Source organism: Gelidibacter gilvus, assembly GCF_004115975.1.
Taxonomy (GTDB): Bacteria; Bacteroidota; Bacteroidia; order Flavobacteriales; family Flavobacteriaceae; genus Gelidibacter; species Gelidibacter gilvus.
The window spans coordinates 173,015-263,835 of sequence record NZ_SDDZ01000006.1 but is presented as its reverse complement, the minus strand read 5'-3'; the positions used below and the strand labels follow the sequence as shown (position 1 = coordinate 263,835).

Here is a 90,821-nt window from a genome sequence, read left to right as displayed (position 1 = left end):
ACCTATGATAGATTATATAAATAAAACGCAAACTTCGATTTGGTGAACCGCCGTATACGAGACCCGTACGTACGGTGGTGTGAGAGGCGCAGTGGCGACCTTTAGGTCGTCACCCGTCTACTCGATTATGCAACGGTTATTATATTTTTTTCTTATTGGGATTTTTTCGGTTTGAAAACAGTGAAATTATTTCGACAGAATTTTCATTTATTCGATAATAGAGGTTGTTATATTTCTCTACAACAGCTTTTCGAATTCCTTTTTTTTCGTAAGAATCAGGAAACATTTCAGGTGTTTTTGAGATTAACTCAATAGTGTGGTCAAGCTTAGCAGAGAATTTTCTTAACTCTTTTTCAGACCAATTGTTTTCCAAATACTCAATGGTTTCTTCTAACTCAGAGATTGCGTGGTCTGTCCATAGAATTTTATAACCACTTTTCATAAATCTTTTTGACATTTGAGTGAGAAGTTAGTTTACCATTCTCGGCATCTTGAATTCCTTGTTCAATTGATTTTTGCTCATCGATTGAAATTTCATTCCACCAATCAGTTTTTTCTTTTTTTCTTAACTTCATCAATTTGTCAATCAAAGATTGGTCATCCAAAGTGGAAAGCCACTGAATTAATTCGATTTTTTTATTTTGAAGATCTATATCCATAATATCAAAGTTACAAATTTCCTGTTGTTATTCAATTTTTGCGTGATGCTTTTACTGTTGCATAACTTTGTGATTAAAGTCTATTTTGATTTCTTCTTCTGATTAAAAATCGGAAGTAACTGGGTAGAAACCTCGCCAAACCCAATCCTCGTCCCGTCTTTTTCACAATGACCTCTCATGATGACTGTATCGTAATCATTGATGAATTTGCGTTCAGTTCCATCCTTCATCTTAATAGTTTTTTCGCCTCTCCAAGTCAATTCCAACATAGAGCCGTAAGAGTCTTCAGTAGGTCCTGAAATGGTGCCACTTCCCATCATATCACCTGAATTTATAGGACAGCCATTAATGGTATGGTGTGCCAATTGCTGAGACATATTCCAATACATATACTTAAAGTTGGATTTGCTCACAATGGTTTCTTTAGCGTCTCTTGGGCGTATCGCTACTTCCAAATTAATGTCATACCCTTTCTTTCCCTTCGATTTTAAATAAGGTAAAAGCGGTTTGATGGGTTTCGGGCTTTCAACTTTGAAAGGCTCTAAAGCATCAAGGGTAACAATCCAAGGAGACATAGATGAAGCGAAGCTTTTAGCCAAGAATGGTCCTAAAGGCACATATTCCCATTTTTGGATATCGCGAGCAGACCAATCGTTGAAAAGCACCAATCCAAAAATATATTCTTCCGCTTCATTGACGGGGATGGATTCGCCCAAATCGTTGGCATCTGTAGTAATAAAAGCCATTTCCAATTCAAAATCGATCAATTTAGAAGGGCCGAAAACAGGTTCAGTAGCGCCATCTGGTAATGTTTGTCCCTGAGGTCTGTTCACTGGAATTCCAGATGGAATAATAGAAGAGCTCCGTCCATGATATCCTACAGGAATGTGCAACCAGTTTGGCATCAAGGCATTTTCAGCACCTCTAAACATGGTCCCCACATTAGTGGCGTGTTCGAGACTTGAATAGAAATCGGTATAATCACCTACTTGAACAGGCAATTGCATTTCTATTTCGTCCAACCTAAAGCAGACGATTTCTTTATGTTTGAGATTACTTTTAAGGGTGGTGTTATTACTGTCAAAAATATCAGCGATCCTATTTCTAACCGCACGCCATGTTTTACGGCCATCGGCAATAAAATCATTTAAGGTATCCTGAAGAAAAATATCGTCAGTCAATGGAATCCCATCAAAATAACCTAGTTGGTGCAGGGCGCCAAGATCGATGGCTGTATCGCCAATTCGGGTGCCAATGGTAATGATATCATCTCGGGTTAAAAAAACACCAAAAGGGATGTTCTGTATAGGGAAATCAGAGTTCTTTCCTACGTGAAGCCATGAGGTACGATGAGGATTATTTGCTGATATAGACATAGTGTTGCAATTAATTTGTTTCATATTAAATCTATTCAAACCTACATATTTTTTTTAATTTAAAAACAAAAAATAGACTTAAAGTTATGTTGTATTTGAGGAAATTATAATTCGATTAAATTCAGATGAATAATTCTTTTTTTGACCTAATTAACTATTGTATTTAGTATTTTTGAGGAAAATTGACAAGAAATTATTATGAATTAAGATTTCCGTCTTCGCGGGAATGTCTAAAAATCTAATTTATGCAACGTGACCAACAAATATTTGAGCTTATAGAAGCTGAGAAAGAAAGACAGCTAAACGGTTTGGAACTTATTGCTTCAGAGAATTTTGTAAGCAATCAGGTAATGGAAGCCGCCGGATCGGTTTTAACCAATAAGTACGCCGAGGGGTACCCTGGAAAGCGTTATTATGGCGGTTGTGAAATCGTAGATGAGGTGGAGCAATTAGCCATTGATCGTGCCAAAGCGTTATTTGGAGCTGAATATGCCAACGTGCAACCACACTCTGGAAGTCAGGCAAATACCGCTGTTTATTCTATGTGCTTAAAACCTGGAGATAAAATTCTTGGTTTTGATCTGTCGCATGGTGGGCATTTAACTCATGGTTCTCCTGTAAATTTTTCGGGGAAACTTTATGATCCTTCTTTTTATGGTGTGGATAAAGCAACAGGATTGATTGATTATAATCATTTAGAAGACACGGCTAAAAAGGAAAAACCAAAGATGATCATTGCCGGTGCCTCAGCCTATTCGCGAGATATGGATTTTAAAGCTTTCAGACAGGTTGCCGATAAGGTAGGTGCTGTGTTGATGGCCGATATTGCACATCCTGCAGGATTAATTGCCAAAGGGATTTTGAATGACCCAATGCCACATTGCCATATTGTGACTACAACCACACATAAAACCTTAAGAGGTCCAAGAGGTGGAATGATCATGATGGGGAAAGATTTTGAAAACCCGTTTGGGATGAAAACTCCAAAAGGAAATTTAAGAATGATGTCTTCTTTATTGGATTCTGGTGTTTTTCCAGGAAATCAAGGTGGACCATTGGAGCATATTATTGCCGCTAAGGCCATTGCTTTTGGTGAGGCTCTGACCGATGATTTTATGCAGTATATGTTGCAGGTTAAGAAAAACGCCGCTGCTATGGCACAAGCTTTTGTGGCTAAGGATTATCATATTATTTCGGGTGGAACGGACAATCATATGATGTTGATTGATTTAAGAAATAAAAACTTAACCGGTAAAGTTGCTGAAGAAGCCTTGACAAAAGCAGATATCACGGTGAATAAAAATATGGTGCCTTTTGACGATAAATCGCCATTTGTAACTTCGGGTATCAGAATTGGAACGGCTGCAGTGACCACTAGAGGTCTGAAAGAAGCCGATATGTCAACCATTGTTGATTTGATTGATGAGGTATTGAGCAACCATGATGATGAAGGTAAATTGGATGCTGTAGCCGAAAAAGTAAATGCAATGATGAAAGGGAAACCTTTGTTTTCGTAGTTAAGATATAGAAGAGTCATTCAAACCTGACAGGTTTTAAAAACCTGTCAGGTTTTTTTTATTCTTCAAAAACCACATGTTGATAAGCACCCAAATCAGGGGCTGCGCTACGTGATACATTTAAAATATCAAACGGTACTGAATTTGAAAACGGATTGTTTCCAATAACACCAATAGCAGCGGACTCATGTCCGATGATCAACTTATTTTTGGACGAGTCCATAAAATCAGGTTCTTGGTTGAATACAATGTTTTCATATAAAGCCACATTGTCAAAATCATAATTTGGATCTGATGCAAATTTGTTGTTGGGATCATTAAACCTGATTAAACAATTGGTGAATTTAAAGTTGAAAGCAGCACCTTCAACTTCCTCTACAAGAAACTCTGGATTGTCATTGCCGTAAATAATACAGTTGTTGAAATTGGCCGCATTCAAAGCATTGGTGACAACAGTGTCGTCTTCCAGGGCCAAGAAATTATTAAGATATAGTGCAGGGAATTGCCTAAAGCTATTGGACCAATAATTGGCAATAGTACAATGGGTAAAGTTATAGGTGCCGCCATAAGTTCCTGCGAAAGCCGCTTGTCCCGCATTGTTCAATACAACGTTTTCTGCACGAATAGAAGTGGCACGCCCTAAAATTCCAAAGTTACTGGAATTATAAATTTTCGAATTTTTGATGGTTAATTTTGGAATGGCAGATGTGGGATTGTTTTCTGCCAAAATACCGATAGTGGCATTTTTTACAGTTGCAAAATTGATATCATTTTCCTTACTGCCTTGAAATAACCAAATGGTTCCCCATTGTCCTGGAATATTATCAAACAATGGCTCCAATCTATCGCTTTCAAAAATAACCTCGTTGGTCATTGTGGTTTGATCAGGACTAAATTGGCCATTGACTTTTATGGAGGCATTATTGGTCACCAACAAGCCAGAATTCGCATGGAAATGCACACGTGCACCAGCTTCGATGGTTAAGGTTTTATTTTCGCCAACGGCGGCATACCCATAAATAACGTAAGGCTTATCTTTTGTAAAAGTCAATTCAGCATCTTTTAAAAACCGACCTTGAACGTTGGTCTCATCATCATTGCCGTCGCCATCCACATCAAAAGTCAATGTTTCCACGATGCCTTGAGCATCTCGATTTGGATAAATAAAAACAGCATCCTTGACTAAGGTTACCAAATCCACTTTTTGAAAGTTGGCTCCGCTGTCAAATTCAATGACATCGGTATATAAAAATTGGTTATTGGCAGTCACAACATTCTGAATATCAAAAGTGGTTTCAATAAAAATATACATGCTGTCTTTTGCCAATATCTCCACATTCTGAAACTCCTTTCCTGACATCCCATCTACATTGAGTCGGTAGTTGGAAGCTTGACCTTGGCTTAAGCGTAGGGTAGGGATGGAGATATCTTTGTTGCTGCGGTTATACACCTTTAAATTATAGGTACTTGATCCAATATTGGTGAACACGGTATCTAAATACACGGTGTCTTTTGAAAAGGTCAGAGAGCCATCACTGGGGTCAAATTCGAAATCTTTTCGGCAGGAGCTCCATAAGATCAAAGTAGAAATAGTAAGAATAAAATAAAAGCTTCTTTTCATTATCGTAATCAATTCATATTGAGATTCAAAAATATGACTTTTGGAATTATGAATTCATAAGAACCACTTATTTAATTCCCACCTGTGGGTTTAAATGGAATTTGGAATTTGACTTTATTTTTGGAATTTGAATACCTCGTAGGTTTGCCTGCCGTGCCAGTCGGACCTCGAGGTTCTTGCTTCATTGTTTTTGGCTTTCATTTAAAATCTCCCGAAACTCTTCACTATAATCCAAAAATTTGTCAATAAGATAAATTTTATTGTCCTTATGTAAAAGTGAAGATGATATATTTTTGGTCTCACAGTAGCCAAAAAAGAGATGTTTATAGTCCTTGGTGATGTTCAAATTCAATACTAAAAATTTGTCATTGAAGAATTTGTCTGATTTAAATAAGGTATCAAAATCGTCTGAAGTGATCGTGGTTTCGACGGTTTCAGGTTCTTTAGGTGTTTTTCTTTTGAAAAGCTTTATGATGCTTGCGCCAATAGCGATGAAATCTAAAGGACCTGTATTTGGTTTTTTATACTTATAACCATGTTTTTCAATATCATTTTTGAATTGTTGCTGAACTGTTTTGGTTAATTCTTCCTCATCCATTTCTTTAGCAGTGACAGCACCTTGCACCTCTACTTCATCCAGTTCATTCACTATTTTTATAAGTTCAAAAACCTGTGTGTCCTTAAGAAGCGATTCAGTGACCGCCAGTTGTTTCGTATGATGAAACAATGAACTGAAAATCAGCGTATCATTGATTTGTGCGTAGATTTTAAAATTACCGCTACCATCAGTTGAAGTGATACTTTTTGAGGTGATATTCATGATTTTAGCTCCAGAAATAGGTGCTTCGGCATCGTAAAGTGTTCCTGTGATGTTTTGGGAGAGCATCACTGTGGAGTAAAGACATAAGAGGATGGTAATTTTAGTCACTAGGCAAAGAGATTGATTACCATCAAATTAAACCATTATAGTTTTTTAAATGTGAGGTGTTAAGAGACTTTAACAATCATTTTAGTCTTAATTTAACTAAACAGCGTTCTAATTTCTTCGGTAATCCGTGCGGGTTTCATGTTTTCTTGGGAAACAAGACACCATTTAGTTTCAGAAGAGGCTAACAATTTGTCGGTATTTTTATTGTAGATTTCAACCATTCTAATGCAGGTAACGCCACCGGATTCTTTGATGTAGGTTTTAAGTTTGAGCACATCGCCCAAAACGGCTGGATTTTTATAATCAATGGTATGCTTGAGAAGGACCCAGAAATAATCCGATAGAATTTTTTCCGTTGCTTTTGCATGCCAATGCTCTTCTGCAACATCTTGCACCCACTGCACATATCGCACATTATTGACGTGGTTGAGGTTGTCCAAATCGTCTTGGTTTACAATGATGTGTATTTCGAAGGTTTGCATATTTATTCTTTAAGGTTGTTTGTTTTGGAGAGTTTTGTTAACTCTTCGGTATATTTCCAAACCGTTTCTTTGCTAAATTCATTATGGTAGGAAATGTAGGTGCCATTAACTGAAATCATAACCACACCATAACATGTGTTTGGTGCAGAAGTGAAAAACAATTTCTCAACAATATTATCTGGGTCTTCAATCCAATCAATACGGTCTAAATGATGATATTTTAGTGCTTCTTTGCTTTGTGATCTATAAATCCAGAAATGATTTGTTGGATGTACTTTATTAAGTTTTTTTAAATAATCACGATCATAAATGTTCCAACCAGAATACCCTTTGTTAGAGTTGTTGCAATTTAAGAAACCTGGATTAAAATCGATCACAATATAATTGTCCGATTTGAAAATTTCTTTTGAGTTTTGTTTAAGCTTGGTCTTTAAACTTTCAAAATCTTCATTACTTAATTGGCCTCTCAAGACGGTTTTATAGCTCACCTCAATGAAAGCCGTATCAAGTTCATAAGATACTTCAAAACGTTCGTTTTCTCTAGTGAGTTTATTAAAATCTGATGCGGTTAGTGGATTAAAGTTCTCATTGAAAAAATAAGTTTTCTTATTTTGAGCACCTAAATTAATAGTCAACAAAAAAATAACCAAACGTACAGTATATTTTAATAATTTCATCATTGAAATCCGAATATGGAGTTTGTTAAAGTGGCGCTTTGTCTAAGGTTTTAAAAGTTCAAGGGTGTTAATTAAACATGATTATTTAATAGATACTTCCACTTCAAATAGTTTGTCCCACTCTTTCCCTGTAACAAAAATGGTTTTGGTGTCTGGATTATAAGCTATGCCATTTAAAACATCTAAACTTGGATGTTGTTTGACCAGTTTTTGTAGCGGTGAAAAGTCGATTACTCCCTCTACGGCGCCATTTTCGGGATTGATGATCAAGACACCATTGCGTTGGTAAATATTGGCGTAGATTTTTCCGTCTATAAATTCCAATTCATTCAAACTATCAATTTTGCCTGTGTTGGTATATATTTGGATATAATCTTCTTCCGCTAGGGTATCTGGGTTGAGTTTCCATATTTTGTTGGTGCCATCGGTTTTATAGATCACCTTTCCGTCGTTGCATAAGCCCCATCCTTCTTTGCTTTTTCCATAATTGAAACTGCCGGTTTTTTCAAATGTATCAATACTATATATGAAGCCGATATTTTCTTTCCAAGTGAGCTGGTAAATGTTATTGTTCAAAATAGTAAGACCTTCTCCAAAGTATTGATTGCCGAGATTGATGTTTTTAAGAACTTGGCCCGTTTTATAATTCACTTTTCGAAGTTTGGATTTACCGTATTGTCCAGTGCTTTCATACAAAACACCATCATGAAACTCTAATCCTTGAGTGTATGACGTGATATCATGTGGATATTCATTCAGGATTTTATAATTATAGATTTTTGGGGCAACATTGTTTAAAATAGTCAAATTTGTGGACGTTTCTTCAGTGGTTCCATCATAAGTGACTGTTGCAGTGATGGTGTGGATTCCAAGCGGCATATCCGTAGCATTAAAAACTTCATCAATCTCAGAGGAATTAATTTTGTAAGTAATTCCATTGATCGTTTTGTTTTTCGGATTTTCTATGGACAATTTAATGGTTTCTCCAAGTGCAATAGTATTGTTCTTGGCATCCATTGTGATGGAAAAGCTACTTTTTTTAACATTCGGATTGCCACCACAAGTCCAGAGCAAAAGGCTTAAAGCAGTGATTATAAAAAGTTTAGTTGAAGACATAGGGATGATATATTTTTAGGCAAGGTATTTAAATAAATTCAGTTTTGAAAATCATTGCAAAAGTAGTAAAAGTTTGTATCTTTGCAGCTGGCAAGTCCTACACAACCAGCTCCTGCTGAATCCTCCAGGGCGGGAACGCAGCAAAGGTAAGTGGTCGTAGCGGTGTGATGTAGGTAGCTTGCCTTTTTTTTTTTATTCCTGCGAAAGCAGGAATCTCAGAGTTCTACTTCTTGAATTCTCATTCGTCACTTCCTTTTCAAATTCAAATTCATTTTAACTTTATATTATATTGTATTTTTGAGAAATTATACATTTTTCATTATTAACTAATACTCAAACATGTCTAAAGTTGTATTGATTACAGGAGGTTCTTCAGGAATTGGCAAATCCATTGGTGAATTTTTGACCCAAAAAGGCTTTACCATTTACGGAACCAGCAGAAATCCTAAACGTTATACAGACAGTAAATTCAATTTAGTCAGACTTGATGTATCTGATGTAGATTCTATTGAAGAAGCAATTAAAACGGTCATCTCTCAGCACGGCCGGATAGATGTTTTGATCAACAATGCCGGTGCAGGAATCACGGGTCCTATTGAGGAAATTCCCGATGCTGAAATCCAACGTAATTTTGAAACTAATTTTTTCGGTCCCATTCGGGTTATAAAAGCGGTTCTGCCACAAATGAGAGCGCAAAAATCTGGGCTTATTATTAATATCACTTCCATTGCAGGTTATATGGGCTTACCCTACAGAGGAGTTTACAGTGCGAGTAAAGGCGCTTTGGAATTGCTAACGGAAGCCTTCAGGATGGAAATCAAAGACTTCAATATTCATATGACCAATGTAGCTCCTGGTGATTTTGCCACCAATATTGCTGCGGGGCGTTATCATGCGCCTGTTTTGGAGAATTCACCATACAAAAAAACTTATGGGGACACTTTAAATCTAATGAATGCACATGTAAGTGAAGGGAAGGATCCCCAGATAATGGCAAATGCCATATATAAAATCATCAACACGCAACATCCAAAAGTGCATTACAAGGTAGGGGAGTTCATGCAAAAATTTTCCATTGTTTTAAAACGGATTTTACCTGATAAGGTCTATGAGAAAATGTTGATGAAGCATTATAAACTGTAAGGTTTCTTTGGTAGTTGGGATGTTAATATGTTTTCATTAAAATTCCAGCGACATCTTTGTTATTAATTGTAACTTTGCGCCACTTTAAAACACAACTTTATATACCCTATTATTTATGAAATTTTTTATTGACACTGCTAATTTAGAGCAAATTAAGGAAGCCCAAGACATGGGTATTTTAGATGGTGTTACCACCAATCCGTCGTTAATGGCTAAGGAAGGCATTACAGGAACGGACAATATTATGAAGCATTATGTCAGCATTTGCAATTTGGTAGATGGTGATGTGAGTGCTGAGGTTATTGCCACAGATTTTGAAGGTATGGTAAGAGAAGGCGAAGCTTTGGCTGATCTTCACGAACAGATTGTGGTCAAATTACCTATGATTAAAGATGGTGTGAAGGCTTGTAAATACTTTAGTGATAAGGGTATTAAAACCAATATGACTTTGGTGTTTTCTGCAGGTCAGGCATTATTGGCAGCAAAAGCCGGTGCAACTTATGTATCTCCTTTTATTGGTCGTCTGGATGATATTTCTACTGATGGATTAAACCTAATTGCAGAAATTAGAATGATCTATGATAACTACGATTTCGAAACTGAAATTTTAGCAGCATCTGTACGTCACACAATGCACGTTATTGACTGTGCAAAATTGGGAGCAGATGTCATGACAGGTCCTTTGAGTTCTATTACTGGATTATTAAAACATCCTTTAACAGATATTGGCTTAGCGACATTTTTGTCAGATTATAAAAAAGGAAACTAATTCCTTTCTACATATCAAATAAAAGAGGCTTCAGAAAATGAAGCCTTTTTTTATTCGTTGAGTTCTTTTAATTTGTCTTCAAATTTACTGTGGAACATATTGTAGTAAGTGTCCACAATGCGCATGTCTTTATCTACCAGAATTATCTTGTAAACCGTATTGAGTACCAAGGTTTGTTTGGCGTTAAAAGGATCCTTAAACTGATATTCGCTATCAACAGGAAACTTAAACTCATCTAAAGTTCTTCTCCAATATTTTTTGTCGTTATCATTTATATTAATGGCAATAAAATTAATGTTGGGATATTTTTTCTTTAAATCCCTTATTTTATAATGACTGTTTTTATAGTGGATTTTTAAATTTGATGACCAAAAGTAAATGACTGTTGGTTGGGTGATCAAATCGCTGAATTTATGATCTTCGTTATTATAATTCACCAATTCCACATCCGGAATAATCTTACCAGGTTTTAATGTACTTATCGCCTTAGAGAGTCTTTCAATATATACCTTATCATCAGCGTTTGTAGTTTTAAGTAGATAGGAAGCGAGGACTTCTTTTACGGCGGTTGTATCTGCGCACATCGAGATAAAGTCACGTGCTGTATTTTTTAATAATTTGTTTTTTATGGTATCGTTCGAAATGCGCTCATTCATCAACTTTAGTTTTTCTAAATTGTAAACGACTGAATTCTTATTGAAAATGGCATCTTCAGGAGCGTTGGCATAAAATTCCTCTAATGCCATATTGTTGAAATGAGAATACAGAAAGCGGTTGTAAATGAAAAAATCGCCTAAAGAACCAATATTGTAATCGATGTCCTTTCTATAATCATAAAAACCTGAAGGCAAATTTTTATAGTCCTTTAAATTCTTATAGCCGTAATATGCGAACGGATACATTTCCTTGGCGCTGTAATAACTATAATTTACACTGGTTTCAGCAACTCTATCAAAGAGTGGTGACAGTTTCCTTTTAGTAGAAAATTCAGAGAGCCCACTCAATCGCTCTGTTCTTGAAGAATCAATGTAGTTTTCAAATCTCTCAGGCTCCATTTGGGAGAAATTTATAAAGTTTGCTTGATCGGCTTCATTTTCAAGAAAAATTTTGATCAAAAAATTATTCTTTCTCGCGCCTTCCCCTGTAAAGACTAAGGATTCATCAAAATCGATCGTATTCAATCTCAGCATGACACTATCTCTTGGCTCTAAAAGCACCATTTGATATTGACCGCCATGAATAAAGGTGTAAAGCCCAGATTTTAAAGGGTTTAATTTAGTGAAAAATCGATTTTCAGCATTCAGGAAAAGAGTGTCTGAGTTTTCTGCTTGAGAATTCGGAGAGAACAACAAGACGTAATCATTAGTCGGATTAATAATCTCACCTCCAAAATAGGCAGACCTATTAGCCTCATTAGCATCTTTTTTGCAACTGAAAAGCGTTGTCAAAAGCAGTAATGATATCGTATAAATTCTCATAAACAAAGGGGTTACTGGAGCTGGTTGCATTGTAAACAAAAATAAAACTTGTTTGTGCATCAAGCTGTTAAGGCGCTGTTAAATGTTTAGTGATGCCATGTGTTCAACGTTGTATATCTATTGTAAACATTGATTTTCTCAGAAAAAGATCAGAACTAAGCAAGACTTTAAATATAGCCACTTAAGTTTCATAAAATGATCCATTTTTTCTACTTTTGCAGCAAATTTAAAACACATAAAATGTTATCAGTTTCTAATCTTTCGGTTCAGTTTGGCAAACGCATCCTGTTTGATGAAGTTAATACCAGCTTCAATCAAGGTAATTGCTACGGTATAATTGGCGCCAATGGTTCAGGAAAGTCGACTTTTTTGAAAATTTTGGCAGGCAAAATGGATCCAACTTCTGGTCACGTCCATTTGGAACCAGGTAAGCGTATGTCCGTTTTAGAACAGGATCATAATTTGTATGATGAGCACACGGTTTTGGAAACTATCATTATGGGGAATAAGCCATTATATAGTTTGAAATCGCAAATTGATGCGCTTTATGCAGACTATACCGATGAAAACGCCAATAAAATAGGGGAGCTTCAAGTGCAATTTGAGGAAATGAACGGGTGGAATGCCGACAGTAATGCGGCAGCAATGTTATCAAACCTGGGTATTAAAGAAGAATACCACTACACCTTAATGAAAGATTTGGATGGAAAACAGAAAGTTCGTGTCTTGTTGGCGCAAGCTTTATTTGGAAATCCTGATGTGTTGATTATGGATGAGCCTACCAACGACTTGGATTATGAGACCATTACGTGGTTGGAGAATTTTCTAGCAAATTACGAGAATTGTGTGATTGTGGTTTCTCACGACAGACACTTTTTAGATTCGGTATGTACCCATATTTCTGATATTGATTTCGGTAAGATCAACCATTATTCAGGAAACTATACGTTTTGGTATGAATCTTCTCAATTAGCGGCAAGACAACGTTCACAACAAAACAAAAAAGCTGAAGACAAAAAGAAAGAACTTGAAGAGTTTATACGTCGTTTTTCAGCCAACGTTGCCAAATCCAAACAAGCAACGAGTAGAAAGAAAATGATCGAGAAATTAAACATTTCTGACATCAAACCTTCGAGCCGTCGTTATCCTGCAATAATTTTTGAACGTGATAGAGAAGCTGGAGATCAAATTTTGAATATTAGTGGACTTGAAGCCTCTTTGGACGGTGAAGTATTGTTCAAGAATGTGGACATCAATTTGGCTAAAGGTGATAAAGTGGTCGTTTATTCAAAAGATTCACGAGCTACAACAGCATTTTATCAAATTCTTAATGGGAAGGAAAAAGCAGATAAAGGAGAATATAATTGGGGCATAACCACGACCCAATCCTATTTGCCATTGGATAATAGCGAATTTTTTAATAATAAATTGACGCTTGTTGATTGGTTGCGCCAATGGGCAACTACTGAAGAAGAGCGTGAAGAAGTATATATAAGAGGATTTTTGGGGAAAATGATTTTTAGTGGTGAAGAAGCATTAAAAACTTCTGATGTATTGTCAGGAGGCGAGAAAGTACGTTGTATGCTCAGTAGAATGATGATGATGAGAGCTAACGTTTTGATGTTGGATGAACCTACCAACCATTTAGACCTCGAAAGTATTACCGCCTTCAATAACTCGCTATCAAACTTTAAAGGCACGGTTTTGTTTACCACCCATGACCACGAGTTTGCACAAACTGTTGGAAATCGAATCATTGAGCTCACACCAAATGGCGTGATTGATCGTTACATGGCCTTTGACGAGTATATGGACGACAAGAAAATTAAAGAACATAGAGATAAGATGTATGCAGTAAATGCATAATTGTTTATCCATATAGAAAACCCTGAAGCGATTCAGGGTTTTTTTTATACTTCCAGTTCGCCTTTTACGGCTTCTACAATTGGAATTGCATGATCTAACTCTTCTTTAGATACATAAAGTTCTTGAAACCCTTGAAAGGAAGATCCAAATCCTGCCATTCTTGCAGATTCAGATTCATCTTTAACAATGGCATTGATGCCCACACTGTCCAAACGGTCCACAACCAACTGCACTATAATGAAGGTTCCTGAAAAAATTTTCACATAATCATTGTCTAGCATAATTTCAAATATTAGAAATATAAGATACAAAAAATAACCTCATAAAGCTATCTGTTTTATTTTGGAATTTTAAACTGAAAGTATCTTAAATAAAAATAATGAAAACCGTTATTTGAAAAATGACGTAGATATGCTGAATGAAATAACATTCACAATTTAATTCTAAAAAAATAATATTATGAAAACGACAAAATTATTTAGCATCGCACTCATATTGGGTTCAGTTTTCTTGGGACCATCTGTTTCTGCTCAAGAAAAGATGATGAAGAAACCAGAGAATTTGATGAAACAAGAAACAAAAATGGTTGGTGGTGCTGAAATGTACCCGACAAAAAACATTGTAGAAAATGCTGTCAACTCTAAAGAACATACAACCTTGGTGGCTGCGGTCAAAGCTGCAGATTTAGTAGATGTACTTTCGAGCGAAGGACCTTTTACAGTATTCGCCCCTACTAATGCTGCCTTTGATAAATTACCAAAAGGAACTGTTATAACCTTAGTTATGCCAGAAAACATAGAAAAACTACAAGAAATTTTGACATATCATGTTGTTGCGGGTAAATGGAGCGCTCAGGATATTGCAAAATTAATAAAGGATGGTAAAGGAAAAGCAGTTATAAAAACTGTAGCAGGTGGAACAATAACCGCTTGGATGAAAGGGACGGATGTCTATGTGACTGATGAAAATGGAAACTCAGCTAAAGTAACCATTGCTGACGTTAACCAATCTAACGGAGTGATTCACGTTATTGATGCCGTACTCCTACCTGGGATGGCGAAATAGAATACTCTTTCCATTTGGAAAGTAGAATTCCTTTGTTATCAATGTTTGATGGGGTTTACTTTTAAAAAGGTTAGAAAAATAACACATAAAAAAACCACTTCGTTTTGAAGTGGTTTTTTATATGATATTCGCATGTTATGTGTCAATGGATCCCATGACGCGAGACATAAATTTATTTAGTGCTTCCTTGTTGGGAGTGCCCTCTTTGATCATTTTATGAACTTCCAAAGCGCCATACATATTAGAGAGAAGCTCTCCAATAACATCGAGTTCTTCGTCCTTTAACGAAGGTACTTCAGTAAGGTTTTCCAATGTTTCAATGGTCTCAATTACAAAATCTTCATCATTGTCCTCAATAAATTGAGTGAGGTGCCTAATTACTGGTAACTTCATTGACTAAATCTTTTAAAACTTCATATTTGTTGGTTTGTACCTGATTTACGAAAGCGCCATTCTTGAAAATCGCAAACGTAGGTAAGTTGTCTACAGTTGCCAATTTTCTTGACTCTGGAAACTTTTCGGCATCGGCAATAACAAAAGTCATGTTCTCATTTTCACTTGCCAACTTTTTAAATCTCGGTTTCATAATTCTACAATTACCACACCAGCCCGCCGAATATTGAACAACTACAGTTTCATTGTCTGATACTAGTTGTCCTAAATTATCTTGATCTAATTCCTTCACCATAATTTTTAAATTTATAAGTATTAAAACTTCCTGTCGGACGACAGGAAGTCAAATTCCAATGCCATTTGATAATTGCGTGGAATTTTAATCTATGCCTTTAAATGCTTAGTTTGAAAGTGTGCTTAAGTAATCAGCAGTGGCTTTTGAGGTCGCTTTCATAGCATCTTTTCCTTCTTCCCAGTTTGCTGGACAAACTTCACCTTTTTCTTGAACGTGCGTGTAAGCATCGATCAGTCGAAGATATTCCTTAACGTTTCTTCCTAATGGCATATGGTTGATGCTTTCATGAACTACAGTTCCTTCTTCATCAATAATATAAGTTGCTCTGTAGGTTACATTATCACCTTCAACAGTTACAAGACCAGTTTCTTCGTTATAAGTTTCACTTGTGATATCTAAAATATCTAATGCATTAGCTAAGTTTCTATTTGAATCAGCCAAAATTGGATAGGTAACGCCTTCAATACCACCGTTGTCTTTTGATGTGCTTAACCATGCAAAGTGAACTTCTGCAGTATCACAAGAAGCACCAATAACAATAGTGTTACGTTTTTCAAATTCGGCTAAATCAGCTTGGAAAGCATGTAATTCTGTTGGACATACAAAAGTGAAATCTTTTGGATACCAAAATAAAAGTACTTTTTTGTTGTTTTTTGTTGCCTCTTCAAGAACGTTTATGCCGAAAGTTTCGCCCATCTCGTTCATTGCGTTAACAGTTAAATTTGGAAATTTTTTTCCTACAAATGCCATAGTTTATAATTTAAGATTAATATTATTTTCTAGAACAAAACTATGGAAAAGTTAGGAAATCAACGATAGGTATTGATTATATAAAATTATATTGTCATAAGTTTTATGAATGGTAGATGTACGAAAATTTAAATTTCAAGATTGAATTATTCATCCAAAAAAGAAAATAAACTGTCATCGTTAAATGAGATATAAACTTCGGAGCTATGAGTTTTCAGTAGTAAGTTGCCTGATTTTTATTCTGAATGCAGCAAACAATAAGGTCATAAATGGACTTAACCAATTAAAAACAGCATACCCAGCATAATGCATTGTGTCGACACCCAAAACACCACTGTGATATGCCCCACAGGTATTCCAAGGCACCAAAACTGAGGTTACCGTGCCACTGTCCTCTAGAGTTCTTGACAGGTTTTCAGGGGCTAAACCTTTGTCCTTATAGGCTTGCGCGTACATTTTTCCAGGTACCACAATGGCTAAATATTGATCGCTTGCGGTAAGGTTCAGCGCCAAACAACTGGCGACTGTACTTGCAAAAAGCCCGAAAGTGGTGTGAAATAATTTCAAAAGGGCATTACTGATGGCAGACAAAGCTCCAATGGCATCCATAATGCCTCCAAATACCATGGCACAAAGAATTAACCAAACAGTATTTAACATACTGGTCATTCCCCCAGATGAGAATAATCCTTTTAGCGCCTCATTTTCGGTTGGAATTGCGGTCTCAACTGTAATAGCATCCATAATACCTTTATAACCGGTTGTAAAATTTAAAGAAGTGCCACCACCAATGCTTGCCACGACAGTTGGTTGAAAGATAAGCGCGGCTAAAGCGCCCAATAAAGTGCCTGCCAAAAGTGCTACTAATGGCGGTGTTTTTTTAATAATTAAAATAATGACTATGGCGGGAACCAAAAACAACCAAGGGCTTACGTTGATTGCCGAATTTAGTGCGGTTAGGATTCCTTCGGTACTTGCTGATCCTGTAGTATCTATGTTTAAGCCGATCACCACAAAAACAATCAACGTTACAATTAACGTGGGTATAGTGGTATAAAGCATGTATTTGATGTGTGTAAACAAATCTGTTCCGGCCATGGCAGGAGCAAGGTTTGTAGTGTCGCTCATGGGTGAAATCTTATCCCCAAAATACGCTCCAGAAAGAATGGCTCCTGCAGTCATCCCGAGATGGACCCCTAAGGCTTGCCCAATTCCAATAAGCGCGATTCCCACAGTTGCCGAGGTAGTCCAGCTACTTCCTGTTGCTACAGAAATGATGGCACAGATGATCACGCAGGCCGCCAAAAATATGGTTGGGTTTAGAACCTGTAGTCCATAGTAAATCATTGTTGGTATAATGCCGCTAATCAGCCAAGTACCGGCAAGTGCCCCAACCATAAGAAGGATAATAATAGCGCTGGCAGTGGATTTAATGTTTTCTGAAACCTCTTCTAACATTTGCCCGAAAGTAACCTTGTTGAATACACCCACAACAGCAGCAACAGCGCCTCCCAATAACAATACAAACTGATTGGAACCACTCAACGCATCACTTCCATAGACATAAACGTTATACGCTAACATAGCCACCAGAGCAAATACTGGAATTAAAGCTTCCCAAATATTCAATTCCTTGTTTTCAACGATGATTTCATCCTGAGGTTCTCTTGGTTTAATGTCTTTGCTCTGCATATGGGAAAAGTCGGTTAAAAATTAATGTACGTAATGTTACGATTTTCGACAAACCTATGCAAATCAATTTGGATTACTACTTTTAAGGAACACGGATGACGCTGATCTTAGCAGATTTACGATGATTGGTTTAAGACATAAAACCTCCCAAATTATCTTTCATGGACTTTGGGATTTGGAAATTGGTGCTTTAAAAATCAGTTACTTGAAATTTATTCCAAAATCTTCAGTTCCTTCATACATGCTTTCATCATGGTATAAGTTCTTTCAATATCAGCATCCAAACCAATAGAAAAACGGATCAAACCATCGCTCAACCCCATTGCTTTTTGTTCTTCCACAGGGATTTCCGAAGATGTTGAACTGCCAGGCGCAGAGAATAAAGTCTTATAAAATCCGAGGCTCACAGCAAGATAACCCAGGTTTTGTTTTTGCATCAATTCCATTAAGGCATTGGCTTTCTCTAAAGAGCCCACGTCAAGGGTCAACATGCCTCCAAAGCCGTATTTTTTGTTCATCATAGTTTTGAATAACTCATGAGAAGGATGTGAGGCCAAACCAGGATATACCGTCTTCAAACCGTCTTTCTCAAACTTTTCAGCCAAATACATGCCATTTAGGCTGTGTTGTTGCATCCGAATATGCAAGGTTCGTAAATTCTTTAAAATTGATGCTGCTCTTAAACTATCCATTGTAGCTCCCAACAGCATACAGGCGCCATCGTTGACATTTCTTAAATCGTCGATAAACTCTTGACTGCCACAAATAACACCTCCTACAGTGTCACTGGAACCGTTGATAAACTTAGTCAAGCTATGGATAACGACATCTGCTCCCAACTGTGCTGGTGAAATGGACAAAGGTGAAAACGTGTTGTCAACCACGAGTTTTAAATTATGTTTTTTTGCCAGTGCTGACAATCCAACAATATCTGCAACCTCCAATAAAGGATTGCTAACCGACTCGCAATACAGGACTTTTGTTTTTGGTGTGATGGCGGCTTCAACCACATCCATTTTGGTGATGTCAACAAATGAGGTCTCAATATTAAACCGAGGTGTGAAATTCTTTAAAAAAGCATAGGTGCCACCATAAATTGTCCGGCTTGAAACGATATGATCTCCCGCCCCACAAAGTTGCATTAAAACTGAGGTAATGGCACCCATTCCTGAAGCGGTTACATTAGCAGTTTCCGTACCTTCCATTGCCGCTAAGGCTTGACCTAAATAGAGGTTGGAAGGTGTGGAGTGGCGTGAATATAAATAGCAACCATCGGCATTTCCCTCAAAGGTGTCAAACATGGTTTTTGCCGAAAGGAACGTGTAGGTTGAGGAGTCTGAAATTGAAGGGTTAACACCTCCAAATTCTCCAAAGTATTGTAAATCTTGTATGTTATTTGCTGGTTTAAATGCCATTATATAATTTTTATTAAAGTTTTAATTGATTCAAATATCCTCAATTTTAGATGATTTATCAATGTATATGGATATATTTAGATGTTCTATCTAAATATCTATTGTTTTATAGATTTTTATAAACCGTTTTTTACATTTGTTTTAGTTCAACTGAAAAATTTTCTTTTATGAATTTTGATCCCATCGATAAAAAGCTCCTAAAGCTGCTCCAAGCCAATAGCAAACGAACCAATAAAGAACTTTCCGGTATACTCAATCTATCCGTAACGGCGGTTTATGAGCGTATTAGGAAATTGGAAAAAGAAGGCATCATCTCAAAATATGTAGCCTTAGTTCAAAAGGAAAAGGCGAACAAAAATTTTATAGCATTTTGCCATGTTAAACTTGTTCAACATACTCAAGACTATATTATTAAGTTTGAAAAAGAGGTTGCAAATCTTGCAGAAGTGATGGAATGTCACCATATTAGTGGTGATTATGATTATCTTCTAAAGGTTATTGTTTCAGACATGGAAGCCTTTAGGGAGTTTATGGTCAATAAACTAACGTCCATCAACCATATTGGCAGTACCCATAGCATGTTTGTGATCAATGAAGTCAAACATACGACTGCTATAACTATCTGACCCAAATGAATTCAGTCACCTACAAGCTCACTGAGTTTTTCTTGATTTTTATAATCTTGCCAGTAAGTTTTGCCTTAGATTATCCTTTTTATATCAAGGCTTTTCTCGCAATTTCTGGATTTGCCTATGTCATCTATATCTTGTTGAAGGTGGAGGATAAAAAATTTAGAATTGCACCAAACCTGCAATGGCGATTCTTTTGGAAACATGTTGGCATTAAACTGTTGATCATTGCCTTTTTGACTATAGGATACATGTTGCTCACCGCAAAGTCCGATCTGTTTCATGTGCTTTACCGCAAACCAAAACTTTGGGTAGTCATTTTGTTTGCATACGCTATGTTTTCAGTCTATCCACAAGAATTAATTTACCGCACCTTGTATTTTCAGAGATATGGTTCTCTTTTTAAAAGTCGCTGGCTTTTTATTTTCGTCAATGCCATCGTATTTTCATTGGGACATATTTTCTACAGAAATCCCTTAGTAATGTTGATGACTTTTTTAGGAGGTATTCTTTTTGCCTTGACCTATCAGAAAACCGAATCAACACTTTTAGTGTCCATTGAGCACGCCATATATGGATGTTGGCTATTTACGGTAGGGATGGGGCAAATGCTTGGATTTCCTGGATGATGGTAGTAGTTTAAAACTTAAAATTTAAGATTGATAAAATCGCAGGTGGTAATTCGGAAAAGGTCAATCAAAATCGTATTTTTGTACTCAATTTTAACAAACATCAAAAAACAATTTTATGAATTCATATGATGTAGCCATTATTGGCTCTGGTCCTGGAGGATATGTAGCAGCAATCCGTTGTGCACAATTAGGCATGAAAACTGCAATTATTGAAAAATATGCAACCCTTGGTGGCACCTGTCTCAACGTTGGCTGTATTCCCAGTAAAGCGCTTTTAGATTCTTCTCATCATTATGAAGATGCCGTTAAGCATTTTGAAGAACATGGCATCGATATTCCTGGAGATATTAAAGTGAACCTAAAGCAAATGATCGCCCGTAAACAAGCGGTTGTTGACCAGACTACTGGTGGTATTGATTTCTTGATGAAGAAGAACAAAATTGATGTCTATCAAGGTTTGGGTTCTTTTAAGGATGCCACACATATCACCATCAAAGGTGAGAAAACAGAAGAGATTGAAGCAAAATACACCATTATTGCCACAGGTAGTAAACCATCTAATTTGCCTTTTGTTGAGTTGGATAAAGAACGCATTGTTACGTCAACAGAAGCATTGAAACTTAAGGAAATCCCTAAGCATTTGATTGTTATTGGAGGTGGTGCTATTGGTTTGGAGCTTGGTCAGGTTTACAGAAGATTGGGTTCAGAGGTCACCGTCATCGAGTACATGGACCGTATAATTCCTACCATGGATTCTGGTTTGTCAAGAGAATTGAACAAGGTATTAAAGAAAGCCAAATTCAGTATCAATGTATCGCACAAGGTGAAATCGGTTGAACGCAAAGGCGATGAAATCATTGTGAAGGCAGATAATAAAAAAGGTGAAGAAGTTGAGTTTAAAGGCGATTATTGCTTAGTTTCAGTAGGTCGTCGTCCTTATACAGACGGACTGAATGCTGAGGCTGCAGGCGTAAAACTGACAGATAGAGGTCAGGTTGAAGTCAATGAGCATTTGCAAACCAACGTCAAAAATATTTATGCTATTGGAGATGTGGTAAAAGGTGCTATGTTGGCCCATAAAGCTGAAGAAGAGGGCGTTTTTGTTGCAGAAACTTTAGCGGGACAAAAACCACATATCAATTATAATTTAATTCCTGGTGTAGTTTATACTTGGCCAGAAGTGGCCGCTGTTGGCAAAACGGAAGAAGAATTAAAAGAAGCAGGGGTAGCCTATAAAACAGGACAGTTTCCAATGCGCGCTTTGGGTAGAAGTAGAGCAAGTATGGACCTGGATGGTTTTGTTAAGGTTCTTGCGGATAAAGAAACCGATGAAATTCTAGGAGTTCACATGATCGGTGCTAGAGCGGCAGATATGATTGCTGAAGCAGTTGTTGGAATGGAATTTAGAGCGTCTGCGGAAGATATTTCGCGTATCTCACATGCACATCCAACCTATACAGAAGCATTTAAGGAAGCGGCTTTGGCGGCTACGGACGATAGGGCCTTGCATATCTAAGTATCAGAATATATAAATAGAATAAAAATAAAAAAGACGAATGCAGCTGCATTCGTCTTTTTTTTATACTTCTTGGAGTAAATCTATAATTCGAAGTTTCTTATTGTAATCAACTTCGTTGACGTCTCTTATAAGACAATAGGCGTTAACCGCTTTGTCTTTAACCTTTTTGAAGAGCTCTTTCATGGTACAGGGACCATATTCCTTAGAGCGTTGGATATAATAGAATTCATGTTCAGCGATAAGTTCTGACGCCTTTTTTAAATATTTTGCTTTTAAGAATTTCTGAACGTCAGCCTTATTGTTTATAGGGACACTATAATTGCTGGCGTTTATAAAAAACGAATATTCTTCTGAAGCTTTCTGGTTTAGGACCAGAACATCTTTATCCTTATAAAACGCCTTGATCAGCACAATACCATCTTCAGTGGTAATGGACAGAAAGTTAGAATTTATAAAACTCCATCGTGTTTTGGTGACTTCATCATTTTCAGAAATGACCAATTCATTGTTTGGTTTAAAAACGTACATTGCCCTGGCATCTTCAATGCCATTGATCAAAATCCATTCTTGATTTATAAACTGATTATCGTGATGCAGTGAATAATCAAAAGGCTCTAAGTTTGGGACAATATTATATAAATAATTTCTCAAGACGATAAAGTGTTTAGGTGAAAGATGAATACATCAATTTATCTGATTTCTATTTAAAGCTACATGAAATTTTCCAAACCCCATCATTTGAACGATTTAGGGAAGTTTTTTCAGGTGAAATGTAAATTTTATGATATTTTCCCTATTTAAAAGTGGTTTTGAGGAATAAAAAAAGGCGAAACTGTTTTGTTTCGCCCTTCGGTATTTATAGAATATAATTGGTTTTACTCGCTGATTTTATCAACGATAATCCGATCCTCTCTGTTGGCCAATTTCCAAGCGGTATAGAACACCAATTTTGTTCTGTTTTCCAACAAATCATATTCAATCTTATCTGGTGTATCAGACGCTCTGTGATAGTCGTCATGCGTGCCGTTAAAATAGAAAATGACTGGGACGTTGTTCTTGGCAAAATTATAATGGTCTGATCTAAAGTAAAAACGATTCGGATCATTTTCATCATTAAATGTATAATCTAAAGTAACATTCGTATATTTTTTATTCGCTTCCTCAGATACATTGTGGAGGTCCGTACTCAATTTATCAGAACCAATTAAATACACATAATTTCTATCTCCTTCACGTTTTGGATCTATTCTTCCAATCATGTCAATATTAAGATTGGCAATTGTATTTTCTAATGGAAAAATAGGATCAATATCGGTATAATAGCTTGAACCTAAAAGTCCTTTTTCTTCACCGGTAACATGTAAAAATAAGATGGAACGCTTTGGGCCATGACCTGCATCCTGAGCCAATTTAAAAGCTTCGGCAATTTCCAATAGCGCCACGGTTCCTGAACCATCATCATCAGCGCCGTTATATATTTCGCCATCTTTAATACCTTCGTGATCTAAATGTGCGGAAAGGACTAAAATTTCATCTGGTTTTTCAGAACCTTTAATGAACGCCAGTACATTTTCAGAATTCACATCTTCAGAATTGCTGGTCACTTTAATTTCTATCTTGGCTGCAAGGTCTTTTGAAGTCTCATTTGTTTCAATGTCAGCTAAAATTGCTTTTCCTACCTTATCACTAATGAGTACTTGCACCATGGCCTCTTGTTTGTCCTTAAGTGCAATACGACTGTCACGACCAGATTTGGCCGCAGCCTGCATAAAGTTTGAAACCATCTTTAAATATGCCTCGTCCATAACCAATAAGACTTTGGCGCCTTTAGTTTTCGCCACTTCTCTTTTAGATGAAAGCGCCTGTCTTCCAACAGACCATTTTGTGTCTTCTTTTGAACCTGAAGTAACATAGGTGCCATCAGCATTTTTTGGTTCCCCTGCTTTGATCAACACAATTTTATCTTTAACGTCCAAACCTGAATAGCTTGAGTAATTCTCAGCTTCAATGCCATAACCCGCATATACAATATCGGATGCCGTTATGGTTTGAGTTGAAGCAGCGCCAGCAGTTACAAAATCGGTATAGTTTTCAAATGCTACACCATTGACGGTGATGTCTGTTTCAGGAGATTTTTGATTGAGCAAGGGTACGTTTTGAAAGTAATTGCCATTTGAGAGTGGCGAAGGAACTCCAAGTGCAATATATTGCTCCTTTAGAAACTCGACAGCCATTTTCTGACCTTTTGAACCTGTATCACGACCTTCAAATTCATCTGAGGCAAAAGTGTATAACAACTCTTTTAACTCATCAGACGTGATGGAGTTTCCATATACCGTTGGATCAACTGAAACTACGGTTTCAGGCTTTGTTGCCTGTTGTTGGCTTGATCCGCAAGCAAAAATGCTCAGTGCAATACTTGCAATAATAAGTGACTTTTTCATTAAAATGTGAATTATATGTAAGTGAAATGCGATAATACGAAAAACACAAGAATTTAAGATTTAAACCTCAGTTCATTTAACAAACTTTAACAAAGTGCCATTAGATTATTGCTGATTTTCATGGAATATTATCAGCAAGAGATTTTTTAGCACTTCTCTGATGAGAAATCACTTAAATTATTCATTTTATTTCATCCACTTCAAGTCGCTCTTTACTATTGGCGAGATACCAAGCGGTTGAAAATATAAGTTGCGCTCTTTTTTGTAATAATGGATAGTTGATTTTGTCGGGCGTATCTGTCGGTTGGTGGTAATCTTGATGTTCGCCATTAAAATAAAATATCACAGGAATGTTTCTGGAGGCAAAATTATAATGATCAGAGCGGTAATAATAACGGTTGGAGTCGCCTTCAGCATTATATTTATAATCGAGAATCAAATTTGTAAACTGGCTATTTGCGGCTTCAGATATATAGTGGAGCTTGGTACTCAACCTGTCCGCGCCAATGATATAGACATAATTTTCTTGTTGTTTTTCTTCATGTATTTTATCCACCCGCCCTATCATGTCAATATTCAAGTTTGCCACAGTGTTTTCCAAAGAATAAATTGGGTGTTTCACATAATAATTGGAGCCTAAAAGTCCGATCTCTTCAGCTGTCAAATGCAAAAATAAAATACTGCGTTTAGGCCCATGGCCATCTTTTTTGGCCAGTGCAAACGCTTGAGCCATCTCCATAACCGCAGCGGTTCCTGAAGCATTGTCATCCGCGCCAAAGTACGTTGCGTCATTGGAGGTTCCAAGATGATCTAAATGTGCCGAAATCACAATGACTTCTTCAGGATATTCTGAACCTTCAATATAAGCAACTACATTTTGGGAACTTGGACTGTCCTTTGAAAAATAAGATTTTGAAATTCTTTGATAGTAATTATCATACCCCAATGGGGATTGAATATCGTTATCTACATAAAAGTCCTTAAGAAAGTTTGAAGCGCGATGAAACCCCATTTGACCAGTTTCCCTACCTTCAAAATCTGTAGAGGATAGCGTGTAAACGTGTGCACTTAGTTCTTCAGGTGTAATGGTATTGCCGTATTTTATAATCATTTCCGGGTGCTCAAAAACAATGCTTTCTTTTAGATTTTCAATTTTTTGGGTGTATCTAATATTCGCGCAAGAACCGACGAGTGTTAATGCAGAAGCAATGAAGAGTACTTTCATTTATCAAGGATTAATTAGTAATCAAATAAAATCAAAAAAAAAGGAATACAAAAGTAATCCCTCGTTTTTGTCATGTATTTCAATGGTTTGTTCAAGTGGGTCTATTGTTCTTCCAAAACCTCCCAATCACGGGATTCTTCGGTTTCTAACAGGTCTTGTTCGGAGGCTTCAGGATCCATATCAATTTCATCAAGATCCAATCCTTCCAAAATTTCTTTTGAATCTTCAACAGATGCTTCTTGCTTTATCTCCAACTCTTCAAGGTTTCCAACTTCTGCTGTGTTAAAAATGGATTTATAGGTGGTTAAAACCAACGAAATAATCGTCAATAGAAAGATCAGTTGTATGGTCTTTTTAGGTGCCTGCTTCCGTTTCGAAATATAAAAGGCCACAAACCCGAAAACTAGTGCTGCAACGGCCGGTAAATAGGCTATTTGTGATAAAGGTGTTACTGCCAAGATCATTGCTAAAACTGCAGCGATAAGTCCTAAAACAATTAAAAGCTTTCTCATAGTTTAATTTTTTAACCCTGTTGCTGATTTAATTCTAAGCTCGCCGTTACCCACTGGGATTTTAAATTTCGCATATACCGGAACTTTATTGGCATCTGCCGTGAGGTACAATAAATTGTCATTTGAACCCCCTTTAAGAACGTTCCTATTTTTAAGGGACAATGCCAATTTGTAACATTCTTTTTTGCCGATGGCAGTGTTAATAGTTTCTTTACTTAGAAATTTTACGTTGATGACCATTTCTTCATTGTCAAAAATAACTTTAAAACTTTGAACATCGCCCGGTGTGGCCTTGTTGAGGTCTAAGTTTCGGATATGGTAAATGGTCGATACAATATCTTTGGTGTCACCATTGATTTTGACAGTGGCAGTTTTATCATAAGTTTGACCTTCACCATTCTTTTTGCGCATTAAACTTTTAACGGAGTTGGTCTTATGGCTGAACGTATACTGCATAAATTTATAGTAACCACCTTCATTTATGTAACGTTTATATAAGTATGGCGTTAAACTTGTTGGACTGACATAACTTTCATAAAGATCGCGGATTTTAAAAAAACCATCCCACTTGGTATAGGTCGCTGCTGTACACTTGAGGTGTAAAAGTGTGGCGTTTGATGTTTTCACCTGTCCAGTTTCCATCGTTACCTGCGCAATTTCCGTCATTAACCCAGACATATTATAAGAAGCTGTAAAGCTTAGTTTTTCACCCATTCCAATGGTGTTGTTTTGAGACCATAACATTGTACTGAACATCAAAACCAGAAGGAAAAAGAAGTGTTTCATTTATAAATATCAGGTGTCAAAGATATTTATATAAACATTAATAATACTCATTTTATATATAAGGTTTTATGAATTTCTTCGTACAGCCCAACAGTGATGGGAATTGTTAAATAAAACCTAAATTGGCAAACGCATCAATGATTAGATCTTTTGAGACAGCCATTAAGGAATGATAGATGTAGTTTTATGGTAGAATTAATAATAACTATAAAATTTAAATATTATGAACTCAGATCAATTTGAAGGTAAATGGAAACAAATTAAAGGTGAATTTAAAAAGAAATACGGAAAAATCACCAATGATGAATATACTGAAGCCGAAGGCAACTTCGATAAGTTAGCAGGAAAAGTGCAAGAACGCTACGGTAAATCGAAAGAAGATTTAAAAAAGGAAATCGATAGTTGGTAGAATGCCATTATTGATTTAAAGGAAAGTTCTCAAGCAAATTGTTTGAGAACTTTCCTGTTTAATAGCATTGTGACAACAAGTGGAGAACAATTGGAACCTTGTAAAAATTCGCTCAAGAAGATTGTGTTCTTGCAACTTGATTGGAAGGAACCATACAGAAATATAAAATCATGGAAAATCTAGAAGAAAGAAAACAGAACAATAGAAAAGAGGATATCAAAAGGAATCCCGATTCAGAAAAAAACGCACCATCCAAAGAAAAAGAATGGGATCCCAATCGGGATATTGAACAGGATATTACGGATGAAGAAAAGTTGAAAAATCTTAAAGGTGTTAGAACTCCCAAAAATTCAAACCAAAATGAAAAGTAATTTTAATGCAATTATTGATACACCGACACCTGTTTTAGTAGATTTTTATGCAGAATGGTGCGGTCCCTGTAAAACTTTGATGCCTATTTTGGAACAGGTGAAATCGGAACTAGGTGATGCCATAAAAGTCATAAAAATAGATGTTGATAAAAACCACTTGTTAGCGGCCAATTATCAAGTTTAGGGTGTGCCTACGCTAATGCTGTTTAAAGAGGGGATTCAAATTTGGCGGCAATCTGGAGTGCTTTCTAAAAACGAGTTGATCAAGGTGTTACAATCTCATTGATTTATTTCGACGCTTCTTCTCAATCTAAATAAACTGACCAATATCATTGTTGCCAGTCTTGTATTGCCGTATATTGGTCAAATAAAACAAATTCCATCATGTATACTAATTTAGACGAAAAGACCAGCTTGGCAGTTCTCAAAAACGATTACTTAGGACATTTGTCCTATATCTATCTTAACAGACCGTTTGTTGTTCCCATCACTTATTATTATGATGCAGAAAGAAATGTCATCATTTGCTATTCTGCTGAAGGTCATAAAATGAATGCCATGCGAAAAAATAATGAGGTAGCACTTAGCATTGTCGATGTAGATCATCTCACCAAGTGGAAATCAGTAATGGTCCACGGTAAATTTGAGCAACTCTTTGGCAGTGATGCTAAATCGTATCTCCACGTTTTTTCATTAGGGATCAAAACGCTGATCGCTGAAAAAGAATTGAAAGAGTTGAGCTTTATTAGTGAGTTTTCCAGTAAGGCCATCAACGAGAATATCCCTATGATTTTTGTCATTAAAGTTGAAGAGATCACAGGTAAGATGAGAAGGGACTAAGTCTTAAAATTCTATGTTTTCTTTTTTTAAGGATAAACACCAGGGTTTTATAGGTGTCTCATGATCTTAGGACGAACTCCAATTCTGTGATGTTACCTTAGTACTTTAAGATCACTTCTTATATTATATAAAAAAAGGGCTTCTTTGGAAGTTCTTTTTCTTTTTTCGGCAAAGCTTTATGTCTATGAAGCTTATAGTTTTTGGGCGTCGTACCACAAAAAAAAGTTTATTGAATTTGACCTCAATAAACTTTTTTAGAATTTCTACACTTTTATATCTCAGAGCGTTGTATCATCTGTTGTGATGATATAGGCTCTTAAATTATTTCATGATACGTGTCAATTGGAAAAACTTCTGGTAGCTATCTGGAATCGTATTGATATCCAAAAGAGAATTAGGTTCCATATATGGATAAATCTCTTCAAAAGTTTGCACGTTATAAAGTCCAATTCTTTTACTGATATGACTACGGGTCAATTCGCTAGGATCATTTAAACCAGCTGCAGCAACAAGTTCTAAAAAGCTGTGTATTGTTGCCTCGTGATATCTTTTAGCTCTAGGCCATTTATCCTCAACTACCAATCCTTTTACTAAAGAGGGATTCTGTGTGGCAACTCCAGTTGGGCAGGTGTTCAAGTTACATTGTAAAGCTTGGATGCAACCAACAGCTAACATCATGGCGCGTGCACTGTTACAACCGTCAGCACCAAGAGCGAGGGCTCTAGCCATGTGGAATCCTGTGATGATTTTTCCTGCTACAATAAGTTTAATATCTTCTCTTAACCCAAAACCAACCAACGTGTCATGGACAAAAACCAAACCTTCGCGAAGCGGCATTCCCATAGAGTTTGAAAACTCAACTGGAGCCGCACCCGTACCACCTTCACCACCATCAATGGTAATAAAGTCAGGAGTAATTCCGGTATAAATCATCGCCTCACAGAAATCCATGAATTCCTGTTTTCTTCCTAAACATAATTTGAATCCAATTGGTTTTCCATCAGAAAGATCTCTCAACCTTTTGATGAAATGCATAAACTGTATAGGATCTGCAAAAGCATTATGAGATGGTGGCGAATGAACTGCAATACCAGGTTTTACGTGTCTGATACGTGCAATTTCTTCTGTGTTTTTTGCAGCAGGCAATATACCACCATGACCAGGTTTTGCACCTTGTGATAGTTTTATTTCAATCATTTTTACTTGAGGCCTTGTAGCGTTCTCTCTAAAGGTAACGTCGTTAAAGGTACCATCGTCATTTCTACAGCCAAAATAACCTGTTCCAATTTGCCAGATAAGATCCCCGCCATTTTCAAGATGGTAATCGCTAATTCCACCTTCACCAGTATTGTGGGCGAAATTTCCCATTTTGGCACCTTTGTTCATTGCGAGAACGGCATTCTTACTCAAGGAACCAAAGCTCATGGCTGATATATTCAAAAGGCTTGAAGAATAAGGTTGTTTACATTCCTTACCACCAATTAATAATCTTGGAAATTCTCCAATTTCTTTAGGATTGTGTTTTGCATACATTGAATGTTCCAACCATTCATAACCTGAATGGTAAATATCCATTTGTGTTCCAAAAGGTTCAGTATCAGTTTCACCTTTGGCTCTTCTGTAGATCAAGGATCTTAGGATACGATTTAATGGTCTTCCTTCCGTATCAGTCTCCACAAAATACTGCATGATTTCTGGACGAATGGATTCTAGAATATATCTGGCCCGACCAATTAAAGGGAAGTTTCTTCGGATGGTATGGCTCTTTTGAAAGATGTCAAAAACACCCAACATTATTAAGGGGAGTACGATAACAAAAGCCCATAATATAGGGCTCCAAATTAGAGCAAAACCAACGATTGCTACTACAACGATAACCGAAACTAAAATAAATTGTTCGCGAACTTTCATCTCTTAAATGGATTTAAAATGCAAATATACTACTACAAAATTGGATTGCATACTAAAACGAAATAGTTTAAATTAATTTCTGTATTATTTAATTCAATGTGTGTATTTACTCCTAAAAGGTGATGCGATTTTTACGTATTTATAGAAGTGTTTTAATTGAAATACGTTACCTTTTGTATAAGATATGATCGCGTTCTTAGTGTTCTATAATCCAAATTGATACCATTAAGTTTACAAGTTTAAATATCATCCAATATGATTGCAGCCATCACACTTTTTTTAGTCGTTTCCATTTCAGCATTGATAACTAAAATTGCCACCATTGCATTGATCCATACGGGTCTCTCTACCGATAGTGCCAAATTTCAATCCCGTTCAGCATATACAGGTGTTGGGTTTACGACGTCAGAATCTGAAAAAATATTGAACCATCCTGTTAGAAGACGAATTATTTTCAATTTAATGATAATTGGAAATGCAGGAATCGTGACCGTAATGTCCTCACTGATATTAACTTTCATACTTCCAGAAACCTTGGCATCTAAGTTATATGGATTGTTGATTGTTGTTGTTGGAATGACCTTGGTTTTCTGGGCGATAAGAAGCAAGTGGGTTGACCGGGCATTATCTGCAGTGATCACTAGAATGCTGAAACGTTACACGGATATTGATATACAGGATTTTGCCGCGATTTTACATTTGAAGGATGACTTTAAAATTAGTGAAAAGTTAATTTTACAGACCGATTGGATGGCCAATAAAGCTATAAGTGATCTCAACTTAAGAGAGGAAGGTCTTACCATTTTAGGCATTGATAGGCATGGGATTGATTACTTGGGGTCGCCAAATGGAAGCGCAATAATTTTGCCAGAAGACGTGATTACTGTGTATGGCAAATCGGAGGTGATTAAAAGTGTTTTTAATCGGAAGCAAGATTTTAAGGCTGAAATAGAACATCAAGCATTTGTGAAAAAAGAAGAAGAGCGTCTTGAAGAGCAAGCACATCCTAAAAAGGACAATTAATGGGAATCCCTTTAAAATATAGTGAGGTTTGTAAGAGCAAACTTTTAACTTTAAAGTAGGAGAGGGGGTAATCAGGCATCAATAGGCGTAAATGGCTATTCCAACTGTTGTCATTTGAATAGGTCTTAATTTAATTATAATCTCATCATTATAATCTCATCATTATAATAGTTCATTAAAACACGTCAAAGAACTTGCCTAAGCCCTGATGTTACCATGTTTGCACAACTCTGCGTGCTCATTATTTTGAAAATTATAACAAAACTTTAATACAAACTAGTTCGTAATGTTGTGAACTAAGCGTATATTTAAGAAAAAGTTATAAATGGCACTTTCAAAAGAAAAATTAAAATTGATTGAAGAGATAGGTCTTCGTTTGGAAACAAGATTGCAAATTGCGCCTTTAGCAGCGCGTATATATGCTTTATTGACCTTGTCATCTTATGATGGCTTGACCTTTGAGGAGATTCGTGAGATTATTGGTTCGAGTAAAAGTTCGACATCGGTGAATTTGAATGTGCTTACACAGTTAAAGCATATTGAATATTATACAAAGTCAGGGGATAGGAAACGTTATTTCCGCGTCTCTAAATATTTTCAGTTGACAACTTTAGAAGCGCATCTACAATCTTTAGAGAATGAAATGACCTTGGTTGATAAAATCAATGCCTACAATAAAGTGCATTTTCCCGAGAAATTTACGAATGAAAAATCCTTGGGTGATATTACGACAGATTACTTAAGAAAAATGCAAGCACTTGTTGCAATTACTATCGAAAAAATCAAGACACATCAAATTTCTGAAGAATGATTTATAGTTGAGTATTTCAAGATGGAACTTTAACAATAGTTTACAATTATTTAGTTCGCAATGTTATGAACTAACCTTATATTTGTTGTTGAGCTATGGATTTGAATTATGGATCATCAATCAGACATTGGGTCGAAGAAATTGTTTAGAGATACAGTGTTTTTCGATGAAGTTAAATAACTCTTAATATTTAATGGTTATTTACAAGGAGGTATGATTGTTGAAAAGTAGTTGAAAAGTATCGGATTATGCCTAAGCGAATAACAAACATATCCAATTGGCGTAGCCGCAAAAGAATAAAAAACAAAATTGAATTAACTTAAAAACAAAATAATGAAAATTAAAATCGTCACATTAGCTCTTATAGCTTTCACGGTCATGAGCTGTAATACAGGTAAAAAGTCAAATTCCAATTCTGAAAATTCAGAAACTGATCCGGAAATGACCGCCACTGAAAATACCAATGATGCGCAGTCAATCGAAAACACCAGATGGATCATCACCACCTTGGAAGGTCAAGATATGTCAGACCGAGAAAATAATGGACAGATTATTTACTTCACATTAAATTCAGAAGAGAATACCGTTCATGGGTTTTCAGGATGTAACACGTTCATGGGAACATATACTTTAGAAGAAGGCAATCGGATTTCATTTTCTCAATTGGGATCAACCCGAATGGTTTGTCCAGATGAGAAAATTAATGAGTCGCAGATTTTGAGCATTTTTGAAAATGCTGATAATTTCACCATTTCCGGCGGTAAATTGTCTCTAAATAAAGCAAAGAGAGCGCCATTGGCAGAATTTAAAAAAGGAGAGATGGAACTTGAGCCCATTGTTGAGAAGTATTGGAAGTTGAAAACCTTGGAAGGAAAGGACGTTAAAATGGCAGATAACCAAGAACAGGAAATCTATTTCAGATTACAGTCTCAAGGGAACCGAGTGACCGGATTTGCAGGTTGTAACACTGTTAATGGAGAATATACTTTAGAAGAAGGAAATCGTATTCGCTTTAAAGGGATGTTGACCACTTTAAAAGCCTGTCCGGATGTAGATGTTAATGAATCGGAGTTTCTGAAAGTCTTTGAACTAGCAGACAACTATACCATTGTAGATGACGTATTGAGTTTAAACGTCGGTAGAAGAGCGCCTTTGGCAGTTTTTGAAGCCGTGTATTTCGACTAATTTTATGCATAGAATTAATGCCTCTGATTTTTGACTATAAATCATCCAAGGCAATTTGAAATAATATTTATTAATCAATTTAAAACTTGAAAAATGAACACAACCTTAAAAAAGCTTAAAGACATCAGTTCGGAAAACTGTATTACCATCATCATGAATTCCCACCGAACTAAACCTGATTACCTTAAAGACGAATTAGTCCTTAAAAATCATATCAAAGAAGTTGAAACAAGACTTCTTGCAGATACGACCAAAAAGGATGCAGCAAAATTAATTGACAAACTGCATGCGCTTGCCAAAGAGATTGATCACAGTCGCAATTTGGACAGCTTATTGCTTTTTGTGAACCATGATGTTGCTGAGTATTCAAGATTGCCAATAAAAGTTGTAGATCGTGTGATCATTGATAATACGTTTGCTACAAGAGATTTAGTGCGGTCTATTCACGCTGAATCCCACTATTACTTATTGGTTTTGAGTCAGGATAAAGCACGGTTAATTGAGGCCCTAAATGATAAGGTCGTAAAAGAATTTGGATCGCCATTTCCTATGGAGAACCAACAATCCTTTACCAAAAACAAGACTCAAGCAGCTACAGCATCGCGGCAGTCAAGTTTGATTGGTGAGTTTTTCAATCAAGTGGACAAAGAAGTGAACAGTATCAGGAAACAAAATCCGCTTCCAGTCTTAATTTCCACTGTTGAAGAAAACTATTCAGAATATTTAAAAGTCGCCGACGAAAAGCAGAGCATTTACGATACCTATTTAAATAAAAATAGAATGGCTAAAAAAGATCATGCCATCGTTTCAGAAGCTTACAAGATCATTGAAACCTATAACACCAAAAGAAACAATGATCGAAAAGCGGAATTGCTTAAAGCGGTATCTGAAAATAAATTCTTAAGTGACACAAATGATATTTGGAGAGCTATTTCCCAAGGAAAAATACAAACACTTTTTATTGAGCAAGGCTTATTTCAACCGGCAATTTTAGAAGATGATAAAATTGTTTATGTTTCGGAAGATCATAGAACAGACAAAGATGTCATAGACGATATTTATGATGAGATGATTGAGATGAATATGGATTTTGGAGGTGATGTTGTTTTCCTTCCAAAAGGAGAATTAGATAAATTCAACGGATTTGGTGCCGTAACGCGCTACTAAAAGTTCTTGCATATTATAATAGGCATTGGTTAATAAATTAGTTTTGACTAATGCCTGTTTATTTTATTTCATATAAATATTTAAATAATTTTAAAATGGATGTTCAAAAAAAATATATAGTAATTACTGGAGGAGCTGGTGGAATCGGGCAAGCATGTGCTCAGGTTTTTAAGGATCAACCAATAATTCTAACTGATTATTCACAGGATCAAGTTGATAAAGCAGTCGAATCTTTGTTAAAAGATGGGTTTGATGTGTCAGGAGTTTCTTGTGATATTACAGATAAAAAAGATATAGATAAGCTTGCCAAATTTGTCTCTGAGAAGGGTGCACTAAAAGCATTAATACACACTGCTGGAGTCAGTGGCACCGTTAAAGACCTAAAAAGAGTGTTTACTATTGATTTGATTGCAACAGAACTTTTGGTCGATGCCTTTTATGAGCTTGCCGAAAAAGATTCGGTAGCGGTATTGCTTTCGTCCATGATGGCGCACGCCGTTCCTGCAAACCCAGAATATGATGAAGCGCTTATCAATCCGCAAGCAACAGAATCCTTTGATATTGTAAGTAAGTTTGTGGATGGTTCATCAGACACGATGTACAATTTCGCTAAACGAGGTGTTCATTTGCTCACCCAAAAAAACGCGAGTAAGTGGGGTGGGAAAGGTGCGCGAATCGTAACCGTTTCTCCTGGAGTAATTGAAACCCCAATGGCATTGAAAGCAGCCGCAGAACATCCTGAAAGAATGGAAAAGATAAAACAGGCGACACCTTTAAAACGTAACGGTCAACCTGAGGACGTTGCTGGAGTTGTTCATTTTTTAACCACTGATGCCGCCAGTTTTATTACGGGGACTGATATTTTAGTGGATGGTGGAGTTATTCAGAACATTAAAAAAATGGGATAGATTCTGTGTGATTAAAAAACATCGTGATGGAACACAATACATCGGTATGGACTATTGGACATTCAACCAGAACTTTTGAAGAGTTTTTGGAGTTGCTCACGAATGATGAGATAGCATTGCTCATCGATGTACGACGCTTTCCAGGTTCACGAAAATTTCCGCAGTTTAATACAGAAACTCTCGAATCCGCTTTACTTAAAAATGGAATTGATTACAAACATATAGAAGCTTTGGGCGGAAGACGCAAAGCTTCCCAAGATTCTAAAAATACCGTATGGAATCACCCATCTTTCAGAGGTTATGCCGATTATATGGAAACTTCTGATTTTAAGAATGCATTCAAAACATTAGAGTCTTTGGCTTCAGAAAAAAGATGTGCCATCATGTGTTCTGAAGCCGTTTGGTGGCGTTGTCATCGCTCCATGATTTCAGATCAATTGAAAGCAAATGGTTGGAAAGTCATTCATATTATGGGAGAAAACCAGCATCAAGAACACCCATATACAAAACCGGCAAATGTAAAAGATGGACATTTGTCCTATCATTAAATACTAATGTCAATAAACGCCTCATGACAAAGAAAAATATTTTACTTACAGGAGCCTCCGGAACGGTGGGTTTTGAAGCCTTGAAACAGCTTATCGAAAAAGGCACATACACTATTTCAGTTTTTGATAAAAAGACGAAGCTTTCAGAAAAGAAATTAGAACCATTCGCCAATCAAATTAATCTTATTTATGGGGATATTTCAAATCCGAAAGACTTAGAGTCTATTAAAAACATCGATGCGGTAATTCATTTGGCTGCCATCATTCCGCCATTGGCAGATGAGCATCCAGAGCTTGCGAAAGCAGTAAATACTGAAGGTACCCGTCATCTTATTAAACAATTGGAAGCGCATTCTCCAAACGCATTTTTCATGTACAGCTCCAGCATTTCTATATATGGCGATCGTGTCGAAAATCCGTATATTAAAGTTGGTGATGCACTTACTCCGAGTGAAGGAGATGCCTACGGCGAGACAAAGATTGCCGCTGAAAAGTTACTCCAAGAAAGCCATTTGGACTGGACAATTTTCAGATTGGCAGCCATAATGGGCAATCACAAAATGAGCAAGTTGATGTTCCATCAGCCTTTAAATACGGCTTTGGAAATTGCTACGCCACGAGATACCGCCCGCGCGTTTGTAAATGGCATTGAGAAGCAACAGGAGCTGTCTAAAAGGATTTTTAATTTAGGAGGAGGCGAAAGTTGCAGGATCAGTTATGAACATTTTTTGGAACGATCTTTCGCAGTTTTCGGATTGGGAGCGGTCGATTTTCCGGAACATGCGTTTGCGGATAAAAATTTTCACTGTGGGTTTTATGCCGATGGTGATGATTTAGAAAATATCGTTCAGTTTAGAAGGGATAGTTTGCAGGATCATTTTGAAATGGAGGCTAAAAAAGTGTCCTCACTTAAAAAAACTGCCGCATCACTTTTTAAGAAGCCCATAAAATGGTTTTTGCTAAAAAAGTCAGAACCTTATCAAGCCTTTAAAACAAAAGATGCGAAACAAATGCACCATTATTTTAATCTAAAACCTAAATCATGAAAATATTAATTCTATATCTATCATTTTTAACCAGCTTTTTCGGTAACGACAATCCGGAGTTGACCATTAACGTTCAGAACATTAAATCTCTCAAAGGCGAAATAATTATTGGCGTCTTTAATACGGATAAGGACTTTTTGAAAGACGGTGTGGCTATCAAAAATTATAAAATCGCTGTTGATAAAGGCACTGAAACTATCGTGATCAAAGATTTACCAAAAGGTGATTATGCCATATCGTTATATCATGATGAAAATTCTGATAACGAATGCAACCGTAATTTCCTTGGAATTCCAAAGGAAGGTTATGGCTTTTCAAACAATGTCAAACCAAAATTCTCGGCACCGTCCTATAAGGATTGTAAGTTTACATTGGTAGAAAATAAGGTCTTAGACATTGTATTACTGCACTAATCATACAGTAATCCTATAATTATTGCTAAGCTGATTCATGTCATTGATATTATCTGTTATTCGATTTAACTTAGCTTGTAATAATCAACGTCTTAGAAGTTTAAATTAATACATTAAAAATTCAAATTATGGAACCAACTTTCTTAAAATCAATCAAAAGCGCCATCAAACATTGGTATATTCCTTTGCTTGTAGGTATATTTTTTATCATTGTCAGTATTGTGGCATTTACTTCGCCAGGAAGTTCATTGCTCACCTTGTCCTTTCTTTTTGCATTGTCGTTTTTATTTGGCGGCATTTCAGAGACGGTTTTTTCAATAGTCAATAGACACCAATTGGAAAATTGGGGCTGGTCTTTGGCATTCGGAATTATCACTTTTATTGTAGGTATTTCTCTTATGAGCCATCCAGCGCTTACTATCACTGTCATGGCGTTCTATATTGGTTTTGTCATCCTCTTCCGATCGGTTTCTGCCATTGGATTTGCTATGGATGTCAAAAGATATGGCGATAAAAATTGGGGCGTATTATTGGTATTAGGAATTTTAGGAACTATTTTTTCCTTCATATTAATTTGGAATCCACTTTTTGCAGGTATGAGTATTGTGGTCTTGATAGCGTTGAGTTTCATGTTTGCAGGACTCTTCAGTATTGCTTTAGCATTTCAGCTTAAAAGATTGCATAAATCGTCTAAAAAGATATCTGAAGGACTAAGAAAACGTTACGAGGAAGTCATGAAGGATATGGATAGGGAGTGGAACTCATAATTCGTGATGTCCATTAAAAATAAATTTATTTAAAGTGCCGTTATCACTAATATTATTAAAAAATTCTTAATTCCCTGACTTTAATAGCTTGTGTAAACCTTAAAAAATCAGACATGAACATAAGAAGAGCAACTTTAGAAGATCTTGAATCTGTTTACCAAATCGAAACTTTAAGTTTTAACGACGGAAGTTATCCGCCATTTGTTTTAAGGCAGTTGTTTGATATTTCCCATGAGTATTTCTTGGTCGCTGAAGAGGAGGGAAAGGTTATCGCCTATGTGTTGGGTAATATCAATAAAAACACAAGTCAGGGTTGGGTGTTGTCATTAGGCGTTCACCCTGAAGCACGTGGAAAAAAAATGGGAAAACTACTCACAGAAAAACTTGTAGAACTCCTTGAAAACGATTTGAGTACAGAAATCTGTTTGACCGTTCACCCCGATAATGCATCTGCCAAAAAAATATATGAGGATCTCGGATTTAAACCCGTGCGGACTTACGATAATTATTATAATGATCTTGAGGCACGGTTATTAATGAAGAAGCAGCTCATCACTTTAAGATTTAATGCTTAAGAGACATAATATATGAAAACATCCATTTGCATTATTTTAGTGCTGACCTTGTTTTTTAGTTGTAAAGACGGTGAAAAAGCAGCTATGAACGATAAAAAATCCTCTGAGATTTCTCAACTATTCTATAATGGCGATATCATCACAGTGGCTTCAGATCAGGTAGAATATGCAGAGGCAGTTGTTGAGGAAAATGGCAAGATTGTTTTTGTTGGAAGTCAGAAAGATGCCGAATCAAAATATGCAAATGCCAGAAAAATAGACCTTAACGGAAAAACTTTATTGCCAGGATTTATCGATCCGCACAGTCATTTTGGGATGGTTTCCAATACGATGGGGCAGGTTGATCTTAATCCAGAACCCGTAGGAACGGTGGTCAATATTGATGATATTCTAAAGAAATTAGAAACGTTCAAAGAAGATCGCAATATTCCAGACGGCGAATGGATTTTTGGTTGGGGTTACGATGATGGAGAGTTAGCCGAAAAACGCCATCCTACCAAAAGAGACATCGATAAAGTACTGCCAAACAATCCGGTGTATTTACAACATACCAGCGGACACATGGGTGTTGCGAACACTTTGGCGCTTGAGAAATTGAATGTCAATGCAGAAAGTAAGAGTCCGGAAGGTGGCAACATCGAGCGTTTTCCCAATTCAAAAGAACCGACAGGATTGGTGCAAGAGACCGCCATGTATCCTTTTGTAGGCAATATGCTTGAGATTCTGGCGAAGGATCAGGCAACCTATTTTGATACGACACAAGAGTATTATGCGTCCAATGGGATCACTACGGCACAAGACGGAATGACCGATAGAAATACCATTCGGTTTTTTCAATCGCAAGCCGATGCAGGAAAATTAAAAATAGATTTGGTTTCACTGGCAGGTTATGCCGAATTGGATAGCAATGTCAAAGACAGTACGCTGCATTTTAAAAACTACAAAAACGGATTTAAAGTTCAGGGCACAAAAATTGTAGCCGACGGTTCTCCCCAAGGAAAGACGGCATTTTTTACCAAGCCCTTTTTAACCGAAGTTCCGGGTTGCATAAACGACTGTAGAGGTTTGCCAAGTTTAACTCAAGAAACTATAAACGCCTTGTTTCTTACCGCTTATGAAAATGAAAATCAATTGTTTATTCATTGCAATGGCGATGCTACTGTGGATATGATTATTGAAGCACATGAAAATGCCTGTAAGCAATTAAACCAAGCTTTGGATAAAGACCGAAGAACGATTATCATTCATTCTCAGTTTGCGCGTATGGACCAGTTGGAAACATTTGTGAAATACAATATGGAACCTTCGTTTTTCACCAATCACGCTTTCTTTTGGGGCGATCTCCACGTAGAAAATTTAGGAAAGGAAAGAGCACATTTTTTAAGTCCGATGGTTTCTGCCAAGAAATTAGGCTTAAATCCCACAAATCATTCTGATGCTACGGTAACGCCAATCGATCCGCTTTTTACGATTTGGTCTGCGGTAAATCGCGTGTCACGTTCTGGTGCCGTAATTGGCGACACCGAGAGAACGACGCCATACTTGGCAATACAAGCCATTACCAGCAACGCTGCTTATGAGTATTTTGAAGAGGACTTAAAAGGTTCTATATCTGAAGGTAAATTGGCGGATTTCGTGATTTTAGATAAAAATCCTTTAAAAGTGGAACCTATGAACATCAAAAACATTCAAGTTTTAGAAACGATAAAAGAAGGAAAGACGGTATTTAAAAAGGAATAGGATAAGGTTTGAAAGAAGCTTTTCAATAATGTTCTTAGTTTTTTTCATTGAAACAATCGGTAAACAAGAATAATAAAGATCCAAAAACAGACCTACAAGGTTTTGAAAACCTTGCAGGATGGAAAATCAATATTGTTATCCCAATAAATAATAAATAATCAATCATACATTATGGAAATATCAAAACTATTTGACTTAAAAGGAAAAACTGCCATAGTCACAGGCGGAGCAAACGGAATTGGGAAAGCAACAGCGATGTTGTTAGCAAAACACGGAGCTAATATATCCATCGGCGATTTCAATTTGGAAGATGCTAAAAAAACAGCTAAAGAAATTGAAGCACTTGGAGTCAAAGCGATTGCAGTGTCTTGTAATGTTTTAAAGGACGACGATTTAGTCAATCTAATAGATACTACGGTAAAAGAATTGGGTGGCATTCATATTTTGATAAATAACGCTGGCGGTGGCGGAGGCGGACGAGAAAATCCGTCTAAAATCTCTGTTGACGATATCAAGCGCGATTATGAACTGAATGTGTTTAGTGGTTGGAGGTTGTGTCAATTGGCAGTGCCACACATGAAAAAAGAAGGTTATGGTTCTATTGTATTTACAACATCAATGTCGAGTATCAATAGAAGTCCGAACATGAGTGGCTATGGCGGATCAAAAGCAGCCGTGAACCATACTGTTGCCAACTTAGCGCACGATTTTGGACCCGAAGTACGCATAAATGCCGTTGGTCCAGGAGCAACTCGGACAGCGGCTTTAGAAAGTGTGCTGACCCCAGAAATTGAAGCCACCATGCTAAAGCATACGCCAATCAAACGTTTGGGAACTGCCGATGATATTGCTGGTGCGATGTTGTATTTTGCAGCGCCAATTTCGGAATGGGTGAGTGGTCAAACACTGTTTGTAAATGGAGGAGGAGAACAAACTTTAGAATAAACAAATGAACTACCTCGAACCAAGGGTACGAGGTATCAAATTAGAATTACTTTTTTTACTTCGATGCAGACCGTCGGGGAATAAAACCCAAAGATCCCGTTGAATAACGCTAAGCAGCGCCACAGGAAAGCGGGATTATCCCGATAACTATCGGGACAACTATCAGTTTTTAATGCATTGCTTCGCAACATTTAAAAATTGAGTTTCACTAATTTAAATAAGATTGATGCACAGTCAATTTTAAAACATACTTATATTTGTCGCAGTCGAAAATTGTAGAGATTTCTGCTTTATGATTTTCGACTGTTATTTTTAGTAATAATCTATTTTCTTAGTAACTGGTTCGCAATGGATGGGCATTTTTATCAGTGAACCAAAGAAAAACTACACCACGTACCACGATTAATGTGAGATTTCAAATAGCAGATATAAAACTTCGCAACCAATGGCTAAATTATTAAACAACCGATGGTTTTTATTCATCGTAATTTCCCTCACCTGGGGAAGCTCGTTCATCTTGGTTAAAAAGTCTTTACTCGGATTTTCGCCTTATGAGATTGGCGCTATTCGTGTGGCAATTTCAGGTCTTTTACTTGGTTTTATTGGTCTTCCCGCTATTTTTAAAATGCCTCGCAAAACATTGTTTTGGGTGATTGTTGCAGGGTTCTTCGGAAATTTTTTACCTATGTTTCTATTTCCCATAGCGCAACAGAAAGTGAGCAGCTCATTAGCTGGAATATTAGACGCGTTGTTTCCTATGTTTGTCTTAGCCTTTGGGTTTCTGTTTTTCGGAATAAAAAGCAGATGGTCTCAAGTATTGGGTGCGGTCATCGGATTTTTGGGAGCAGCAAGCCTTATTTATTTTTCCGAGGTCAATACCGATAGTTCCCAATTTTGGTACGCCATGATTGTCGTCCTGGCAGGTGCCTCTTATGGAATCAATGCTTTGGTGATAAAGGAGAAAATCCCCAATCTCTCTTCCATCAAATTAACTGCCGCAGTATTTACGTTTTGGGCTATTCCTTCTTTGGTTATATTATTTTTTACGGACCTGTTCCAAAATTTTGAATGGACTCCTGAAAGGACAGAAGCCATGAGTTATCTCGGATTTTTAAGCATTTTCGGCACAGCTGTTGCTATGTCTTTATACTACAAACTCATTCAAAATACAACTCCTGTTTTTGCGAGTTCCGTGAGTTATGTTTTGCCTATTGTAGCCGTGATCTGGGGCGTTTTGGATGGCGAAAAATTTACATTTTGGTATCTCATTGGCGCTGTTCTCATCGCTATAGGCATCTATCTCATTCGTGAAAAGAAAATAAATCCCTATTTGCCGCCTCCCAAATAATCATTCTGAAGGGTTAAGGCATTTCTATAGTTTAACATCCTATTTCTTGTGAAAAAAGACTCAAGTTTTATGATTTCTTTAGGGTCGAGGATTTGTTAAAACAATCAAAATTCACTATATTATCCACATCGGTAAAATGACGCCAAAACTTAGGTTTCGCTCCTTGATTCTCAGGAGGTTTGCGTTGTTTTTTTTTTGCTGCAGACCGCAGTTTCTATCATTAAATCGAATTAATAATTGTCTGTCAATAATTCTTGGAGCAAGAATTTATTTTCAGATGCAAAACTTATAAATATATATGAATAACAAACGAAAGACGAACAAAAAGCGCGTAGGAATCATTGGTGCTGGGCCAAGTGGCTTGGCACAATTGAGAGCTTTTGAAGCCGCAAAACATGCAGGATTGGAAGTGCCGGAAGTAGTATGCTTTGAAAAACAAAGTAACTGGGGAGGCATGTGGAACTATTCTTGGCGCACAGGCGTAGGGAAATATGGTGAGCCAATCCATGGTAGCATGTACAAATACTTATGGTCTAACGGTCCAAAAGAGTGTTTGGAGTTTTCGGATTATTCATTTGATGAACATTTCAAAAAACCGATTTCATCCTATCCGCCAAGACCCGTTTTGTTTGATTATATCCAAGGTCGGATCAAAAAGAATAAAATTCGTGATTATATCCGTTTTGACACTACAGCGCGTTGGGTGAATTACAATGACGAAACCGAGAAATTTGAGGTTGTTTTTGACGATTTGAAAATTGATAAAACCTACACTGAAGAATTTGATTATCTCGTGGTGGCGTCAGGACATTTTTCGACGCCAAATATGCCCTATTTCAAAGGCATAGAGCAGTTTCCAGGTCAAGTTATGCACGCCCATGATTTTAGAGGCGCTGACCCCTATAAAGATCAGGACATCTTAATTATTGGAAGTAGCTATTCTGCTGAAGATATTGGTGTGCAGTGCCATAAGCACGGTGCGAAATCGGTAACTTTGAGCTATAGGAGCAGTCCTATTGGTGTTAATTGGCCAGAGGGAATTAAAGAAGTGCCGTTATTGACACATTTTGAAGACGATATCGCGCATTTTAAAGACGGTACCACCGAAAGATATGATGCTGTGATTATGTGTACAGGTTACCAACATAAATTTCCTTTTTTACCGGATGAATTTCGTTTGAAAACCAAAAACAATCTCTATCCGGATCATTTGTACAAAGGAGTTTTCTATAACAATCTTCCGAAGCTGATTTTTTTAGGCATGCAAGATCAATATTACACTTTTAATATGTTTGATGCCCAGGCTTGGGTGGCAAGAGATTTTATGATGGACAGAATGGAGATGCCATCAAAAAGAGAACGACGTGTAGATATTGACCGATGGTTGGAAGACAATGACAAATTGGAAAATAGTTTTGATCATGTCGATTTTCAAAGTGCTTATATCAAAGATTTACTGAGTCTCTCAGACTATCCTGATTTCAACGTGGATGAAGTAGGAGTGATGTTTAAGGAATGGCTTAAAGATAAGGATGAAAATATATTAACCTACCGTGACAAAACGTTTAAGAGTGTGGTTACGGGCACTATGGCAGAAACCCACCATACAGAATGGATGGATGAGATGGATGACAGTAAGGAACGGTATTTATATCAAGAAGAAAGTGAAGAGGCGCTTGAGGAAGTTGTTGGTAAACAACACGTATAAGTTCACTGATTTTTAAGAGGTCAAATTTATAAAATATAGACCTCACAGGCTGCCGAATATTTCGGAACTGTGAGGTCTTTTTTTTACAGTGAATCCACTTTAGGATTGAAAAAATGTCTTAATTTAACCAAATAAACGCTGTCTTTTAATATGAATTGGATTATACTCGCAGAAATTGCCTACGCACTTTTGGTGGTTTTCGTTATTTTAAGAGTGCTGCTTGATACCCGGAGTAGCACAAAAGCATTGGCATATATCCTTTTTATTATATTCGTTCCGTTTATTGGAATGATTTTCTATTTTACGGTAGGAATCAATTACCGAAAACGAAAACTCTATTCCAAAAAGATTGTTGACGACGAGCCTTTTCGGAAAAGCATTAAGGAGAGAATGAACATCTATTCCGAATCGATAAGCAATTCCGGGTTGGTAGCTTCAGAATATCAGAATCTATCAGAGTTTATCCTTCGTTCGGGATTCAGTCCGTTAACGGCAAACAATAAGGTGAAATTACTTGTCAATGGCGAAGAAAAATTTCCAGAACTATTAAAAGCTTTAGAAAGCGCCAAATCGCACATTCATATAGAGTATTATATCTATGAGGACGATATCACGGGAAATTCCGTGGCAGATGTTTTGATTAGAAAAGCTCAAGAAGGCGTTGAGGTCCGATTTATGTACGACGATTTTGGTAGTCGCTTCGGTAGGTCATTCATCAAAAGACTGGAAGATGCTGGTGTTCAAACCATCCCTTTTTACAAAATTATCTGGTACGCTTTTGCCAACCGGCTCAATTATCGAAATCACCGAAAAATTATAATTATTGATGGCACGATCGGATTTGTTGGAGGCATCAATATGAGCGATAAATACCGGAATGATTTTAAGAAAGAAAATCACTTATATTGGCGCGACACTCACTTGGTGATTGAAGGTCCCGCGACAGCTTACTTACAGTATTTATTCTTATGCGATTGGAATTTTTCCAGCCCCAACCGATTTGATTATAGTAAAGTTTATTTTCCTGATCAAACCAGTCATGAGACTATAGAAAATGACATTGTACAAATTGCTGCTTCAGGACCAGACAGTCCACAGCCCGTTATTTTCTATTCTTTATTGGAGGCTATTGGTTCTGCCAAGAAAAGGATTTACATCGCAAGTCCGTATTTTATTCCTGGTGAAAGTTTAATGGATGTTTTGATCATTGCTGTTCAGAGCGGATTGGACGTCAAAATTATAATTCCGGGGATATCCGATTCCAAAATGGTCGATGCCGCTGCAAGAGCCTATTATACCGAATTACTGAAATTTGGCGCCAAAATCTACAAATACAACAAAGGTTTTATTCACGCAAAAACTATGGTTATTGATGATAATTTAGCAATCGTTGGGTCGGCAAATATGGATTACAGAAGTTTTGACCTCAATTTTGAAGTCAATGCCATGGTGTACAGTAAGGAAATTACAAAACAACTCACCGCAGTATTTGAGGAGGATTTGAAGGATTCAGAACTTATCGATGCGGAAGAATGGCTCAACCGTCCTAAATACATGAAATTGTGGGAAAGAATGGTGCGTTTGTTGTCGCCGTTTCTCTAAAAGTTGGTCAATTTTTATGATTATTATTCCTTGAATTAGGTGTTTAAAATTTAGAGTGCATAGAATCTTTAAAAAGAAATAAATCGAAAATATGAAAAACTTAAAAGATCACGTCGTCATAGTTACCGGCGGAGCAGCAGGAATAGGAGGAGCCATCACGACGGTTTTGACAAAAAGAGGTGCAAGCGTTGTGGCTGTAGACCTTAATGAAGAGGCAGGTAAAGAAAAAGAAGCGTCAAATCCAGAGCAGATTGCATTTTTAAAAGGCGATATCTCTAAAGAATCGGTCGCTAAGGAAGCTGTTAAACTGGCTGTTTCTAAATTCGGGAAGTTGACCGGGCTGGTTAATAATGCGCACGCCTCAAAACAAAAGCCTTTGATGGAACTCACTGAAGCCGATTGGGCATTGTCCATGAACACGGGATTGAACGGCACGTTAAATTTTATGAAAGCCGCCTATCCTGAGCTTAAAAAATCGAAAGGCGCCATCGTCAATTTTGGATCTGGTGCCGCATTGCTCGGACAAAAAAATCAAGCAAGTTATGCAGCGGCCAAAGAAGCCATCCGCGGATTGTCACGTGTGGCCGCCAATGAGTGGGCAGGAGATGGCATCCGGGTTAATATTGTATGTCCGTTAGCATTTACAGAAGGTGTTGCCCAATGGAAAGAAGCCCATCCTGAACAGTATGAGGAAGTAGCAGGTAAAAATCCGATGAACCGTTTTGGCGATCCACAGAAGGATATTGCCCCTGTAGTTGCATTTCTATTAAGTGCCGACAGTCAGTATATGACCGGGCAAACACTTATGGCAGATGGTGGCGACATTAAATTGACGTAATAAGCAATGGACAAATAGATTTTTTACGCGTGTTTGTCCTTTGATTTGTTCAGTTTTTCAAGCCTTTAAGATTCTAAAATCAAGCATTAAAAAACAAAAGACATGCAAGAAAAACATATTGTCATTATAGGAGGTGGTTTTGCCGGAGTTAATCTGGCCAAGCAATTGGGTAATAAAAAAGGGTTGAAAGTCACTTTGGTGGATCGGAATAATTACAATTTTTTCCCACCTCTATTGTATCAGGTTTCTACCGGAATGCTGGATATTTCAAGTATCTCCATTCCTTTTCGGACACTTTTTATTGGCAATAATAATTTGTTTTTTAGGATTGGCGAATTGGAAGCAATAGTTCCAGACCAAAAAAAAGTCGTACTCTCTACTGGAGAAGTGCATTACGATACTTTGGTTCTTGCCACCGGTACAGAGAGCAATTATTTTGGGATGAAGAACATCGAAAAAAATGCTCTGCCAATGAAAACGGTCAATGATGCCATAAAATTGAGAAACTATCTCCTTATGGAAGGTGAAAAGTACACGTTTTGTACCGATGAAGCTGAAAAGCGCAAAATGCGAAATATCGTGATTTCTGGCGCAGGACCTTCTGGAGTTGAAATTGCAGGTATGATTGCGGAAATGCGCAAGCGAAAACTTAAGGAGATCTATCCAGAATTAGAGAGTGAACGCTTAAATATCTATTTGGTAGATGGTGCTCCAACGGTTTTGTCATCAATGAGTGAAAAATCACAAAAATACACGTTGAAAATCCTAAAGAAACTGGGCGTCATTGTAAAGTTAGACAAGATGGTTTCCGATTATACGGATGATAAAGTTTTCTTTAAAGATGGTGATACCATAGAAACGAGAACTCTAATCTGGACGGCAGGTGTAACAGGAATGAAGGTTGAGGGTATCCCAGAAGGTTGTTATGACAAGGGTAATAGACTTCGCGTTGATGCCTATAATAAAGTGGTCAATTCCGATTATATCTACGCCATTGGCGATACCTGCATTCAAAAAACAGATCCTAATTTTCCCGAGGGACATCCGCAGTTGGGAAGTGTGGCGCAACAACAAGGGAAAGCCTTGGCAGATAATTTTGTGGCGATTCTGAAAAATACGCAACCGAAACCGTTTACATATAAGGACAAAGGCGCCATGGCCATTATAGGCGATCAAAAGGCGGTGGCGGATATGACTTTTCCAAAAATAATTCTTACCGGATGGCTGGCATGGTTTTCCTGGTTGTTCGTGCATTTATTTCTCTTGGTAAGCTACAGAAATCGGTTTAGGACATTTTGGAATTGGTTTAATGCCTATTTGGGCAAAGGACAATCTCAAGGGATTATGATAGGGAAATTCCCGAAAGACGCTCCTTTGTCCAACAAAGATGAAGTGTAAATTCCCATGGCCACATTAGATATGGTTTTGGCGAATCATCAGTTGAGGGTGGTGGCTATCAGGTTTAAAATAGTCTTTCGTTCTGAAATGTCTTGATATTTACTTGTGAATTTCTAACAAAAAGTGTGAAATGTTTGATGTTTTTGTTAATAATTCGGCGAAAATAAAATTTTTACAAAAATCGATTCCCGTTCTTTAGCTTTTTTACATTGAAAGTGTATCTTTGAATCACAATCCACATTACAAAGTCTATTTCACGTCGATGATAAAAAAACTGATCGTTACCCCACTTCAAAAGTTCGTTAAAATTGAAAGTTTTAGTGGTATCCTATTAATGTTTGCTACCGTTATAGCGCTTGCCTGGGCAAATTCGCCTTTTGGAGAGTCTTATCGAGAACTTTGGCAATATGATATTGGTATTATCACCAAATCTTTTGAGTTTACACTGCCAGCTATCCTTTGGATTAATGATGGTTTAATGGCTATATTTTTCTTTCTGATTGGATTGGAAATTAAACGAGAATTAGTGATTGGGGAGCTGAATACCACCAAAAAGATAGCCTTTCCGCTCGTTGGTGCCTTGGGAGGCATGGTCATTCCGGTTACTTTGTTTTTGTTGCTGAATCAAAATCCGGAGACGGTAAAAGGATGGGGGATTCCCATGGCAACAGATATTGCCTTTTCATTGGCCATTTTAAATGTTATTGGTAAACGTGTACCCTTAAGCTTAAAAATATTCCTTACAGCATTTGCCATCGTAGATGATATTGGTGCGGTGTTGGTTATTGCCGTGTTTTATAGCGGCAGTATTAATATGACGCTTTTATTGATAGCTCTTGCATTGTTAGGTGTTCTATATCTAATTTCTTATAAGGGTTATTATTCTAAGTATGTCATGCTCATCTTAGGAATTGCTATATGGTTCTTATTTTACTTTGCTGGAATACATCCTACAGTCGCAGGTATTATGTTAGCGTTTTCTGTGCCTATCAGACAAAAGATAGATACCTCTACGTTTTTGCAACATTTGGACATTGTCTATAAGGATATCAAGAATTCGATTGTTCTGCAAGAACCGATACTCTCAAACGAGCAATTGGAAAACATCAATGACTTGCAAGACTGGACTGCAAAATTTAGATCGCCATTACAAAACTTGGAGCGTAGTTTACACGGTTGGGTAGCCTATTTTATCATTCCAATTTTTGCGCTTGCCAATGCAGGTGTCATGATTGATAGTTCAGTAGAGTTAGATACAGCCATAGTTATAAACATTATCCTCGCTTTAATTGTAGGTAAAAGCATTGGGGTCACATCATTTGTACTATTGGCTAAAAAGATTAAAATCATTGAAGTGCCAAAGGACATTAATTTCAAACAGATTATTGGCGTTTCATTTTTAGCAGGAATAGGATTTACTATGGCAATCTTCATTGCAAGTTTAGCTTTTGCAACCCATCCAGAATATATAGATTCTGCCAAGATTGGGATTCTCATAGGATCATTTATATCTGCCATTATCGGCTATGTACTTCTAAAGATGGCGACTAGAAAGCCGCCTCAGTTGCCCTAAAATCATCAGTGTTGAAAAAGAAGGCAGAGCGTTGAGGATTTAGAATAGTTTTTAGAATTTCAAATATGAAGGGTAAATAATATACTTTAGGAATTAAATAGGATTTTTTTAAATGACCCTTCATCATGTCTTCCAATTTTAGAACACGCTTTTCATGACCGAATTTTTCGAAACATACAAGTCACATTTGATCTATGGAGCCAGTGTCATAGCGATAGTGATTGTACTTCATATCATCACCAACGTCTTAAATAAGTGGTTGATGAAAAAGGAAGCTCAAAAGTTTTTGGGAGCTCCAGAAAAACCAATGCACATTTTAAAACGAACCTTGAATATCCTTTGGATCGTTTTAGGGCTTATTGCCTTGAGCTTTATCTTTGTTGATAAGGAAAAAAACGACACCTTAATTGGTTATTTTAAACTGGTGGGTTATTTGGGAGGTGTTGCAGTGATCACAATTGTGTCGGCAACGCTCTGTAACTTATGGTTTAAACATAAGATTCAGGAAAAAACGCTACTTGGCTATGATCCCACAAGTTTTAAGTTCTTGCGTTATGTAGTCGTTTTTATAATTTGCTTTATTGGAGTTCTTTTCGGTTTGATGGCATTCCCGTCACTGCGAGGTGTTGCGCAGACAGCCTTGGGAGGTGCTGGGGTGATCGCCCTGATTGCAGGGGTCGCATCTCAAGAAGCATTATCAAACTTGGTAGGCGGTCTATTTATTATTTCATTTAAGCCATTTAAAATTGGAGATATTGTAAAAGTGAGCGATACTATGGTAGGAACGGTCACAGACATAACCTTGCGCCACACCATTATCCGAAACTTTGAAAATAAAATGATTGTGATTCCGAATGCGGTCATCAATAAAGAGAAGTTGATCAACTACGATTTGGGAGAGATGAAGTGCTGCGAGCATATTGAAATGAATATTTCTTACGACAGCGATATCGATTTGGCAAAACAGATCTTACGCGAAGAATGTGAAAGCCATCCGTTAATTTTAGATAACCGATCCAAAAAGGAGAAAAAAGATGGCAAACCTTTAATAAGAACGGCGCTAACCAAAATCAACGATTCTTCATTGACCATCAGAGCATGGGCTTGGGCTCGCAACTATAGCGATTCTTTTTCCTTAAAATGTGATGTTTTGGAAAGCACCAAAAAGCGCTATGATAAGGAGGGTGTTGAACTGGCATTTCCGACGAGAACCATTTATGTGAACAATGACGCGGAGAAGCAGACAAAGGTTGAGATTTAAAATGACAGCTCTAAAGCTATTCTAAACTAAATCATCATCCTTTCATCAACAAAGCATGACTTTATTTGATGTTGGAAATTGTCTGCCATCTGGAATCGTAAACTTCTTTTTTATTATAAAGAACAACCCGCACCAGTTTTCTTAACGCCTAATTTCATTAAAATTGTTTCCAACAAGCACCATTTTGTAAATGCCGATTGAATTAAATTAAGGCCGATAAATACGGTCAACCACATCCAATTTGGATTGACGTAAACGGTCAGAACAACACTTAATAGTACCATTGTACCTACGATAACTCTAAAATATGTATTTAGCATTTTGTTTTATTTTTTAAATTTAAATTTGTCTTTCTATTGGAACAACTACGGCTCTTACCGCATTGTTGGTTTCTACTCCCGAATTGAATTCTTCAATTGCGTTGAATAAGTCGTCAATGTTTTCATCATCCGTAAACGAGAAAAACATCCGCGATTCATTGCTGAACTTTTCGCTAGCAAACCAACTTGCAGTCATTACGACGGTCGATCCATTTTTGTATCCGTCAATATCAGAACTGCTGAAGTTGTGAATATTTGCATTTTTGAAGAGCCTTAGAACATCTTTTCTAAACTCCTCGACTGAGGTAACGATTACTAATTTCATGATTTTTATTTTACATTATATTGCGTAGAGACAGCTTGCAAGCTGTCTCTACGCAATCAATTATTTATAATTTTTCTTTTCGATCATATAATACACTAATGGCACAACCAATAAGGTCAACACGGTGGACACGATTGTTCCACCCATTAATGAAATGGCCAAGCCTTGAAAAATAGGGTCGAACAAGATCACAAAGGCACCTATCACCACGGTTCCTGCAGTTAAGAGGATTGGTGTCGTTCTTACGGCACCAGCTTCAATAACGGCTTGTTTCAGTGGGACACCATCGGCGGTCCGTAAATTGATAAAGTCAATTAATAATACCGAGTTCCGCACCATAATTCCAGCCAAAGCAATCATTCCAATAAAAGAAGTTGCCGTGAAAAACGCACCCATGATCCAGTGACCCAGAATAATTCCTATTAAGGATAACGGAATGGCCACCATCATGACAATTGGTGCTTTAAAGTTTTGGAACCAGCCTACAATTAAGATGTAGATCAAAATAATGGCACCTAAAAAGGCAATTCCTAAATCTCTAAATACTTCTAAGGTAATTTGCCATTCGCCATCCCATTTCACCGTATAATTATCTTCAAAATCTGGCTGGTCCAAATACAATTCATTAAGTTCATAGCCTGTTGGTAACGGAATCTCTTTTAATCGATCCTCCATGCCTAAAATAGCGTAGGCAGGACTTTCCAGATCGCCAGCCATATCGGCTAACACATAGACCACACGTTTTTGGTTTTTACGGAAAATACTCTTGGCTGAGATGGTTTTATTTATAGTCACCAAATCGGCAATCGGGATCATATTTCCTTGGATGGATTTGACTTTCAACTGTGAAATATCCGAAATAGTGGATTTTTCTTTTTCATCCAAAGCCAATATCAAGCCCACTTGATTGCTGGCATCTTCATCATATAAGGTGGTAATGGCGTTGTTTGACAAGGCCATATTCATGGTATATGTAATTTGCTGTGGCGCTACGCCGTAGAGCATGGCTTTCTCCTTGTTAATGACAAACTGATATTCAATTTGATCATCTTCAACCATCCAATCGATATCGACAACATCATCGGTGTTTCTCAGGATGTCTTGAATATGATCTGCGATCTTTATTTGCTCGTCATAATCCGGGCCATAAACTTCAGCAACAATCGTAGACATTACAGGAGGTCCTGGTGGAACTTCCACTAATTTCACATTGGCATTAAATTTTGCGGCGATTTTCTGAATATCAGGTCGCAACAATTTAGCAATATCGTGACTTTGGGCTTTACGTTCGTTTTTATCAATTAAATTCACTTGAATATCTGCCATATTGCTGCCACCACGTAAATCGTAGTGACGTACCAATCCATTAAAAGTAATAGGAGCGGAGGTGCCGATATAATTTTGATAATTGACAACTTCTGGTCGTGTTGTTAAATATTGAGAGATCTCTTGCGCTACCATTCCAGTACGTTCCAAGGTGGTACCTTCGGGCATGTCAATGACTACTTGAAATTCATTTTTATTATCAAAAGGCAGCATTTTTACAGCTACTGAATTCGTAAAAAACAGGACCATTGTTCCCATTAGAACTGCAAAAGTCAACCCTAAAAACAACCAACGTTTTCCTGTGCTTTCCAATAAAGGTCCTTCCAGTTTGTTGTAAAGTCTGTAAATGAAGGTCTCTTCCAACGGTTTTTCTACTTTTTTAGCTTTCCCTTTTACATCTTTTTCTCTCAAGAAAATATAACCCAAATAAGGCGTAATGGTCAATGCCACAAAAAGCGATAAGATCATGGCAATAGAGGCGCCAATTGGCATAGGTGCCATATAAGGTCCCATTAATCCGGATACAAAGGCCATTGGTAAAACAGAGGCAATGACGGTTAAGGTTGCTAAGATCGTAGGGTTTCCAACTTCGTTAATGGCATATAAAGCGGCCTGTTTAAATGGTAGGCGCTTCATTTTGAAATGCCTATGCATGTTTTCTGCAATAATAATGGAGTCATCCACGACAATTCCCGTTACAAACACCAAAGCAAATAGTGTAATTCGGTTGAGGGTATAATCCATCATATAATAGCTCAACAAGGTCAGTGCGAAGGTGATTGGTACAGATAAAAACACGACCAATCCACCGCGCCAGCCCATGGCAAGCATTACGACAAGTGTGACGGCAAAAATAGAGCCTATCAGATGCCATAAAAGCTCTGAAACCTTTTGTGACGCTGTTTCCCCGTAGTTTCTGGTGATTTCAACATGCACATCATCAGGAATTAAAGTACTGCGTAAATGCGCTACTTTATCGATGATAACTTCGGCAATCTTCATGGCGTCAGCACCTTTTCGCTTTGCGACGGCAATGGTGACTGCTGGATACTCCGATTTAAAATCGGAAGCTTTGTTACTGCCTTGACCAAATCCTAAACTCACATAGTTTTGTGGGACTTCTGGGCCATCGACGATGTCGGCAATTTGCTTTAAATAAATTGGCTGATTTTGTTGTACGCCAACGACAAGGTTTTCAACATCGGTAGCCGATTCTAAAAATTTTCCTGTGTTTACAAGAAACTCTGTGTCGTTTTTATCGAAACTTCCAGAGCTTAGTTGACTGTTATTGGCTTTGATCATTTCAGAAACCGAAAGGAAATCCAATCCGCTTGCTGCTAGTTTATCTTTATCCAACACGACGCGCAATTGACGAGCTCTACCACCAATTTTATGGGTGATAGCAACATCGTTGACCTTTTTAATTTCGCCTTCCAGTTCTTGTGCGATTTGGCTTAACTGGTAATCGTCGTAATTTTCACTCCACAAGGTTAAACCTAACATTGGGACATCATCAATAGCCCGGGTTTTTACCAATGGAAATGTGACACCAACCGGCATTTGATCCATGTGCTTATTGATTTCGTTGTATAATTTTACAAACGAACGTTCAATATCTTCACCCACATAAAACTGCACGGTAACCATGCCTTGTTCTTTCATTGACGAAGAATACACATATTCCACGCCTTTAATATTCGAAATCAGTTGCTCTAAAGGCTTGATGACACGCGATTCTACTTCCGTTGGACTTGCACCTGGGTAGCCCACAAAAATATCGGCCATTGGCACATCAATTTGTGGTTCTTCCTCACGCGGAATTAGAAACGAACTGTACACACCAACCACGGTAAATACGATCATCAAAAGCACTGTGAGCTTCGATTGTATAAACACTTTTGCAATTTTACCTGCGATACCTTCTTTCATAATCCTATCCCTAGCCCTTTCCAAAGGAAAGGGAACTGTTACGGGTTATTTTTAGTTAATATTTTTTTTGATAGCTATAAGGCTTTTAAACCTTAGTGGATTTATTATTTAGTTTGTGCCTGTAGTGGCTTTCTTCCCTTAGGGAAGGACTGAGGATGGGATTATCTTAGCCCCATTAAACAATTTCCCTTCAGATGAAACGATATAGGATTCGTCTGCTGATAATCCGGATAATACTTCTACGTGATCACCAAAATTTCTACCTAAACGTAACCATCGTAAGATGGCGGTGTTACTTTGGCTTACCGAATAAACCCCTGATAATTGACCGTTTGTGATGATAGCTTCGGTTGGAATTAGAACCAGTTCCGTAGATGCTTGTTTTTCAATTGGGAATTGAACGCTTACAAACATTCCAGAAAGAATATGGGCTTCCGTTTTATCTAAAGCAATCTTTACTAAATATTGACCACCTGTATTTTTGGCAGATGAACTCACTTCAATCACTTTACCTTTCAGCGTTTGATTAATAGATTTCACCAACACATCCACTTGGGTATTCTTTTTTATTTGCGAAATTTCTGTTTCAGGAACACTGGCCATAACTTCAAAATCTCCTGGGGTTTCAATACTGATTAATGGAACTCCCGGATTGGCCATATCGCCTGTTTCAATATTCTTGCTTGTCACAGTTCCGCTAAATGGTGCGGTAATATTGGTGTAAGCAAATTGGGCATTGATTTCATTTTTCATTTGATTGGCAGATTCCAAACGTGCTTTTGCCATTTCATAATTGGCCGTCATATCATCCATTTCTTTTTGTGAGGCACTGGCGCTCGCAAACAAACTTTGAAAACGATTATAATCTTTTTTGGCATTGTTAAACGCGACCGTAGCTTCTGTAATACCTGCGTTAACTTGTGCTTGTTTCGCTTGGATATCGGCATTATTTATAGAGACCAATAATTGGCCTTTAGTGACTTTATCGCCAACATTCACGTGGACTTTATTGACATAACCCATCATTCTGGTGCTCAAATCGGCACTGTTTGTGGCTTGAATTTTTCCACTTACAGATAAAAACGGATTACTGCCATTAGCTGTAACTTGATTGACAACTACTGGAATTGCTGGAGTGGTATCAGCAACTGCTTTCTGGTCTTTGCTACCGCAATTCGTGAAAAATAGGGAGGCTGTAATGACGCCTAGGAGGTATATGTATTTTTTCATTTTTTTTAATTTATTTTTATTCGATACCTACACGATTTTTAAAACCTTGCAGGATAAGTTGGTTACTGACTGAAAACTGCGACTGCCTACTGCAGACTATTATTAATCCTTGGTTAAATATTCTAAATACGCTTGCGCATAATTGTATTCAAAAATGGTTTGATAATATTCCAATTGCTTTTGGGCGAATTGGGTTTCGGCGATTAATAAATCGGATGTTTTTTCTAAACCTTCTTCAAATCTGTTGGTTCTGATCCTTAAAGATTCTTCAGATTGTTCCATTGAGAGACTGGTGAGCCTTAGTTTATTTTCGGCATCTAAATACGCACGTCTGGCTTTATTTAATTCTAAATTGCTTTGAGATACATATTGCGAGTATTCCAATTTCGACTTTTCAAATTCTGCCTTACTCTTTTGTGCCTTCCCAATTCTTTTGGAACCTTGAAAAAGATCCCAAGATAATTGTGCGCCAAACAAATAGCCACTGGCATCCGCTTGAAATATTTTATCATCGTACAACTCATAACTACCAAAGGCGTTTAATCGTGGAAGGAAGGACATTTTATCGGCTTTGTTCATAGCTTCGTAGGCATCTGTAGCCAAGAGCATGGCCTTAATGTCAGAACGGTTTTCTGAAATGGTTTTGTTTTCCATAGTTGAAACAGAAATTGTTAAACTATCGGTTGGAATGTAAACCACGTAAGCCTCGTCATTCATTAAAAAAGACAGATAATTGGAAGCATTCTGCACATTACTTTTTGCAGTTTGTAGTTGGTTGAGGACTTCAGTGACGCGCACTTCAACATTAAGGACATCGGCGCGTTGTAGGTAACCTTGTTTAAAGCTATTGTCGGCTAATTTTTTATTGGCATTGGCAGCATTTAACGCTTGCTGTAAAACGTCCACACCTTTGTATGCCAATTGCAACTGCATATAAGCCTTGTCGACTTCAAAAGCCAAATAGTCAGAAGTTCTTTCGGTTTTTAAAGCCATGGCATCCATTTTGGATTTTGCTGCTTTGCGTTGGTACATCCCATCCAAATTGATTAGAGGTTGTTGGATTTCAAACTTGGTTGCAAAACTCTGAACTTGCGACGGATCATTTAGCAAGGCTGGATCAAAATCATTCTGGGTTAATATACCCTGGTTCAATTTAGAGCCAAATGCCATTAAAGGGTTAGTGGTTGCAATTCCGGTATGACTGGCCGTGATGTTTGGCAGATAGACGGCGTTGGTTTGTCGGTAGTCTGCTCTGGCTTCAATAAATTCCTGCTCAGATATTTTTATTGAAGTATTATCTTCACTCACCTTGTTCAAAACTTCAGATTTTGTAATCGGCACAATTTCCTGTGCCTGAAGCATTAAAGTGAAACCTAAGAAAGCAAAAATCAATACGAATACGTTGTTTTTCATGTTTACAATCATTTATGCCACAAACATACGTGTGATAAAGCTCATGGTCAGTAACCTATGTTACCCACAAAAAAAAACACCCTTTTTCAAGGGTGCTTTTCCACTTTCAACCAATAAAAACTGATAACCACATCAATTTACTTTTCTCGTGCCTCCATTTACACTAGTAACCTGTTAGGTCAAACCATCAAAACCTCATTTTCATTAGATAATTCTCTGAATAAATGTGCAACTACATGATCTATGATGCCTCACTAGAATGACCCTTATAGCCTTAATTTTAATTTTATTAAAGATAGTCTGCTTCTAATTGTTGTAATGTAACCTGAGTTACACATAACAACATAGTGTCATTCAAAGCGCTAAAATTTATTATATTAGAAGAAGTGAGAGAGAAAATACTTGAGGTTATTGACTCAATTAAGCGTTATGTAATTGCTAAGTAATTAGGTAAAAGTATTTTTTCTAGATGTTACTTGTTCTTTTTTGGACCACTAACTATTCTTGAAATAATTCCTCGATGCTCCGTGAACTCAGCTATCAATACGCCTATCAAATGGATTACTATAAATGCGACCAAATAATAAATACCAAGAACATGGATGTCTTCCATTGGCTTTTTCAATTCTTTTGGTCCTAATTCTATGATAAGTCCGGTAACTAATGAAACAAGCACACAGACATAAAAAATAATATAGGTCCATTTCTGAAATTTCGCTTTTATGGTGAGGTTTTTACCTAAAGGATTTTGGATCTTCATTTGTCCGAACCCAGGAAGTATAAAGCGAATACTAAATAAACCAACCAATATATAGCCGAGGTAAATATGCCAATCCCACATGGGTTGTCTTATTTTTTTAGCTAAGGCAATGCCTTGATCTTCTGATAAAATCTGACCAGTATCTTTTAGATAATCTTGTATAATAGCCGCCATATTGTATTTATTCATCCAAGTTAATCGCAATAAAATTGTAATTAATAAGAGCAGAAATGAAATGGCTATCGCCCAATGAACGATGCGGTATGTTTTAGAATATTGTATTTTTTTCATGATATCTGTTTTTATGTTGAAGCATAGCTTTGTGTTAAAGGCCTGCTTTTGTTTCAGTACTTAATTTGTTGTTTTTCGTATAGAAATAAGCGATGAGTGAAAAACCTAAAGTCATCAATATTCTGAAAATCATGGCTTTTATCGTTTTTGTTTCGTGAATTCCGCCATTATAAATATAAAATTGCAATGCAATAAAAGCAATAATTAGGATAATTAAAGCAGCGATCAAAACCCTAAAGGTCCACTTTTTTATTTTTAAGAAACCATAAACAGCAACTAAATATAAAATGCTGCTCATAAAGTTGGCCCACACTATAAACGAAACATAGTGTCCTTCTTTGGCTCTGATTCCGAACCAATCAAAAATTACAGAACTACTCAAAAACAGAGTGAGTAATGCAAATACTGCTAAAACAATAGCACTTACCGTAGTGATGATCTTTCTATGTTTCATTTGAAATGGGCTTATCGGCTGGCTCTCCAAGCCACCATTTTGGTTTGACGGGTTTCCTTATTAATCCAAATTTTTTGATGGTATGAGATTCAATATGGGCCATTAAATCTTCCACAGAATCGGTTACAAATAAGAGTTCCATATCTTCTGGACTGATGCTTTCGTTTTCAGCCATTAATTGAATGTGTTCCCACAATTCATTATGGTAAACGGAATCGAAAATGACTATCGGAAAATCGCTGATAACTTTGTTTTGAATCAGTGTCAAAGCTTCAAACAACTCATCTAAAGTACCAATACCACCTGGCATGACTACAAAGGCATAAGAATATTTTATGAGAATCACTTTTCTTATAAAGAAGTAGGGGATGTCGATCCATTTATGGAGGTAGGGGTTGGGTTTTTGCTCGAAAGGCAGAATTATATTGTAGCCCACAGAATTGCCTCCAGCTTCAAAAGCTCCTTTATTGGCGGCCTCCATAATTCCCGGACCACCACCTGTCATGACTGTAAATCCTGTTTTTGCCAAAGCGGCACCAATCTTTTCGGCATTTTTATAATGCTCTGAATCGTTTGTAAATCGGGCAGATCCAAAAACAGTGACGCAAGGGCCAATAAAATGCATTTTTCTAAAGGCCTTTAGGAAATTGATAAACACTTTAACTGCGAAGGTAAATTCCTTAAAACGCGATAGGGGACCTCTAACAAACAAAGATTCATCTTTAGATAGCATTATTTTTTTATCAATCTCCATACATCAATTTTTAGGTTGTTTTTCTATAACTCCAAACCGCTAATCCGTTCATGACAATAGCGTAAACCGAAGTTTTAATGAGCTGAGGCAAAATGTCCGTAAAACCCGATCCTTTCAGCATGACCATTCGCATCACTTCAACATAGTATTTTATGGGATTGAACTCGGTAATGATTTGGGCCCATTTTGGCATACTTTCTATGGGCGTAAACAATCCGCTCATCAAGATAAATATCACCATAAAGAACCAAGCAATAAACATGGCTTGTTGTTGGGTGTCCGTGAAATTTGAAATGAATAATCCAATTCCCAATACCACTAAAATATAAATGGACGTGTAGAAATACATGAGCGCCAAGCTGCCCACCATCGGAACGTTAAAAATCAATCTTGCCAATATTAATCCAACGGTTAGCAGGCCCATTCCAATAACCCAAAAAGGAAAGAGTTTCCCGATGATGAATTGACTTTTCTTAATAGGCGTCACGTTAATTTGCTCCAAGGTGCCGATTTCCTTTTCGCGGACAATGTTCATCCCTGAAAGGAAAAGGGTGATCATTGTAACTAACAAAACCAAGATTCCCGGAACCATAAACGTTTTGTAGTTTAAGGTTTCATTGTACCAAAATAGGGGAATGGTTTCAATGTTTATCGGTTGTATTTGAACATCCGAAATTTGTGCCAAAGCTGTTCTGATATTCTTGTTATAGCTCTGTATGATTTGTGTGATATAGACATTTTCAACACCCGCGGCTGCACCGTCAATGGCATTAATGGTAACTCCTAAAGTTCCATGTTTTTCTTTTTGAAGATTGCGTTCAAAATGTCTTGGAATTTCTAAAACGACATCAATTTCTCCCTTTAACATAGCTGAACTGGCTATAGCTTCGGATGGAAAATCGGTCAATACATCAAAATAGGTTGAGGCATTAAATTTTTCTATCAATGCTCTTGATGTTGGCGACTTATCATTATCAATATAAGCGAATTTGATATTCTTAACCTCAAAAGTAGCGGCATTGGAAAGAATAACCAATTGGAGTAGTGGTAGGACAAAAATAATTGGAAGCATGCCTTTATTTCTAAAGATTTGCTTGAACTCTTTTTGTATGATGTAAAGTATTGTTTTCATCTTAGTTCCCGCGAAGGCGGGAATCTCTTTTTTAATTTCTAAATACCTACAAGGTTATTAAAACCTTGCAGGATGGTTATTCTTTTCTGTTCACTTATCTCTACCCACTCACCTCTACCCACTAACTCACTCCAACCTAATCTTATACTTCTTCACACTCAATGCGATAAAAAACACGGTCATCCCCAATAAAATCAAGGTTTCTTTCCATATAAATTGCAGTCCGACACCTTTGAGCATAATGGCTTTTAAAATAATGATAAACCATTTGGCAGGAATGATATTACTGATGATTTGGAGCGGCATTGGCATGCTTGAAATAGGAAAAATGAATCCGGATAACAAGATTACTGGCAGCATCAACCCCATTAAAGAAATCATCATTGCGGTTTGTTGGGTGGCCGAAATGGTTGAAATTAAAATACCCAGAGCCAATGAGGTAATAATGAACAATACACTTTCCAAACCTAATAAAAACAGACTTCCTTGAACTGGCATATTAAAAATAAAAATGCTCAACATTACAATGACAACGGCATTTATTATGGACAGAAATATATAAGGAAACACTTTTCCTATTATTACTTGAAATGGTTTTAATGGGGATACTAAAAGAATCTCCATCGTACCCAATTCTTTTTCTCTGGTAATGGAGATGGAGGTCATCATTGCCGAAACCAGCATCAAAATGATGGTCATCACTCCAGGAACAAACATGTACACGCTTTTTAATTCTGGATTATAAACCATGCGGGTTTGAGGAATTATTTGGTAGGCAATGGTGATGTCCTTGTTCAGTTCCTTTTGATATTGTTGAAGGATGGCACTGATGTAATTGGTAATCGTATTAGCTGTATTTGGATCTGTGGCATCCGTAATTATTTGAATGGTTGCCTTGTGGTCTTTGATAAGGTTTTTACTGAAATCTTTTTCAAAGTTTAAAACAGCCTTGACTTGTCCTTTTTGAAAAACTGAAGCAATATCCGCTTCGCGAGTGACCATTTGTTTGATGCTGAAATACTTTGATGCTGCTATCTTATTGATAATTTCTTCTGTAGTGGTGTCTTTTGAATGGTCTAAAATGGCGATATCTACATTATTGATTTCATTGGTAATAGCAAATCCAAACAATAAAATTTGGGCAATCGGCATTCCGAAGAGAATAAACAATGAGCGTCTATCCCTAAAAATATGGTAGAATTCCTTTTTTATAAAACCTATGAATCTTTTCATGTTTAGTCCCTGCGAAGGCAGGGATCTCTTATTCCTGCGTAGGCAGGAATCTCTTTTTAGTTAATTATTTTAATTGTTACACAGAGCGCCACACAGAAATCACAGAGCTGCACAGAGTTTTTAAACTGTAAACCGCAACTGCGACTTAAAACTCCTTTCTACCCTCGCGCCAACTTCAAAAACACATCATTCATACTTTCTGCCTGAAACTGCTCTTTAAGCTTCTTTGGAGTATCTAAAGCTTCAATTTTACCGTTTACCATAATGGACACCCGATCGCAATATTCTGCTTCATCCATATAATGTGTGGTCACAAAAACAGTGGTGCCCTGATTGGCTGCTTTATAGATCATCTCCCAAAACTGACGTCGGGTAATTGGGTCAACGCCTCCTGTTGGTTCATCCAAAAACACGATTTTAGGATCATGAATCAAAGACACTGAAAATGATAGTTTCTGTTTCCAGCCCAATGGTAGCGATCCTACTAATTGGCTGGCAACGTTTTCAAGTCCCAGTTCTTTAATTAGTGCTTCTGATTTTTCTTTAATTTTTTTTCGTGATAATCCATATATTCCGCCAAAAAAAGTGATGTTCTCTTTAACAGTTAAATCGTCATACAAAGCAAATTTTTGGCTCATATAGCCAATGTTTTTTTTGATGTCCTCTGGATTGGTTAAGACATCAAATCCTGCAACAGTAGCCTTTCCAGAAGTTGGATTTGAAATTCCAATCAGCATTTTGATCGCTGTGGTTTTTCCTGCACCATTGGCTCCCAAAAAACCAAAGATCTCACCCTTTTCAACTTCGAAAGTGATGGCGTTAACCGCTGTAAAATCACCAAACATTTTGGTCAATCCTTCTACTTGTATGACATTGTTCATTTTTTAGGATTTATATCTACAAGGTTTTCCTCCTTCGGCGGACAGGTGGAAGCCTTGCAGAATAAGGTTATGTAAACTTTGCAGGTTATTTTGCCAACTCCATAAAGGTGTCTTCAATAGTGGCTTCAGTTTCTTGAATTTCTATATCAGAAAGGTTTTTAGTTTCCAGATAGTGCCGCAATTCCTTCGGATTAAAATCGGTTCTACTATCTGTATAATGCACAAACTCGCCAAAAGGATAGACACTATGGTTAAACTCATAGTCTTTTAAACTTATGATCAATTGGTACATATTATTTGCACGAACGTTATAAATGGGTTTCGGATAGTGTTTCACAATAGCTTCTGGGGTATCAATTTCCAAGATTTTCCCGTCTTGGATCAAAGCCACTCTATCACAAAGAGCGGCTTCATCCATATAAGGGGTGGAGACCAAGATCGTAATCCCTTTTTGTTGCAGACGTTTCAGCATTTCCCAAAATTCTTTTCTTGAAACAGGATCCACTCCTGTGGTGGGTTCGTCCAAAAACAAAACTTTTGGTTTGTGGATTAATGCACAGCTCAATGCCAGTTTTTGTTTCATTCCGCCAGATAATTTTCCGGCACGACGGTCTTTAAAAGGCTCAATTTGAACATAGATATCCTTTATCAAATCGTAATTTTCATCGATGGTCGTTCCGAATATAGTAGCGAAGAAATTTAGATTCTCCTCCACCGTTAAATCCTGATAGAGCGAGAATTTCCCTGGCATATACCCAACATTCTTCCGAATTTCTTTATAATCTCCAACCACATTAAAACCGGCAACGGTTGCAGTGCCTTCATCTGGAAATAAAAGCGTTGTCAAGATCCTGAACAATGTTGTTTTACCAGCACCGTCAGGACCGATAAGCCCAAAGAGTTCATTTGGCTTTACGTCAAATGAAATGTCCTGTAAGGCTTTTACGTTTTTATAGGATTTTGATATGTTGGAAATTGAAATCCCCATTTATTTAAAATAATCGTAATAAGCGTTGATGTTTTCATCAATCGTGCTTTTAAGCTTTGAAGCGTCTTCAACAGTTTCAGTTTGTGTAAGCGCAGCAATTTTTTCAATCAATGGGTGTAACCAAACGTGTAAATTATCATGTGCGGGACCTTGCATTGTACAGTTTTTTATGACGTAATTCTTGTCCTCATTGAGCAGTTCAGCCAGTTTATGATAGTCCGCCAATGTGCTTGTGCTATGTGTATTTATGGTGTGCTGCAATTTCTTAACGCCTTCATTGGTTGGGAGATCGGATTGCCATTTTTCGCCATTGTCCATCTCTATCTCTTCGGTCCAAGAATTATCGTACACATTTGCCGCTGCTTCAACGTGATGCTCATTTAAGTGTGCATCGCGATTTTCAATTTCATCTGAGTGCGTGATGGTTTCTTGATTTTTGTTGTCTTTACAACTTACTAATGCCAATAGGCCGATGGTAAAAATTAAATGTTTCATTGTTTTTGAATTTAGTGGTTAATAATATTTGAATTGTTTGTTTTTGGTTTAAAAAAATTGGATTTTTCTCTCATTTCTAAAGGGTTGGGGATTGGATCCATAGTTCAGCAGGCATGCCTATTTTCAGGCTGCCATCGTTAACGACATCCACTTTTACGGCATATACCAATGCTACACGTTCTTCTTTGGTTTGAATGATTTTTGGTGTGAATTCAGCTTCTGAAGCGATCCAGCTAATTTTGCCTTCGTAGGATTTCATCGTGTCTGCATCATCAATTTTAACGGTGACGTCTTGTCCTATTTTAATGTTTGCCAATTGGGTTTCGCTGATATACACTCGTAATTGCATGGTGCCTAAATCGGCAATTTTATACAGCGGTTTCCCAAAGGCAGTGATTTCATTTGGTTCTGCGTATTTGGTTAAAACGGTCCCATTTATCGGATTTATGATTTTACTTTTTTCAATCTGATCGTCAATTTGTTTTAATTGGACATCAATGCTTTTTAGTTCGTTGACTACAGGAGCATTTTGGATTTCCACACTGCGGATTTGATTTTTGATCACTTCAATTTGACCATGAACATCATCCAGTTGTTTTTGAGTTCCTGCATTGTCCTTTATCAGGTTTTCGGTTCGTGCTTTATTGGTGTTGGCTGTTTTTAATTGGGCATTCAACACATTAATTTGAGATAGTACCCCTTTCGATTTAGAACTGATAACTGCTTTTGAAACCTCCAATTGTTCTCGTTTTAAGGCCAAAGGAATGGTGTCGATATATCCAATGAATTTATCTTTTAAAAGTTGATCACCTTCAGAAACCTCAAACTGCATCAGTTTTCCGGTATTTTCAGCTGAAACAGTTATTTCTGTGGCTTCAAAATTACCGTAGCCGTCTGCTTTTCCATTGGAATTACTACAGGAGAAGAGGGAAGTGGCCACTATGCTTAAACCTAGTATATAATTGTAATAGTTCATGATTTATCTTTTTAGTTTCCGTCAGATTTCGCTGATTTCCGTTGATTTTTTGTGCTATCCTTTCTGCGTCCGTCTGCGGGACAATTATTATGGGAAAATATTACTGTCCTTTAATGATGTTATAATTTGCTTTTGCCAGTTGTAACTGAATTTTATGTTTGACCAAGGTGTTTTCGTCTTCAAATAAATTGGTGAGTTCCGTGATATATGCCGATGAGGTGATGACACCGTTTTTGAGCTGGGAATCTGCCGATTTAAGGACCTCCTTTCGAAGGTTGATAATCTCCAAATCAGAAGTGATAAACGCTTCAATCTTTTCGATTTCGTTTTGTTGCTGATTCAGTTCTGTATTGGTGTTCAATTTGAACGTTTCGGTTTCAGTATCGATAATGTCTTTATTGATGGACAGGGATTCACGCTGTTTCTTATTGGAATTCCAGTCGAATACATTCCAATTCAATTTAACCCCAACCGTATAAAAGGTTTGAAAGGAATTGTCGAGCATATTCAATCCGGGATTTCCATAGCCACCGGTTGCAAATCCGAGTAATTTGGGCGCATTTTGTTTGGCGATCAAAGCTTCATTGCTTTCAATTTCATCTTTTTTAAGTTGAAATAATTCCAGTTCTGGTCGGTTTAATTCTGTTTTTGATGCGGTTTCCACCAACGTGTTTTGAAAGATGGCTGAGGCATTCAATGGTTGTCCAATAACGCTGGAAAGTGTTTCAATGAGAGAGGTTTTATTGCTTTTAACTTCAATAAGCTGTTGATTGAGTTTAAGCAGTTCGGCTTCCAGAACCTTATCTGATGCAGGCAAAATCACACCGTACTTTATCCCTGAGGTCACTTCGCTCAATTTGGCTTGTAACTGTTCTTGTTTTGCTATTAATAATAAATGCGTTTCCTGAGCTAATAAAACAGGAAAATAGAGCTGATTGATTTTTTGTTTTAGTTGATATAGGTTGACTTCAACCTGTTTTTGCTTCGTTTTAAGTTGGGATGATTTCACATCCAAAGAGGCATCTGTTGCACCGCCATTATAAATAAGTTGATTGACCGAAAGTGTTGCACGGTACTGGTCTTTATTTAGGGGTTCAATGTTCGAATTTGGGATGGGAACTTCAATCACATCAGATTGATAGGTGGCTTGGGCATCAAAACTCAACTGCGGCAGTTTAGCGTTTGAAACGACTTCTTTTTCTAATTGATTTTGCATGTCAAGTAAGCCAGATTGTTTGGCCAAAGGGTAATTGACAGTTGCTAGGTCATAACATTCCTGCAGGGTTATCGATTGTTGCGAAACCATGGTGCTTGTAAATAATCCTATCAAAATAATTAGCGATCGTCTCATTTTAGTGTTGCTTTATTGAATTGATAATAAAGTTGGCAACTTCTGTCTTTCTGCTTTCTATAAATGCCTTGTAAGCTTTTTCATCTTTCTTTGTAAGCGCTTTAACCAATGGCTTTCCTAAAAATGGAAAGATATTCAGGGCGAGGATATTGACGAATAATTGGTCGGCATCTATAGGTTTTAAAATTCCTTTATTAATTTCTGCATCCACGCTCGATTTAAATTTTTCGAGATTTGGAAAACCTGTGTTTTCTTTTAACTTTAGAATGAAATCTTCATTTCTGTGAAGTTCATTGATGATGAAATTTGGCAGATACGGATGCTTCATCATGAACGTTGTATAGTCATTTGTAAAGTTTCTTATTTTATCTTCAATGGTTGAGTCATCGTTTAATATGGTATTTAACTGTGGTGCCAAAAGCGAAAAGGCATTCTTGAAGACGGCTTCAAAGAGCAATTGCTTGCTTCGATAATAATAGTGAAGCATCGCCTTATTAATTCCTGCTTTATCAGCTATTTCTTGCATTCTTGCACCATCCATGCCTTTAGATTGAAAGACATCTTTGGCAGCGTCCAATATTTGATGTTCCGTCGTTTCTTCTTTTTTCATTTAACCAATAAGTTTAACCATATGGTTAACAAATGTACAAAAAATAATCGAAAGCTAAATAATTCGATTATATTAAAATTATATTCTTTTCGAATCTAAGCATTCAATTTGTTTTTTATCAGCTTAATTGCAATCACACCAATGGCGCCACCAACAATAGATACCAATATGTTTATTGTAAATAACACACGATTTGTTTCGCCAATTTCCATAATCGACATCGGATCAAAACCAAGTCGTCCAAAGGTTTTTATGAAAAAAATACTGCCAAAAACACCTGCCATGGTGTTTCCAATTAATCCTAAGGTGTGTTTTTTGTTTATCGCAGCAAAAACATGTGCGCCAATAATCCCCATAAAAATACTGATGAGTGCAATAAGTGTGTCCGTCATGCCAAGGATTTTCTAATAAATTAATGTTCGCCATAGCCAACATCGTCCAATTTACCTCGGAAAACGCGGTATTGCACAAACATATAAATCCCAACTAAAAGTGCCGCAATTACAAACCAATATACGCCAACGGATAACCCATACTCGTGGGCTGCAACATTATATAATGTTAAAGATGGGTTGACGTTGTTTGTAGAGGGCAACACTTTCGGAAATATGGAGGCCACAGTAGATGCTAATCCGCCCAGCAGAAACAACGTTGAGAAAAGAAAACCTAATCCGTCTCTTTTGAATGCTTTTACTTTAAACAAACCCAAAAGTCCCGTAAATGTCATCAGCGGAAAAATAATTAACCAAGGATGCTCCATAAAGTTGCGAAATGGATTTGGATCAATGATATGCCATGTGGACAAGGATATTATGACCAATGCCAACAGTACAAAATTCAAATTAAAAATCACTTTTTTTAGTTTTGGGTTCAAGTCAGAATTGGTTTTGAAAATAATCCAATTGGCACCATGAATTGCTAAGGATACCACACCAACAAGGCCTAAAATTAAGGTAAACCAATCAATCACTCCCAAATGTTCGGCATGCGGACTAAAACTCGAATTCCATAAAGGCAAAAAGAAAAAATGGGGCTCATGTGTGGAAACACCATCGGTAACCATACCCAAATTCACGCCTCTTACAATATTTCCCAAGGCGATTCCGAAGAATAGAGCCAGCAGTAAACTTGCAATCCCGAATGCTTTATCCCAAATAGCCTCCCACATTCTGTTCTTGATTTGTCCTCGTAATTCGAGACCAATCGCCCTGAAAATAAGTAACCATAAAATCATCATCAATGGCAAGTAAAACCCACTGAATGACGAGGCGTACAACGTGGGAAACGCAAAAAACAAAACACCGCCAACAGCTATGAGCCAAACCTCATTGGCATCCCAAAATGGACCAATGGCGTTTGTGATAGCTTTCTTATCTTTTTCGGTTTTGGCAAAAAATAAATGAATGATTCCTGCACCAAAATCATAACCATCCAAAATGACATAAATGGTTAGCATAGTCATTAATACGATATACCAGAATAATTCCATAGTTAGATGTGTTTTGAGGTTTCAGGACCTTTATTGATGATTTTGACTGCTAGCATAATGAACAATAACCCTAATAAGGCATAAAGTCCAATAAAGCCAAGCAAGGTGAACAGGGTGTTTCCTGAAGAAACTGTTGGTGAAATCCCATCTGCAGTCCGCAACAGATTATAGACCAACCAAGGTTGCCTACCCAATTCGGCAGTGTACCATCCCGCGGTATTGGCGATATATGGAAACGGCAGCATGAACATCAACGCCCACAACACCCATTTGGTGGCATAGAGTTTTTTTCGAAACAATTGGATGCTTGCAATAAGCAACAATCCTATAAAAATAGTGCCTAAGCCCACCATAATATGATAGGAGTAATACAATCCAGGAATATTGGTTGGATAGACACTTTCATCAAATTCATTGAGGCCTTTAATCTCAGCATCCCATCTTTGGTAAGTTAAAAAGCTCAATACATTTGGCACCGCAATTTTATTGTCGAGTTTTTTGTTTCCGACGTCCGGCTGCCCAATTAAGATAATCTCAGCGCCACCATCTTCGGTTTCAAAAATGCCTTCCATTGCAGCAAAGGTGACAGGTTGGTGGGTTGCTACATTTTTTGCAGCCCAATCTCCAGTTGGAAAAGCAACCAAAATACTAGAAATCAATCCGAAAATAACACCGGTTTTTACAAAGAGTTTTCCAAATTCGCTATGCTTATTATTTAAGAGATAGAAAGCTCCAATAGATGCCACCACAAAAGAAGATGTAATTACAGATCCCATTTGATTGTGTAAAAACGCAGGCATTAACCACGGATTAGAGAATAATGCTCCAAAATTGTTAAGCACAAATTTTCCATTTTCTAAAATTTCATAGCCAACAGGGTATTGCATCCATGAATGTGTGGCTATAATCAAATAGCCACTTGCCCAAGATCCTAAAAACACCAGAAAACCAGTTAAGAAATGGAGCTTTTGACCCATTAATTTCTCTCCAAACAGGAATAATCCCAAAAATGAAGATTCCAAGAAAAAAGAAAACATCCCTTCCATGGCTAGGGTTTGACCGATAATTCCTCCCGTAAGTTCAGAGAATTTTGCCCAATTGGTACCAAACTGAAATTCCATTGGAATCCCGGTGACGACGCCCATTGCAAAATTGAGCGCGAAAATTTTCATCCAAAATTTGGCGGCATCGTTATACTTATCAATCTTGGTTCTTAAAAATCGCCATTTAAAATAGACAATCATTAAAGATAATCCCATGGTCAATTGTGGAAATAGGTAATGGAAAGTGATCGTGAACGCAAACTGCATCCGATCGTAAAAGAGCATGTCTTCCATATATAGAAAGCTTTTGAGTGATAAATTTATTATATAAATATATGAGAATCCCGTTTGAAATGTGTAACACAAGTAACAGAATCCTCTTTTGTTTTTTGAGACCGTTAGTTCACTTCTCCCAAATTCCTTGAAATTCAGTTTTTTATCAAATTTTAACACGTAAGCGTAATAAAGGTAAGATATTAATGCTGTTCTTTTCCTATGTTTGTTGTATAATTGTAATGAACAAGACTGTTTTAATTCACCAATTAATTCAGTTTAATTTTTTCTCTTATTCGTCAACTATGGATGTCATTATCAATCAACTTATAGAAGAGTTCCAGTTACCGCTCCAAAATCCCGTGTTGATTTTCTCTTTGATCCTCTTTATTATTCTGTTGGCCCCGGTCGTGTTGCACAGAATACGGATTCCTGGAATTATTGGATTGATTGTATCGGGAATTATCATTGGTCCTGCTGGGTTGAACATCTTGGAGAAAAGTCTTTTTGTGGATGTTTTTTCAACTATCGGACTTTTATACATCATGTTTATTGCGGGATTGGAGCTCGATTTGAACGAGTTCAGGGCAACAAGAAATAAGAGCTTATTATTTGGTTTTTTAACCTTCACGATTCCAATCGCTATTGGATTTCCGGTCTGTCATTATATATTGGGCTTTGATTTTAATGCCAGTCTTCTTACATCCAGTATGTTTGCCACCCATACGTTGGTAACCTACCCAATAGTCAGTAAGCTCGGGGTTTCAAAAAACGTGGCTGTGGCCATTACCGTTGGAGGTACAATTCTAACAGACACCGCCGTTCTTATTATGTTGGCGGTCATTTTAGGCTCTCATGATGGCGGACTTACACAGGAATTTTGGATCCGTTTGGGGATATCATTAGTATTGTTTTCAGCGTTTATGTTTTTGGTGATCCCAAGAATTGCCAAATGGTTCTTTAGTAAACTGGAAAGCGAAAAACATTCGCATTATATTTTTGTATTGTCCGTAGTTTTTTTCTCTGCATTCTTGGCTGAGATTGCAGGATTGGAATCAATTATCGGTGCGTTCGTTGCAGGGTTGGCCCTTAATAAGCTCATTCCACACTCTTCTGCGTTAATGAACCGGATTGAATTTATAGGCAACTCGCTTTTTATTCCTTTTTTCCTAATTAGTGTCGGGATGATTGTTGACATTAGTGTCATTATGAGCGGTCCGATGGCACTGATTATAGCCGGAACCCTAACGGTTGTGGCGATTTTTGGAAAATGGACAGCGGCATTTTTAACTCAGATAATTTTTAAATTCTCAAAAGGTCAACGTAACTTGATTTTCGGATTGAGTAGTGCGCATGCTGCAGCTACTTTAGCGGTAATTTTAGTAGGATACAAAGCTGGAATCTTAGATGACAATATTCTTAACGGGACGGTCGTCTTGATTCTCGTGACCTGTATCATTGCATCATTTGTCACCGAAAGTGCAGCCAAAACCATCATCCGTAATTCTGATGAGGATGAAGATATCGCATTGAGCAGTCCTTCGCTTCAAGAGACCATTTTAATACCCATCGCGAATTTGGTGAATATTGAGAAAATTTTGGATTTTGCAGTATTAATAAAGGATAAAAAATCGATCAACCCTTTATCCATTTTAACGGTTGTGCCCAATACCAATGAAGCAGAGAAAACTATTCACAAAGCTAAACAGGGATTGGAGAATTATCTAAAGGAAACTACCGCATCTGATACCAATGCTACGGTTATGGCAACAATAGACCATAATGCAGCGAGTGGAATTTCACGAACCGCGAAGGAAATTATGGCCGATATCATTTTATTGGGATGGCCTCAAAAAACCGGGTTTTTGGATAAATTGATCGGGGATAAAATGGAAAGTATTTTACAAAATACCAATAAAACACTTTTTATTTGTGATTTTGAAATTCCTTTGGTCAATCATAAGCGATTATTTGTTGTGGTTCCCCCAAATGCCGAACTTGAAGAAGGTTTTGCACATTGGGTCAATAAAATAGCAAAACTTTCAGTGGAATTATCCATTCCGATACATCTGAATTGCAACGAGGCAACGCATCAATCAATAGTGAAGTTTGCAAAAGACAATAAGGTTAACTTGACCATGGGGTATAAAAAGTTCAAGGATTGGGATGATTTCCTAATTATTTCCAGAGAGATTCATGATACCGATTTGATTATTTTGGTATCCGCTAGAAAAGGTTATATCTCTTATTTTGGACACTTGGATAGAATCCCTTTAAAGCTGGAAAAACATTTTCCTGCTATTAGTAAAATGGTTATTTATCCTCAATAACATCTTGACTTCACCATTTTACTGACCTAATACATGTAAAACTGTGTTGTTAGGTATTGCATCTTAAATTTGACTTGGCATCCTAACGACTTATTTGCCAGCCATTTTCTTTTATTTTAATAAGACTTTAACACGCTATGGTAACAAAGGTTACATAAGGATCCTCTCCTTTGTCTTATGTTTGTACCTATCGTGAAAACTAAATCTTACATAGCAGTAGTTCTGATAGCTATCTTTCTGGCGAAATTTGCCGCGATAGATGCCAATGGCTTGAATATTATATTCAGTGGCAGCAAGACTTCTTTCGTAAATCCATATTGTAAGAAAAATTCTTCCAACGAAAAATCGAATGAATCGACCAGTTTTTCGGCTCAAGATCATGTTGAAACACAAGTAATTATTTTAAGTGGCAATTGTACCACGCCGTTTCACTTTGAATTGTTTTCTTGGGAAGCGGACTATACCGATCCCGTAGTTGTGATCAACGAACACTTTACTTCCAAATTAAGTTATCGCTATCTCGATAGCATATCTCCTCCACCTCGCGTGGCCTAAGCTCTCTTTTTGACCTTTTAAAGTTGGTGTTTCCATAGTATTTCTTTTGAAGAGATGCTGTTGGATGATCTGTTACGCACAGAGACCATACAAATTCAAACACTCTTTATTCACATTTTTTATTATGACGAGCAAAATTTTAATCAGTCGCCGATCCATACAGCTATTGCGCATTTTGGTAAGCGGCATATTTTTAGTAGCTGGCCTTAGTCACTTGCTCAATGTAGAAAAAACAGCCCAACGTATAGAACAGGCGAGTTTTAAGGGGTTAGCCATTTATTTCGGCGATCCTCAGTGGCTCATCATCCTATCTGGGATTGTCATGCTAGTAGCAGGCTTTCTATTTTTAATTGGTTATAAGACCAAATGGGCAGCTATTATTTTAGTGGCGGTTTTAATTCCAATCACACTAACGGTTCAAGTCGGACAGATGACCACGCTGGGCCCTTTATTTAAAAACATTGCAATTTTAGGTGGACTTCTTTTTTTTATACTGAATGATACCAATCAACCCTTAAAATAAAACGATATGAAAACATACATTTTTAGTTCACTATTTCTAATGCTCACCCTATTTGGCAACGCAAAATTACAAGCGCAACAGGTGGACAACAGTAAAAATAATTACGTCGTGCTCACCACAAAAGTACCGCAGCTACAACCCATCATCCTAACTGCAGAAGCCCTAAAGGCAGAAGAGGGAGAGGCGTTTGGCGACTTTCAGGTCATCATCTGCGGTAAGGACATTGGACAAATTACCGATCCTGAAATAATAAATACATTTATTCAAAAAGCCGAGAAAGCTGGGGTTCAGATTATAGCCTGTGGTTTTTCCCTCAACAAATTTAAAGTCGATAAAACAAAAGTTCCAACGAGCATGGACATTGTGGAAAACGGCATCTTGTATAATTTCCAACTTCAAAAAAAAGGATATAAAAGCTTAAGTCTATAAATCATGAGAAATTTTAAAACAACTTTTTTGACAGTTTTTGGCTTTTTAGGAATATTGATAGTATCAGTTTCTTGTAAATCTGAAAAAACGAATACAGTGGCAGAAAATAACAGTAATACAAAAGACACCATGAGTATCACCATCCTTCAAACGGCTGACATTCATGGCCAATTGGATCCACATCCTGAACTGTTTTGGGAAAATGGTGAAATTGTCTTTAAGGAACGTGGCGGTATGGCGCACATCAAAACAATCTTTGATCAGGAACGTGGAAAAAATCCAAATCGGACACTTATCGTTGATGGCGGCGATTTGATTCAGGGTAGTGGCTACGCCGCTTTATCTGAGGGGAGAGTGATGTCCAACATCGTGAAAAACATGGGATATGATGTAATTATTCCAGGAAACTGGGAAGTGGTTTACGGGAAAGACATCATGATGGAGGTGATGCAGGATTTTGATACGGAAGTTATTGTTCAGAATATGTACCATGAAGACGGAAAAGACCCTTTATTTCCAGCCTATACCATAAAAGAAATTGAAGGCGTTCGATTGGCTTTTATTGGGATTAATGATCCCGATGTTCCAGTGAGACAAAATCCTATTTTCAGTAAAGGAATTGCTTTTAGCGGCTTGGATAATAGTGTAAAGCAATTAGTGGATGATATTAAATTTAATGAAAAAGCAGATATTATTTTTTTGCTTACCCATATTGGAATTTTCAAACAGGTTGAATTGGCCAATAGCCCAATAGCAGAGCATGCCGATTACATCTTAGGAAATGATACACACGAACGTGTAAGAGAAATGATTCAAGGTAAATATGCGAAGGTTACCGAACCTGGTGCCTTTGGTTCTTTTGTTGGAAAACTGACCCTTCATTTTGTAGATGGAAAATTGGTGGGTGATGATTATGAGCTTATTGATGTGGATCCAGAAGTGTATCCTGCCGATAAAGCGATGCAAGCCCTTGTGAACAAAGAAAAAGCACCGTACCAAGAGCATCTCGAAACAATAATTGGCTATACAAACACGCCAATTTATCGGTATTTGACCGTGGAAAATCCAATGGATAATCTATTCACAGATGCAGCACGTTGGAAAACAGGAGCAGATATCGCCATCTCAAACGGATTCCGTTTTGGTAATCCTATTGTGCCTGAAAATGGCAAACCGGCACCAATTACACGCGCCAATTTATGGAATCTACTTCCTGTTAATGAAAATGTCAAGACTGGAAAAGCTACTGGGAAGCAGATTAAAGACTGGTTGGAAAGAGAGATGCATAACGCCTTTGCACAAAACCCAACCGAACGTTTTGGTGGATGGTTAGTGCGATTCTCTGGAATGGAAGTGGATTTTAAAAGTCAAAACCCAAGAGGTGAGCGGATAACCAGTGTTATCGTAAAAGGTGAGGAAATGCAGGATGATCAATATTATACAATTTCTGCTTGTGTGCGCCCAGGCGATCCTATTGATAACTTATGTAGAATGTCGGATGTTGAGGACGTAAAGGAAATGGATTATACCATTCACGAGGCCATAGAAGAATATCTTCAAAAGCATTCGCCAGTATCACCAAAATTAGATGGACGTGCGTACTGCGATTATTTGGGCACGTATTCTTTTTCTACAGTACCTGGAACCAATTATGAATTTCAATAAAAAATTTAAGAATTATGAAAAACGATAAAAAAGAAAAAAACTCAAAGAAAACGTGGATCCAATACGGAGTTTTCGCCGTGGTAGCTATTACCCTTTACGCCACAGGATTACATACTGAAGTTATTGGTTTTGCCCAACGTGGTATTCTTGCCACCGGATTGATGAATCCTAATGTCAAAGAGATTACCCAAGTGCGTGAAAATGATAATGCAATGGCAAGCCTTCCAGAGTTTGAGAAAGCAGATTTTAGTTTAAAGTTGATGGATAGGGATGGCAATATCACCTCATTGGAAGCTTTGAAAGGCAAGGTTATTTTTATGAACTTTTGGGCTACATGGTGTCCACCTTGTATTGCAGAAATGCCAAGTATTGACAAGTTGCACAAAGAGATGGGCGACGAAGTGGCGTTTGTAATGCTTTCTTTGGATCAGGATTTTGAATTGGCCAAAGCTTTTGATAAGCGTAAAGGGTACAATATGCCAATTTATGCCCCCGCGAGCAATTTGCCACCCATGTATCAATCTTCAGCAATTCCTACAACTTATGTTATTGATGCGAAAGGTAACTTGGCATTGACGCATAAAGGAATGGCCGATTACAGCGATGAAGGCTTCAAGAAATTTCTAAGAAGTTTGAAATAGTATTATTTCCGAAATGGGATGGATATTGAAAATTTATCCATTCCATTAGGAAATACATTGGTTTTATGTCCAATTTAAAAACAATCTTTAAGATACCTACGTCTATCTATTCTTCTTTTCGTATTTTACTTTGTGATAATCTTAAACGACATCCCAATGAAATCTTTGTCCAAAATTATTACAACACTATGGATTGCCTGTTTGCCGTTGCAAAGTTGTGGCCACCCAAATGGAAACAAAAACATGAAACTATCAACTCAAGATTCCATTTCCAGCTTGTTAAAGGCTGTTTCTGAAAAGGATGCCACCCTCGTGGCTAAAATTTTAAGTTCCAATCCAGATTTAGAAATAAGAGATAACAAAGGACGAACGCCCTTAATGGTTGCCACTTACAATGCCGATGGCAAAATTGCTGAACTGTTGATTTCTGCAGGCGCCGACGTGAACGCGCAGGACGACCTGTTAAACAGTCCGCATTTGTATGCCGGTGCAAGTGGCGATTTGTCAATTTTAAAAATGAGCTTGAACCATGGTGCCAAATTTGATATTTATAATCGTTATGGAGGGACAGCCCTGATTCCGGCCGCAGAAAAAAGGCATTTGGAAGTTGTCAAAATTCTTACAGAAATACCAGATTATCCCATTGATCATGTTAACAATCTTGGCTGGACGGCCTTAATGGAAGCGATCATTCTGGGTGCAACTGGCGAAACACAGGTGGCTATCGTAAAAGTACTTGTAGATGCAGGTGCTGATGTCAATATTGCGGATAACGACGGCGTGACACCACTGCAACACGCTAAAAATAGAAACATGGACAAAATCGCCAAAATACTAGTCGCAGCAAACGCTCATTAAAACAAAAGAAATGAATAAGATAGATGACAAAGATTTACAGCATTTACGTCGCTGTGTAGAATTGGCAAAGGAAGCCCTCTCTGCAGGGAATCAGCCGTTTGGTTCGGTACTTGTTTCAGCAGAAGGAAAAGTTTTGTTTGAAGGTCGAAACGAAGTGGTGACCACCGGTGACCAAACGCGTCATCCAGAGTTTGAGATTGCACGTTGGGCAGCAGCATATATGTCCCCGGAAGATCGTGCTAAGGCAATAGTTTATACATCGGGCGAGCATTGTGCCATGTGCTCAGCGGCGCACGGTTGGGTAGGATTAGGTCGGATTGTGTATGTGAGTTCTACTGAGCAATTATCATCTTGGCTCGCAGAGATTGGAGTCCCTACGTCTGCAGTAAAATCGTTGCCCATTCATAAGGTAGTTCCTAAAATTGAAGTCAATGGTCCCGTGCCTGAACTTGCTGAGCAGATACATCAAATGCACATCCGATTTCACAAATCTTAAAATCAAATTGAAAAGAATATTTCAAGAAGATAAATAATGTCTTTGCGAATGATGGGAATATAGGTTCATGAATTTTAAATGAACCGTGGTGTTCTTTTTTGATAATCTTCATACTCCGGGAATCTTTCCTGCAACAATCTTTCCTCATAAACCGATTTATAGTAAAACAGGATTAAAAGTAGAAGTGTGATCACAACTTTGTAAAGAGATGATCCATAGATAGCATATCCCAATCCTGAAAACAGCAATGCGGTATAAATAGGATGCCTTGAGATGCGATAGACCCCACTGGTAATCAATTTCCCAGAAGCAACCGGTGATGGGAAGGGAGAAAGCTTGGTATTCAATTGAAAGAGCGCAATACCTCCGAATAAAATAGAAACCCCCAACAAAACCAAACCCGAATAGCAGAGCCATCCGGGTAGTTGAAAATAGGACACACGTAAGGGTAAAAAATAAGCTATAAAAAGCAGTACCTGTACCATTACAAATGCATAGTCCTTAAGAGGTGTTTTTTGGTTCACTTTTTACAATTCTTCTAAAGTCTATTAATTATCCGTCTTCACTTTTTAGAAATCAAGACTGATATTGAAGAATTACAGATGTTTTTTTGCAAGATAAAAATCAACTTTCTCAAGGGAATCGTCTGCTAATCTAGCATCGAGTTCGTCCAAGGTTTTTGGTGGACCAACAATAACTTTATCTCCTTTTTTCCAATCTAATGGCATTGAAACTTTATGTTCATCTGAAATTTGCATGGCTTCCAAAACACGTAAGATTTCATTCATGTTTCTACCTATATTCAAAGGATAATACATGATCAGTCTAATTTTTTTACTAGGATCAATGAAAAACACGGCACGAACAGCGGCAGTCTCACTTTCATTGGGTTGTAGCATTCCGTATAGTTTTGCGACTTTCATATCGATATCCGCAATGATGGGGAAATCAAAGTAAACCCCGGTGTTTTCCCTAACATTCTGAACCCAGGCCAAATGCGAGTGGATACTGTCGATACTTAAACCTAATAACTCAGTGTTTAAAGCATTAAACTCACTTTTACGAGTAGCAAATCCGCTCAATTCTGTAGTACATACTGGTGTAAAATCAGCTGGATGTGAGAACATCACCACCCATTTGTTTTTTGCAAAATCTGAAAATTTTATTTTCCCTTTGGTTGTTACAGCTTCAAAGTCGGGAGCATTATCACCAATTCTTGGCATTGAAGTTCCTTGTTGCATTTCTAAATTTGTTTCCATAATTATGTTTTTACTATTGTTTTTTGATCTTTTATAAATTTAAGCATTTATTACTTTTTAAGCGATGACACAGGTCATATAAATTATAAATTGGCTTTCCTTTAACATCTTCGCCATAGATCTTTTTGGCTTTTTAAGATAAACATATGAACTAAACGATGTTAATACTAAAATACCCGAATCGCAGTGCCATTCGGGTATTTCTATAGAGGACAAAAGCGGTGTAAAGTTTAATTCACAACAAAATAGATTGTCTGTAATTTATAATTAGTTTCAGTTTTTAAATTGTTCTATAGCATCGCTTAAATCATAAACAGTAGCATCTTTCAATTCATTCTCAAGAATACTGCTTCCTGCCGCACTTCGATAACCGCCAGCACAATGCACCACAATAGGCTTATCGGTCGGGATTTTATTAGCGGTTTGGCGCAATTCGTAAAGTGGATGATCAAGCGCTTTTTTGAAAAACTTGCCTTCTTCTATTTCACTTTTGTTCCTAATGTCAACAATGGTGTAATTGTCTGGATTTTTTTTGAAATCTGCCAGATCCAACGCTTCTGTTTTTACTAAGTTTTCATCTGACAGCGTAATGACTTTTAGAACCTGTTTTTCGTAGCCTATTTTAGCTAAACGGTTTAAAAGCTTGTCCTTGTTTTCTTTTTTATCAATGACCAAAGTGAATTTTTCTTTTGGCGCGACAATGGAACCTATCCAAGTTTCAAATTTTGCAGTATCCGATTCTGCTTGAATATTAATGCTGCCTTTTAAATGGCCATTTTTAAAACTGGCTTCATCTCTCATGTCAACAATAAGACCAGTGGCCGTTGTGTTTTCAGTAAAAGGAATTTTGTCAATGGTTGGATCTAAATTATCCGCACCGGCCTTATTGATGTCTACATTAAATCCAAAATATGATGGGATAAATGGTTGACCGCCAAGTAAGGTATTCATGAATTGCTCTTTGGATTGGTCCTTAAAAGCCCAATTTCCCATACGTTCATCGCCTAAAGTGCTACTTGCTGCTTCACTCAAATTTTTCCCACAGAGAGAGCCAGCGCCATGAGCAGGATACACAATTGTTTCATCGGGTAAGTCGTTGAATTTATTGGTCATGGTATCGTACATCATTTCAGCCAGTTCTTCGCGTTTGGCAGTCATATTGCCCACGTTTTCTCTTAAATCCGGACGGCCAACATCACCAATAAATAGGGTGTCTCCGGTAAACATTGCGGTTTTATCGCCTTCTGTAGCCACTATGGTAATACTGTCTGGAGAGTGTCCAGGTGTATTGATGGCTTTTAGAGTGATATTTCCCAAGTTGATACTGTCGCCGTCATCAAAAGCTTCGTGAGGATAGTCGGCTCCCAACTTTTCGCTATTGTAAATAGTCGCTCCTGTATTTTTATGGATTTCAAGATGCGAACTCACAAAATCGGCGTGAGGATGCGTCTGGATTATCGCAGTTATTTTGGCGTTATGAGCTTTCGCAAAATCATAATATTGCTGTGGATCGCGTTCCGGATCAATAACCGCCATCTTGCCATTACTAATTATGGCATAGGAGTAATGAGAAAGGGGTTTGTATTCAAATTGTTTGATATTCATAATGTTTAAATTTTATTAAATAAAAAAGTTATTACAACTTACTATAATTTTTAATTACTTACTGAAAAATATGTCATTTCAGTTTTTTAAAACTGCAGAATTGAAAGTTCTGCGCGGTTTCAAAAGGTGTGATATGATCTGTGGTGAGGCATTTTATTTTTTTGAAGTGGGTTTCAAACACTTTTGCCAATCCGTTTTCATCATATTGAGAAATTTCCAACCCACTACATTTGGTAGGTCCTTGTTTTGAAAAGGTGCCAATAATTAATCGCTCTGCAACAAATTCATCAGTAATGGCCACGTAGACTTTAATCTTCTCTTTTGTGGTCAGAAAATGAAATGCAGCGCGATCGTGCCATAAATCGTAAATCTCTTTAGGTTCAAACGAAGTAATATCGCTCACAATCCACTGTACGTTATCGGCTTTTTTGCCCAAGCGTTTTTTTGCTTTTTCAAGAGCTTGGGCAGAGATGTCCAATACGGTAATATTTTCATAGCCTTCTTCAAGTAGAAAATCCACTAATTTACTGTCGCCACCACCAATATCAATGATTTTAGCAGTTTTTGGCAAATCACATTCCTGAATCAATTTTAAGGAAATCTCTGGCTTTTCTTGGGTCCAACTGACCTGGTCTGGATTCTTATTCTCATAGACGGATTCCCAATGTTCTTTTGTGTTCATTATTATAGTTCTAATCAAAGCACACTTTGTAAAGTGCTTTTTTACCGCTTTTTAAGGCTAAACTTTGTAATTTGTTGAAAAGTACACTTCTAAATTTTTTATAGATGTATATTTTCTATATTGATAAAGATAATAATATTGAGGCAGAATTGATGTAACATAAGTTACAAAAACCTTGTGAAGACAAGGTCTGGTTTATTTATGAAATGAAGATTTTAGTTCCTTTTCCGTTGGAATAGGTGAGAATATAATTTTCTCAAAATTATACAGATTTTCAGTAACTGCGAAAGCACCGACATAATCCTCGTTTAACCTAAAACTAAATACATTAATTTTGTTATAACCGCCTATAAGTGATGGTGATACGGTGTGGTAGCCATCCTGTACAGGGATTTTGACGATATCATCATCGATACCTTTTCCTATGGCTTTTACAATGGCTTCCTTGCGTGTCCAGAAGTTATAAAAGGAAAGATGCTTATCACTGTTTTTTTGAATGCCATCTATTTCATTTTGATTAAAAATACTTGGTAAGATTTCTTCATAATTGAATTCTCTATTTATAAATTCAATATCAATACCAACTGGACTTTTTCCTACTGAAATAATGGCAAAATTCCCTGAGTGCGTCACATTGAAATAAACGGATGGATGAGAAGGTAGATAAGGTTTTTTGTTACCATCAGTGTCTAAGATTATTTTATTTATCGTTAAACCAGTATGCTCCGACAAAATGATTTTTAAGAGCGTTCTGCATATTACAAATCTATTTTTATCTTTTTCAAAATGGTATCGGTTAGCGCGATCATACTCATAAGTTGATAAGATATTTATAAAACTGGGAACTAACTTCTGGAATTTTAATAGCTCGATCTTGTATAGTTGGATACCTCGATTGTTATTATTAACATCATTGAAATCTTGAATCGAGGTTTTTAATGTTCCACAAAATAAAGTACTAAACACTTTTTAAATTCTTATGATCCAAAACATTCTGAAGACTAGCTGCTAAAGCTTCTACATTAGGTTCTTCAAACATATCAAGATGATTACCAGGTATCATATGTTTTCTGATTCCTCTGCCACCCATTTTTTTCCATCCCAATAAATCATGATCGTGCACAAAATTAATCTCTTCCATCGATCTAAATAAGTCAATCACAATGTCTTGTGGTGTTATATTATAGGCATTTGTTGCAATAGAGTGATTGTGATGCATTTTATATGGTACATTGAATTGCATTTCATATTGCTTCTCTTTTCCGTGTTTTAACTTCAAAATTAATCCTGAAATTTGAAGTTTTAAAAGTTCTTTTCTTCGTATAAAATTTTTCTTACTAGATAACATATTAAAACTTAAATACACCATTTTCCCTATATTATAAGACACATCCAACACTTTTCTCACTAATGGATTCGTATGATAATAAGACGGAAACACGTAGGTGTCAAATTGTGCTAAAATAGTCACTTCTTTCCCTTGTGCCAACAATTGCCTCGCCATTTCGTAAGCGACAATTCCACCATATGAAAAGCCTCCCAGAGCATAAGGTCCATCTGGATTAGAGGCAACAATTTCAGAGATATAATCGGCTGCCATTTGATCGATGGAATCATGAGGTTCGTCGACACCGTTTAACCCTCTAGACTGTAGCCCGTAAACAGGCTGTTCTTTATCTAATCTTTGAGCAAGCGCATTGAACATTAAAACATTATGATTGGCACCATGTACTATATATAAAGCTGGTTTAGTTCCTCCTATTTTTAAAGGCACTAATGAATCCCAAGTTATGAACTCTCTGTCCATATAGGCAGCCAATTCTTTGATTGTAGGATGATTTAGCAGAGCCACCAACGGCAATCTGTTTTTGGTTTCCTTTTCAATTCGAGCCATCACTTGCACACCAACAATGGAATGACCACCAATCTCAAAAAAATCGCTGTTGGCATCTATCTTGTCAATTTTGAGGCACTCTTGCCAAATGTTTGCAATTATCTTCTCTGATGCCGTGGTTGGTTCCGTGAATCCAAGGGTTTTGGTTTGTGTAAATATGTTTTTTAATAAGTTTTTTCTGTCTGTTTTACCGCTTAAGGTTTTAGGAAATTCTTCAACTAGAAAATATTGATGTGGCAACATGTGCGCCGGGAGCTGTTCTTTCAGCGTTGCTTTCCAATTATTTACTTGGGTTGTTTCATCTCCGTTTTTCCCTGATGAAATCACAAAAGCCATTAAAAGATCGTCATGCACCAAAACAACGGAAGAATTTATGCCATCCAACGAATCCAAAGCTTGTTCTATTTCGCCTAATTCTATACGTTGTCCTCTAATTTTAATTTGATCATCGATGCGTCCTAAACAATGGATGTCTCCATTTGGCAGTAATTTGGCTAAATCTCCTGTTCGATAAAGTATAAAACCTGATTCCTTATGAAACGGATTTTCGATAAACTTTTCAGCGGTCAAATTTTCTCGCTTCCAATAGCCTTTTGCTACACCATCGCCTGCAATACAAAGTTCTCCGGTTTTACCTGGAGCTACTAGGTTATTCTGTTCATCTACAATATAAAGTTGAGTGTTCGCCATCGGACGACCAATAGTAATAATTTCATCAGTCATCGAAACTTGCTTCATGGCGGACCAAATCGTAGTTTCCGTGGGCCCATACATATTCCAAAGTTCATTTACCCGAGCCATGATGCTCTTTGCCAATACTATCGGAAGTGCCTCTCCTGTGGATATTGCTCTAATCGGTAACTTTTCTTCCCATCCAGAATAGAGAAGCATTTGCCAAGTAGCAGGGGTTGCCTGCATCATGGTAATTCCTTCCTCTTTCATAAGATTGAGAAGTAATCTGGTGTCTTTGGCTGTTTCTTCATCAGTTAGCACCAATTTTGCACCTTTCAAAAGCGGCCCAAACAATTCCGCCATCGCAATATCAAAAGAAATGGTGGTTATTGAAATTAAGATGTCATTTTCTTCTATACCCGGTTTATGCAACATGCTGTAGAGGAGGTTGACCAAATTCCTGTGCGTTATTGAAACGCCTTTTGGTTTACCAGTTGAGCCTGAAGTATAAAGTATATAAACAGCTTGGTGTATGTCTACTTTTTCATTTAGTGGTGTATCAGGATGATTTGATAAATCAGATAACATATCCTCTAAAAGCAACTGTGTCGCATTAGATTTAAGTGTTGACGAGATTGATTTTGTAGCAATTATAAATTTGGCTTCTGAGTCTTCCAACATAAATTCCAAGCGCTGCTTCGGATAGGTGGGATCCAAGGGTAGGTAAGCCGCACCACATTCCATAATGGCAATCAACATGATTACCATTTCATTTGAACGTGGCATTGAAACTCCAACATAATCTCCATTTTTGACACCATTTGTTTTCAAATAATGAGCCATTTGATGAACCTTTTTCTCTAGATCACCATAAGAAATCTCTTCATTCTTGAATTTCAAGGCTATTTTCGAAGGCTTATGATGCGCCTGCTTCAAGATCAATTCATGTAAAGGTAATTGTGAAAAAGCAGATGAAGTATTATTCAGCTTTAAATACTCAGAATCATCTATTTTAAGAATTTCACCAATTTTACTATCAGGATTAGCGACTATGGTTTTAATGATTTCTTCAAAAGAAGTCATCATCTTTTGAATGGTTTCTGGTTTAAAGAGTGTCTTGTTATAGCTCCAACTGAAACAAGGTCCTTCAACAGACATTGATACATTAAGTTCAATTTCAAAGGTGCCATAATTAATTTGATTATTCTTTATTTCCTTTATCAAACCGAAAAAAGAATTTTCATTTTCTAAAACATCATCTAATTGAACATTCATAATAACGGGAACCAAAGGAACCCTTGATGGATCTCGAGGAATAGAGATTTTTTCTAGAAGTTGTCCGAAACTTAGTGATTGATTGTCATAAGCATCAAATAATTCCGTTTTTCTCTTTATCAAATAATCTTTGAAACTAATTTTTGTATCAATTTTACTACGAAGGGGTAACAAGTTCACACAATGCCCAATCATTTGCATCATATCGTAATTGGCCTGTCTTGAACTTGTAAGACCTAAAACCAAATCGTTTTGGCCTGTTTGCTGACACAACAGCACTTCAAATGCAGCTACTAAAGTGGTCACTATGCTAGTAAACATATTGGATTCAGCACTATTCCCTATTTGTTTCAATTGATTTAAAAGACCATTATCTAAAAGAAAATCTATAGTATGGTTGTTATAGTTTCGTGATTTAGGTCTTGGATAATCTATTGGCAATTCAAGCTTTGGTATCGATTCTTGATACATATTTAACCAAAATTCTACTGAACGTTTAAACTCATCACTCTTGGCATATCTGTTTTCTTTATCAGCAAATTCACTGAAGCGATCAGGTTCATTTAGGGTTGGTATTTTATCTTGGCAAAATGCAGAATAAAGAACACCAAGTTCTTCAAGTAATATGCTTGTACTTAAACCATCACAAATTGCATGGTTGACAGTTATTATTAAGTCATGCTCAAATTCTCCAGTTTTAATTAAATTAAATCTTACTAAAGGACCATCAATTAAATCAAATATAAAATCAGCTTCATCGCTGATTATATAATTTTTCGATTTTTTTTTATCAAATTCCTCTTGGCTTGATATATCATTATATAAAATATCAACATGAAAATTTGTATAAATAAACATAGAATGTAAGTCTTCACTAAAAGAAGCTCTTAAAGATTCATGTCGTTCTACCAAAGATTGGACAGCCTGCTCTAAAGCATTATATTTAAATTTACCTACAAAATTTAGGGACAAGGAAATATTATAAGCTCTTTTTGCATCATCGCCACCAAAAAAGCAATCAGTTAATATTTCAGATTGTGCCTTTGTTGTATTAATTATTAATTCAGTTTCCTTTTTAACGTCGGCATCAGTGTGTTTTTTTTGAGAATTTAAGCAACTTATAGATGCTGTTACTTTTGAATTAAGAACATTAGTAATTGTTTCGACTTCATCTTCGACCCTTAAATTTTCACTTAGAGATTTGGCAAGTTGAGAAATTGTCGGATGTTGAAAAATTTTAATTAATGGGATTTCTGTATTTAATTTTTTTCTCAATAAGCCAATAACTCTTTGGGCAATTAATGAGGATCCACCCATTTCAAAAAAATTATCCTCAATATCGATAACGGGTATTTGAAGGATATCAATCCATACCTTGGCAATGTCTTTTTCAAGTTCAGTCTGTGGAACCTTTAGGTCAGTACTAGAATCTTGTCGTATATATTCCGGACTCGGTAGGTTTTTTTTGTCTATTTTCCCATTAGTTGTTAATGGAAAATTATCGACCCACATAAATGTTGAAGGAATTTGAAACTTTGGCATTATTTGCGCAAGTTGATTTCTAACTGTATCAAAATCAACTTCCTTATTGATCGGCTGCAAATAAGCAACTAGGCTTAACTCTCCAGCCAGATGATTGCTTGTAACAACAACCGAACGTTTGATATTTGGTAATGAATTTAAAGCAACCTCAATTTCTTTAATTTCAATTCGATATCCTCGTATTTTTACTTGATCATCAATACGGCCAATGATCTCAATTTCCCCATTTGGAAGCCACTTTGCAAGATCTCCGGAACGGTACATGCGTTCACCAACAATAAAAGGATTAGCTACAAATTTCTCAGCAGTTAATTCTGGGCGGTTGAGATAACCTCTTGCTAAACCTTTCCCAGCAACATATAATTCACCAACAACACCTATCGGTTCAGGCTTTCCAAATTCATCCAATATATAAGTAGATAGAGTAGAAATTGCATTTCCTATATTTGATATGTTGTGTTCAATAACATATTTATCAATTTCTTTATAAGTCACATGTACTGTGGTTTCTGTAATCCCATACATGTTGATAAATTTAATATTAGGATATTGATTATACCATTTTTCTAAGTGTTTCGGAAAAAGAGCTTCTCCACCGAAAATGATATAACGCAATTTTAACCTTAACCCCGGTTGCGTTGCACTCTCCATTAGATTGATAAATGCAGATGGCGTTTGGTTTAAAACGGTAACACCTTCTTTTTCAATCATTGTTATGAATTCAAAAGGATCTTTAGCAATCAATTCTGGAACAATAATTAATTTCCCACCAAATAATAACGCACCATACATTTCCCATACTGAAAAATCAAAACAGAAGGAATGGAACATACACCACACGTCATCTTGATCAAAATCGAAAAGATGTTTTCCATGATATAGTAAACTGACCACATTTCTGTGCTCTATCATAACACCTTTTGGATTGCCAGTGGTGCCAGATGTATAGATTATATAACAACGGCTCTCTGGAAGAACTTTAATGGAATCATTTAATTTAGACGAAAGCTTATCTTTTTCTTTTATAAAGTTGTTTATAAAGCCTTTGTCAATTGTTATTTTACATTGACTGTCATCAATGATATAATTTTTTCTTATTTCGGGATAATTGGGCTCAATAGGCACATAAGCAGCTCCAGATTTTAATATACCTAGTGCACTTATAATAATCCATTCACTGCGTTCAAGCATTACGCTAACCAAATCATCAACTTCTATATGATGTGAATTGATGATGTAATTTGCTAATTGGTTAGATAAGTCGTCTAATTCGCTATATGTTAATTTTTTATCTTCAAAAGAAACGGCAATATTGTTGGGCGTTCTCTTTACTTGTAATAAGAACAAATCCACTATGCTTTTTTCCTCGGAATAATCTCTAAAGTCCTCCTCATTTAAATGGTTAGTTTTCTCAAAAATTACTGCATCGGTAGCATTTAATTGTAAAGAGTCAGAATAATCAACCTTTATAAAATTGCCTATTTCTTTACTTGGATTTTCTACTATGCCATAAAGAATTTCTTTAAAAGAAGCCATCATTTGCTCTATGGTACTCGTTTTAAAAAGAGATGAATTATAAGACCATTCTAAAATGAGTTCGTCTTCTGTACCTGTAGCATTTAGGGAAAGCTCAAAAGATTCAAAGTTTCTGGGATTACTTTTTAGTTTATAATTTAAACCATTAAATTCAACGTCATTGGCCATACCCATGTCAATGTTAAATACAATGGGAACCAATGGCACTCTAGATAAATCTCTAGCAATTTGAAGTTTTTCCAGTAATTGACCAAAGCTAAACTGTTGATGCTCGTAGGCATCTAAAATTGCGTTTTTTCTATTTTTCAGATATGTATTAAATGGAATGCTATGATCATGCTTACTTCTTAGGGGAAGCAGATTTACGCAATGTCCTATTAATTGGGTCTTGCCGCTTTGAGATTGGCCAGCAGCAGGAAGTCCTAAAACCAAATCATCTTGACCAGTTTGATGATATAGAAAAACCTCGAATGCAGCCAGTAAGGTAACCACAAAACTGGCTCCAGATTTAACCCCTACTTTTTTCAAATCAGATACTAATTGATTATCAATTCCAAAATCTAAGCGATTACTTTTATATGTCCGTAATGGTGGGCGTGGAAAATCTGTTGGTAGCGTTACTAAAGGAACAGAAACCTCGTATTGTTTAAGCCAATATTGTGCTGTTTTTTTATATTCTGTACTTTCAATAAACCGCTCTTCTTCTTCGGCGTAGAGACTAAAGGACTCAGGTTTTGGAACAATATATGTTGTGTCTAGAGTATGGGAGGAATAGAAACTTCCTAACTCTCCAAGCATGATTCCCATGGACCAACCATCACATATAATGTGATGTGCCGTGATTACCAATTGATGTTCTTGTTCTGAAAGTTTTAGTAAACTAATCTTTAAGAGTGGTCCTTTAACAAGGTCAAAAATATAATTAGCTTCTTCAGACAAATAATTTTTTATTGCAAAATTCTTCTCGGTTATCTTAAGACTTGATAGGTCCTGATCATTTAGTTCAATGGGTAACTCGTGGTAAATAGTCATAAAACGCCCATCGGGACTAAAGGTTGCCCGCAAAGCTTCATGTCTTTTAACTAATTTTGAGATTGCAATCTTTAAAGCTGTTTTATTAAAGTCACCCTTTAATATAAGTGAAATGGACTCATTGTATGCTCTGTTAGCATCATCTTCACCTAACATACAGCCAATCCAAATTTCTGCCTGTGGTTGGGTGGTATGAATAACCCGCTCTATAGCAGGACCTTCAAAAGGATTGAAATTTGTTATATTATTTAAAATATTGTCTTTTTTCATCAGTATGAGTTCAATAATTATTTATTGATTTATCAAATTCGTTGCCATTACTTCTGTATTTCTAAGAGTTTAATCTATTAAATTAGTCTGTAGATAAACATTATCCGCTTTTGCTGCCATAGAACTTTTGCTGTTATATCATTTTATTTAAATTTTTTAAAAAAAAGTGCAATCTTTTCTTTTGTAATCCATCCTTAAAAGGCATCGGTTATGACGTAAGGATTAGAAACCTTAAGATTATCTTTGGCATTCTTGTGATAGTTCATCATCCATTTAATATCTATAGAAAATATTTATTTATTAACGAGTTCAATAATTTTTGTGGCCGTATAGATCTATTTTATTCATAAATCTATTTTTATAAATCCTCCTTCTTGCTTAGCATCTGGAATAAACCAAGCTGGATTACCCATTTCGTCCGTACCAAGCCGTGCATTGGGAACTGGTGGTTGATTCAAATCTTTACTATACTTTTTAGTGTCAATACCGTTTGATTCTATGTGAATTTCTGATTTAAATATTCCTACAGAAATAAGTTCATCGATACTGGTAACAAAAGCGGCTTTAAGCTTGCTAATATCTTCTTCTTTAAAAGCAGTGGTAATGAAACAAGGAAAACCATCCCAAATATGAACATTTTTTTCTCTTAATAAAACAAAAAGAAGTTCTGAATAAGGGATTTCTTCTGAAAATTTAAGTCGCCATAAAGAACCAAAAAATTTGATTTCTATTGGTAAATCACGTTTTGTAAATTCTGCATTCAAATCGGTCGCAAAATTTTCTGTCATTCTACTCAGGTTGCTTTGGAGCGCGCCACCCATTTCCCGCATATGGAGTAATGATGCTTTTGCAGCTGCAAGTGCTAGCGGATGGCGAACAAAAGTTCCTGCAAAGTAGGTTACACCTGC

The 90,821-nt window shown here is 36.9% G+C and carries 85 protein-coding genes, 1 other RNA gene and 1 pseudogene (1 of these 87 cut by a window edge); 40 read left to right on the top strand and 47 right to left on the bottom strand.

Translation table 11 applies throughout. From position 1 onward, the window contains the following. Positions 1 to 139: 139 nt before the first annotated feature. From ESZ48_RS12165 to fahA, 3 genes are all read right to left on the bottom strand, one after another. Complete coding sequence (locus ESZ48_RS12165; RefSeq protein WP_223266438.1) at positions 140 to 457, bottom strand: type II toxin-antitoxin system RelE/ParE family toxin; 318 nt, start codon at positions 455 to 457, stop codon at positions 140 to 142. Beyond that, entirely contained in the window at positions 426 to 659 is a 234-nt protein-coding gene (locus ESZ48_RS12160; protein WP_129017757.1) for a hypothetical protein, read from the bottom strand. Before ESZ48_RS12160 ends, ESZ48_RS12165 begins: the two co-directional genes overlap by 32 nt. Before the next feature lie 80 nt (positions 660 to 739). After that, on the bottom strand, positions 740 to 2,035 hold the full coding sequence (fahA, locus tag ESZ48_RS12155; RefSeq protein WP_129017756.1) for a fumarylacetoacetase: 1,296 nt from the start codon (positions 2,033 to 2,035) through the stop codon (positions 740 to 742). 245 nt (positions 2,036 to 2,280) lie between these two features. On the opposite strand from fahA, the gene ESZ48_RS12150 reads away from it, so the two are divergent. Then, entirely contained in the window at positions 2,281 to 3,552 is a 1,272-nt protein-coding gene (locus ESZ48_RS12150) for a serine hydroxymethyltransferase (protein ID WP_129017755.1), read from the top strand. A gap of 58 nt (positions 3,553 to 3,610) precedes the next feature. On the opposite strand, the gene ESZ48_RS12145 is transcribed toward ESZ48_RS12150, so the two are convergent. The 5 genes from ESZ48_RS12145 to ESZ48_RS12125 form a co-directional block, all read right to left on the bottom strand. Continuing rightward, on the bottom strand, positions 3,611 to 5,173 hold the full coding sequence (locus ESZ48_RS12145; protein ID WP_129017754.1) for a hypothetical protein: 1,563 nt from the start codon (positions 5,171 to 5,173) through the stop codon (positions 3,611 to 3,613). Between the two features lie 181 nt (positions 5,174 to 5,354). Next, entirely contained in the window at positions 5,355 to 6,101 is a 747-nt protein-coding gene (locus tag ESZ48_RS12140) for a peptidase associated/transthyretin-like domain-containing protein (RefSeq protein ID WP_129017753.1), read from the bottom strand. A 92-nt stretch (positions 6,102 to 6,193) separates the two neighbouring features. Beyond that, on the bottom strand, positions 6,194 to 6,583 hold the full coding sequence (locus ESZ48_RS12135; RefSeq protein ID WP_129017752.1) for an acyl-CoA thioesterase: 390 nt from the start codon (positions 6,581 to 6,583) through the stop codon (positions 6,194 to 6,196). Positions 6,584 to 6,585: 2 nt separating this feature from the next. Beyond that, a complete protein-coding gene (locus ESZ48_RS12130; RefSeq protein ID WP_129017751.1) occupies positions 6,586 to 7,263 on the bottom strand; it encodes a hypothetical protein in 678 nt (225 codons plus the stop codon). Positions 7,264 to 7,341: 78 nt separating this feature from the next. Further along, entirely contained in the window at positions 7,342 to 8,376 is a 1,035-nt protein-coding gene (locus ESZ48_RS12125) for a glutaminyl-peptide cyclotransferase (RefSeq protein ID WP_129017750.1), read from the bottom strand. Between the two features lie 88 nt (positions 8,377 to 8,464). Between ESZ48_RS12125 and ffs the strand changes: the two genes are divergently transcribed. The 3 genes from ffs to fsa all read left to right on the top strand — a co-directional run bounded on the left by ffs (position 8,465) and on the right by fsa (position 10,288). Beyond that, positions 8,465 to 8,563: signal recognition particle sRNA small type (ffs, locus tag ESZ48_RS12120), an RNA gene on the top strand. Between the two features lie 152 nt (positions 8,564 to 8,715). After that, positions 8,716 to 9,519, top strand: a complete 804-nt coding sequence (locus ESZ48_RS12115) for an SDR family oxidoreductase (RefSeq protein WP_129017749.1) — start codon at positions 8,716 to 8,718, stop codon at positions 9,517 to 9,519. 115 nt (positions 9,520 to 9,634) lie between these two features. Next, positions 9,635 to 10,288, top strand: coding sequence for a fructose-6-phosphate aldolase (fsa, locus tag ESZ48_RS12110; RefSeq protein WP_129017748.1), 654 nt, complete (start codon positions 9,635 to 9,637; stop codon positions 10,286 to 10,288). Positions 10,289 to 10,338: 50 nt separating this feature from the next. On the opposite strand, the gene ESZ48_RS12105 is transcribed toward fsa, so the two are convergent. Next, positions 10,339 to 11,766, bottom strand: coding sequence for a redoxin domain-containing protein (locus tag ESZ48_RS12105; RefSeq protein ID WP_190246253.1), 1,428 nt, complete (start codon positions 11,764 to 11,766; stop codon positions 10,339 to 10,341). A 240-nt stretch (positions 11,767 to 12,006) separates the two neighbouring features. Here ESZ48_RS12105 and ESZ48_RS12100 point away from each other — a divergent pair, with 240 nt between their 5' ends. Further along, the gene (locus ESZ48_RS12100) at positions 12,007 to 13,632 is read left to right on the top strand and encodes an ABC-F family ATP-binding cassette domain-containing protein (RefSeq protein ID WP_129017746.1); all 1,626 of its coding nucleotides are present in this window, start codon (positions 12,007 to 12,009) and stop codon (positions 13,630 to 13,632) included. 44 nt (positions 13,633 to 13,676) lie between these two features. On the opposite strand, the gene ESZ48_RS12095 is transcribed toward ESZ48_RS12100, so the two are convergent. Further along, positions 13,677 to 13,913, bottom strand: a complete 237-nt coding sequence (locus tag ESZ48_RS12095; RefSeq protein WP_129017745.1) for a DUF2007 domain-containing protein — start codon at positions 13,911 to 13,913, stop codon at positions 13,677 to 13,679. A 178-nt stretch (positions 13,914 to 14,091) separates the two neighbouring features. On the opposite strand from ESZ48_RS12095, the gene ESZ48_RS12090 reads away from it, so the two are divergent. Then, positions 14,092 to 14,697, top strand: coding sequence for a fasciclin domain-containing protein (locus tag ESZ48_RS12090; RefSeq protein ID WP_190246252.1), 606 nt, complete (start codon positions 14,092 to 14,094; stop codon positions 14,695 to 14,697). A 135-nt stretch (positions 14,698 to 14,832) separates the two neighbouring features. On the opposite strand, the gene ESZ48_RS12085 is transcribed toward ESZ48_RS12090, so the two are convergent. The 5 genes from ESZ48_RS12085 to ESZ48_RS12065 form a co-directional block, all read right to left on the bottom strand. Continuing rightward, a complete protein-coding gene (locus ESZ48_RS12085; protein WP_129017744.1) occupies positions 14,833 to 15,090 on the bottom strand; it encodes a DUF6952 family protein in 258 nt (85 codons plus the stop codon). Next, positions 15,071 to 15,385 (bottom strand): thioredoxin family protein, encoded by a 315-nt coding sequence (locus ESZ48_RS12080; protein ID WP_129017743.1) that lies wholly within the window; start codon positions 15,383 to 15,385, stop codon positions 15,071 to 15,073. Before ESZ48_RS12080 ends, ESZ48_RS12085 begins: the two co-directional genes overlap by 20 nt. 105 nt (positions 15,386 to 15,490) lie before the next feature. Next, entirely contained in the window at positions 15,491 to 16,135 is a 645-nt protein-coding gene (locus ESZ48_RS12075) for a peroxiredoxin (RefSeq protein ID WP_129017742.1), read from the bottom strand. 204 nt (positions 16,136 to 16,339) lie between these two features. Further along, a complete protein-coding gene (gene nhaC, locus ESZ48_RS12070) occupies positions 16,340 to 17,827 on the bottom strand; it encodes a Na+/H+ antiporter NhaC (protein WP_129017741.1) in 1,488 nt (495 codons plus the stop codon). Positions 17,828 to 18,039: 212 nt separating this feature from the next. Then, the gene (locus tag ESZ48_RS12065) at positions 18,040 to 19,242 is read right to left on the bottom strand and encodes an aminotransferase class I/II-fold pyridoxal phosphate-dependent enzyme (protein ID WP_129017740.1); all 1,203 of its coding nucleotides are present in this window, start codon (positions 19,240 to 19,242) and stop codon (positions 18,040 to 18,042) included. 167 nt (positions 19,243 to 19,409) lie between these two features. Here ESZ48_RS12065 and ESZ48_RS12060 point away from each other — a divergent pair, with 167 nt between their 5' ends. The 3 genes from ESZ48_RS12060 (at position 19,410) to lpdA (ending at position 22,019) form a co-directional block, all read left to right on the top strand. Continuing rightward, a complete protein-coding gene (locus ESZ48_RS12060) occupies positions 19,410 to 19,868 on the top strand; it encodes an Lrp/AsnC family transcriptional regulator (RefSeq protein ID WP_129017739.1) in 459 nt (152 codons plus the stop codon). A gap of 5 nt (positions 19,869 to 19,873) precedes the next feature. Continuing rightward, entirely contained in the window at positions 19,874 to 20,500 is a 627-nt protein-coding gene (locus tag ESZ48_RS12055; protein WP_129017738.1) for a CPBP family intramembrane glutamic endopeptidase, read from the top strand. Positions 20,501 to 20,618: 118 nt separating this feature from the next. Continuing rightward, complete coding sequence (gene lpdA / locus ESZ48_RS12050) at positions 20,619 to 22,019, top strand: dihydrolipoyl dehydrogenase (protein WP_129017737.1); 1,401 nt, start codon at positions 20,619 to 20,621, stop codon at positions 22,017 to 22,019. A gap of 63 nt (positions 22,020 to 22,082) precedes the next feature. Here lpdA and ESZ48_RS12045 read toward each other — a convergent pair whose 3' ends face one another. The 5 genes from ESZ48_RS12045 to ESZ48_RS12025 all read right to left on the bottom strand — a co-directional run bounded on the left by ESZ48_RS12045 (position 22,083) and on the right by ESZ48_RS12025 (position 26,989). Beyond that, a complete protein-coding gene (locus tag ESZ48_RS12045; RefSeq protein WP_129017736.1) occupies positions 22,083 to 22,673 on the bottom strand; it encodes a hypothetical protein in 591 nt (196 codons plus the stop codon). 224 nt (positions 22,674 to 22,897) lie between these two features. Next, positions 22,898 to 24,466, bottom strand: coding sequence for a M28 family metallopeptidase (locus ESZ48_RS12040; RefSeq protein ID WP_129017735.1), 1,569 nt, complete (start codon positions 24,464 to 24,466; stop codon positions 22,898 to 22,900). A 181-nt stretch (positions 24,467 to 24,647) separates the two neighbouring features. After that, positions 24,648 to 25,691 (bottom strand): M28 family metallopeptidase, encoded by a 1,044-nt coding sequence (locus tag ESZ48_RS12035; protein ID WP_129017734.1) that lies wholly within the window; start codon positions 25,689 to 25,691, stop codon positions 24,648 to 24,650. 101 nt (positions 25,692 to 25,792) lie between these two features. Continuing rightward, entirely contained in the window at positions 25,793 to 26,203 is a 411-nt protein-coding gene (locus ESZ48_RS12030) for a DUF2232 domain-containing protein (RefSeq protein ID WP_129017733.1), read from the bottom strand. 3 nt (positions 26,204 to 26,206) lie between these two features. Then, positions 26,207 to 26,989 carry a DUF3108 domain-containing protein gene (locus ESZ48_RS12025; RefSeq protein WP_129017732.1) on the bottom strand — a complete coding sequence of 261 codons (783 nt, stop codon included), beginning with the start codon at positions 26,987 to 26,989 and terminating at the stop codon, positions 26,207 to 26,209. 223 nt (positions 26,990 to 27,212) lie between these two features. On the opposite strand from ESZ48_RS12025, the gene ESZ48_RS12020 reads away from it, so the two are divergent. The 4 genes and pseudogenes from ESZ48_RS12020 (at position 27,213) to ESZ48_RS12005 (ending at position 28,609) form a co-directional block, all read left to right on the top strand. Beyond that, entirely contained in the window at positions 27,213 to 27,398 is a 186-nt protein-coding gene (locus ESZ48_RS12020) for a CsbD family protein (protein ID WP_129017731.1), read from the top strand. A gap of 170 nt (positions 27,399 to 27,568) precedes the next feature. Beyond that, the gene (locus tag ESZ48_RS12015; protein ID WP_129017730.1) at positions 27,569 to 27,769 is read left to right on the top strand and encodes a hypothetical protein; all 201 of its coding nucleotides are present in this window, start codon (positions 27,569 to 27,571) and stop codon (positions 27,767 to 27,769) included. Continuing rightward, positions 27,759 to 28,055 (top strand): annotated as a pseudogene (gene trxA / locus ESZ48_RS12010) (thioredoxin). Before ESZ48_RS12015 ends, trxA begins: the two are co-directional and overlap by 11 nt. Positions 28,056 to 28,153: 98 nt before the next feature. After that, a complete protein-coding gene (locus ESZ48_RS12005) occupies positions 28,154 to 28,609 on the top strand; it encodes a pyridoxamine 5'-phosphate oxidase family protein (RefSeq protein ID WP_129017729.1) in 456 nt (151 codons plus the stop codon). A gap of 321 nt (positions 28,610 to 28,930) precedes the next feature. Here the strand turns inward: ESZ48_RS12005 and ESZ48_RS12000 are convergent, their stop codons facing one another. Further along, on the bottom strand, positions 28,931 to 30,520 hold the full coding sequence (locus ESZ48_RS12000; protein ID WP_129017728.1) for an FMN-binding glutamate synthase family protein: 1,590 nt from the start codon (positions 30,518 to 30,520) through the stop codon (positions 28,931 to 28,933). Positions 30,521 to 30,775: 255 nt separating this feature from the next. Between ESZ48_RS12000 and ESZ48_RS11995 the strand changes: the two genes are divergently transcribed. The 19 genes from ESZ48_RS11995 to ESZ48_RS11905 all read left to right on the top strand — a co-directional run bounded on the left by ESZ48_RS11995 (position 30,776) and on the right by ESZ48_RS11905 (position 51,376). Next, complete coding sequence (locus tag ESZ48_RS11995; RefSeq protein ID WP_129017727.1) at positions 30,776 to 31,543, top strand: TrkA C-terminal domain-containing protein; 768 nt, start codon at positions 30,776 to 30,778, stop codon at positions 31,541 to 31,543. Between the two features lie 325 nt (positions 31,544 to 31,868). Beyond that, complete coding sequence (locus ESZ48_RS11990) at positions 31,869 to 32,354, top strand: GbsR/MarR family transcriptional regulator (RefSeq protein WP_129017726.1); 486 nt, start codon at positions 31,869 to 31,871, stop codon at positions 32,352 to 32,354. Between the two features lie 333 nt (positions 32,355 to 32,687). Continuing rightward, entirely contained in the window at positions 32,688 to 33,539 is an 852-nt protein-coding gene (locus ESZ48_RS11985; RefSeq protein ID WP_129017725.1) for an META domain-containing protein, read from the top strand. A 93-nt stretch (positions 33,540 to 33,632) separates the two neighbouring features. Then, a complete protein-coding gene (locus ESZ48_RS11980) occupies positions 33,633 to 34,706 on the top strand; it encodes an AOC03_06830 family ribosome hibernation factor (protein ID WP_223266437.1) in 1,074 nt (357 codons plus the stop codon). Between the two features lie 95 nt (positions 34,707 to 34,801). Continuing rightward, positions 34,802 to 35,614, top strand: a complete 813-nt coding sequence (locus ESZ48_RS11975) for an SDR family oxidoreductase (RefSeq protein WP_129017724.1) — start codon at positions 34,802 to 34,804, stop codon at positions 35,612 to 35,614. 26 nt (positions 35,615 to 35,640) lie between these two features. Then, entirely contained in the window at positions 35,641 to 36,162 is a 522-nt protein-coding gene (locus ESZ48_RS11970) for a DUF488 domain-containing protein (RefSeq protein WP_129017723.1), read from the top strand. Between the two features lie 23 nt (positions 36,163 to 36,185). Further along, positions 36,186 to 37,208: an NAD-dependent epimerase/dehydratase family protein gene (locus tag ESZ48_RS11965; RefSeq protein WP_129017722.1), complete on the top strand. Its 1,023-nt coding sequence runs from the start codon at positions 36,186 to 36,188 to the stop codon at positions 37,206 to 37,208. Then, positions 37,205 to 37,621, top strand: a complete 417-nt coding sequence (locus ESZ48_RS11960) for a DUF2141 domain-containing protein (RefSeq protein WP_129017721.1) — start codon at positions 37,205 to 37,207, stop codon at positions 37,619 to 37,621. Before ESZ48_RS11965 ends, ESZ48_RS11960 begins: the two co-directional genes overlap by 4 nt. A 128-nt stretch (positions 37,622 to 37,749) precedes the next feature. Continuing rightward, on the top strand, positions 37,750 to 38,388 hold the full coding sequence (locus ESZ48_RS11955; RefSeq protein WP_129017720.1) for an HdeD family acid-resistance protein: 639 nt from the start codon (positions 37,750 to 37,752) through the stop codon (positions 38,386 to 38,388). Between the two features lie 113 nt (positions 38,389 to 38,501). Then, positions 38,502 to 38,963, top strand: a complete 462-nt coding sequence (locus ESZ48_RS11950) for a GNAT family N-acetyltransferase (RefSeq protein WP_129017719.1) — start codon at positions 38,502 to 38,504, stop codon at positions 38,961 to 38,963. A 12-nt stretch (positions 38,964 to 38,975) separates the two neighbouring features. Beyond that, on the top strand, positions 38,976 to 40,703 hold the full coding sequence (locus tag ESZ48_RS11945) for an amidohydrolase (protein ID WP_129017718.1): 1,728 nt from the start codon (positions 38,976 to 38,978) through the stop codon (positions 40,701 to 40,703). Between the two features lie 171 nt (positions 40,704 to 40,874). Beyond that, positions 40,875 to 41,648 (top strand): glucose 1-dehydrogenase, encoded by a 774-nt coding sequence (locus ESZ48_RS11940; RefSeq protein WP_129017717.1) that lies wholly within the window; start codon positions 40,875 to 40,877, stop codon positions 41,646 to 41,648. A 445-nt stretch (positions 41,649 to 42,093) separates the two neighbouring features. Continuing rightward, positions 42,094 to 42,996 carry a DMT family transporter gene (locus ESZ48_RS11935; RefSeq protein ID WP_129017716.1) on the top strand — a complete coding sequence of 301 codons (903 nt, stop codon included), beginning with the start codon at positions 42,094 to 42,096 and terminating at the stop codon, positions 42,994 to 42,996. 298 nt (positions 42,997 to 43,294) lie between these two features. Beyond that, positions 43,295 to 44,704: a flavin-containing monooxygenase gene (locus tag ESZ48_RS11930; protein ID WP_129017715.1), complete on the top strand. Its 1,410-nt coding sequence runs from the start codon at positions 43,295 to 43,297 to the stop codon at positions 44,702 to 44,704. Between the two features lie 150 nt (positions 44,705 to 44,854). Next, positions 44,855 to 46,306: a cardiolipin synthase gene (gene cls / locus ESZ48_RS11925; protein ID WP_129017714.1), complete on the top strand. Its 1,452-nt coding sequence runs from the start codon at positions 44,855 to 44,857 to the stop codon at positions 46,304 to 46,306. A 91-nt stretch (positions 46,307 to 46,397) separates the two neighbouring features. After that, positions 46,398 to 47,144, top strand: coding sequence for an SDR family NAD(P)-dependent oxidoreductase (locus ESZ48_RS11920; protein WP_129017713.1), 747 nt, complete (start codon positions 46,398 to 46,400; stop codon positions 47,142 to 47,144). Between the two features lie 102 nt (positions 47,145 to 47,246). Further along, positions 47,247 to 48,542 (top strand): NAD(P)/FAD-dependent oxidoreductase, encoded by a 1,296-nt coding sequence (locus tag ESZ48_RS11915; protein WP_129017712.1) that lies wholly within the window; start codon positions 47,247 to 47,249, stop codon positions 48,540 to 48,542. Between the two features lie 262 nt (positions 48,543 to 48,804). After that, a complete protein-coding gene (gene nhaA / locus ESZ48_RS11910; protein WP_129017711.1) occupies positions 48,805 to 50,115 on the top strand; it encodes a Na+/H+ antiporter NhaA in 1,311 nt (436 codons plus the stop codon). 154 nt (positions 50,116 to 50,269) lie between these two features. Continuing rightward, entirely contained in the window at positions 50,270 to 51,376 is a 1,107-nt protein-coding gene (locus ESZ48_RS11905) for a mechanosensitive ion channel family protein (protein WP_129017710.1), read from the top strand. Positions 51,377 to 51,489: 113 nt separating this feature from the next. Here the strand turns inward: ESZ48_RS11905 and ESZ48_RS11900 are convergent, their stop codons facing one another. The 19 genes from ESZ48_RS11900 to ESZ48_RS11810 all read right to left on the bottom strand — a co-directional run bounded on the left by ESZ48_RS11900 (position 51,490) and on the right by ESZ48_RS11810 (position 70,670). Then, a complete protein-coding gene (locus ESZ48_RS11900) occupies positions 51,490 to 51,696 on the bottom strand; it encodes a YgaP family membrane protein (protein ID WP_129017709.1) in 207 nt (68 codons plus the stop codon). A 19-nt stretch (positions 51,697 to 51,715) separates the two neighbouring features. Further along, a complete protein-coding gene (locus tag ESZ48_RS11895; protein WP_129017708.1) occupies positions 51,716 to 52,021 on the bottom strand; it encodes a hypothetical protein in 306 nt (101 codons plus the stop codon). 60 nt (positions 52,022 to 52,081) lie between these two features. Next, positions 52,082 to 55,276: an efflux RND transporter permease subunit gene (locus ESZ48_RS11890; RefSeq protein ID WP_129017707.1), complete on the bottom strand. Its 3,195-nt coding sequence runs from the start codon at positions 55,274 to 55,276 to the stop codon at positions 52,082 to 52,084. A gap of 138 nt (positions 55,277 to 55,414) precedes the next feature. Then, the gene (locus ESZ48_RS11885) at positions 55,415 to 56,506 is read right to left on the bottom strand and encodes an efflux RND transporter periplasmic adaptor subunit (RefSeq protein WP_129017706.1); all 1,092 of its coding nucleotides are present in this window, start codon (positions 56,504 to 56,506) and stop codon (positions 55,415 to 55,417) included. A 102-nt stretch (positions 56,507 to 56,608) separates the two neighbouring features. Further along, positions 56,609 to 57,919 carry a TolC family protein gene (locus ESZ48_RS11880; RefSeq protein ID WP_129017705.1) on the bottom strand — a complete coding sequence of 437 codons (1,311 nt, stop codon included), beginning with the start codon at positions 57,917 to 57,919 and terminating at the stop codon, positions 56,609 to 56,611. A 472-nt stretch (positions 57,920 to 58,391) separates the two neighbouring features. Then, the gene (locus ESZ48_RS11875) at positions 58,392 to 58,970 is read right to left on the bottom strand and encodes a cytochrome b/b6 domain-containing protein (RefSeq protein WP_129017704.1); all 579 of its coding nucleotides are present in this window, start codon (positions 58,968 to 58,970) and stop codon (positions 58,392 to 58,394) included. 34 nt (positions 58,971 to 59,004) lie between these two features. Beyond that, on the bottom strand, positions 59,005 to 59,424 hold the full coding sequence (locus ESZ48_RS11870; RefSeq protein WP_129017703.1) for a hypothetical protein: 420 nt from the start codon (positions 59,422 to 59,424) through the stop codon (positions 59,005 to 59,007). Continuing rightward, a complete protein-coding gene (locus ESZ48_RS11865; protein WP_129017702.1) occupies positions 59,414 to 60,178 on the bottom strand; it encodes an LOG family protein in 765 nt (254 codons plus the stop codon). Before ESZ48_RS11865 ends, ESZ48_RS11870 begins: the two co-directional genes overlap by 11 nt. Positions 60,179 to 60,188: 10 nt before the next feature. After that, positions 60,189 to 61,310: an ABC transporter permease gene (locus ESZ48_RS11860; RefSeq protein WP_129017701.1), complete on the bottom strand. Its 1,122-nt coding sequence runs from the start codon at positions 61,308 to 61,310 to the stop codon at positions 60,189 to 60,191. Between the two features lie 126 nt (positions 61,311 to 61,436). Continuing rightward, complete coding sequence (locus ESZ48_RS11855; protein WP_129017700.1) at positions 61,437 to 62,543, bottom strand: ABC transporter permease; 1,107 nt, start codon at positions 62,541 to 62,543, stop codon at positions 61,437 to 61,439. Positions 62,544 to 62,701: 158 nt separating this feature from the next. Beyond that, positions 62,702 to 63,424 carry an ABC transporter ATP-binding protein gene (locus ESZ48_RS11850; RefSeq protein WP_129017699.1) on the bottom strand — a complete coding sequence of 241 codons (723 nt, stop codon included), beginning with the start codon at positions 63,422 to 63,424 and terminating at the stop codon, positions 62,702 to 62,704. 85 nt (positions 63,425 to 63,509) lie between these two features. Then, complete coding sequence (locus ESZ48_RS11845) at positions 63,510 to 64,412, bottom strand: ABC transporter ATP-binding protein (RefSeq protein ID WP_129017698.1); 903 nt, start codon at positions 64,410 to 64,412, stop codon at positions 63,510 to 63,512. Continuing rightward, positions 64,413 to 64,907, bottom strand: a complete 495-nt coding sequence (locus ESZ48_RS11840; RefSeq protein WP_129017697.1) for a hypothetical protein — start codon at positions 64,905 to 64,907, stop codon at positions 64,413 to 64,415. Between the two features lie 76 nt (positions 64,908 to 64,983). Next, positions 64,984 to 65,883 carry an HlyD family secretion protein gene (locus ESZ48_RS11835; protein WP_129017696.1) on the bottom strand — a complete coding sequence of 300 codons (900 nt, stop codon included), beginning with the start codon at positions 65,881 to 65,883 and terminating at the stop codon, positions 64,984 to 64,986. 100 nt (positions 65,884 to 65,983) lie between these two features. Next, entirely contained in the window at positions 65,984 to 67,234 is a 1,251-nt protein-coding gene (locus tag ESZ48_RS11830; RefSeq protein WP_129017695.1) for a TolC family protein, read from the bottom strand. Between the two features lies 1 nt (position 67,235). Beyond that, positions 67,236 to 67,844 (bottom strand): TetR/AcrR family transcriptional regulator, encoded by a 609-nt coding sequence (locus ESZ48_RS11825; RefSeq protein ID WP_129017694.1) that lies wholly within the window; start codon positions 67,842 to 67,844, stop codon positions 67,236 to 67,238. 95 nt (positions 67,845 to 67,939) lie between these two features. Next, on the bottom strand, positions 67,940 to 68,236 hold the full coding sequence (locus ESZ48_RS11820) for a hypothetical protein (protein WP_129017693.1): 297 nt from the start codon (positions 68,234 to 68,236) through the stop codon (positions 67,940 to 67,942). Positions 68,237 to 68,256: 20 nt separating this feature from the next. Beyond that, positions 68,257 to 69,333: a cytochrome d ubiquinol oxidase subunit II gene (gene cydB / locus ESZ48_RS11815; protein WP_129017692.1), complete on the bottom strand. Its 1,077-nt coding sequence runs from the start codon at positions 69,331 to 69,333 to the stop codon at positions 68,257 to 68,259. Between the two features lie 2 nt (positions 69,334 to 69,335). Further along, positions 69,336 to 70,670 carry a cytochrome ubiquinol oxidase subunit I gene (locus ESZ48_RS11810; protein WP_129017691.1) on the bottom strand — a complete coding sequence of 445 codons (1,335 nt, stop codon included), beginning with the start codon at positions 70,668 to 70,670 and terminating at the stop codon, positions 69,336 to 69,338. A 284-nt stretch (positions 70,671 to 70,954) separates the two neighbouring features. On the opposite strand from ESZ48_RS11810, the gene ESZ48_RS11805 reads away from it, so the two are divergent. The 8 genes from ESZ48_RS11805 to ESZ48_RS11770 all read left to right on the top strand — a co-directional run bounded on the left by ESZ48_RS11805 (position 70,955) and on the right by ESZ48_RS11770 (position 78,146). Further along, positions 70,955 to 72,979, top strand: a complete 2,025-nt coding sequence (locus tag ESZ48_RS11805) for a cation:proton antiporter (RefSeq protein WP_129017690.1) — start codon at positions 70,955 to 70,957, stop codon at positions 72,977 to 72,979. Positions 72,980 to 73,171: 192 nt separating this feature from the next. Further along, complete coding sequence (locus ESZ48_RS11800; protein WP_223266436.1) at positions 73,172 to 73,534, top strand: hypothetical protein; 363 nt, start codon at positions 73,172 to 73,174, stop codon at positions 73,532 to 73,534. Between the two features lie 124 nt (positions 73,535 to 73,658). After that, positions 73,659 to 74,057 carry a DoxX family protein gene (locus ESZ48_RS11795; protein WP_129017689.1) on the top strand — a complete coding sequence of 133 codons (399 nt, stop codon included), beginning with the start codon at positions 73,659 to 73,661 and terminating at the stop codon, positions 74,055 to 74,057. A gap of 6 nt (positions 74,058 to 74,063) precedes the next feature. After that, positions 74,064 to 74,486 (top strand): sulfur reduction protein DsrE, encoded by a 423-nt coding sequence (locus ESZ48_RS11790; RefSeq protein ID WP_129017688.1) that lies wholly within the window; start codon positions 74,064 to 74,066, stop codon positions 74,484 to 74,486. Positions 74,487 to 74,489: 3 nt separating this feature from the next. Continuing rightward, positions 74,490 to 76,151, top strand: coding sequence for a bifunctional metallophosphatase/5'-nucleotidase (locus ESZ48_RS11785; protein ID WP_129017687.1), 1,662 nt, complete (start codon positions 74,490 to 74,492; stop codon positions 76,149 to 76,151). Positions 76,152 to 76,165: 14 nt separating this feature from the next. Continuing rightward, positions 76,166 to 76,792, top strand: a complete 627-nt coding sequence (locus tag ESZ48_RS11780; RefSeq protein WP_129017686.1) for a TlpA family protein disulfide reductase — start codon at positions 76,166 to 76,168, stop codon at positions 76,790 to 76,792. Between the two features lie 156 nt (positions 76,793 to 76,948). Next, complete coding sequence (locus ESZ48_RS11775; RefSeq protein WP_129017685.1) at positions 76,949 to 77,650, top strand: ankyrin repeat domain-containing protein; 702 nt, start codon at positions 76,949 to 76,951, stop codon at positions 77,648 to 77,650. 10 nt (positions 77,651 to 77,660) lie between these two features. Next, entirely contained in the window at positions 77,661 to 78,146 is a 486-nt protein-coding gene (locus ESZ48_RS11770; RefSeq protein ID WP_129017684.1) for a nucleoside deaminase, read from the top strand. A gap of 74 nt (positions 78,147 to 78,220) precedes the next feature. Here ESZ48_RS11770 and ESZ48_RS11765 read toward each other — a convergent pair whose 3' ends face one another. The 7 genes from ESZ48_RS11765 to ESZ48_RS11735 all read right to left on the bottom strand — a co-directional run. Continuing rightward, positions 78,221 to 78,670: a methyltransferase family protein gene (locus ESZ48_RS11765; RefSeq protein WP_223266435.1), complete on the bottom strand. Its 450-nt coding sequence runs from the start codon at positions 78,668 to 78,670 to the stop codon at positions 78,221 to 78,223. 72 nt (positions 78,671 to 78,742) lie between these two features. Next, the gene (locus ESZ48_RS11760) at positions 78,743 to 79,405 is read right to left on the bottom strand and encodes a peroxiredoxin (protein ID WP_190246251.1); all 663 of its coding nucleotides are present in this window, start codon (positions 79,403 to 79,405) and stop codon (positions 78,743 to 78,745) included. A gap of 273 nt (positions 79,406 to 79,678) precedes the next feature. Beyond that, the gene (locus ESZ48_RS11755) at positions 79,679 to 81,010 is read right to left on the bottom strand and encodes an MBL fold metallo-hydrolase (protein WP_129017683.1); all 1,332 of its coding nucleotides are present in this window, start codon (positions 81,008 to 81,010) and stop codon (positions 79,679 to 79,681) included. A gap of 73 nt (positions 81,011 to 81,083) precedes the next feature. Further along, a complete protein-coding gene (locus tag ESZ48_RS11750) occupies positions 81,084 to 81,692 on the bottom strand; it encodes a class I SAM-dependent methyltransferase (RefSeq protein ID WP_129017682.1) in 609 nt (202 codons plus the stop codon). 195 nt (positions 81,693 to 81,887) lie between these two features. Then, a complete protein-coding gene (locus ESZ48_RS11745; protein WP_129017681.1) occupies positions 81,888 to 82,658 on the bottom strand; it encodes a 4'-phosphopantetheinyl transferase family protein in 771 nt (256 codons plus the stop codon). After that, complete coding sequence (locus ESZ48_RS11740; RefSeq protein WP_129017680.1) at positions 82,651 to 89,913, bottom strand: amino acid adenylation domain-containing protein; 7,263 nt, start codon at positions 89,911 to 89,913, stop codon at positions 82,651 to 82,653. Before ESZ48_RS11740 ends, ESZ48_RS11745 begins: the two co-directional genes overlap by 8 nt. Before the next feature lie 344 nt (positions 89,914 to 90,257). Further along, positions 90,258 to 90,821: the 3' portion of a polyketide synthase gene (locus ESZ48_RS11735; RefSeq protein WP_129017679.1), read on the bottom strand. The gene runs 6,135 nt beyond the window's last position; the window shows 564 of its 6,699 coding nt (coding positions 6,136-6,699); the start codon falls outside the window, past its right edge; it ends in the stop codon at positions 90,258 to 90,260.

Excerpts from the sequence above, each read along its gene's own strand:
- ESZ48_RS12165 (WP_223266438.1), bottom strand. The coding sequence starts at position 457 with ATGTCAAAAAGATTTATGAAAAGTGGTTATAAAATTCTATGGACAGAC.
- ESZ48_RS12160 (WP_129017757.1), bottom strand. The coding sequence starts at position 659 with ATGGATATAGATCTTCAAAATAAAAAAATCGAATTAATTCAGTGGCTT.
- fahA (WP_129017756.1), bottom strand. The coding sequence starts at position 2,035 with ATGTCTATATCAGCAAATAATCCTCATCGTACCTCATGGCTTCACGTA.
- ESZ48_RS12150 (WP_129017755.1), top strand. The coding sequence starts at position 2,281 with ATGCAACGTGACCAACAAATATTTGAGCTTATAGAAGCTGAGAAAGAA.
- ESZ48_RS12145 (WP_129017754.1), bottom strand. The coding sequence starts at position 5,173 with ATGAAAAGAAGCTTTTATTTTATTCTTACTATTTCTACTTTGATCTTA.
- ESZ48_RS12135 (WP_129017752.1), bottom strand. The coding sequence starts at position 6,583 with ATGCAAACCTTCGAAATACACATCATTGTAAACCAAGACGATTTGGAC.
- ESZ48_RS12130 (WP_129017751.1), bottom strand. The coding sequence starts at position 7,263 with ATGATGAAATTATTAAAATATACTGTACGTTTGGTTATTTTTTTGTTG.
- ESZ48_RS12125 (WP_129017750.1), bottom strand. The coding sequence starts at position 8,376 with ATGTCTTCAACTAAACTTTTTATAATCACTGCTTTAAGCCTTTTGCTC.
- ESZ48_RS12115 (WP_129017749.1), top strand. The coding sequence starts at position 8,716 with ATGTCTAAAGTTGTATTGATTACAGGAGGTTCTTCAGGAATTGGCAAA.
- fsa (WP_129017748.1), top strand. The coding sequence starts at position 9,635 with ATGAAATTTTTTATTGACACTGCTAATTTAGAGCAAATTAAGGAAGCC.
- ESZ48_RS12105 (WP_190246253.1), bottom strand. The coding sequence starts at position 11,766 with ATGAGAATTTATACGATATCATTACTGCTTTTGACAACGCTTTTCAGT.
- ESZ48_RS12100 (WP_129017746.1), top strand. The coding sequence starts at position 12,007 with ATGTTATCAGTTTCTAATCTTTCGGTTCAGTTTGGCAAACGCATCCTG.
- ESZ48_RS12095 (WP_129017745.1), bottom strand. The coding sequence starts at position 13,913 with ATGCTAGACAATGATTATGTGAAAATTTTTTCAGGAACCTTCATTATA.
- ESZ48_RS12090 (WP_190246252.1), top strand. The coding sequence starts at position 14,092 with ATGAAAACGACAAAATTATTTAGCATCGCACTCATATTGGGTTCAGTT.
- ESZ48_RS12085 (WP_129017744.1), bottom strand. The coding sequence starts at position 15,090 with ATGAAGTTACCAGTAATTAGGCACCTCACTCAATTTATTGAGGACAAT.
- ESZ48_RS12080 (WP_129017743.1), bottom strand. The coding sequence starts at position 15,385 with ATGGTGAAGGAATTAGATCAAGATAATTTAGGACAACTAGTATCAGAC.
- ESZ48_RS12075 (WP_129017742.1), bottom strand. The coding sequence starts at position 16,135 with ATGGCATTTGTAGGAAAAAAATTTCCAAATTTAACTGTTAACGCAATG.
- nhaC (WP_129017741.1), bottom strand. The coding sequence starts at position 17,827 with ATGCAGAGCAAAGACATTAAACCAAGAGAACCTCAGGATGAAATCATC.
- ESZ48_RS12065 (WP_129017740.1), bottom strand. The coding sequence starts at position 19,242 with ATGGCATTTAAACCAGCAAATAACATACAAGATTTACAATACTTTGGA.
- ESZ48_RS12060 (WP_129017739.1), top strand. The coding sequence starts at position 19,410 with ATGAATTTTGATCCCATCGATAAAAAGCTCCTAAAGCTGCTCCAAGCC.
- ESZ48_RS12055 (WP_129017738.1), top strand. The coding sequence starts at position 19,874 with ATGAATTCAGTCACCTACAAGCTCACTGAGTTTTTCTTGATTTTTATA.
- lpdA (WP_129017737.1), top strand. The coding sequence starts at position 20,619 with ATGAATTCATATGATGTAGCCATTATTGGCTCTGGTCCTGGAGGATAT.
- ESZ48_RS12040 (WP_129017735.1), bottom strand. The coding sequence starts at position 24,466 with ATGAAAAAGTCACTTATTATTGCAAGTATTGCACTGAGCATTTTTGCT.
- ESZ48_RS12035 (WP_129017734.1), bottom strand. The coding sequence starts at position 25,691 with ATGAAAGTACTCTTCATTGCTTCTGCATTAACACTCGTCGGTTCTTGC.
- ESZ48_RS12030 (WP_129017733.1), bottom strand. The coding sequence starts at position 26,203 with ATGAGAAAGCTTTTAATTGTTTTAGGACTTATCGCTGCAGTTTTAGCA.
- ESZ48_RS12025 (WP_129017732.1), bottom strand. The coding sequence starts at position 26,989 with ATGAAACACTTCTTTTTCCTTCTGGTTTTGATGTTCAGTACAATGTTA.
- ESZ48_RS12020 (WP_129017731.1), top strand. The coding sequence starts at position 27,213 with ATGAACTCAGATCAATTTGAAGGTAAATGGAAACAAATTAAAGGTGAA.
- ESZ48_RS12015 (WP_129017730.1), top strand. The coding sequence starts at position 27,569 with ATGGAAAATCTAGAAGAAAGAAAACAGAACAATAGAAAAGAGGATATC.
- ESZ48_RS12005 (WP_129017729.1), top strand. The coding sequence starts at position 28,154 with ATGTATACTAATTTAGACGAAAAGACCAGCTTGGCAGTTCTCAAAAAC.
- ESZ48_RS12000 (WP_129017728.1), bottom strand. The coding sequence starts at position 30,520 with ATGAAAGTTCGCGAACAATTTATTTTAGTTTCGGTTATCGTTGTAGTA.
- ESZ48_RS11995 (WP_129017727.1), top strand. The coding sequence starts at position 30,776 with ATGATTGCAGCCATCACACTTTTTTTAGTCGTTTCCATTTCAGCATTG.
- ESZ48_RS11990 (WP_129017726.1), top strand. The coding sequence starts at position 31,869 with ATGGCACTTTCAAAAGAAAAATTAAAATTGATTGAAGAGATAGGTCTT.
- ESZ48_RS11985 (WP_129017725.1), top strand. The coding sequence starts at position 32,688 with ATGAAAATTAAAATCGTCACATTAGCTCTTATAGCTTTCACGGTCATG.
- ESZ48_RS11980 (WP_223266437.1), top strand. The coding sequence starts at position 33,633 with ATGAACACAACCTTAAAAAAGCTTAAAGACATCAGTTCGGAAAACTGT.
- ESZ48_RS11975 (WP_129017724.1), top strand. The coding sequence starts at position 34,802 with ATGGATGTTCAAAAAAAATATATAGTAATTACTGGAGGAGCTGGTGGA.
- ESZ48_RS11970 (WP_129017723.1), top strand. The coding sequence starts at position 35,641 with ATGGAACACAATACATCGGTATGGACTATTGGACATTCAACCAGAACT.
- ESZ48_RS11965 (WP_129017722.1), top strand. The coding sequence starts at position 36,186 with ATGACAAAGAAAAATATTTTACTTACAGGAGCCTCCGGAACGGTGGGT.
- ESZ48_RS11960 (WP_129017721.1), top strand. The coding sequence starts at position 37,205 with ATGAAAATATTAATTCTATATCTATCATTTTTAACCAGCTTTTTCGGT.
- ESZ48_RS11955 (WP_129017720.1), top strand. The coding sequence starts at position 37,750 with ATGGAACCAACTTTCTTAAAATCAATCAAAAGCGCCATCAAACATTGG.
- ESZ48_RS11950 (WP_129017719.1), top strand. The coding sequence starts at position 38,502 with ATGAACATAAGAAGAGCAACTTTAGAAGATCTTGAATCTGTTTACCAA.
- ESZ48_RS11945 (WP_129017718.1), top strand. The coding sequence starts at position 38,976 with ATGAAAACATCCATTTGCATTATTTTAGTGCTGACCTTGTTTTTTAGT.
- ESZ48_RS11940 (WP_129017717.1), top strand. The coding sequence starts at position 40,875 with ATGGAAATATCAAAACTATTTGACTTAAAAGGAAAAACTGCCATAGTC.
- ESZ48_RS11935 (WP_129017716.1), top strand. The coding sequence starts at position 42,094 with ATGGCTAAATTATTAAACAACCGATGGTTTTTATTCATCGTAATTTCC.
- ESZ48_RS11930 (WP_129017715.1), top strand. The coding sequence starts at position 43,295 with ATGAATAACAAACGAAAGACGAACAAAAAGCGCGTAGGAATCATTGGT.
- cls (WP_129017714.1), top strand. The coding sequence starts at position 44,855 with ATGAATTGGATTATACTCGCAGAAATTGCCTACGCACTTTTGGTGGTT.
- ESZ48_RS11920 (WP_129017713.1), top strand. The coding sequence starts at position 46,398 with ATGAAAAACTTAAAAGATCACGTCGTCATAGTTACCGGCGGAGCAGCA.
- ESZ48_RS11915 (WP_129017712.1), top strand. The coding sequence starts at position 47,247 with ATGCAAGAAAAACATATTGTCATTATAGGAGGTGGTTTTGCCGGAGTT.
- nhaA (WP_129017711.1), top strand. The coding sequence starts at position 48,805 with ATGATAAAAAAACTGATCGTTACCCCACTTCAAAAGTTCGTTAAAATT.
- ESZ48_RS11905 (WP_129017710.1), top strand. The coding sequence starts at position 50,270 with ATGACCGAATTTTTCGAAACATACAAGTCACATTTGATCTATGGAGCC.
- ESZ48_RS11900 (WP_129017709.1), bottom strand. The coding sequence starts at position 51,696 with ATGCTAAATACATATTTTAGAGTTATCGTAGGTACAATGGTACTATTA.
- ESZ48_RS11895 (WP_129017708.1), bottom strand. The coding sequence starts at position 52,021 with ATGAAATTAGTAATCGTTACCTCAGTCGAGGAGTTTAGAAAAGATGTT.
- ESZ48_RS11890 (WP_129017707.1), bottom strand. The coding sequence starts at position 55,276 with ATGAAAGAAGGTATCGCAGGTAAAATTGCAAAAGTGTTTATACAATCG.
- ESZ48_RS11885 (WP_129017706.1), bottom strand. The coding sequence starts at position 56,506 with ATGAAAAAATACATATACCTCCTAGGCGTCATTACAGCCTCCCTATTT.
- ESZ48_RS11880 (WP_129017705.1), bottom strand. The coding sequence starts at position 57,919 with ATGAAAAACAACGTATTCGTATTGATTTTTGCTTTCTTAGGTTTCACT.
- ESZ48_RS11875 (WP_129017704.1), bottom strand. The coding sequence starts at position 58,970 with ATGAAAAAAATACAATATTCTAAAACATACCGCATCGTTCATTGGGCG.
- ESZ48_RS11870 (WP_129017703.1), bottom strand. The coding sequence starts at position 59,424 with ATGAAACATAGAAAGATCATCACTACGGTAAGTGCTATTGTTTTAGCA.
- ESZ48_RS11865 (WP_129017702.1), bottom strand. The coding sequence starts at position 60,178 with ATGGAGATTGATAAAAAAATAATGCTATCTAAAGATGAATCTTTGTTT.
- ESZ48_RS11860 (WP_129017701.1), bottom strand. The coding sequence starts at position 61,310 with ATGAAAACAATACTTTACATCATACAAAAAGAGTTCAAGCAAATCTTT.
- ESZ48_RS11855 (WP_129017700.1), bottom strand. The coding sequence starts at position 62,543 with ATGAAAAGATTCATAGGTTTTATAAAAAAGGAATTCTACCATATTTTT.
- ESZ48_RS11850 (WP_129017699.1), bottom strand. The coding sequence starts at position 63,424 with ATGAACAATGTCATACAAGTAGAAGGATTGACCAAAATGTTTGGTGAT.
- ESZ48_RS11845 (WP_129017698.1), bottom strand. The coding sequence starts at position 64,412 with ATGGGGATTTCAATTTCCAACATATCAAAATCCTATAAAAACGTAAAA.
- ESZ48_RS11840 (WP_129017697.1), bottom strand. The coding sequence starts at position 64,907 with ATGAAACATTTAATTTTTACCATCGGCCTATTGGCATTAGTAAGTTGT.
- ESZ48_RS11835 (WP_129017696.1), bottom strand. The coding sequence starts at position 65,883 with ATGAACTATTACAATTATATACTAGGTTTAAGCATAGTGGCCACTTCC.
- ESZ48_RS11830 (WP_129017695.1), bottom strand. The coding sequence starts at position 67,234 with ATGAGACGATCGCTAATTATTTTGATAGGATTATTTACAAGCACCATG.
- ESZ48_RS11825 (WP_129017694.1), bottom strand. The coding sequence starts at position 67,844 with ATGAAAAAAGAAGAAACGACGGAACATCAAATATTGGACGCTGCCAAA.
- ESZ48_RS11820 (WP_129017693.1), bottom strand. The coding sequence starts at position 68,236 with ATGACGGACACACTTATTGCACTCATCAGTATTTTTATGGGGATTATT.
- cydB (WP_129017692.1), bottom strand. The coding sequence starts at position 69,333 with ATGGAATTATTCTGGTATATCGTATTAATGACTATGCTAACCATTTAT.
- ESZ48_RS11810 (WP_129017691.1), bottom strand. The coding sequence starts at position 70,670 with ATGGAAGACATGCTCTTTTACGATCGGATGCAGTTTGCGTTCACGATC.
- ESZ48_RS11805 (WP_129017690.1), top strand. The coding sequence starts at position 70,955 with ATGGATGTCATTATCAATCAACTTATAGAAGAGTTCCAGTTACCGCTC.
- ESZ48_RS11795 (WP_129017689.1), top strand. The coding sequence starts at position 73,659 with ATGACGAGCAAAATTTTAATCAGTCGCCGATCCATACAGCTATTGCGC.
- ESZ48_RS11790 (WP_129017688.1), top strand. The coding sequence starts at position 74,064 with ATGAAAACATACATTTTTAGTTCACTATTTCTAATGCTCACCCTATTT.
- ESZ48_RS11785 (WP_129017687.1), top strand. The coding sequence starts at position 74,490 with ATGAGAAATTTTAAAACAACTTTTTTGACAGTTTTTGGCTTTTTAGGA.
- ESZ48_RS11780 (WP_129017686.1), top strand. The coding sequence starts at position 76,166 with ATGAAAAACGATAAAAAAGAAAAAAACTCAAAGAAAACGTGGATCCAA.
- ESZ48_RS11775 (WP_129017685.1), top strand. The coding sequence starts at position 76,949 with ATGAAATCTTTGTCCAAAATTATTACAACACTATGGATTGCCTGTTTG.
- ESZ48_RS11770 (WP_129017684.1), top strand. The coding sequence starts at position 77,661 with ATGAATAAGATAGATGACAAAGATTTACAGCATTTACGTCGCTGTGTA.
- ESZ48_RS11760 (WP_190246251.1), bottom strand. The coding sequence starts at position 79,405 with ATGGAAACAAATTTAGAAATGCAACAAGGAACTTCAATGCCAAGAATT.
- ESZ48_RS11755 (WP_129017683.1), bottom strand. The coding sequence starts at position 81,010 with ATGAATATCAAACAATTTGAATACAAACCCCTTTCTCATTACTCCTAT.
- ESZ48_RS11750 (WP_129017682.1), bottom strand. The coding sequence starts at position 81,692 with ATGAACACAAAAGAACATTGGGAATCCGTCTATGAGAATAAGAATCCA.
- ESZ48_RS11740 (WP_129017680.1), bottom strand. The coding sequence starts at position 89,913 with ATGAAAAAAGACAATATTTTAAATAATATAACAAATTTCAATCCTTTT.